The following is an 86,111-nucleotide window of genomic DNA, read 5'->3' as shown; positions in this document are numbered from 1 at the left end:
ACTTCTGCAGCAGCCTGCTAGGCCACTTGTGGCAACGCCGCCTTAGAAAAATCACGTCGAGCACTGATTTTCACTGCACTCTTTTTACTTCGATGGATGGCCGCCCATTGTCATGAAGGCTGTTTAATCCGAGTTTATGCAAAGATTTCTCATTGGGGAGTCCGTGATACCCTAGGCAAACCCTCCCACCAAGAAAGCTTTTCCATCCGACTTTTTTAGATATCTACATTCGCCACGGCCTCGGATGACGCGCGCCCCCCCGCGGGCGGGGAGTGGCCCGGCTGCACCCCGTCGTGCAGCCGGGAAGCGAAGGCGAAGCCGAAGCGACGGTGAGGGGTTGCCGAAGGACGAGCCTCCTCCGGGCCGGCCCCCTCGCTGTCGGCTGCCGCCTCGCTTCGCCGACGACAAGGTCGGCAAAGCCCTCTCCCCGCACGCGGGGCGAGGGGATGCGCGCGCATCGAATCACCAAAAGCAGGGATGCGTGTGAATCCGGTGGCACCGGATCAGAAGCCGATCAGCAGGATCGCCAGCGCCGCGAGGGCGGCGCCGACCGCCGGGCCGGCGACCGGGATCAGGGCGTAGCCCCAATCCGAGCCGCCCTTGCCGGCGATCGGCAGCACCGCGTGGGCGAGGCGCGGCCCGAGATCGCGGGCGGGGTTGATCGCGTAGCCGGTGGTGCCGCCGAGCGACAGGCCGATGCTCCAGACCACCATGCCGACGAGGTAGGGCGCCAGCCCCGTGGGGATGTTGCCCGAAGCCCCCACCGACCGCGACAGCAGGGCGCTGATGATCAGGATCAGCAGGAAGGTGCCAATGATCTCGCTCGTCCAGTTGGCGGCCGTTTGCCGGATCGCCGGATCGGTGCAGAAGCAGGCCCGCTTCAGGCCCGGATCCTCGGTGACGGCCCAGTGCGGCAGGTAGTGCAGCCACACCACCGTCGCGCCGAGGAAAGCTCCGATCATCTGCGCCGGCACGTAGACTAGGAGCTTGCTCGGATTCCCGGAGGTGATCGCGCCGGCGATCGTCACAGCCGGGTTGAGGTGGGCGTCGGGGCTGCCGGTCGCGGTCGCGACGAAGATGCCGGCCAGCACCGCGAAGGCCCAGCCGGCGGTGATCGCGATCCAGCCTGCGCCTTCCGCCTTGGAGCCGCGCAGCAGCGCGCCGGCCACGACCCCGTTGCCAAGGATGATCAGCACCATCGTGCCGAGAAGCTCGCCCAGGAACGGCGATGTCATGGGGTGTCCTCCGAAAATGTCCGAGACGGGAAGCGGCGAGGCGGCCTCGTCCCAAATCCGGTCGATCCCTTCGGGATGGCGGATTTGGCCGTCGCTCATGCGCCGCGCGGGCTTGCGGATACGGCGTCCGCTTTGATCAAGCGGATGCCGTATCAGTCCTCCTGCTCGTCCCAGTCGAAGGCGCGCTTCACGGCGCGGCCCCAGGCGGCGGTGATGCGTCGGCGCTCGCCCGCATCCATGTTCGGCTCCCAGCGCCGGTCGACGCCCCAGTTGCGCACGAGGTCGTCGGTGCTCTTCCAGTAGCCGGTGGCGAGGCCGGCGGCGTAGGCCGCGCCGAGCGCCGTCGTCTCGGTGACCTTCGGGCGCACCACCGGCACGTCGAGGATGTCGGCCTGGAACTGCATCAGGGTGACGTTGGCGACCATGCCGCCGTCCGAGCGCAGCTCGCGCACGGGGATGCCGGAATCCTTCTCCATCGCCTCCAGCACCTCGTGCGTCTGGAAGGCGGTGGCCTCCAGGCAGGCGCGGGCGATGTGGCCGCGGTTGGCGTAGCGGGTCAACCCGATGATCAGCCCGCGCGCACCCTCGTTCCAGTGCGGCGCGTAGAGGCCCGAGAAGGCGGGCACGAAGTAGACGCCGCCGTTGTCCGCGACCGTTGTGGCGAGGCTCTCGACCTCGGCGCTGTCCTTGATCATGTGCAGGTTGTCGCGCAGCCACTGCACCAGCGCGCCGGTGATCGCGATCGAGCCCTCCAGCGCGTAGACCGCCGGCTTGCCGTCGAGCTTGTAGCCCAGCGTCGTCACGAGGCCGCAGGTGGAGGGCACCGGCGTCTCGCCGGTGTTCATCAGCGCGAAGCAGCCGGTGCCGTAGGTGTTCTTGGCCTCGCCCGGCTGGAAGCAGGTCTGGCCGAACAGGGCCGCCTGCTGGTCGCCGAGGATGCCGGCGATCGGCACGCCGGAAAACGGCACCCGCGTCTCGCCGTAGACCTGCGAGGACGAGACGATCTCGGGCAGCATGGCGCGGGGGATGCCGAAGGCGGCGAGCATGCCGTCGTCCCAGGCCAGCGTCTCGAGGGACATCAGCTGCGTGCGGCTGGCGTTGGTCACGTCGGTGAGGTGGAGGCCGCCGTCCGGGCCGCCGGTCAGGTTCCAGACGAGCCAGGTGTCGATGTTGCCGAACAGCACGTCGCCGGCTTCCGCCTTCTCGCGGGCGCCCTCGACGTGGTCGAGGAGCCAGCGCAGCTTCAGCCCCGAGAAGTAGCTCGCCAGCGGCAGCCCGGTCAGCGCGCGGAAGCGGTCGCGCCCGCCGTCGCGGGCGTATTCGGTCACGAGGCGGTCGTTGCGCGTGTCCTGCCAGACCAGGGCGTTGTGGAGCGGTGCACCCGTGCGCTTGTCCCAGATCAGGGTGGTCTCGCGCTGGTTGGTGATGCCGATCGACAGGAGGTCCTTCGGCGTCAGCCCGGCGCCGTCGAGGGCGTCCTGCATCACCCCTTGCGTGTTGCGCCAGATCTCCATCGGGTCATGCTCGACATGGCCCGGCCGCGGGTAGATCTGCGCGTGCTCGCGCTGCTTGCAGACGATGATGCGCCCCTCGCGGTCGAACACGATGAAGCGGCTGCTGGTGGTGCCCTGGTCGATGGCGCCGACATACTGGGACATGGCTGTCTTCCCTCCCTCGAGGAACGTGGGTCGATCTTGGTCTCGCGGACCGGTCTTCGCGCCGGTTCCGCCGTTCGGGTCTTTCAGGCCGCCTCCGCCTTTCGCGTCAGGTAGGCGGACAGGCGCGCGGCCCCCTCCGGACCGGTGCGCAGGCCGAGCTTCGAGCGGCGCCAGAGGATGTCCTCCGCCGTGCGGACCCATTCGGTCCGGACGAGGTAGTCGACCTCCGCCGCGCTCAAGCCTCCGTCGAAGGCCTCGCCGAGGTCGGCGAGGCTGCGCGCGCCGGCCACGATCGCCCGCGCCTCGGTGCCGTAGGCGCGGGCGAGGCGCTTGGCGGTCTCGGCCGGCAGGAACGGCGCCTCGCGGGCGAAGGCTTTGAGGAACGCGTCGAAATCCGCCTCCGGCATGGCCCCGCCGGGCAGGGTCGCCTCCCCCGTCCAGGCCGGCTCGAGGTTCGGGAAGTAGGCTGCGATCTTCTCGATCGCGTGCTCGGCCAGGCGCCGGTAGGTGGTGATCTTGCCGCCGAACACGGACAGCGCGGGCGCCTGCCCGCCGGCGTCGTCCACGTCGAGCACGTAGTCGCGCGTCACCGCCGAGGCGTTCGCGGCGGCGTCGTCGTAGAGCGGCCGCACCCCCGAATAGCTCCAGACCACGTCCTCCGGCCCGATGGCGCGCGCGAACGAGCGGTTGACGCAGTCGCAGAGGTAGCGCGTCTCGTCCTCCGAGATCCGCACCGGGCCGGGCTCGTCCTCGTAGGGGACATCGGTGGTGCCGATCAGCGTGAAGTCGCGCTCGTAGGGAATCGCGAAGATGATGCGCTTGTCCGGCTGCTGCAGGATGTAGGCCTGGTCGCCCTCGTAAAGTCTGCGCACCACGATGTGGCTGCCCTTGATCAGCCGCACCGCCGCGCGGCTGTTCACGCCGAGCGTGCCGCCCAGCGTCTCGCTGACCCAGGGGCCGGCGGCGTTCACCACCGCCTTCGCCCGGACCGTCTCGGTGCGCCCGGTGACGGCGTCGCGCAGGGTCGCGGTCCAGGTCCCGTCGATGCGGCGCGCCGACTCGACGCCGGTCCGGGTGCGGATCTCGGCGCCGCGCGCCCGCGCATCCATGGCGTTGAGCACCACGAGGCGGCTGTCCTCGACCCAGCAGTCGGAATAGACGAACCCCTTCGTCAGGCGGTCCTGCAACGGCGCGCCCACAGGTGATGTTCGCAAACGAACCATCTTCGAGCCGGGGAGGGTGCGGAGCCGCGCGAGGTGGTCGTACAGGAACAGGCCGACCCGCAGCATCCAGGCCGGGCGCAGGCCCTTGTCGTGCGGCAGCACGAAGCGCAGCGGCCAGATGATGTGCGGCGCCTGCCGCAGCAGGCGCTCGCGCTCGGCCAGGGCCTCCCGCACCAGGCGGAACTCGTAGTATTCGAGGTAGCGCAGCCCGCCGTGGATCAGCTTCGTGCTCGACGACGAGGTGAACTCGGCGAGGTCCCCGCGCTCGCACAGCAGCACCGAGAGGCCGCGGCCCGCCGCGTCGCGGGCGATGCCGGTGCCGTTGATGCCGCCGCCGATGACGAGCAGGTCGTAGGGGGCGCCAGGCGCCCGCACGTTCGAGACCGTCGTCATGGTTCACCTCCCGCCCCGGCCGATGCCGCGTTCGGCAGAATATTGCCTTATCTTAGGATTTTCGCAAGCGAAAATTTTTATGTTCGTTACGGTTCGTCCCGGTCGGCCACCGCGAGGGTGACGCCGTGGCGCTCCATCAGCGCGGCGATCTCGGGCGGCGGGGCGCGGTCGGTGAAGAAGGTGTCGACCTGCTCGAGCCGCCCGACCTCGACCATCGGCCGGCGGGTGAACTTGGTGTGGTCGGCCACGAGGAAGGTCTGGCGCGCATGCGCCAGGATGGTCTGCGTCGCCCGCACCTCCTCGTAGTCGTAGTCGAGGAGGGCGCCGTCGCCGTCGATGCCGCTGATGCCGATCACCGCCACGTCGACGCGGAACTGGCTGAGCGTGTCGCAGGTGAGTTGCCCCAGAACCGCGCCGTCGCGGTTGCGGATGGTGCCGCCGGCCACGACGATGCGGAAGTCGGTCGCCTCCGCCAGCCCGACCGCCACGTTGAGGTTGTTGGTGATGATGCTCAGGTCGTCGTGCCGGACGAGCTCTCGCGCCACCGCCTCCGGCGTGGTGCCGATGTTGAGGAAGACCGAGCAGTGCGACGGGATGCGGCTCGCCGCGAGCCGGCCGATCCGCGTCTTCTCGGACAGGAGCGTGGTGCGGCGGTCGGCGTAGGCGATGTTCTCGACGCTGGAGGGCAGGCCGCCGCCGCCGCGGTAGCGCTCCAGCCGCCCCTCCGCGCTGAGCTCGTTCAGGTCGCGCCGGATGGTCTGGACGGTGACGCCGAACTGGCTCGCCAGGGCTTCGATCGTCACGAACCCGCGCTGGCGGACGGCGACGACGATCGCCGAGCGCCGCGCCTCCACCGTCGACGTGTCGGCGCGCTCGCCCGCCTTCCGCTCGAAACCGCCCCGATCGAGGATACGCGTCATGGCAATTCCGGCCCGGGACATGCTGGTCTCGCAATGCCCGCCGATCCTTCCCGTTCGCCGCCGTCTAAGACGAAGAAGGGAAGGGGGAGGCGGGCGTTCCGACACGAAGTGTATGTGACCGGCCGGGTTTCGCAAACGAAACGCCGCATCATCGTTTGGGATGAGCGCCGACCGTTCGCACCGGACGCGGACGCTGCGTTTCCGGCCCTCGCGCTTGTCTCGACGAAGCGGCGCGCCGATGTTGGCGCGCATCGCCTTCGAAGGGCCATGCGGGAAGCGGTCGCTGTCCGCGCGAATGGGGAGGGACGTCGTCGATGCCGGAGGTCGTCCGGGACGCGCCCGCCGCGGTCGGGTTCTCGCAAAACGCCCCTGACCGCCAAGACCGCGCGGCGCATCGGCGGATGATCGGCCCGCCGCCGCCATTCGGAGAGCGGTCCTGAAAGCGGACCTCTCGGCCGCCGAGGCCCGCCGCATCGCCCTGGCGGCCCAGGGTTTTGCAGCGGGGCGGCGTGAGGGCGCCGTCACCGACGCGCGGATGCGCCGGGAGATCGGCCGCCTCGGCCTGCTCCAGATCGACAGCGTGAACGTGCTGGTGCGCGCCCACTACCTGCCGCTGTTCTCGCGGCTGGGCGCCTACGCGCGCGACCGCCTCGACGCGATGGCCGCCGCCCGGCCGATGCGGTTCTTCGAATACTGGGGCCACGAGGCCTCGCTGCTGCCCATCGACCACCACCCCCTGCTGCGCTGGCGCATGGCCCGCGCCCGCGACGGCCGCGACGTGTGGCGGCGGCTCGAACCCTTCGCCGGAGAGCGGCGCAACGAGGCCGAGGCGGTCCTCGCCCGCATCGCGGCGGACGGGCCGCTGGCCGCCTCGGACCTCGCGGAAACCCGGGCCGGGTCCGGCATGTGGGCGTGGAGCGCGGGCAAGCACGCGCTCGAATGGCTGTTCTGGGCCGGCCTCGTCGCCGCGACGCACCGGCGCGGCAGCTTCGAGCGGGTCTACGACCTGCCCGAGCGGGTGCTCCCCCGCGCCGTGCTCGCGCGCCCGACCCCGACCGGTGCCGACGCCCGGCGGGACCTGATATCGCATGCGGCCCGGGCGCTCGGCGTGGCGACGGCGCAGGACCTGCGCGACTATTACCGCCTCTCGCCGGCCGACGCGGACCGACCGATCGCTGAGCTGGTCGAGGACGGGACGCTCGTGCCGGCCGAGGTTCGCGGCTGGCGCCGCCAAGCCTACCTGCACAGGGATGCGCGCCCCGGCCGCCGGCTCGACGGGGCGGCGCTGCTGTCGCCCTTCGATCCGCTGGTCTGGCACCGCCCGCGCACCGAGCGACTGTTCGGGTTCCGCTACCGCCTCGAGATCTACACGCCCGCCCACAAGCGCGAGCACGGCTACTACGTCCTGCCGTTCCTGATGGACGGCGCCCTCGTCGCCCGCGTGGACCTGAAGGCGGACCGCAAGCGCGGCCGGCTCGTCGTCCAGCGCGTGCACCTGGAACCGGAGGCGCCCCCCGCCACCCTGGAACGCCTGCTGGTGGAACTCCGCCTAATGGCATCGTGGCTCGACCTGCCGAGGCTTGCCGCCGCCCCCGCCGCGGCCGGCACCGGCCTGCCCGTCGCGGACGCCGTCGAGGCCGACCCGCCGGCCGCAGAACCGGTGGAGTGAGGGTCTCGGGGTCGCGCGTTCAGTGGCGGGAAGCGGTGGCGGCGCGCCGGGTCGCCTGGGCCGTCGCGAGGTCGATGGCCAGCGCCAGGACCATCGCGGCCGCGCCGAGGGCGAACAGCAGCGCGTAGTCGCCGCCGGTGTGCGCGAAGACGAAGGACAGCCCGTAGGCGGCGCCCGCCTGGAACAGCGCGAAGGCCACGGTCGCGACGCTCCAGGCCGCCTTCTGCCGTTCCGGGTCGTCGGGGAGGAGTTCGCCGATGCGGCCGAGCATGAGCGGGACGGTTCCGGTGACGAAGGCGCCGACCGTGACGCTGGACAGGACCAGCCAGGGCTCGCCGAGGCCGAGCGCCGGGATCGCGACGGCCCCGGCCTCGACCAGGAAGGCGAGGCGAAGCGCGGTGCCGAAGCCGACCCGGTCGGCCAGGTGCCCGACGAGGATCGGGCCGACCGTCGCACCGAGGCCGAACAGCACCCAGTAATGCGAGCCGGCCTGGATGCCGCGTCCGAGGCCGCGGGCGACGAGGTCGACGAGGAAGAGCATGTGCGGCACCCAGGCCGCCGCGTTGAGCGCGTATTCGGCGTAGAGCGCCCGCAGCGTCGCCCGGCCGGGGCTCCGGGACGGCGCGGACCGCGCCCCCACCCGGGCCGGCGCCGGCGCCTCGGACGGCCAGCACCGCCAGCCGAGGAGCGTGACCAGGGCGGAGAGCGCGCCGAGGCCGAACCAGGCCTGCCGCAGCCCGCCCTGCAGCAGGAGCGGGACCAGCGTCCCCGACGCGGCGACGCCCGCGCCGATGCCCATGAAGATCAGCCCGCCGGCCAGGCCCCGCTTGCCCGGGGGCACGTGCGGCAGCACGGCGGGCGCCGCCAGAACCATCAACGCGCCTCCCGCGAAGCCCGACGCGAAGCGCCAGGCGAAGAACCACGCGACGCTCAAGGGGAAGGCGCAGGCGAAGAACGCCACCGTCGCCAGCCCCATCATGCCTCGGAGGACCGTCGGAACGCGGGTCCGGGCGGCGAGCCGACGCCCGAGGAGGGCGCCCGCGAGATACCCGGCGAGGTTGGCCGCCCCGAGATAGGCCGCGGTCGAGGCCGGAAACCAGCCGCCGTCGATGATCGCCGGAAGCAGGGGCGTGTAGGCGAAGCGTGCGAGGCCGATGCCGACCAGGCTGGCGCAGGAGGCCGACGCGACCGCGCGCCAGGCCCGCCGCCCGTCGGCAGAGGTCGGCAGGGGACCAGGCTGCAGTGACGTCGGCACGGCCATGGGACGAGGCTCCCGCCATCGGGTTGAGAGGGTGCATTCCGCAGGCACGGATGCCGGTCGCGCGCGCAAAACCCTTAGCCGCTGCCGGTCGCGGCGCGAACGGGATCGCGCCTCACGCCGTGGCGAATTCGAGACGAACGCCGCCGGGCATCGTGCACAGGAAATGGTGGGTCTCCGAGCCCTCTCGCATCGGGCCGGGTGCGAACTCGATCGTCGTGCCGGGATGGGCGCCGACCCGCTCGTGGGCCGCAACGAGCGCCGCCCGGTCGGCGACCGTGAGGGCGAGGTGGTGCAGGCCGACGTTGGCGCGCCGGTCGAACGGCACCGCCGTCTCGGGGTCCGCGACCCGCCACAGCGTCACCAGGATCGCGCCGTCGGAGACGAAGACCGCCGGGTAGGACGGCACGCTGTCGGCGACGCGCCATCCGAGCGCCTCGACGAAGAAACGCTCGGCGGCTTCGAGGTCCGGCACGGCGAGGCCGACATGGTGCGCGCCGCGAGTCAACGGGTTCGTCATGCGGGGATTTCCTGAGAGAATTTTCAAGCGGAGTGGATGCCGGCTCGCGTGAAGAACATGCAACCGCACGGCAGGCTAGAGACCTTCCCGGGATCCGGGGATCACGGGAAGGTCTCTCAGGCGCGCCACCTCGGCGCGCAGGTCGGCGGCCTCGGTCAGCAGCGGACGAAGCTCGGCCGCGATCTCGGCGCGGGTGAAGCGCGGCTCGATGTATTGCGGGCAGTTCCAGTCGAACCCCACCACGTCGACGACGAACGCGGAGGCGGCCGGCGGCGCGTCGGGGTGGACGACCTGCGCGACGAGGTCGGGGTCGTCGGCGGCCGCGACGACGCGCGCATGCCCGATCAGCTTGAGCCGGCGCCGGGCGGGGTAGTCCATCGCGAACAGGGCGACGCGGCCGCGCTCGATCACGTTGCCCTGCGAGATGAACTGGCGGTTGCCGGGATAGTCGGCAAAGCCGATCCGGTTCCCGCCCAGCGCCCGGACGAAGCCGGCCGGGCCGCCGCGATGCTGGAGGTAGGGCCAGCCATCGGGGCCGACGCTGGCGAGGTAGACGCTGTCGCGCACCTGCAGGAATTCGTGCTCGCGCTCGGTCAGCGCGTCGCGTTCGTCGGGGGACGCCGCGTCGCGTCGGGCGTAGCTGGCACGCGAGCCGGCTTGCGCCTGGAGCGTGCGCGCCGCCTCGCCGAACAGGGTGTGGAAGTAGGTGTTGGGCATGCATGTGAATGTACGACGTCACGGATTGGCGATAATCCGTCCTGTCGGCAGTTCAGTGTTTCACCGGGAGGAATGATCGTGGACCGCTTCGCGGCGCTGACCACCTTCGTCGCGGTGGCCGAGCGGGGCGGCTTCAAGGTCGCCTCCCGCCACCTCGGCGTCTCGCCGCCCGCGGTGACACGGACGATCGCCGCCCTGGAACGGCATCTTGGCGTGCCGCTGTTCCGGCGCTCGACCCGCAGCGTGGCTTTGACGGAGGAGGGCGCAGCGCTCCTGGAGCGCGCCCGAGAGATCCTGATGCGGCTGCAGGACGCCGAGCACGTCGTGATGGGGCGCCAGACGACGCCGCAGGGCGAACTGCAGATCACCGCGCCGGTGGTCTTCGGCCGCCTGCACGTGCTTCCCGTGGTGGCCGACCTCCTCGCCCGCCACCGGCAGATGTCGGTGCGACTGATGCTCCTCGACCGCAACATCCGCCTCGTCGAGGAGGGGATCGACGTGGCGGTCCGCATCGGCGAGCCCCGCGACAGCAGCCTGCACTCGGTCGCCGTCGGCACGGTGCGGCAGGTCCTCGTCGCCAGCCCGGCCTATTGCGCCGCGCGCGGGCACCCCGCCGACCCGAAGGCGCTCGACCTGCATGACCTCATCGCGGGCGACAACGTCCGGACCGGCTCGCAGTGGCGCTTCGGCCCGCACTCGGTCGGCGTCGCGATCACGCCGCGCCTCACCGTGACCTCGATCGACGCCCAGCTCGCAGCCGCAGCCGCCGGCCTCGGGATCGCGAACGTGCTGAGCTACCAGGCGGCCGAAGGCCTGGCCGCAGGCACCCTGCGCCGCGTGCTGGACGCGCACGCCCCGCCGCCCGTGCCGATCCACCTGCTGTTCGACGCCGGCCGCGCGAACCTGCCGAGCGTCCGCCTGTTCCTCGACGGCATGCGCGCCCGCGCGAAGAGCGGGGCCTGGCAGTGAAGCCGGCTCGCCTGTTCAGAGAAAGAGAGAGAGATTGATCCGCTGGACATCGACGCACGGCGATCGGCCGCTCCGCCGAATGGCGCGGCCACGTCTGAAGGGCGGCTGACGACCGATCGAGAACCGGGCGGCGCTGACCGGTATCCTGTTCGTGCTGCGCTCAGGTCTGCCCTGGGAGATGCTGCCCGCCGAGATATACCGGTCTCTGCATCGTGCACGACGTGCCGCACCTGGAGCTGGAAGATTTCGCCACGACGCATACCGCTGTGGCAGCCGATCAGGACGCCCCAGTACCGCTCGTCGCGTAGGACGTTCGGTCCCGTTCTTTTCCAGCTCCGACGACTTCGAACGCCTGTGAACAAGGGTGCACTCAGCACGGCCACGAGTTCGGCCTGATCCCACATCGGCCGTTCGTCTCGCGCTCTGTGGAGCTTTGCTCGCGTGCGCTTCAGGTTGATGTGCAGACCTTCAAAGATCGATGGGAGGCCCTTGGCGACGACTTCGTTGGTCTGGGCCCAAGGCCAGATGCCTGACAACGCGGCCAAGTGCCGATTGAAGGTCTGCGGCTTCAGTCGATCGATCCCGGGCTTGCCGCTGCAATGCTCGGTCAAGCCACGGATGCCGCGCGTGCGCTGGATATCGCGCCACTCAATGTTCTTGTCGTAGTTGGCCGGCAACGCTAGCAGAGCACGCTTGAACGCAGCTCCATCCGCTGGCCCATAAGCGCTCAGCGGCTTGTCCCCGCAGATCTCGACGAACAGGCGTCCCGTAGACCGGGCATGCCGTTCATTCGACGATTTCCAGTTCCCGCTGTCGACGCGGTCCCGCGCATAAAGCGCCCAACTCTCGCTAAAAAGTTGTCGTGCACCGCGCAGCATCGCGGTCGCTGGTGCTCCGGGCTGGGAGAGCGGAGCAGGTGCGGTCGTGCGATGGGTCGTCGCGTGCCGGGGGTGATGGGGCAGGACGATGTCGCGGAGAAAGGTCAGCTTCTCCTCGGTGATCGTGATGTCGGCGTCGAGCAACGCGCGGCAAAGCGCGTTTGCATGAGGGTATGAGTCGAGGTCGATCTCGTTGCGGGTAGCGAGATCCTTTGCGGTGTCGCGAACGGCGGTAAAATTGTTGAGCGAACGATCGCGTTTCAGGCCGTCCAATCGGCCCTCATAAAGGCTTAGCCACTCGGCCGGGTCATTGAGGGTCCCCTTCGGGGCGTCCGGTGCGGGATCGCTGCTGTCATCTATCTGGTTTTCGGAGGTCGGGCTGTCTGAGGGAGGCAGATCCTCGATTTCCGGATAGTGCCCGATGGTGGCGAGCAGGCCATCGTGCTTGAGAGACTCGGATTCGAGGTACTGCTCCGCGAGCCGGGCGATATCAGTCCGCGTGAGCGACCGGTTGAAACGGACGAGGGTGAACAAGGTCTCTGTCCCATCCCACAGGCGTTGCGCCATCCGACGAGCCTCGCCGGGTGTGGCGTGACCGAGCGAGCGCAGGATCTCACGCTGGCCGAACCGCTGGCGCAGGTCATCGGGGATGATACGACGAAAGAAGACCGTTTGTCGGCGACGTCGGAGGTGGGTGCGGGGCAAGGCAGGGATCCCTGCCGTCCGGACGAGTGGACCTCCCGAGTGGACCTGGACGGAGCGGTCGGCCCGGGCGGGTCCGAAAACAGCCGAGAAATCAACGGTCGGCTGAGAATCCTGAGCTTTTGGCTGGGGCGCCAGGATTCGAACCTGGGAATGGCGGTACCAAAAACCGCTGCCTTACCACTTGGCGACGCCCCACCAGAGGACGGCGCTGTCTAGACGCGGATGCGCGGACAGGCAACTGGTTTGCGCGGGTGGCGGCGGTCGGTGGAGCAGGGCGCGATGGGCGGCGGGGTGGCTTTGGTGACGGGGGCGGGGTCGGGGCTCGGGCGCGTCGTGGCCGTGGCGCTCGGGCGGGCGGGCTATGCGGTCGTGCTCGCCGGGCGGCGGCAGGCGAGCCTGGATGCGGTCGCGGCGGAGATCGATGTGGCGCAGGTCGTCGAGGCGGACGTGACTGACCCCGCGTCCGTGGATCGGCTGTTCGCCCGCGTCGCCGAAGTGCATGGGCGGCTCGATCTGCTGTTCAACAATGCGGGCATCTTCACCCCGGCGGCGTCGATCGAGGCGGTGTCGCTGGCGGATTGGCGCGCCAGCGTCGAGACCAACCTCACCGGTGCCTTCCTGTGCACGCAGGGCGCGTTCCGAATGATGAAGGACCAGGATCCCCGCGGCGGGCGGATCATCAACAACGGCTCGGTCTCCGCCCACGTGCCGCGGCCGCACTCGGCGCCCTACGCGGCCACCAAGCACGCGATCACCGGCTTGACGCGCGCGACCTCCCTCGATGGGCGCCCCTACGACATCGCCTGCGGCCAGATCGACATCGGCAACGCCGCCACCGAGATGACCGACGGCTTCGCCGCAGGCGTGCGCCAGGCCGACGGCTCGATCCGCCAGGAGCCTGTGATGGACGCGTGCCATGTCGCCGAAGCCGTCCTGTACATGGCCGGGCTGCCGCTCACGGCCAACGTCCAGTTCATGACACTGACGGCGACGACGATGCCGTTCATCGGGCGCGGTTGAATCGCGCGTCCCGAAGCTTCGGCGCGCGCGACGACGGGTTTTTGCCAAGCGGCGGCCGGGCGCCTAGAGGATGGCGCGAAGGTCCCGCGCGTCCGCGCGCGGGCCGAACCGAATTCCAAGTGACCGACCCGCGACCCGGGTCCGAGAGCCGTTTTCACGATGCTGATGCAGCCGCAGACCAAGATCGAGGCGAAACCGGCCGCCGACCCGGTGGCGCGGCGGCGCACCTTCGCGATCATCTCGCACCCCGATGCCGGCAAGACCACGCTGACCGAGAAGCTGCTGCTGTTCGGCGGCGCGATCCAGCTCGCGGGCGAGGTCAAGGCCAAGCGCAACCGCGTCTCCACCCGATCGGACTGGATGGGCATCGAGAAGGAGCGCGGCATCTCGGTCGTCACCTCGGTGATGACGTTCGAGTATGGCGACTGCGTCTTCAACCTGCTCGACACGCCGGGCCACGAAGACTTCTCCGAGGACACCTATCGCACGCTGACGGCTGTTGATTCGGCCGTGATGGTGATCGACGCGGCCAAGGGTATCGAGGCGCGCACCCGCAAGCTGTTCGAGGTTTGCCGGCTTCGCGACATCCCGATCGTCACCTTCGTGAACAAGCTCGACCGCGAGGCGCGCGAGCCCTTCGAGCTGCTCGACGAGATCGAGAAGACGCTGGCGCTCGACGTGGCGCCGATCACCTGGCCGATCGGCCGCGGCCGCAACTTCGCCGGCACCTACGAGCTCGGCGGTAACCGGGTCCGCCGGTTTGATGCGGCCGACGACGCCGGGACCGAGTCCGTGGCAGGATTCGCCGACCCGCTGTTCGACCGGCTGCTCACAGAGAACGGCGAGGCCGACGCATGGCGCGAGGAGGTCGAGCTGGCCGAGGGCGGGCTGAAGACCTTCGACCTCGACGCGTTCCGCGAGGGCCATCTCTCGCCGGTGTTCTTCGGCTCGGCCCTGCGCAACTTCGGCGTCCGCGACCTGATCGACGGGCTCGCCCGTTTCGCGCCGCCGCCGCGCGGGCAGGATTGCGACAAGCGCACGGTCGCGCCGACCGAGCCGAAGATGACCGGCTTCGTGTTCAAGATCCAGGCGAACATGGATCCGAACCACCGCGACCGGATCGCTTTCATGCGGGTCTGCTCGGGCCAGCTCCGGCGCGGCATGAAGGCGAAGCTCGTGCGCACCGGAAAGCCGATGTCGCTCTCCGCGCCGCAATTCTTCTTCGCCCAGGACCGCGCCATCGCCGACGAAGCCTTCGCGGGCGACGTGGTCGGCATCCCGAACCACGGAACCCTGCGCATCGGCGATACGCTCACCGAGGGCGAGGACATCGTGTTTCGTGGCGTCCCGAGCTTCGCCCCGGAGCTGCTGCGCCGGATCAAGCTCACCGACGCGATGAAGGCGAAGAAGCTCCGCGAGGCGCTGCAGCAGATGGGCGAGGAGGGCGTGGTCCAAGTCTTCGTGCCGCAGGACGGCTCGGGTGCCATCGTCGGCGTCGTCGGCGCGCTACAGCTCGACGTGCTGAAAGAGCGGCTGCAGGGCGAGTACGGGTTGCCGATCGACTACGACGCGACCCGGTTCTCGGTCTGCCGCTGGGTGTCGTCGGATTCGGAGGTCGAACTCGACAAGTTCGTCGACTCGCACGGCTCGGCGATGGCGAAGGACCTCGACGGGGCGCCGGTCTTCATGGCGACCACTGCCTTCTCGCTCCGCTACGAAGAAGAGCGGTACCCGGCGGTGCGCTTCACCGACATCAAGGACTATCAGAAGCGGCAAGCATGAGGGTCTGAGCCGCTCAGCCTCGCCCTAGAACTTCCCCAGCATCGGGAAATCGACGCTGAGCGTCGATTCCGAGGCCATCGGCGCTTCGCGCTTGCGCGGCTTGCGGTTGAGCACCTGCTTCAGCTTGGTCTTCAGCACCGCCATGTCGAACGGCTTGAGGATGAAGGCGTCGGCGCCGGCCTGGTGGGCGACGTTGATGTCCTCGAAGTCGAACGACGCCTCGGTCAGGATGAAGGGCGTGTTCATCAAGTCGTCGTCGCCGCGGATCTCGCGCAGCAGGGTGAGGCCGTCCATCGGCTCCATGTCGAGGTCGGAGATGACGAGGGCGTACTTGCGCTGCCGCAGGCGCTCGAGCGCCTCGACGCCGCCGGTCACCCCCTCCACGTCCGCGAATCCGATGCGGTTCATCAGCATCACGATGAGACGGAGGAGCTTCTCCTGGTCGTCGACGATGAGGATCGGTGGCGTGTCGGTCATGACATCGTCTGCGACATGGATCCGGGAGGGAGTCGGGGATCGGACGGTCAGCTTGAGCCCGAGGTATGAAAAAACTGCTTCGCGGCACCGCGTGCGCCGAATCCGACAGTCTTGATCCCGATCAGATGAAGAGGTGGTCGATGCCCTGCTTCGACATCTCTTCGGTCTGCAGTGCGAGCGACAGCGCGTGGATCGCGCTCGCCCTGGGCGTGCCGCGCTGGAACATCGGCATCAGGTTCGCCTTGGCGAAGTGCACGTCGTTCGTGGGCGAGCGAATGCTGCTCCGGCACGAATTGACGAACTCGCGCTTGGTGATCTCGCGCCACTCGCAGATCTGCACGTCGCGGTGGCGGTCGTCGGCGAGGATGCGGTTGAAGGTCTCGTGCACCGAGGTACGCTCGCCCTCGATCACCTGGGCGGCGAAGGTCTGCTCGACCAGCAGGAAGCTGGTGATCACCGAAAACTCGTTTTTCTTCTGCGCATGCCGCGTGATCTCGCCGACTTGGCCGGCGCGGATCTGGACATCCGACGACAGGGCCAGCCGCGAGAAGTAGATCAGGTGGACGAGGCTGGTTCGCTTGGCACGCATGGGGACTCCCGTCCGGAGGACGCCGTCCCGTTCTAGCCTGTCGCCGATAAGGGCCGGTAAACGCTGCCCACCCGGCAGAAGATGCCGGGGAGGACACGTCGCGGCGGTGCGTTCCTGCCGGGTTCGGCGGTCCGCATCAAATGAAAACAACGACTTGGCCGTGGCACGCCGGTTGCGGATCGACACCCGATCGGGCGAGTGCCGTTTGGGCGCCGCCTTCCCGGGAAAGACGGCGCGTCATGGACATCTTCACCGCGTTGCAGACGGCGGTCTCGGGCCTCAAGGCCCAGTCCTACGCCATCGACAACATCTCCGGGAACATCGCGAACTCGCAGACCACCGGGTACAAGCGCATCGACACCAGCTTCGTCGACCTGCTGGCCGAGCAGACGCCGAAGCACGAGGTCGCCGGCACGGTGCTGGCGCAGTCGCAGATGACCAACAGCATCCAGGGCAACATCGCCTCGTCCAGCGTCACGACCAACATGGCCATCAACGGGGACGGCTTCTTCACGGTGATGGCCAAGACCGGCGACGCCAACGGGCAGACCAGCTTCTCCGGCACACCGGTCTACACCCGCCGCGGCGACTTCGCCCCCGACAAGGACGGCTACCTCGTCAACGGCGCCGGCAGCTACCTCCAGGGCCAGAACTACGATGCGGCGACGGGGCAGGTGTCGAGCACCGGCCCGATCAAGATCGCCAATCAGACGCTGGCGGCCAAGCCGACCACCACGATCACCTACGGCGCCAACCTGCCGGCGGCGCCGGCGACGGCTAACTCATCGACCACCAAAAGCTCGCTCTACGCACCGACCGACACCAGCGTGCTCGTCACCGACACCAACGGTGCCGCGACCGCGGGCAAGAAGGTCCTCGCCGCGAACGCGCAGGACTTTGTGAACAGCAGCATCGCGGGGCCGGCGCTCACCGCCTACACCACCACCGGCGCGCCGGTCGCGGTCAACACGCGCTGGGCGAAGATCCAGGATGCCACCACCGCGAATGCGAGCGCGACGCCGCCGACGGTGGACCAGCCGGCGATCTGGAACCTGTTCTACGCCTCCGACAGCTCCGTCGCCCTGAACAAGAGCGACTGGGTGAACGCCGGCACAGGCTTCACCTTCGACGGCAGCGGCCAGCTGGTGCAGCCGTCCGGCGGCAAGGCGACCATCACCGACCTGACGGTGAACGGGACCAACCTCGGGAGCGTCGGCCTCGCCTTCGACAAGACCACGCTGACCCAATACGCAGCCTCGTCCGGCGCGGTGACGACGAACGCGCTCACGCAGGACGGATACGCCTCCGGGACCCTGAACTCCGTCGCGGTCGGGAGCGACGGCAGCATCATGGGGGCGTTCTCGAACGGGTCTTCGGTGAAGCTCGCCTCGGTCGGGGTCGCCCGCTTCATCAATCCGGACGGGCTGAAGCCGCTGTCGAACGGCACCTACGCGCAGACGCTCGATTCCGGCGTGCCGCTCGCAGGGCTCGACGGCTCGGCAGTGGTCGGCGCCAGCAACGAATCGTCGAACACCGACATTGCGAGTGAATTCTCGAAGATGATCGTTACCCAGCAGGCGTATTCCGCCAACACGAAGGTGATGTCGACCGCGCAGACGATGATGTCCGACCTGCTCAACATCATTCGCTGAGGACCGGCCGTCCCCGCGCGGCAGTTGAGAGAGGATCGTCGGCGACATGCCCCTGAACGCGCTCCAGACGGCCACGGCGGGCCTGAAGGCGACCCAGACCGCCATGGGTCTGGTTTCGCAGAACGTCGCCAACGCGGGCACCGCCGGCTACGTCAAGCGGACGATCGCGACGGTCTCGTCGGGCCCGGGCAATTCGGGCGTCTCCGTCGGCACGATCACCCGGAGCTTCGACGCGGCCGCGCTGAAACAGCTTCGCCTCGAGACCGCCGGCTCCGCCTACACCAGCACCAAGGCCGACATCACCGGCCAGGTCGGCGCGCTGTTCGGCACGCCCGGCAGCACGACCGCACTCGACGGCCTCGTCAACAGCTTCACCGGCTCGCTGCAGAACCTCGCCGCGAACCCGACCTCGGCCGCCGCCCGAAGCACCGTGCTCAGCACCGCCTCGAACCTCGCCAACAACATCAACGGCATCGCAAACAGCGTCCAGGCCCTGCGCACCGGGATCGAGTCCAGCCTCGGCAGCCAGACCGCCAGCGCGAGTTCGCTCCTCGGCGGCATCGCCGCGCTCAACGTCAAGATCCAGTCGACCACCGACGACCTGACGCTCGCCGACCTCAAGGATCAGCGCGACCAAAAGGTCACCGAGCTGTCCGGCTACCTTGACGTCCAGACCGCAGAGCAGCGCGACGGCACCCTCTCGATCACCACCAGCTCCGGCGTAAACCTCGTCACCGGCGGCACGGCGGCGACGCTCGGCTTCGACGGGCGCACCACCCTCGGCGCGAATTCGACCTATTCGACCGATCCCGACCAGCGCAGCGTCGGCACCATTACGGCGACGACGCCGGGCGGCGGCAAGATCGACCTCGGCGCGCCGGGCGTGCTGCGTTCGGGTTCGATCGCAGCCAACCTCGAATTGCGCGATACCACACTGCCCCAGGTGCAGCGCCAGCTCGACGACCTCGCGGGCGGGATGGCGAGCGCACTCACGGACACGAGCACGAGCGGGACGGTGAGCGGTTCCGGCTCGACCACGGACCTGTCCGGCATGCAGTCCGGCAACACGCTGACGCTCGCGGTGACGGCTGCCGACGGGTCGACGCGGAACATCATCCTCGTCGCCTCTCAGGGCGCCACGAAGTCGGTCGACCCGAGCCAGACAGACGACGGCACGGCGCTCGCCCAGACCTTCGACATCTCCGGCGGTCCGACGACCTACAAGGCCAAGATCCAGGAGGCGCTCGACGGCTTGGCCGCACGCGCGAGCGCACAGGGGCTGAAGAACGTACCGTCCCTCACTGCGAACGGCACCGGCGCCAACGTAACGGTGACCGGAGGAGGCACGTCCAAAGTGGTCGCCGCCACGGCGACGAAGACCGTGCCGACGAGCGCTACCGACTTCGCCTCCGCCTACCCGCAGGTTGCGCTGTTCGTCGACGGGTCGAACAAGGGCCTGTTCACCGGATCGTTCGATGCCGGCTCGCAGCTCACAGGCTTCGCGCAGCGCATCACGGTCAATCCGGCGCTGAGCGCCAACACCGCGGTGCTGACCGCGCAGGGCGCCACCAACACCGGGACCGGCGCCACGCGGGCGCAGTTCGCTTTCGACGCGCTGACGACCGCCCAGCAGACATTCTCGTCGTCGAGCGGGATCGGCGGCGTCGCCGCGCCTTATAAAACCAGCGTGACCACGTTCGCGCAGGACGTCATCGCCGCGCAGGGGGCGGCGGCGGCCAACGCCGCGAACCTCGATGCCGGGCAGAGCGTGGCCCTGTCCACCGCGCAAGGGCGGTTCGCCAAGAGCGCCGGCGTCAACGTGGACGAGGAGATGTCGAACCTCATCGCCCTGCAGACGGCGTATTCCGCCAACGCCCGCGTGCTCACCGCCGCCCGCGACATGCTCGACACCCTCCTGCGGATCTGAGGGACACCATGACCACGATCAGCCCCTTCGCCGCCGGCACCTACGTCAACACGCGCTCGACTTCGCAGTTGCTGTCGCTGAAGGGCCAGCTCGACACCCTCTCGACGCAGCTCTCCACCGGCCGCACCGCCGAGACCTACGCCGGCCTCGGCGCCGGGCGCAGCACCAGCCTGACGGCGCGCGGGACCCTGAGCGCGTTGGACGGCTACGATGCCGGCATCGCCAGCGCGCAGACGCGTGTCACCCTCGCCTCCACCAGCCTCCAGCAGATCGCCAAGCTGACGGCCGACCTGCGCGGCGGCATCGCCTCGAACCTGCAGCCGGCGACCGGCACCACCGTCACGCCGCAGCTGGCGCAAGCCAACCTCGACGGTGCGCTCGATGCGCTGAACCAGAACGCGGCCGGGCAATACCTGTTCGGCGGCCGTGCCACCGACGCGGCTCCGGTGAAGTCGACGGACGTTATCCTGAACGGCGACAAGACCACGACTCCACCGCAGGACGGCCTCGTCACGCTGGTCGCCGAGCAGAAGGCGGCCGACCTCGGGACCGGCGGACTCGGGCGCCTCCAGCTCGGGGCCGTCAGCGCCGGAAACGCGTTCCAGCTGTCCGAGGATCAAGGCGACGCGACCGGCGAGACCCGCGCGAACTTCGGGTTCCGAATCGCCGGGAAGCCGGCGACCACCGGGGCCATCACCGCGACGGTCGATCCGGCGCATACGGGCCTGCCGGCGACGGTGACGGGGCTCGACCATGCGCCAATGGCCGGCGAGAGCTTTCGCGTCACGGTCAACCTCGCCGACGGCAGCCAGAAATCCTACGACCTCACGGCGAGCAGCACCGTGCCAGCGGGCTCGACCACCGCGTTCGGCGTCTTCGCCACCCCGGCCGCTGCGGCGGCCGGGCTGAACGCGTTTGCGATTGCACAGGGCGGCACCGTCGCCAGCGTTCAGAGCGGCAACACGCCGGCCCTGAATGCGACCTTCGGCAACGGCACCTATGCCGCCTACGACATCGGCCTCTCGGGCCAGCCGGCGGCCGGCGACAGCATCACGGTCCAGCTCGCGCTCCACGACGGCAGCACGACCAGCGTAACGCTGACCGCGGGCGCGAGCGTCTCCACCGGCTCGACCACCACCTTCGCCATCGGTGCTGACGTCGCCACGACGACAGCCAACCTCAAGGCCGCACTCGGCACCGCGCTGGCTGCCGCCGCCGCCGGCCCGCTCTCGGCGAGTTCGACCACGCGGGCTTCGGAGGACTTCTTCTCCGCCTCGAACGCGTCCGGCCAGGCTCCGAAGCGCATCGACACGACCGGCGCGACGCCGACCTACAAGGATGCGGCCTCGACCAGCACCGTGATCTGGTATCAGGGCGACGCCGCGAACACCGACCCCCGCGCCACCGCCTCGATCCGCGCCGGGGCGAACCTCGACGTCGCGATCGGCGCGCGGGCCAACGAGGTGCCGATCCAGAAGGCGCTCGCGGGCTTTGCCGCGCTCGCCGTCGACGGCCTCGCCGACCCCAAGGCCACCACCACCCCCGGCCGGCTCGCTGCCTTGAGCAGCAAGACCTACGATCTCCTGGGCAAGGCGTCGAACGATCCGAGCCTGGTGGCGATCGCCACCGATTTCGGCCTCGCCGCCAGCACGTTGACCTCGGCGAAGTCGCAGAACGCCGCCACCCGGCTGACGTTGCAGAACGTCGTCGACGGCGTCGAGAGCGCGCCGATCCAGGAGGTGGCCGCCAAGCTGCTCGAGGTCCAGAACCGGCTTCAGGCGAGCTACCAGATCACCTCGTCGCTCTCGAAGCTGTCGCTCGTGAACTACATGAGCTGACGCGGTCGCGAACCGGATCGCTGGAAGGATTGATCGACGCCGAGCCGCCGGCCTATCGTGGTGCGAAGGGCCGCGCCCCGCTGCCCGGCGCGGCCCTTTGTGAGCTGCGAACCGCCGGGGACGACATGTCAGAGCAGCACCGGTCGTCGACGAGAACGGGCACCTTCGCCGGACCGTGGCGCGTCGGACTGCTCCTGTTCGGCATGCTTTCGCTGTCGCCCTGCGAGGCCCGCGATCTGGAGAAGGCGCCGGCGCGGGAGACCGCGCAGCCTTGTCCGGGATACGGCGCCGGCTTCGTGCGGACGCCGGTCGGTTCGACCTGCGTGCGGGTGTCGGGTCGGGTCCGCGCCGGCGCCGACCTCGCCATCGGCCGAGACGTGACCACGGCGCCGACGGCGGCCGGGCGCTTCGCGATCGACGCCCGCACCGAGTCCGATCTCGGCCCGGTGCGGACTTATGTCCGGATCGGCAACGGGCGCCGGTGACGCGTCTACAGGTTGCGTGAGAACGTCAGCGGCCCGCTGGCCGTGCCGCGGCCGTAAGGGGAGGGCGCCCGCGACGGTTGGCCGTAGACGCTCGGCGCGCTGGCCCGGCCGAGGTCGGCCGCGAGCGACTTGATCAACCCCTCGGACACCGTCCGCGCCGTGCCGAGCACCGCTTGGTTGGCCTCCACGGCCTGCGTGAAGCGGCGGTGGGCGCCCTTCAGCAGCTCGACGCCGGCCGGCGCGAAGCGCGCGAGCGCGACCGCGTTGGCCTTGGCCACCTCGAGCCCCTGGAGGTAGGCCCCGGCGAGCGCCGCCTTGGCCTCGGCCTCCGCGAGGCCCTCGCGCAGGCGCCCGACGCGGACATGGCCGGTCTCGGCCGCGAGCACCGCCTCCAGCGCCTGCATGGTCGACATCACCGCGCCGACCAGCGCGTCGGCACCGGCGCGGTCGGCGACCCGGAAGGAGGGATCAAGCTGCACGGCCGGCCCCCGCGACGGCGCCGGCGCCGCCCTGCATCTTCATCATCTCGGAGAACACCTGGTTGGCGATGCCGACGCCGCCGCTCTTCATGATCTGGCCGGCATATTCCTTGGTCAGCATCGAGCGGTAGACGCCGCCGCCGGTGCCGTTCTCGCCGAGCGGGCCGTCGGTCCCCTCCGACTGGGTCAGCCGGTCGAGAGACGATTCGAGGAACATCGACTCGAAGTCGTTGGCGGTCTTGCGGGCCTTCTTGGAAGCCGCCTCCGTCGAGGCCTGCGCCGTCTTCGAGGCGGTTTCGGCGATGGCGCCGGTGATGGCTTTGCCGACGCCGACGGCGGCGGAGACCGCGAAGGTTGCGAGTGGCAGCATGGTCTAGGTTCTCCGGTTCGGGTGGACGTAGGTCATCACATCAGCTCGATGTCGGCCTGCAGCGCGCCCGCGGCCTTGATCGCCTGCAGGATCGAGATCAGGTCGCGGGGACCGACGCCGAGGGCGTTGAGGCCGTCGACGAGGTCGCGCAGCGTCACGCCCTCCTTGACCAGGGCGAGCTTGTTGCCGTCCCCGGTGTCGACCTTGACGCCGGTGCGAGGCACCACTGCCGTGCGGCCGTTCGAGAGTGGGGCAGGCTGGCTCACCTGCGGCTGCTCGGTGATGGTGACGGTGAGGTTGCCCTGGGCGATCGCCACCGTGGAGACGCGCACGTCGCGGCCCATGACGATGATGCCGGATCGCTCGTCGACCACGACCCGCGCGGTCTGGTCCGGCTCGACCTTGAGCTGCTCGATCTCGGTGATGAGCCGGATCATGTTGCCGTTGTACTTGGCCGGGATCTGGATCGTGACCGTGGCCGGATCGGTCGGCTCGGCGGTGTCCGAGCCCATGAAGTCGTTGATCGCGGCCGCGATCCGCTTCGAGGTGGTGAAGTCGGGGTTACGCAGCGACAGGCGCAGGGAGCGCGCGTCGGTAAGCTTGAACGCGATCTCACGCTCGATGTTGGCGCCGTTGGCGATGCGCCCGTTGGTGGGGACGCCGCGGGTGATCTTGGCGGCGTCGCCCTCCGCCGAGAAGCCGGCGATGGCGACCGAGCCCTGCGCTAGGGCATACACCTCGCCGTCGGCGCCGAGCAGCGGCGTGACGAGGAGGGTGCCACCCTGCAGGGACTTCGCGTCGCCGAGCGACGAGACCGTGACGTCGATGCGCGTGCCCTGTGCTGCGAAGGGCGGCAGGCTCGCCGTGACCATCACTGCGGCGAGGTTCTGCGTGCGCATGGTGGCGCCGCGGGTGTTGACGCCGAGGCGCTCCAGCATCGCCTGCAGCGACTGCTTGGTGAAGGGGATGTTGTTGAGGGTGTCGCCGGTGCCGTTGAGGCCGACGACGATGCCGTAGCCGACGAGCTGGTTGGCGCGCACGCCCTCGATCTGCGCGAGATCCTTCACCCGCGACAGCGCCATCGCCGAGCTGCCGCCGAGCACGAGCAGGGCGACCGCCAGGACGAGGCGCAGGATTTCGCGGATCTGGGCGTGGCGCTTGGGCATGCCGGGCTTCGTTGGAGTTGCGGACATCCGGTATCCTGCCAGCGCCGTGCCACCTCCGCGGAAAATCTAAGCCATTGATATGATACGATTTTCTGAGAACGAAGCCTGGCCTGGGGCGCTCGCGTCCCTCGCGTTTCCTGCCGACCCGGCAGGTTCTGCCGAGGCATTTACCCGGCGTTAACCCTGCTGACCGGAAGGTCGAGTCGGGCGCTACCGGCCCACAGGAATCAACGAAGCGATGCGCGTCGAGAACCGTCCGGGGGCCGTGGGGACGACCTCCGTCGGGGGCACGCGCAAGGGCGAATCCGGTCCGAGCTTCCAGGTCGGCGCCGGGCCGGGCGCGCAACGCAGCGCCGGCACGGGCGCCACGGCCACGCTTGCCGGCCTCGACGCGATGTTGATGCTGCAGGGCCAGCCCGACACCCCACACGAGCGCCGCCGCCGTTCGGCCAGGCGGGGCCACGACCTGCTCGACGGGCTCGACCGGCTCAAGGCCTCGCTCCTGTCCGGCCGGGTCGCGACCCACGAACTCCTTACCATTGCCGGCCGCCTCTCCGAACGCGCCGAGTCCTGCGGCGACCCGCGCCTCGACGGGCTGATCGCCGACATCGAACTGCGCGCGGCCGTCGAGCTCGCCAAGGTCGAAGCCGCACGCGGCGCCTGAACGCCGCGCAGGGTTGACCGCACGGTGCACCCATGGCTCATACCGTCGCTGGCACCCCTGACTCCGTAGCTCAGCTGGATAGAGCAGCCGCCTTCTAAGCGGCAGGTCGAAGGTTCGAGCCCTTCCGGGGTCGCCACGCCAACCTGCTCACCAGCGACCGCGTCCCGGCGCTCACACTGACCCGACCTCTTCGAGATCGAGCGTCAGGGTGGCGCGCAAAACGACCTTGCCGTTCTGGTCCCGGACGATCGCGAGGTAGTCCTGGCGGTCGGTGACCGCATCGAGTAGTTGCGCCACCCGCCGCATCACCTGGACCAACCTGGCTTGCGCCGCCGTGATGTCGGGCAGGTCGAAGCCCTGGGTGTCGCGAACGAAATTCGTTCCATCGTGAAGGTCGATGTAGAACAGCGGCATCCGACGCACCTACCGTGGGAACCGCCTGCTACGTACACCGAGGGGGGGGGTTGCGAGGTACGGCTACGTAGTCGCAGGTTGCATCATAGGCTTCGCTCGACGCGTTCCTCGATCTCGAACAGAGAGAGCGCGACTTGCCGCGGTGGACGCTCGCGAATGCCGCCGGTCGGTCGGCTTCTGCACCGGCGTTCGCGACACCATCCCGCAACAAATCTCTTGAACTTTCGAAGGGCGCTTTCGTGAGCTTCCGCGTTCTTCAGGCCGAAGGGCCGCGTTTCGCGTGCTCGGGGGTAGCAGGCCTAATGGGTTTTGGCGCGATGACGGATGCACGCCTCGACGAGGCTCGAGCCCGACTGCTCACCGTTTCCGACATGCCCGGCTTGGTTGTGGCCCTGCGCGAGACGGCGCGTTCTATCGCGGAGTCCGACGGGATCGCCGTGGTGCTGCGGGACGGCGACTTCTGCCACTACGTCGCCGAGGACGCGATCCGCCCGCTCTGGCGCGGGCGTCGGTTCCGCCTGGAGGCGTGCATCTCCGGTTGGGTGATGCTGAATCGGCAGATGGCGGTCATCCACGACATCGAAGCAGATACTCGCCTTCCTGTCGCGGCGTACCAGTCCGCCTCGATGCGCAGCCTCGTAATGATGCCGATCGGCTCGCCGGAGCCCTCGGCCGCGCTCGGCGCCTACTGGAGCGCCTGGGTCGAACTCGACGACGGCACGGTCGGACGCCTGCAGGCCTTGGCCGACATGGCGACCGAGACCATGGTGCGGCTGCAGGCGGCCGACTACGCCGTCGTCCCCCGCGAGCCGGCGCTCAGCGCTTGAGCGCGGCGCCTAAGATCGAATCCGGTCTCGTGCCGGAACGTCGCATCCTACCCTGGGTTGGTCGAAGCGTGCATCACGCCAACCACTAGGGAGAAACGCCATGAAAGCGCTCACGCTCGCCCTCGCCGGAACGCTGCTCCTCGGATCGGTCGCCCTTGCCGCCGAGGGTGGTTCGGGCACCACCAAATCCGGCACCATGAACAGCACAGGCCCGAACGATGCCGGCGCGGGCTCGTCCTCGGGCGCGGCAGGCAGCGGGCCGACCACCGGCGACAAGAGCCGCTCCGGCACGTCCAACAGCACCGGCGCCAACGATGCCGGCGCCGGCTCGACGCCGGGCGCATCCGGCAAGGGCACCAGCGCGCCCACCCGCTGAGAGCGGGTTCGCCCCGTGGGATCGGTCGGCCGGCCGACCGATCCCTAATGCAAAAGGACTTTTGCGAGGCCGAACCTCGGCGCCGCCGGAGGCGGCACACGGAGCATTGGAGTGCCGAACAGGCTCCGTAATCGCGATTCCCATTGATCGACACGGACGCGTCTTCCGGACAACGCCTGGAAAACCGAAACCATCGCGCTCCCCGATCGCCGACGAGGCGATACAATGTCGTGTGTACGGAACCGTCCGACGGGGAACGCTCCCTGACATACGACGTTCTAGCGGGGAAACGCGGCTGTTCGCGCCCGGGTTCTCTCAGCATGCCTACGCCTTCCCCCGGTCCCCGCAGCGCGTCGTCGGAGGACGGGTCGGTCGTCTGGATGCTGATGCTGGGTTCGGCGCTGATCGCCCTCGTGGCGGCGCAGACGCGGAAGGGCATGCCGGAGGCGACTGCCACCGCGGATCCAGCTTTCGAGCCGCGGCCGCAGCAGCGGGTCGCGCCGAACGGGCAGGCCGGCGCCCGGTCGCATTCCGGCCGGTCGGCGCAGCGCGTCGCCGACACCCAGCCCGAGCGCGGTCGGGCCGCCACCGATCCCACCCAGATCACGGCCGCCGGCTGGAAGGACGTCGCGGTTCGCACGTTCCTCGAGTTCAACAAGGACCGCGTGCTGTCGGTCGCCGCAGGCGTCACCTTCTACACCCTGCTGTCGCTGTTTCCGGCGGTGGCGGCGCTCGTCTCCTGCTACGGGCTCTTCGCCGACGTGAACGTCATCAACGATCACCTCGCCAGCTTGCAGGGCGTGCTACCCTCGGGTGCGATCGAGATCATCGGCGACCAGGTCAAGCGGATCGCCGCCAAGGGCGGCGGCACCCTCGGGTTGACGTTCTTCACCAGCCTTGTGCTGTCGTTGTGGAGCGCGAACGCCGCGATGAAGGCGATGTTCGACGCGCTGAACGTCGTCTACGAGGAGCAGGAGAAGCGCAGCTTCGTCATGCTGAACCTGCGCTCGCTCACCTTCACCGTCGGCGCCCTGGTGTTCACGATCTTCGCGCTCGGCTCGATCGTGGTGCTGCCGGTGGTGTTCAACTTCATCGGTCTCAGCGAGGGTGCCTGGTATGTCGCGGCCCTGCGCTGGCCTGCGCTGGTGGTCGTGCTGCTCGGCGGCCTGTCGCTGCTCTATCGCTACGGCCCGAGCCGCGAGCGCGCCCGCTGGCGTTGGGTCGGGGTCGGCAGCGTCGTGGCGGGCCTGCTCTGGCTCGTGGCCTCGCTGCTATTCTCCTGGTACGTCTCCAGCTTCGGCAATTACAACGAGACCTACGGCTCGCTGGGCGCCGTGATCGGCTTCATGACCTGGATCTGGATCTCCTCCACGATCGTGCTGCTCGGCGGCGAGATCAACGCCGAGATCGAGCATCAGACCGGTCAGGACACCACCACGGGACCCGCCCTGCCGCTCGGCGAGCGCGAGGCGCGCATGGCCGACACCGTCGGCGCGGCGGCGTGACCGGCTCGCAGGCGCGGCCGCCCGGCCCCATATCGCGCCGACATCCACAAGCGGAGGATACGATGAGCGGATCGGATACGATGTCGGCGCCGGAGGCCCGGAGCAAGGCCGAGTGGAAGGCGGCGCTCACGCCCGAGCAGTACCGGGTGCTGCGCGAGCACGGCACCGAGCGCGCCGGCACGAGTTGCCTGCTCGCGGAAAAGCGCCCGGGCACCTTCACCTGCGCCGGATGCGGCACGCCTCTCTTCGTCAACGAGACCAAGTTCGAATCCGGAACCGGCTGGCCGAGCTTCTTCGAGCCGCTCCCCGGCGCAGTCGAGACGCAGGTCGATCGCAGCCACTGGATGGTTCGCACCGAGGCGCATTGCGCCCGCTGCAAGGGGCATCTCGGCCACGTCTTCGACGACGGCCCGGCGCCGACGGGCCTCCGTTACTGCATGAACGGAACATCCCTCGCGTTCACGCCGAAGGAGCCGGCCTCGGGAACGGTCTGAGGTAGGATAACAAGCGTCATCCAAGGTCTTGCGGCGTCGCGGTCTTGATTTCGTCGGCTTTTTGCTTAGTCCCTAAGCGGATCGACGGGCGGCGAAGGCCCTTTCCTTGGCGGACGACAGGCACGCGCCGGCGGGATCGACGCGCGGGACGGCCAAGCGTTTTAACGCTTCGCCCGGCCTCCCCTGCGGTCTTCGCCGCACGAAGCAGTACGGGCGGCATCTCCGGCGGTCGCCGGAGCGTCCTTGAGCAGAGGTTGAGTATGAGCGTCGTCCGGCGGTTTCTCGTGGCACCGGCCCTGGTGCGTCTGATCCGCAAGGAGCGCGGCGGCGGCCGGATCACCGAAGGCTACTTTGCACCCCAGGGCGGGCGGACCTCGTTCGTCCGGGTCGACGGGCAGCAATGCCACCTCGTCCTGGTGACCAAGGATGCACAGGGTGCGGCCGCCGAGGAGCGGACCGACGTTCCCCGCGCCCACGGCGACGCGCTGCTCGACGTCTGCTCCGGCAAGGCCGCCTACGACCGCACCGCGGTGTCGCTCGGCGCGAAGGAGGCGATCATCGACCGCTACGTCAGCCCGGGCAGCCTCGATCTGGTCAGCGTGAGCTTCGACGAGCCCGGCGAGGCCGCGGCCTTCAGCGCCCCGGCTTGGTTCGGCCGTGACGTGACGGACGACGCCACGTTCGATCGCCAAGCGCTGGCGCTCCAGGGCATTCCGTCCACGGGCGAGATCGGCCTGAGCAACGCGGCGCTCGACGCCGTCCTCGATCTGATCGAGCCCCGCTTCGGCTTCGGCCGCTACGGCGCGAATGCGCGGACCGGCGACAAGCCGGCCGAGAAGGACGGCGTCGTCGACGCGCTGCGGCGGATCGCGGGTTCCGGCGCGCCGGCTGTAGCAGCGGCAGTTGCCGCCGCGCCCGTCGTCGAGGCGCCGCCCACTCCCGAGCCCGCGGCCCCGGAGCCGGTCGCGTCCGAACCCGAGCCCGCCCCGGCGCCGGCACATGTCGCGTCGGCCGAGCCTGAGCACGCCGCCGAGGCCCAGCCGCAGGACGCGCGGATCGACGACGTGATCGAGAGCCTGTCGCAGGCACTCGGCGCGGCGATCCAGCAGCCGCCGCAGGAGCCCGCGGGCGACGATCCGGCCTCAACCTTCGAGCGCTGGACCGTCCGTCCCCGTCGGAATCAGCAGACCTGAGCGATAGACCGCTTTTACACTGATCGTTCGACGTCCGAGGACCGTCGCCGCAGCTGCGGCGGCGGTCTTCGCCGTTCGGGGCCGCCGCTACGGGTCAGCGACGGATGACGACGCTCGCCCCGCCGTAGCTCCTGGCCAGGCTGAACAGGCGGCTGGCATGGCCGGGCGCCAGGCGGACGCAGCCGTGGCTGGCGCGGCGGCCAAGCTGCCCGACCGAGTAGGTGCCGTGGATCGCGTAGCCGCCGCGGAAGAACATGGCGTGCGGCATCGGCGAGCCGTGATACTTGTGCGAGCGCCACATCGGCGCCATCAGCCCGACCCGGAAGTTGCCGTTCGGCGTCACGTAGCCGCTACGCGCCGTCGAGACCGGCCAATCGTGCGAGAGCGCGCCGTTGACGTAGACGCGCATGCGCTGGCGGGACTGGTCGACCTGAGCCACGATCCCGGCGCTTGCCGGCAGGGTGAGGGCAAGGCAGAGGAGGCCGCCGGCGGCGGCGAGGACGGCACGGATCTGGGGCACGATGAAGCTCCGGCAATCAAGCAATCCGGCCGATGGACGACACCGTCCGGCGTCGATGTCGACGCGACCGCTACGACTTCAGTGCCCCCTGTACTCTGCCGCGAAAAGGCCGTTTTTCCTGGAGGAACAGGTTTTTGTCACGGGTTCGGCGTGTGGAAATACTCAGCCGCCGTTGAGGCTTGGAGCCAACTTCGCTAGCCTCCGGCAAAATGGGAGGGTGCACGGCAAGCGTGCACGGGCGAAATCATGGCGCAGGCGATGCACGGTTCGACGAGCGTGGCGGGGACCGCGAAGGCGGTCGCCCCGGAGCCCTGGTACAAGGTGCTCTACATCCAGGTGCTGATCGCGATCGCGCTCGGCATCCTGCTCGGCTACGTCGACCCCGGCTGGGGCAAAGCGATGAAGTGGCTTGGCGACGGCTTCATCGCCCTGATCAAGATGATGATCGCGCCGATCATCTTCTGCACCATCGTGCACGGCATCGCCTCGATCGGCGACCTGAAGAAGGTCGGTCGCGTCGGCCTCAAGGCGTTGATCTATTTCGAGGTCGTCTCGAGCTTCGCGCTGCTGATCGGCATCGTCGTCGGCGAGGTCGTCCGGCCGGGCGCGGGATTCGGCGCCGACCTGTCCAAGCTCGACGCCAAGGCGGTCGAGAGCTACGCCAGCAAGGCTGCCGCCGACTCCACCATCGCGCACATCCTGGGCCTCATCCCCAAGAGCTTCTTCGACGCGATGGCCACCGGCGACCTGCTCCAGGTGCTGCTGATCTCGATCCTCACCGGCTGCGTGCTCACCGGAATGGGCGCGAAGGGCGAGGCGATCACCAACGGAATCGACGCCGCCGGCCAGGTGTTCTTCCGCATCATCGGGCTGATCGTGAAGCTCGCCCCGATCGGGGCCTTCGGCGCGATGGCCTTCACGGTCGGCCAGTACGGCATCGGCAAGGTCGTCGACCTCGCCTGGCTCGTGGGCACCTTCTACACCACCTCGCTGCTGTTCATCTTCGTTGTGCTCGGCGGCATCGCGGCGTTCTGCGGGTTCTCGATCTTCAAGTTCCTCGCCTACATCAAGGACGAGCTCCTGATCGTGCTCGGCACCTCCTCGTCTGAGACGGTGCTGCCGCATATGATGACCAAGATGAAGCGCCTCGGCGCCTCGGACTCCGTCGTCGGCCTGGTGATCCCGACGGGTTACTCGTTCAACCTCGACGGCACCAACATCTACATGACGCTCACCACCCTGTTCCTGGCGCAGGCGGTGGGCGCGGACCTGACCTTCGGCCAGTACGCGACGATCTTCCTCGTGGCGATGCTGACCTCGAAGGGCGCCTCCGGGGTCACCGGCGCCGGCTTCATCACCCTGGCCGCGACGCTCGCCGCGATCCCGGGCACCCCCGTCCCGGTGGCGGCGATGACGCTGGTGCTGGGCGTCGACAAGTTCATGTCCGAGTGCCGCGCCCTGACCAACCTCATCGGCAACGGCGTCGCGACGATCGTCGTCTCGCGCTGGGAAGGCGAGCTGGACAAGGCCAAGCTCAACCAGGTGATGGCGCACCCGATCTCCATCGGCACGCACATCTCCGACGAGACGCCCGAGCCGATGACGGTCCAGAGCGGCCCGGCCGCGCCGAAGATCGCCGCCGCGGAGTGAGCGGGTCGCGCACCGGGGCGGTCTTCCGCCTCGGCATCGATCTCGGAGGCACGAAGATCGCCGGCATCGTCCTCGATGCCGGCGGTTTCGTTCTGGCGGAGGCTCGGGTGCCGACGCCGCGGAACGACTATGCCGGCACGGTGCGGACGGTCGCGGAGCTCGTCGCCCGGCTCGAGGTGGAGGCCGGCTCGCCCTGCACCGTCGGCGTCGGGATGCCGGGGGCGATCTCGCCGGCGACCGGCCTGGTGAAGAACGCGAACTCGCACTGGCTCAACGGGCGGCCGTTCGGCGTCGACCTCGAAGCCGCGTTCGGGCGTCCCATCCGCATCGAGAACGACGCCAACTGTCTCGCGGTGTCCGAGGCGGTGGATGGCGCGGGCGCCGGGTCGAGCCTCGTCTGGGCTGTGATCCTCGGCACCGGCGTCGGCTCCGGCATCGCCTGGGACCGCAGGCCGCTCGCCGGCCGCGGCCGCATCGCCGGCGAGTGGGGTCACAACCCGCTGCCGAGCCCGGACGACGACGAGCGGCCCGGGCCGGCCTGCTATTGCGGGCGCCACGGCTGCATCGAGACCTGGGTGTCGGGGCCGGCGCTCGCCGCCGACCATGCCCGCCGCACCGGTATCACCTGCTCCGGCGAGGCCGTCGTCGCGGCGATGCGCGCAGGCGAGGCCGGCGCGCGGGCGAGCTTCGCCGCCTATCTCGACCGGCTTGGCCGCGGTGTCGCCCACGTGGTCAACATCCTCGATCCCGACGTGGTCGTGATCGGCGGCGGCCTCTCGCGGGTCCCGGAACTGATCGGCGGACTGCCGGTGGCGACCGCGCCGCACGTGTTCTCGGACCGCTTCGACACGCCGATCCGCGAAAGCCTGCACGGCGACGCCTCGGGCGTGCGCGGCGCTGCGTGGCTGTGGGATGCCGAATAGGCGTCGCGCTTAAGAAAAGGCGCTTGCCACAAGATGCGATCGAACATAAAGATATCTTTATGTCTCATGATCGCGCCCAGACGACGGCACCGGTCTCCTTCCCCGACGCCCTCGGTGTGCTCCGGGCGGCGGCTGAGGAAACGCGCCTGCGCATCCTGGCGCTGCTGTCGGAGGGCGAGCTCTCGGTCTCCGACCTCACCGACATCCTCGGCCAGTCGCAGCCGCGGATTTCGCGCCACCTCAAGCTTCTCGTCGAGGCCGGGCTGATCGAGCGCCACCGCGAAGGGGCTTGGGCGTTCTTCCGCTTGTCCGAGACCCGGGCCGGCCTCGTCGATCCACTGATCGCGGGGCTCGCACGCGACGGCGCACCGCTCTCCGAGGATCGCGCCCGGCTCGATGCAGTCCGCAACCAGCGGGCGGAAACCGCCAAGACCTTCTTCGCGCGGCTCGCGCCGAAATGGGACGAGCTGCGCTCGCTCCACGTGCCCGAGGCCACCGTCGAGGCGGCTGTTTTGGCGGCGCTCGGTCCGCGCCCGGTCCGCAGCCTGATCGATCTCGGCACCGGCACCGGGCGGATGCTCGGACTGCTGGCGCCGCTCGCCGCCCGCGCGACCGGCCTCGACTCGAGCCACGCCATGTTGTCGGTCGCCCGCGCCAACCTTGAGCGGATGGGCCTTTCGCGGGTCGACCTGCGCCAGGGCGACATCCACGCGCCGCCCTTCGCCCGTGGAAGCTTCGACCTCGTGGTGGTGCATCAGGTGCTGCATTACCTCGACGAGCCTGGGCGCGCCTTGCGCGAGGCGGCCCGCCTCGTGGCGCCGGGCGGTCGGATGCTGGTGGTCGACTTCGCGCCGCACGACTTGGAGTTCCTACGCGAGTCGCAGGCTCACCGCCGCCTGGGCTTTGCCGCCGACCAGGTCTCGGGCTGGCTGTCCGAGGCCGGGCTCGACACCGAGGTGATCCGCGACCTCGCTCCGACGGACCGAGCCCAGCTCACCGTCACCCTCTGGCTCGCGGCGGACCGCCGCGCGATGCCCGAGGCCATCCGACCCGAGCGCGCCGTCGCCTGAGGCGGCCAGATATCCGTGACGATCGTCTGAACCGAACGACATCGAGGACGAAGCCCATGCCGAACGCCATCCGCCACCGTGCCAGCCGCGACGGCTACCACCCGATCCGCGTCTCGATCGAGTTCTTCCCGCCGAAGACCGAGGAGATGGAGAAGATCCTTTGGTCCTCGATCGAGCGCCTGGCGCCGCTCGGGCCGAAGTTCGTCTCGGTGACCTACGGCGCAGGCGGCTCCACCCGCGAGCGTACCCACAATACCGTCGCCCGCATGGTGACCGAGACCGGCCTCAAGCCGGCCGCCCACCTCACCTGCGTGGACGCGACCCGCGACGAGATCGATGCGGTGGTGCAGTCCTACTGGGATGCCGGCGTGCGCCACATCGTGGCGCTGCGCGGCGACCCGGCCGAGGGCGTCGGGCACGCCTACCGTCCGCATCCCGGCGGCTACGCGCAGACCTCGGACCTCGTGGCCGGCATCAAGCGGATCGGCGACTTCAAGGTCTCGGTCTCGGCCTATCCCGAGAAGCACCCCGAGGCCGCCTCGCTCGACGCCGACATCGACGCGCTGAAGGCCAAGGTCGACGCCGGCGCCGACCAGGCGATCACGCAGTTCTTCTTCGAGAACGAGGTCTACCTGCGCTACGTCGACAAGGTGCGCGCCGCCGGCATCGACATCCCGATCATCCCCGGCATCCTGCCGGTGCAGAACTTCAAGCAGGCTGCCAACTTCGCCCGCCGCACCGGCGCCTCGGTGCCGTACTGGCTGGCGGCGCGGTTCGAGGGGCTTGAGGGCGACGTCGAGACCCGCCGGCTGGTGGCGGCGGCCGTGGCGGCCGAGCAGGTGCTCGATCTGGTGGACGAGGGGGTCAACGACTTCCACTTCTACTCGATGAACCGCTCCGACCTCGTCTACGCGATCTGCCATCTCCTCGGCCTGCGTGCCCAGGCGCCGAAGGTGATGGCGGCGAAAGCCGCCTGACGGCTCGACCGCTCCGTCATCCCGGGGCGCCGCAGGCGAGCCCGGGATCCAGACGCTCCGACCTTGCCGAAACGACTTCGACGACAGCCGAAACCGACCTCCCGGACCCGTCGCGGTTCTGGATTCCGGGCTCCGCTGCGCGGCCCCGGAATGACGAGTGAGACATCCATGACCGACCTCCGCCCCGTCGACGGCACCGAAATCGAAGCCGCCCTGCGCCAGCGCGCCAAGGAGAAGATCCTCGTCCTCGACGGGGCGATGGGCACCGTGATCCAGCGCCTCGGCTATGGCGAGGCCGACTTCCGGGGCGAGCGCTTCGCGGACCACTCCCACGACCAGAAGGGCAACAACGACCTCCTGATCCTGACGCAGCCCGACGCGATCCGGCAAATCCACCTCGACTACTTCCTGGCCGGCGCCGACGTCTGCGAGACCAACACCTTCTCCGGCACCACGATCGCGCAAGGCGATTACGGCATGGAATCGGTGATCCACGAGCTGAACGCGCAAGGCGCGCGGCTCGCCCGCGAGGCCGCCAAGCTCGCCGAGGAGAAGGACGGCCGCCGCCGGTTCGTCGCCGGCGCCGTCGGCCCGACCAACCGCACGCTGTCGATCTCGCCGGACGTGAACAACCCCGGCTACCGCGCCGTGACCTTCGATCAGGTCAAGCAGGCCTATGCCGAGCAGGTCCGCGGCCTGATGGACGGCGGCGCCGAGCTGATCCTGATCGAGACCATTTTCGACACCCTCAATGCCAAGGCGGCGATCGCGGCCACCTGGCAGGTGTTCGACGAGCGCGGCGTCAAGCTGCCGATCCAGATCTCCGGCACGATCACCGACCTGTCCGGGCGCACCCTGTCGGGCCAGACCCCCGAGGCGTTCTGGAATGCGCTGCGCCATTGCCGGCCGCTGACCTTCGGCCTCAACTGCGCCCTCGGCGCCCGCGAGATGCGCGGCCACATCTCCGAGCTCTCCCGCGTCTGCGACACGCTGGTCTGCGCCTACCCGAATGCCGGCCTGCCCAACGAGTTCGGCCTCTACGACGAGAGCCCGGAGGCGATGGCCAAGCTCGTCGCCGAGTTCGCCGAGGGCGGCATCGTCAACATGGTCGGCGGCTGCTGCGGCACCACGCCGGACCACATCCGCGCCATCGCCGAGGCCGTCGCCGGCAAGACGCCGCGAGCGATCCCGACGATCGCGCCGCTGATGCGGTTGTCCGGCCTGGAGCCGTTCACGCTGACGAAGGAGATTCCCTTCGTGAACGTCGGCGAGCGCACGAACGTCACCGGCTCGGCCAAGTTCCGCAAGCTCGTCACGGCAGGCGACTATGCGGCGGCCCTCGACGTGGCGCGCGACCAAGTCGCGGCCGGCGCCAGCATCATCGACGTCAACATGGACGAGGGCCTGCTCGATTCCGAGAAGGCGATGGTCGAGTTCCTCAACCTCGTCGCCGCCGAGCCCGACATCGCCCGCGTGCCGGTGATGGTCGATTCGTCGAAGTTCCACGTCATCGAAGCCGGCCTCAAGTGCATCCAGGGCAAGGCGATCGTGAACTCGATCTCCATGAAGGAGGGCATCGAGAAGTTCATCGCCGACGCCAAGGTGTGCCGTTCCTACGGCGCGGCCGTGGTGGTGATGGCCTTCGACGAAGAGGGGCAGGCCGACACGCTGGAGCGCAAGGTCGAAATCTGCACCAAGGCCTACAAGGTGCTGACCGAGGAGGTCGGCTTTCCGCCCGAGGACATCATCTTCGATCCGAACGTGTTCGCGGTGGCGACCGGCATCGAAGAGCACAACGGCTACGGCGTCGCCTTCATCGAGGCCACCCGCATCATCCGCGAGACGCTGCCCCACGCCCACATCTCGGGCGGCATCTCGAACCTGAGCTTCGCCTTCCGCGGCAACGAGCCCGTGCGCGAGGCGATGCACGCAGTGTTCCTGTACCACGCGATCAAGGTCGGCATGGACATGGGCATCGTGAACGCGGGCCAGCTCGCGGTCTACGACCAGCTTCCGGCGGAGCTGCGCGAGCTGTGCGAGGACGTGGTCCTCAACCGGCGCGACGATTCCACCGACCGCCTGCTGGAGTCGGCCGAACGCTTCAAGACCGGCGCTTCGGCCCAGGCCAAGACCGCCGACCTGACCTGGCGCGAGAACACGGTCGAGAAGCGCATCGAGCATGCGCTGGTCAACGGCATCACCGAGTACATCCTCGCCGACACCGAGGAGGCGCGCCAGGGCGTCGAGCGCCCGCTCCACGTCATCGAGGGGCCACTGATGGCCGGCATGAACGTGGTCGGTGACCTGTTCGGCTCCGGTAAGATGTTCCTGCCGCAGGTGGTGAAGTCCGCCCGCGTGATGAAGCAGGCGGTAGCCTACCTCGAGCCGTACATGGAGGCGGAGAAGCTCGCCAACGGCGGCGACGGCAAGCGCCGCGCCGCCGGCAAGGTGCTGATGGCCACCGTGAAGGGCGACGTCCACGACATCGGCAAGAACATCGTCGGCGTCGTGCTGGCCTGCAACAACTACGAGATCATCGATCTCGGCGTGATGGTGCCAGCGGCCAAGATCCTCGACGTCGCCCGCAAGGAGAACGTCGACATCGTCGGGCTGTCCGGGCTGATCACGCCCTCGCTCGACGAGATGGTGCACGTCGCCGCCGAGATGGAGCGCGAGGGCTTCGACGTGCCGCTGCTGATCGGCGGCGCCACCACCAGCCGCGTCCACACCGCGGTGAAGATCCACCCGTCCTACCAGCGGGGCCAAGCGATCTACGTCACCGACGCCAGCCGCGCGGTCGGCGTAGTGTCGAGCCTGATCTCCAAGGAGACCCGCGGCGGCGTGATCGAGAAGGTGCAGGCCGAGTACGCCAAGGTCGCCGACGCCCACGCCCGCTCGGAGCTCGACAAGCAGCGCCTGACGCTCGCCAAGGCCCGCGCCAACGCCTTCAAGATCGACTGGACGGAGTACGCACCGAAGAAGCCGAGCTTCACCGGCACCCGCGTCTTCGGCGCCTACGAGGTCGCGGACCTCGTGCCCTACATCGACTGGACGCCGTTCCTGCAGACCTACGAGTTCAAGGGCCGCTACCCGGCGATCTTCGAGGATCCGAACCAGGGGCCGGCGGCGAAAGCCCTGTTCGACGACGCGCAGGCGATGCTGAAGCAGATCGTCGCCGAGCGCTGGTTCAACCCGAAGGCGATCCTGGGATTCTGGCCGGCCAACGCGATCGGCGACGACATCGCCCTCTACACCGGCGAGAGCCGGTCCGAGCAACTCGCCACCTTCCACGGCCTGCGCCAGCAGCTGTCGAAGCGCGACGGCCGGCCGAACACCTGCCTGTCCGACTTCGTCGCGCCGGCCGAGACCGGGATCGCCGACTACGTCGGCGGCTTCGTCGTCACGGCGGGCCTGGAAGAGGTGCGGATCGCCGAGAAGTTCGAGCGAGCCAACGACGACTACCGCTCGATCCTGGTCAAGGCGCTCGCCGACCGCATCGCCGAGGCCTTCGCCGAGCGCATGCACGAGCGCGTGCGGCGCGAGTTCTGGGGCTATGCGCCGGACGAGACCTTCGCGCCGGAAGACCTCGTGCGCGAGGAATACGACGGCATCCGCCCGGCCCCGGGCTACCCGTCGCAGCCCGACCACACCGAGAAGGTCACCCTGTTCGACCTGCTCCAGGCCGAGCGCCGCATCGGTGTGAAGCTCACCGAATCCTACGCCATGTGGCCGGGTTCGTCGGTCTCCGGCCTCTACCTTGCGCACCCGAAGGCGCACTATTTCGGCGTCGCGAAGGTGGAGCGAGACCAGGTCGAGGATTACGCCGAGCGCAAGGGCATGGACCTCCATGCCGTGGAGCGCTGGCTCGGGCCGATCCTGAACTACGACCCGGCGCGGTATCTGGCGGTGGCGGCGGAGTAGCGGGCGCCGCCTCGCTCGTTTCCTGCCTGGACGCCATCTGCATATATCCCTTGGAAGATATGGCAGGTGGCAGTCATGGCCGACATCGCGAAGGTGTTCTGGTCCGGGCAATCGCAGGCCGTCCGCTTGCTGAACGAACTCCGCTTCGACGCGGAGGCGGTGCGGATCAGGCGCGATGGCTACGCCGTCATCCTCGAACCGTTGGACGACGAGTAGGCGTCGTTTCCTCACCTGACCGACGAGGTCGCCACGGGCCTTCTCGCGGCCGTCGAGCAGGATTTGCCGCAGCAGGACCGACCCGGTCTCGATGCGCTCTTCGACCGAGGTTCCTGCTCGACACGAACGTGCTGATCGCGGTGATGAACCGGAGACCTGTCGTCACCGAAAAGGTCTTCAGCCATCCCAGACGCGCTTACGGCCTCACCGTCATCGTCGCGCACGAGCTTCTGTTCGGAACCTTTCGCGCTCTGCGCGTCGACGTCGCCCTCGAAGCGTTCGAAGGATTGCGCATGTCGATCGTGGATTTCGCGTTGGACGACGACCGCAAGGCGGGCGAGATTCGTGCCGCGTTCGCCGAGGCCGGAACGCCGATCGGCCCCTACGACGTGCTGATCGCCGGCCAGGCGCTCGCCCGAAACCTGATCCTCGTCACCCGCGACGTCTGCGAATTCGCGCGGGTGCCGGGCTTGCGCGTCGAGGATTGGGAGGGTGGGGGCGCATAAGCCGGCACCTGTGTCCCAGTGGAGCTTGACCGGGCGGCCGTCGCGGCTTCAATGCCCGGGCGGGATGGTCCGCGGGCGGGTTGCGTGGAGACGGGTATGCAGCGGCTGGCGTTCCTCCTCGCCGTCGCGACGGGCCTCGCGGTCACCGGCTGCACCGGCTTCTCCCACATCTCCAAGACCTACGTCAGCCTGACGCCGCAGGTGGTCACGATCTCCTGCAACGATCCCTACGAGGTCTACGACCAGCGCCAGCAGCGGCGGATGCTCGTCGTCTCGAACGCCCTGCGCGAGGTCACCGGCTGCGGCATCGGCGACCGCTACGCCGAGCGCGACCCCGGCGAGACGCGGGCGGCGCGCTTCCGCCTCGCGGCGCGGACCTACCTGGACGAGACCGTGCGCGAGGATTGCAAGATCATCGGCGAGGCGGTGTTCACCGACCTGCAGACCGAGTTCGTCTACGCCTGCGGCGGCCCGATCGAGTCGCGCACCGCGAAGGTGCCGCGCCTGCCCGGCCGCACAACCCCCGGCATCGGGCTGCGCTAGAGCATTTTCAAGCGAGGTGGAGACCGGCTCGCGTGAAAAAAAGGTGACCACACAACAGGCTAGAGCATCTTCTGTGATCTAGCGATCACAGAAGATGCTCTAGCGCTTCGGCGCCTGCGGGAAGCTGCGCTCGGCGGCGTCGCCGGCGGCCGCGAGCAGCGTCCGCGCAAAGGCGCGCGCCTCGGACCGGCTGAGGGCGAGGATGGCGGTGATGGGCTTGCCTCCGACGTCGGGCAGCCCGAGTTCCAGGCGCACCCCATCGCCGGCCGGCGCCGCCGACAGGCTCCAGCCGCGCTCGCTGGCCGGCCCCCGGCCCGGTCCCTGGTCCGGATCGCTCATCGTCGTTCATTCCCGTTCGGTCGCCCCCTGCATGACCGATCGCGCCTGCGGAGGCCAGGGCCGCCGTCCGCCTTTGTCGTCCGGACCAACGGTTGACGAAGGCGGCCGGGGATGATGTCTGCGCGGCCGACCGCGCCGTTTCCTGGGCGCCGCTTCCGAGGCCGAGAGACATGTCCGAGATCTGGTTCCGCACGGGCGAGGCAACCGTGCTCGCCGCCGAGGGGCAATACACCGACGCGATGCCCGAGGTTCTGATCGGCTCGACGCGCGGCCCCGTCGGCCAAGCCTTCGCCGGCATGATGGGCCAGGTGCAGGGCCACACCCGGATGTTCGTGGTGCGCGACCTCAATCAGCTCGTGCGCCCGGCCACGATGATGACCACCAAGGTCACGATCCACACGGCCGAGTATGCCGAGCTTCTCGGCGGCGTGGTTCAGGCGGCCACCGGGGACGCCATCGTGGATTGCATCATCGAAGGCATCCTGCCCAAGGACGGCCTCGACGAGCTGTGCATGATCATCATGATCTGGCTCGACGTCCGGTGCTCGGAGGACGAGAACCTCGACCGCAAGGACCTCTACCGCACCAACTACGAGGCGACGAAGCTTGCCATCGGCCGCGCGCTGCGCGGCGAGCCGACGGTCGAGGAGCTGATCGCCAACCGCAAGACGGTGAAGCACTACGCGCTGGAAGACATCATCGAGTACTGAGCAAAACGGGCGGTTCCGGCTCGCCGGGGGCGCCTCACCCCGGCGGGATGCGGCCGATCGAGCAGAGGGTGCGGATCGAGCCGGTGCTGTCGGTGTAGCAGCTCGCCGACCATCCGTTCTGCTGGATGAACGACTTGCGCCGCTCGGAGAGTGCGGTGGCGTGCGCCTTGGCGATGACGGCCTCGACCGTGCCGGCCGGCTCGCCGACGAGCAGTTCCGAGGCGATGGCGAGGTCGCGGAAGAAGGTCGCGGACGGCGTCGTCTCGCCGGAACTCGCCTGGACGATCGGCTCGGCCCGGCAGGTAAGGTCGAGCTTGATCGAGCCTGGCACCCTGATGTCGATGCTGGGGCCGGCGCGGCGCCCGACCTTGCCGCCGGTGGTGGCGGCGATCCTCTGAGCGAGGCCGTCGCATTCGTCCGCGCGGGCGGCGGCGGGAATCAGCAGGAGGCAGGCGAGGGCGAAGCGGAGCATGGCCGCACCATACAAGTGGCCGATCCGCTGTCGAGGCTCGTGGCTGTCCAAGCTCCTGACTTTACAGGTTCGGCGTCCTGCTCAATGGAAGTCCCGGCTGCGATAGGTCCGGCGATCGACGGGGGCGCCGAAGTCGTTGGTCTCGGGCGGCAAGCGGACGCCGCCTTCGCGCAGCGCGCGCAGCTCCTCCGTCAGGTCGCGGAACCGCTCGGCGACGAGGTGGACGACGCCCTCGGCCCGCTGCACCCGGCCCTGCACCGCCAGGAAGCGTGCGTTCATCGCGGCGCGACGGTTGGCCTCGAACACCGTCTTCCAGACGATGACGTTGGCGATGCCGGTCTCGTCCTCGAGCGTCAGGAACACGACGCCCTTGGCGGTTCCGGGACGCTGGCGGGTCAGCACCAGCCCGGCCACGGTGACGCGGCCGTTCTGGGGAAAGCTCGGATCGTGGTGCTCGCGCGCCGGGATCGCGCCGATCCGGGCGAGTCGAGCCCGGAAGAACGCGACCGGATGGCCTTTGAGCGAGAGCCCGGTGGCGGAATAATCCTCCGCTACCTGCTCGGAGGCCGGCATGGCCGGCAGCGCCACGGCCGGCTCGTTGCGGAAGAGCCCGTCGTCGGCGTGGAAGGCGAAGAGCGGCAGCGGCGCCTCGAGCAGGTGCGCGCGCCGGCCCAGGCCCGCGTCCGGCGCGGCCTTGGCGAGGCGTCCGCCCTCCAGCGTCCGCACCATCCACAGGGCCGCCCGCCGGTCGAGGTCGAGGGAGCGGAAGGCGTCGGCCTCAGCCAGCCGTTCCAGGGCGTTTCGGGGTAGCGCCAGGGCCGCCTGCAAGCCCTCGATGCTGGCGTAGCCGTTGGCCCGCAACGCCACGAGCCGGCGCATCGCACCTTGCGGTAGCCCGGTGATCTGCCGCAGGCCGATCCGCACCGCGAGCCGCTTCGGCACCCCGGGAGGGGGCGCTTCCGAGGCCGGCTCCAGGGTGCAGTCCCAGTCGCTGGCGTTGACATCGGGTCCGCGCACCTCGACGCCGTGGGCGCGGGCGTCGCGCACGAGCTGCGCCGGCTGGTAGAAGCCCATCGGCTGCGCGTTGAGGATCGCGGCCAGGAACACGTCCGGGTGCCGGCATTTCAGCCAGGCCGAGGCGTAGACCAGGAGCGCGAAGCTCGCCGCGTGGCTCTCGGGGAAGCCGTAGGTCGAGAACCCGCGGATCTGCTTGAAGCAGCGCTCGGCGAAGTCCTGCGGATACCCCCGCCGCGTCATCCCGCCGATGAACTTCTCCTCGAACCCGCCGATCGTGCCGACATGCCGGAAGGTCGCCATGGCGCGCCGCAGGCCGTCGGCCTCGGCCGGGGTGAAGCCGGCCGCGGTGATCGCGATCTGCATGGCGTGCTCCTGGAACAGGGGCACGCCGAAGGTTCGCTTCAGCACGCCTTCGAGCTCGTCCCGGGGGCCGTGCGCCGGGTCGGGGGAGGGGTACTCCACCGGCTCGTTCCCGGAACGCCGCCGCAGGTAGGGGTGCACCATGTCCCCCTGGATCGGGCCGGGGCGGACGATCGCGACCTGCACTACGAGGTCGTAGAACGCCTTCGGCTTCAGCCGCGGCAGCATCGACATCTGCGCCCGGCTCTCGACTTGGAACACGCCGACGGAATCGGCCTTCGAGAGCATCGCGTAGACCTCCGGTTCCTCTTGCGGCAGGTCGGCGAGGGTCGGGTAGTCGTGGCCGTAGTCGCGGGCGAGGAATTCGAGGCCCCGGCGGATGCAGGTGAGCATGCCGAGCGCCAGCACGTCGACCTTCATCAGGCCGACCACATCGATGTCGTCCTTGTCCCATTCGATGAAGGTGCGGTCGGGCATCGCGGCGTTGCCGACCGGCACGGTCTCGTCGAGGCGCCCGCGGGTGAGCACGAAGCCGCCGACATGCTGCGACAGGTGCCGCGGGAAGCCGACCAGCGAGACCGCGAGGTCCACCGCCTGGCGGATCGCCGGGTTCTCCGGGTCGAGCCCCGCTTGAGCCACATGCTTGTCGGGTAGGTCCTTGCCCCAGGACCCCCACACGGTCTCGCCGAGCGCGGCGGTGAGGTCCTCGGTCAGCCCCAGCACCTTGCCGACCTCGCGGATCGCCGAGCGCGGGCGGTAGTGGATCACCGTCGAGCAGATCGCGGCGCGCTCGCGGCCGTACTTGCCGTAGAGGTATTGGATCACCTCCTCGCGGCGCTCGTGCTCGAAGTCGACGTCGATGTCGGGCGGCTCGTCGCGGTTCTCGGAGATGAAGCGGGCGAACAGCAGGCGGATCTGGGTCGGGTCGACCGCGGTGATGCCGAGGCAGTAGCAGACCACGGAGTTGGCGGCCGAGCCGCGCCCCTGGCACAGGATGCCGCGGTCGCGGGCGAATTCTACGATGTCGAACAGGGTGAGGAAGTAGCGCGCGTAATCCATCTTCCGGATGAGGTTCAGCTCGTCGTCGAGCGTCTTCTCGACCGCATCGGGAATGCCGTCGGGGAAACGCCAGCGGGCCCGGTCCCAGGCTTTCTCGGTCAGGTGCGCCTGCGCCGTCTTCCCCGGCGGAACCGGCTCGTCCGGGTATTCGTAGACCAGTTCGCCCAGCGAGAACGTGCAGGCCTCCACGATCTCGCGCGTCGCGGCCAGCGCCTCCGGGTGGTCGGCGAACAGCCGCGCCATCTCGGAGGGCGGCTTGAGGTGGCGTTCGGCGTTGGCTTCCAGGCGGTAGCCGGCCTCCACGAGGGTGCAGCCCTCGCGGATGCAGGCGATCACGTCCTGCAGCGGGCGCCGGTCGGGATGGTGGTAGAGCGCGTCGGACACCGCGACCATCGGCGCGCCGAGGCGGTCGCCGAGCTCGGCCAGGAGCCCGAGCCGGCGGCGTTCGTCGCCGCGGTGATGGTGGCTCGCGCCGAGCCAGACCCGGCCGGGGGCGGCCGTTGCCAGCGTCTCGACCCGGGCGGAGAAGCTTGCCGGCGGCACTGGCCGCCGGCCGGGGGGCATCGCGATGAAGACCTGGCCCTCGGCCGCATCCAGCATCTCGGCGAAGGAGAACCGGCACTCGCCCTTGCGCACCCGACGGTTGCCCGTGGACAGGAGCCGGCACAGGCGGCCGTAGCCGGCCCGGTCCATCGGGTAGGTCACCGCCTCGAACCCCTCCTCGGTGACGAGCCGCACGCCTGGCAGGAACGGGATATTCCAAATGTCCTCGGCGCCCGGGCGCGCCGGCTTCACCCGCGCCGCCGCGTAGGCGCGTACCACGCCGGCGAAGGTGTTGCGGTCGGCGATGCCGATGGCGTCGAGGCCGTAGGCGATCGCCTGCTCGACGTATTCCTGCGGATGCGAGGCGCCGCGCAGGAACGAGAAGTTCGTGGAGACGGCCAGTTCCGCGTAAGTCCCCCCCGTCACGCGAACAGCCCGTGCACGAACCATGCGGCCGGCCGCTCGGGAAGGTTCGGGCCGTCGCGGTAGAGCCAGAGCCGGCGGCCGGATTCGCACTCGACGACGTAATAGTCGCGGGGGATGCCGGTCTCGCGCCACCATTCGGGGGCGATCCGCTCCGGACCCTCGGCGTGGGCGATCCTGTGGAGGCGGGAGCGCCAGCGGAAGCGGCGGGGCGGCCCCTCCGCCACAAGGGCGATCACGTCCTCGGCAGCCTCGCCTCGGTCGAACAGCACCAGCGGGCGTGGGCCGATCCCGGCATCGGGATCGGGCCAGTGCAGGACGACGCGCTCGACACGCCAAGGTTCGGTGTGCCGAGATTCCGTGCGCCATGGTGCGATGCGGTCGGCGCGCTCGGGCACGTGGCTCGCGCGGGGAGACAGGCGGATCACCGGGCGGCCGAAGCGCTGGCGCAGGGCGTCGGCGAGGCCGGCGATGCGCGCGCCGGGGGGCACGGGTCCGGTGTCGAGGGCGGCCTGGCGGCCGGGCATCGGACCGGTGGCGGCCACGTCGAGGCGGACGGTCTCGAAGCCGAAGCCGGCATCGAGGCCCGAGCCGAGTCGTTCGAGCCGGAGCTGCAGCAGGCGCGCCACGTGGTCCGGGCAGCGGCTCGGCTCGGACAGGCCGAGGTCGAGGGCGCGCACCACGTCGTCGACCCGGTGCAGCGACAGGCGCACGCCGCGGGCGCCGAGCCCGTCCGCCTCCAGGCGCGGCGCGATCTCGGCCATCAGCCGCCGCGCCGTCGCGACGACGATCTCCTGGCTCCCGACCGGATCGAGGAAGCCGCGGGCGGCGCCGTAACGCACGGGTTCGGAGATCGGGCTAAGGGGCTCGGGGCGGCGGCCCGTCGCCTGGTCCAGGCGCAGGAGCAGGGCTTCGCCGAAACGGCGCGCCAGGGGCGGGCGGGGCGCGTCGAGGAGGGCGCCGATGCGGCGAAGCCCGAGCCGCTTCAGGGCGACGGCAACGGCGGGCTCGCAGCGCAGGGCTTCGACCGGAAGCGGCCTCAGGATCTGCTCGGTCTCGTCCGAGGGGACGCATGCCATCTCCTCGCGCCCGTGGCGAGCCAGGGCGAAGGCCGCGCCGGGGGTGTCCGCCACGGCGATCCGTGCCGGTATGCCGGCGCGGGCCAAGCGGGCGGCGAGGTCTGCGACCAGCTTGTCCGCGCCGCCCATGAGGTGGTCCGCCCCCGTGACGTCGAGGTAGAGGCCGTCGCAGGCCTCGGCCGGGCCGAAGGGCACGACGCTCGGCGTGTAGCGCTGCGCCCAGAGGCAGAGCCTGGCGAACGCCGCCGCGTCGGCCGCCGGGTCGGCCGGGTGGACGTGAGGCGGGGTGGAGAGGCGTGCGCGCACGCGGCCCAGCGGCTCGCCGCGCCGCAGGCCGAGCGCGGCGGCGGCCGGGTTCACGGCGGTGAGCCGCAGGCCGCCGGCTCCGGCGGCGGCGATCACCAGGGGCAGGCCGTCATCCGGCGTAGCCCCCGCACGCATCAGGCGCGCGACGGGCCAGTCCGTCAGGCAGATCGAAACGATGCGCGGCATGATCCCACTCCAGGAGCCAGTCGCCCGGCCGGCCGTTGCGGCAGCGGTCGAGCCGTGCGCGCCAACGGGGACGCAGGGTGCAGCCGAACCGGTCGCGCGCCGCGCCGCCGGCCGCGATCCGCCAGCGCGTCGCCGCGCCGTTCGGCAGGGCGGCCCGGAAAGGCCGCAGGATCAGCAGAAGGGGCGGCGCGGTGCCGAAGGACCCGGCGGCCAGCTGCAGGCGGCGGCCCGGCTTCAGCGGAAGCCCATCCGCGACGAGCCCCGCCACCGCCGCGAGCTGCCCGGCCCGCAGTGTGTCCTCGAGAGCGCCGAACACGGCGGCGTCCGCCTCGGCCTCGAGCAGCAGCAGGCGCCCTGGATCGAGCCCGAGGCCGACGAGGCCGTGGCCGTAGGGAATCGGATGGCCAGGGGCGACGACGAGGAGGGCATCCCCGGCCGCGCGCGCGAGATGGCGGGCGACCAGCGCCAAGACGAAGCCCAGGGCCGAGGCCTCGTCGCCCGCGCCTTCGGGGGCGATCTCGTGGAGGAGGCCGAGGCCGAGGCCGCCTCCGGGAAGCCGCACATCGAGGTCGGCGACGCCGAAGGGGAGCACGCCGCCCACATCGGGCCGGCGCTCCGCGTCCAGGCGCACCCGCAACGCGGCGATCCGCTCCGCCGGGGAGGGCGGCCGTTCCTCCGGTTCGTCACGCGAGGGCTTCATCCCGATCCAGCTCCGACATGACGTCAGATAGGAACAAAACAAGAACATTTTCAAACGGTTTCGGAGCCCCACGAAATAGTCTCGCTTGCGCAGCGGCTTGGCCTGTGGACGGCTGTGTACGAGGCGACGACCGCCGTCCCGAAACCCAGGGTTGACCCCGGCGGCGGCCAAGCGGCAATGTCCCGCCGCCGCGCGATCCGGCGGTAGGAATCGTCCGACCATGACCCTTCGTCTCGTGCGCGCCGCCACGTTGCTCGTCGGCGGTCTCGTCCTCGCCGGGGCCGCCGAGGCCCAGCAGCCGGCGGCGGTTCCGGGCGCCGAGACGAAGCCCGCGCCGGCCCCCCGCCCGCGGGCGCGGCGGCCTCAGGCGCCGTCACAGCCGATCATGGTCTACGACGCCCGCATCGAGGCCGGCGACCTGCGGATCTCGGGCTCGGTCCGCAAGGGCGGCGCCGTCGTGGTGATGGACGAGGACGTGTCGGTGATGGCCGATTCTCGCGGCCGCTTCCTCTTCCGTCTGCCCTACCGCCCGGGCAGCTGCGTCGTGTCCCTCAAGAGCGACGAGGACGAGCGCGAGGCGGTGATCGCCAACTGCGCCCCCGAGGGCCAGGCCGGCGCCAAGGGAGAGACCGGTGTGCGCGGCGAGCCTGGCCCGCAGGGCGTGGCGGGACTTCCCGGGCCGGCCGGCCCGGCAGGCGAGGCCGGGTCCAAGGGGGAGCCGGGTCTCAAGGGTGAAGCGGGTCCCAAAGGCGAGGCTGGCGCCAAAGGCGAAGCCGGTCCGAAGGGGGAACCTGGTTCGAAAGGGGAGGCCGGTCCGGCGGGGCCTGCCGCAGCCGCGCTGCCCGCCGCGGCTCCCGCGACACCGTTCCGGGCGGTGCGCAGCGAGACCTGCCCGGCCTCCGGCTGCGCGATCGCCTGCGCGAGCGGCGAGGTCTTCGTCTCGGCCTACTGCCTCAAGGCCGGCGCCCCGGTCTTCTCGCAAGGCGCCGACGGCACGGCGACCGCCTCTTGCCCGTCCGAGTCTACCGGCATGGTCGGATTCTGCGCCCGGATGTGACGATCGCCTGAGAAGGCGGCGGATCGTAGCTGTCGAATCCAAATGGTCGATCGCGTCTCCCCCATCCTCGTCATTCCGGGGTGCCGAAGGCGAGCCCGGAATCCAGAGCCGCAGGTCGCGCTCGATCCCGGCACCGTCGGCGGCTCTGGATCCCGGGGTCTGCTGCGCAGCCCCGGGATGACGGAGAGGGGCCAGAAACGGGAGTCGCTAGTCAGCCGCGGCCGGAGCGCACCCCGAGCCAGATCACATGGCGGGCGCCGCCCTTTCGACCGTTGGCGCGGGTGGAGACCTCTTCGACGCTCAGGCCGGCATCGTGCAGGCGGCGGCTGAAGCTGCGGTCGGGCCCTGCCGACCAGACCGCGAGGATGCCGCCCGGGCGCAGGGCGGCGCGGGCGGCGCCGAGGCCTGCCGCGTCGTAGAGCCTGTCGTTGGAGGCCCGTGTCAGGCCGTCCGGCCCGTTGTCGACGTCGAGCAGGATGGCGTCCCATGCAGCGGGCCGCTCGGCGATCGCGCGCGCCACGTCGATCTCTCGCAGGGACACGCGGGGATCGTCGAGGATGCCGGAAAACACGCCTGCGAGCGGCCCCCGCGCCCAGGCGGCCACCGCCGGCACGAGCTCGGCGACGGTCACCGCCGCCCCCGGAGGCAGCGTGCCCAGCGCCGCGCGCAGGGTGAAGCCCATGCCGAGCCCGCCGATCAGCACCTGCGGCGCCTTTCGCGATGCGATCCTGCCGCAGGCCAGCGTCGCCAGCGCCTCCTCGGAGCCGCTGAGGCGGCTGTTCATCAGCTCGTTCTGGCCAAGCATGATCGAGAACTCGGTGCCCCGCCGCCGCAGCCGCAGGGTGCCGCCGTCGCCGGGGATCGAGGCGGTATCGAGGTTCTCCCAGGGGATCATGCGGCGCTCGTGCCCCGATCTTCGGCGAGCCAGGCCGCCATCCCGGCCGCCGCCGCCCGGCCGCTGCTGATCGCGCCCTGGAGCAGGTAGCCGCCGGTGGGCGCCTCCCAGTCGAGCATTTCGCCCGCCACGAACAGGCCGGGCCGCTTGCGGACCATGAAGCCCGCGTCGAGCCCACTGAGGCCGACCCCGCCGGCGGTGGAGATCGCGCGCTCCATTGAGGCCATGGCGTGCAGGCGCAACGGCGCGGCCTTGATCAGCCCGGCGAGCGCATCCGGATCGGCCGGCAATGCGACGCCCGCCGACTCGCGCAAGACCCCCGCCGCGACTGGCGACAGGCCGGCCCCCTTGCGCAGGCGGGTGGCCATCGATTCGCCGGGCCGCGGGTCGGACAGCCGGTCGGCCAGCGCCCTCAACGTCAGGTCGGGGCGCAGGTCGAGCACGAGGCGGGCCGCGCCTTTACGCTCGATCATCGCGCGCAAGGCCCGCGACACCGCGTAGATCGCGCCGCCCTCGATCCCGTCTGCGGTGACCACCGCCTCGCCGCGCACGATCACGCCGTCGGCGGCAAGCCCGATCCGCTTCAGCGGCTGCCCGGCGAACCGCTCGCGGAAGTGCTCGGACCACGCCACCGCGAAGCCCGCGTTGGCCGGCCGCAGGGGCGCGACGGCCACACCGAGATTCTCCAGCATCGGCACCCAGGCCCCGTCCGAGCCGAGCCGGGGCCAGCTCGCGCCGCCCAGCGCCAGCAGCACCGCCTTCGGCCGCGTCCAGCTCTTCCCCTCCGGCGTCTCGAACACCAGGGTGCCGTCCTCGAACGCCGCGAGCCGGTGCCTTGTGTGGATGCGGACGCCAGAAGCCTCGAGACGGCGCAGCCACGCCCGCAGCAGCGGCGAGGCCTTGAACGCCTTCGGGAAGACCCGCCCGCTCGATCCGACGAAGGTCGGCTCGCCCAGATCCTCGCACCAGGCGCGCAGGGCATCGGGTGGGAACGCCTCGATCGCGCGGCCCAAGCTGCCCGATGGATGGTATCGGCGCAGGAAGTCCGGCGCGGGCTCGCTGTGGGTGAGGTTCAGCCCGCCGCGGCCGGCGAGCAGGAACTTGCGGCCGACCGACGGCATCCGCTCGTAGACCGCCACCGCGTGCCCGGCGGCCGACAGCACCTCGGCTGCCGCCAGCCCGGCAGGGCCGCCGCCAACGATCGCCACCGTGTCCCGAAGGGCGTCTTCTCGCGCCACGTCGTCCTCTCGAATGTCCATGGCAGCGGAAGGCGTCGGTTCGCCCGCGCTGTCAAGGCATGGCAGCGGCGCCCGAACCCGGTTTGGGCCGCCCTTGATTCGCCGCGTTCGCGTCTCTAACTGCGGCTCATCGGCTGCGGGCCCCTCTGGCGGGATGCTCTCTCAAGATGCTTCCGTGATGTCGGAGCCGATGCTTTCCTTGCAAAAGAAGCATCACGGTCCCGCGAATGGTCGATTTCCTATACGTCGAGTGGCTCGGCAAGCCGATCTGGATGTGGCTCGGGTTCCACGCCCTGGTCGCGGCCCTCCTCGCCTTCGACCTCGGCCTGCTCCACCGCGACAAGGAGCACGAGATCGGCGTGAAGGAGAGCCTGCTCCTCACCGCCTTCTACTTCAGCCTCGGCCTCGCCTTCGGCGGCTGGATCTGGTGGTATCTCGGCGCCCAGCCCGCCCAGGAATACGTCACCGGCCTCGTGGTCGAGAAGTCGCTGTCGATGGACAACGTCTTCGTCATCGCGGTCATCCTTTCGGCCCTCGGCATCCCGCTCGCCGCTCAGCACCGGGTGCTGGTCTGGGGCATCCTCGCCGCGGTGCTGCTGCGCGGGTTGATGATCGGGCTTGGCGCCGCGCTGGTGCACCAGGCTGCCTGGGTCCTGTCGCTGTTTGCCGCCTTCCTGATCTATGCCGGCCTGAAGATGTTGTTCTCCAAGGAGGAGGATGCCGGCGACCTTCAGGATCATGCCGCCGTGCGCTGGCTGCGGGCGAAGCTGCGCATCACGCCCGAGCTTCACGGCCAGCACTTCATGGTTCGCAAGGCTGATCCGCGGACAGGCAAGACCGCGCTTTGGCTCACCCCGCTGGCGCTCGCCCTAGTTCTGGTCAACGGCGCCGACGTGATCTTCGCGGTCGACAGCGTGCCGGCGATCTTCGCGATCACCACGGACACCTTCGTGGTCTACACGTCCAACATCTTCGCGATCCTGGGCCTGCGGGCGCTCTACTTCGCGCTCGCCGCGATGGTCGATCGCTTCGCCTACCTCAAGACCGCGCTCGCCTTTATCCTGATCTTCATCGGCACGAAGATCGTGGTCGCCGACACCTTCGGCCTGGTCCACGTGCCGCCGTGGGTGTCGCTCGCGGTCACGGTGGTGCTGCTCACCGTCGGCATCCTCTACAGCCTGTGGCGTACCCGCGGCGAGGTGCATGCCGACACGGCCACGGACGGGCGCGAGGCGGAGCTGCACGGCCGGGCTTGAGCCCCGCCAGCTAGCCGCCCCGGCGGTAGACCCCACTGAACGTGACGTTCATGCCGCCGTAGGCCCCGTTGCTCTCCGCGACGAGGTCCGGCGGCATCAGCCGCATCCGGACGCTGCAACGGCTCACCTCGTCCGGGCGGAAGCCGGGGATCACGGCCTTGTCGCCGTCGGTCCAGGCGATGTCCTGGCCGTCGGGAGCGAGTTCGGCCTCGAACGAACCCATGTTGATCGCCCCGCGCTTCACCCGTTCCGGGTCCTGGGTCCCGTAGGATGCCGTCCCCGATAGCACGAGGCGTTCGCCCTTGCGCCGTATCGTAACGGTCTGCTCCGGCCCGCTCATCCACGTGCCGATCCAGTCGTCGAGGCCGACCGTCGCGGGCGCGTCGTCGGCCAGCGCCCGCTCCGGCAACCAGCCGGATCGGATCTGGCCCGTCGCGCCGACATAGGACGCGCAGGCGAAGGCGCCGCTCGACGCGCCGCGGATCACGCCGTTGCCGGCGACGAGGAAGGCTTTCTCGCGACAGGCGGGCGCGAGGCTCGGGCAAGCCGGGTCCGCGTCGGCCGACCGGACGAACGCGACGCCCCCCTCCGCCACGACCCGTGCCCGCCGCAGCGTCCCGCCGAGATCGGGCAGGTCCGGGCAGATCGCGCTGGGCTTGGCCGCACCCGTCCGGGCATCCTGGGCGAACGCCGGAGTGGCGAGGGCGGCCAGCAGCACGAGGCCGGCCGGCACGGCGCTTGGGCGGTGATGGCGGGGCATGAGCCTCCTTCAGGTCGGACGCGACGCGATCAGGTCCCGGAGCGTCGTGATGGTGGAGGCGTCGGCGATGCCGTCCACGCGCGCCTGCCGGAAATGGCGCTGGAAGGCGGTGACGACCGCCCGCATGTGCGGATCGAACGTGCCCGTCACCGGCTGGTCATAGCCGTAGAGCGCGAGCATCGCCTGCAGCGCCTCGATCGGCTGCCCCGCATCGCCTTCGGCGAAGAAGCGACCGTCGCGCAGAGGCACCTCCGGCACGTGATGGCCGACGCCCTCGGCCGCGAGCCGGCGCCAGGGAAAGTTCTCGCCCGGATCCTCCTTGCGGTCGGGAGCGATGTCGGAATGGGCGAGCACCCGGTCCGCCGGGATCGCCCAGCGCACGACGATGTCGCAGGCGAGCGCGGTCACCGCCGCGACCTGCGCCTCAGGGTAGGGCGGCAGGCCGCCGACATGACCGGGATGGACGATCTCGATGCCGAGCGAGCGCGAGTTCACGTCGCGCTCGCCCTGCCAGGACGCCCGGCCGGCATGCCAGGCGCGGCGGCCCTCCGGCACCATCTGCAGGATCGTGCCGTCTTCCAGCACGACGTAATGGGCCGAGACCTCGGCGATCGGGTCGGCGAGCCGCTGCAGCGCGGCGGCCTCGCCGTCCATGCCGGTGTAGTGCAGGATCAGCATGTCCGGCCGCTTGCCGAGGCGCTCGCCGTGGTTCGGCGAGGGCTGGATGCGGGTGGCGAGCGGGCTGTCCGGCGTCATGCCGCACCGCCTTCCAGACGGACGCCGCTTTCTGCGAGGATCCGGTCGTGGGCGGCGTTGATCGCGGCGAGGCGCTTGGTGGCGATCACCACCGCCTCGGGCGGCAGGCCGCGGGCGATCGCGCGATCGGGATGGTTCTCGGCCACGAGCTGCCGGTGGCGGACCTTCACCGCGGCCGGGTCGGCGCCGTGCTCCAGCCCGAGGACGAGGTAGGGGTCGTCGGCCAGCCGCACGTGCCGGGCGGCAATGCGGCGGAACGCGATGTCGTCGAACCCGAAGATCTCGGCGACGGCGCGGAGATAGGCTTCCTCGGCCTGATGGATCGCCCCGTCGGCGGTGGCGATGTGGAACAGGCCGTCGAGGACGTCCTCCAGCAGGGACGGCTCGTCGTGGAAGGCGTTCGCGAGCTGGCGGGCATAGGCCTCGTAGCCGTTGGTCGTGCGCTTCGCGAGGTCAAACAGGCGGGTGACGCGGGCGCGCTCCGCCTCGCCGACCTGCACCACCTTGCCGAAGGCCTCGACCTCGGAGGGCGTGACCACGCCGTCGGACTTCGCCATCTTGGCGGCGAGCGCCACGAGGCCGGTGGTGAAGACCACGTCCCGCGGCATCGGGCCGAACAGCGCGCCCTCGCGATCGACGAGGTAGTGCCCGGCGAGCCCGCCCGCGAGCGCCCCGAGGGGGCCGCCGATCGCGAGGCCGATCCCGGCGCCGCCGAGCTTGCCCCAGATCCCCGAATTCATCGGGACCGGGCGGGGTTGTCTTGGAGATGCGGCACGGTCACCGGCTGGCCTTTTAACGATGCCGGCGGACCTCGAAGCGTTCCGCCGACGACAGGCCGCCGGGGATACAGGCTCCGTCCGAAACGCGGAAGGGCCGGAGCGTTCGGCTCCGGCCCTCCTCCATCCTGCTTCCGTGCCGGGGCGGCGAAGCCTCAGCGGCAGTACACGTCGCCATAGGCGTCGCGGTAGGTGCCGTAGGGGCAGCGCGGCGCCGTCGAGGCGCCGACGATGGCGCCACCCGCACCACCGATCGCGGCACCGGCCAGCGCACCGCCGGCGCGCCCGGTGGCGGCTCCGCCGATTGCGGCGCCTGCCAGGGCGCCCAGGCCGGCACCGCCGAGGGCGCGATCCTGCGGCGTGTTGCAGGCGCCGACCGAGAGGGCGAGGGTGCCGGCGAGGGCGGCGGCGATGAGCTTCTTCATGAGTTCCGAGACTCCCTTGTGCATCCGGTCCGGCGTTTCGCCGTGGTGATGGTGCGGTCCGAGCTTAGCCTTATCCACCATGAAATGCACATGACACGGCCAAGGTTCCGCCGGGATGGGGCAGTAGCCGAAAAGCCGGGCTTGTCTCCAGGGTGCGGCGCCCCGGTTCAAGGCTCCGATCTGCTCCGGCTCGGGCCGTCGACGCCGCGAAATGCCCTCGGCACGGCGCACGGCGCGGGTTAAGAGCCTGCGGAAGCGGGTTTCCGAAATCGGCGACCCCGTCCGTCGCGACCATCGCCTGAGAGAGGGTGCCATGCCGAGAGCCACCACGATCGTCCGCCGGGCCGCGGTCCGCCCCGATGCGGTCGTCGACACGATCAGCCTCGACCATGCCGGGCGTCAGGCGCAGCGCGGGCACCTACACAGCGCCGGCGGCCTGCATATCGACCTGGCGCTGGCGAAGGCCGCCGCCCTCGAGGACGGAGACGCCCTGCGCCTCGACGACGGTCGCCTCGTCGCGGTGAAGGCCGCCCCGGAGGCGCTGCTCGAGGTTCGCGCCGAGAATCCAGCCCGCCTGATGCGCCTCGCCTGGCAGCTCGGCGGCAACCACGTCGCGGCCGAGATCGGCGCCGAAATCCTCCACGTCCCGGCGACGCCCGCCACGGCAGAGCTCGTCCGCGGCCAGGGCTGCACGGCGACCCCGGTCGATCGCGCCTTCCGCCCCGAGCGTATGGCCCACGATCACAGCACCTGCGGCCACGACCATTCGCACGACCACCACGATCTTGCGGCACACGCGCATGACGATCATGGACCCGCAGCTCACGGGCACGACCACGGGCATGCCGACCACGGCCACGATCAGCATGCCCACGATCATGCCGCGCACGATCACGCTCCTCACGTGCACGGCCCGGATTGCGGCCACGATCACTGAAGCGGCTGCGAGACGGAATTGGCGGACGGCCTCAGGCGGCGACGAACCGGCCTGACGGCTGCGCGGGTTCCGCCTCGCCCTCGGCGAGCACCAGGATCGCGCGGCCTCGGAGCGGGACGACGGCGCTTGATGCGTAGCCGGGGGCGTCCGGCGGGACGGCGCCTGTCGCGGCGGTGCTGTCGAAGACCGGGTGCCACGGGCCGCCGACCACCGCTGCGAGGCGGAAGTCGCAAGGGCCTTGGTCGGCGTTGATCAGGATCAGGATACGGCCGCGGTCGAGGTCGTTGCCGATCTGCATCCCGAAGGCGCGCCGGCTCTCGTCGGCCCAGGCCTCGGAGTCCATCTCCGCACCGCAGGGCGAGAGCCAGTGCACGTCGCGCAGGCTCCCCCCGGGCGCGACCGGCGCGCCGTCGAAGAACGCGCGTCGGCGCAGGGCCGGCCGCTCTCTGCGTAGGCGCGTCAGGTTGGAAACGAACGTGCCGAGGTCCGGGTCGGGATCGGTCGACCAGTCCATCCAGCTCGTCGCATTGTCCTGGCAGTAGGCGTTGTTGTTGCCGGCTTGCGTCCGCGAGCGCTCGTCGCCCATCAGCAGCATCGGCACGCCCTGGGCCAGCATCACGGTGGCGAGCAGGTTGCGCACCTGCCGGGCGCGGACGGCACGGATCGCGGGATCGTCGGTCGGCCCTTCGACGCCGTAGTTGCGCGACACGTTGTGGCCGTGCCCGTCGCGGTTGTCCTCGCCGTTCGCCGCGTTGTGCTTCTCCTCGTAGGCGACCACGTCGGCCAGCGTGTAGCCGTCATGGGTCGCAGCGAAGTTGATGCTGGCGAGCGGCGAGCGGCGAGAGGGCGCGAACACCTCGCGCGATCCGGTCAGCCCCTGCGTCAGCTTGGCGAGCTGGCCGGCGTCGCCCCGCCAGAAGCCGCGGGCGGCGTCGCGGAACTGGTCGTTCCACTCGCTCCAGCCGCGCGGATAGCCGCCGAGCCGGTATCCGTCCTCGCCGAGGTCCCAGGGCTCGGCGATCATCTTGACCTGGGCGAGCACCGGGTCCTGCGCCACCGCCTGGAAGAACGCGGCCTGCGCCGAGAACGCGGAGGGCGAGCGGCCGAGGCTGGTGGCGAGGTCGAAGCGGAAGCCGGCGATGCCGTAGGCCGTGGCCCAGTGCCGGAGCGAATCCAGCACCATCTGCATCACCCGCGGGTGGGCGATGTCGAGGGTGTTGCCGCAACCGGTGCAGTCGACGTCGCGGCGGGGGTTCGCCGGATCGAGCTTGTAGTAGCTCGCGTTGTCGATGCCGCGGAACGACAGGGTCGGGCCGGTATGGCCGGCCTCCGCGGTGTGGTTGTAGACCACGTCGAGGATCGTCTCGATGCCGGCTGCGTTCAGCTCGCGGATCGCCGCCTTGAGGCCGCCGAGCCCGCCGTCGCCGAGGTAGCGCGGATCGGGCGCGAAGTAGCCGAGCGGCGAGTAGCCCCAGAAGTTCAACAGCCCCTTCTCGACGAGGAAGCGGTCGTCGGCGAAGGCCTGGATCGGCAGCAGCTCGAGGGCGGTGACGCCGAGCTTCCACAGGTGCTCGACGATGGCCGGATGCGCCAGCGCCGCGTAGGTGCCGCGCTCGGCTTCCGGCACCGCCGGATGGGTCATCGTCAGCGCCTTGACGTGCGCCTCGTAGATCACCGTCTCGGACAGCGGCCTGCGGATCGGCTGCAGCGCGAGGTTGGGAACCTCGGGCGCGGTGACGACCGATTTCGGCATGTAGACCGCGCTGTCGCGCCGGTCGATCTGGTCCTCGCGCTGCAAGCCGCGGCGGTGGCCGTAGAGGGCATCGTGCCAGCGGATGCGCCCGCGGATCTCGCGGGCATAAGGGTCGAGGACAAGCTTCGACGGGTTGAAGCGGTGCCCGCGCGCGGGCTCCCATGGCCCATGAACGCGGTAGCCGTAGAGCTGGCCCGGTAGGACGCCGCGCAGGTAGCCATGCCAGACGTCGTCGCTGCGGCAGGGAAGCCGGATCGTCCGGCTCTCGTGGCGCTCGCCCGGCTCGAACAGGCAGAGGTCGACCGCGGTCGCGTGCTCGGAAAACAGGGCGAAGTTGACGCCGCGTCCGTCGAAGTGGGCGCCCAACGGCGTCGGCACGCCGTCGTCGATGGCGATCATACAAAAATCCGACACGCGATGGTCCCCCCGGCCCGGAGCCGGTGTGGACGCATCCGTGTTCCCGGATCAAGTCGCCGGGGCGAATGGGCTGTGCGGCGCGCCCGATCGTGACCCAAAGCTACTCGCCTCAAGCCTACTCCGCCGCCGCGGCCGTCGTCGGCGGCTCGCGCTCGACGGTGCGGAAGTTCTCGAGTTCCGAGAGGAAGTTTCGCGCCCACCAGTCGACGTCCTCGCGGGTCATGCGCTCGACCATCGGCTTCCAGCGCTCCAGCCGCTCGCTACGCGGCATGTAGAGAGCCGTCCGGATCGCTTCGGCGACCTCGAAGCGGTCGTAGGGGTTCACCATCAGCGCCTCGGGTAATTGTCGCGCCGCGCCAGCGAACTTGGACAGGACCAGCACGCCCGGATCGTCCTCGCTTTGGGCGACGACATATTCCTTGGCGACGAGGTTCATGCCGTCGCGCATCGGCGTGACGAGGCCGACGCGGGCGGCGCGGTAGAGGCCCGCGAGCACCGGCCGAGGATAGGCCTTGGTCACGTACTGGATCGGCGTCCAGGCCGGGTCTCCGAGCGCGCCGTTGATCTCGCCGACCGTCTCGTTGACGGCGCGCGAGAGCTGCTCGTACTCGGGCACCTCGCTGCGCGATTTCGGCGTGATCTGGATGTAGGTGACGTTGCCGCGCTGGTCGGGGTTGGAGGCGAAGAAGCGCTCCACCGCCTCCATCCGCTCGGGCACGCCCTTGGAATAGTCGAGCCGATCGACGCCGATCAGCAGCTTGCGCGTGCGCAGGCCGGCCATCGTCTCGCGGACCACCTTGTTCGAGCCGGCCTTCTCCGCCGCGTCCTTGAAGCCGGCGACGTCGATGCCGATCGGGAAGCTGCGGATCCGGGTGCGCCGGCCGTCGACCATCAGCGAGCCGCCGCCGAGGGGGATCGCGCGGAGCGTGTCGATCAGGTTGCGCGACAGGTTCTGCACGTCCGGGTCGGTCTGCAGGCCGATCAGGTCGTAGTCGGCGATGGCGCGGAGCAGGTCGTTGCTGGCCGGCAGCGTGTTGAACACGTCGGCGGCCGGCCACGGGATGTGGTGGAAGTAGCCGATCGGGTTCGAGAGCCCGAGGCCGCGCAACTCGGCCGCCATCGGCAGCAGGTGGTAGTCGTGCACCCAGATGATGTCGTCGGGCTGGACGAGCTTGGCCAGCGCCCGCGCGAAGATGCGGTTGACGCGGCAATACCCGGCATAATCCGAGCGCGAGAAGATACCGAGCCCGAGCCGGTAGTGCATGATCGGCCACAAGGCCCGGTTGGCGAAGCCGGCGTAGTATTCTTCGTGGTCCTGCGGCGAGAGGTCGACCACCGCGTACTGGACGCGGTCGCGGTCGATCAGCGTCGGCTCCTCTGAGGGCTCCTCGCTGATGTTGCCGCTCCACCCGAACCATAATCCCTCGTAGGCGGTGAAGGCCTCCTTCACGGCGACGGCGAGGCCGCCGGCGGCGACCGCCTTGCCGCATTCTTCCGGAACCGCAACGCGGTTCGATACGATCACAAGGCGTGCCACTCAGGTGGGCTCCGGATCCTCAAGCGCGCCGGCGTGGAACGCGCAACGTCAACGTTTCTTGCCATCCGTGAACGCGCGAGAGTTCCCGGCGATCCGTAGGGTTAGCCAAGCGCGAATGACCGCTGCGGGTCAAGCGATCGTTTGCAGCCCTCAAGACGAAATCCGAGGCCTGTCCCGGCGCCCGTCCCAGCCGCGCGGGGCGTCGGCAACAGTCGCGAACCTTGGCCGAACACGCCTGAACGGCGCCTGACCCGCCGTTCGCGCGGCCGTCCCCGGAACCCGCGGACGCGGGCGATGTTACTCAGGCGAACATCGCCCTCCAAGACCCGTGTACGAAGGAGTCCCGCTCATGGCTGCGTCCGAGATCCCCCACCCCGATCCGGCCCATGCCGCCGCGAGCGAGCAGGCCGAATGGCGCGGCCTGAAGGGCGATGTCGAGGGGATCGCCGACGTCGCGGCCGAACGCGGCCGCGGCCTGATGGATGCCGCTCGGCTCCAGGCCCAGACCTTCGTCGAGGGTCGCAAGAACGACGCGGCCCAATCGGTCCACGACCTCGCCAAGACCCTTCGAGATTCGAGCAAGGACTTCGAGGATCGCCCGAACATCAAGGCGTTCTTCGACAGCGCGGCCGACGGCTTGAGCCAGCTCGGCGGCTCGATCGAGTCGCGCAGCTTCGCCGACTTCTACGGAGAGGCCGAAGCCTTCGCCCGCCGCGCGCCGGTGGCGGTTGCGGTCGGGACCTTCGTGGCCGGCTTCATCGCCGCCCGCTTCATCAAGTCGTCGAGCCTGCCGCCGGAAGGCGACGCGCGCGACAGCTTCCGCGCTTGATCGGCACGGCCATGTCGAACGGATCGCACACCCCCCCTCCGGGCTCCTCCTCCGGCTCATCCGCCGGCAGCATCCAGAGCCTCATCGGCGATGCCCTGCGCGAGACCAACGATCTCGCCCGCAAGGAAATCGCCCTGTTCCGCGCCGAGATGGCGAAGAACGTCCGCTCGCTCATCGTCGGCATCGTCTGCCTCATGGCCTCTGCGGTGTTCTCCGTCGTCGCCCTGCTGGTGCTGATCGGCGCCTTCGTGAAGTGGCTCGCCACCATCGTCGGCTCCGAGTGGCTGTCGGCCCTGATCGTCGGCGGCGTCCTCCTGGTGCTCGCGATCGGGATGGCGCTCTGGGGACGCAGCGCCTTGTCGTTCTCCACGCTCACCCCCACCCGCACAGGCCGGCAGGTCCGCCAGGACGCCCGCGCCCTTTCCGAGAGAGTGTCCGGATGAGTTCGATGAATGAGATGGAGCGGGACATCGAGGCGAGCCGCGCGCGCCTCGATGAGACCATCGAACGCATTCAGGGCCGCCTCTCGGTTTCGAGCCTGGTCGACGAGATGCTCGGCAACGCCCGCCGCGCCCCCGCCGTCAGCGGTGCCTACGACGGAGCGCTCGAGGCTGTCCGCCGGAACCCCGTGCCGGTCCTGCTGATCGCGGCCGGCGTCGGCTGGTTGATGCATCGGATGTCCCAGGACGCCAACCGCCGACGGACGCACGCCTCCGCCGAGCGCGTGCCGGTCCTGAACGACGGCGCCGCCCGCGCCTACGATCCCGACCTGCCCACCCGCCAGCCGAAGCCGCCGCTGTTGGACGAGACCCGCGCCTGACGGGACGCCGCTTCGCACAGCGCGGGCCGACGCCCCGACCGACCCCTCGGATTGGCCCCTAGCGGGTTTTGCCAGCCGCGTAAGAGTTCTGAAGGATCACGCCATGAGCAACACGAGCCTGGGCGACACGAGCAAGTCGGCCGCCACCGACAACCATCTTCCCGACGACATCGCGCGGCGCGCCGCCGCGAAAGTCGAGGCCGGTTTGCATGCCGCCGGCCTGGATCCGGTCCCCCTCGATCCGCATGCGAAGGCGGCCGACCATACCCTGCGGCCCGACCCCGCGGGGCTGCGCGACCCGATCGGCCGTCACTACGCCTCTCCGCACGATCACCAAGCCGGCCCTGGCCCGGATGTCGCCGGCAAGGTCGGCGACGTGGCCGACAAGGCCCGCGCTGCGGCAAGCGTTGCCGCCGACCGCGCGGCGGACTTCGCCGACCGGACGCGGGATCGCGCTTCGGATCTCGCGGACGACGTGCGCGATCGCCTCGGCGGTGCTGCGGACGAAGCCCGCAATTGGGTCTCGGGCGTCCACCGCGACCACATGCGCCGGATCGACGACGTGGTGGTGCAGGGCAGCGACAAGCTCGATCGCAGCCGCACGGCGGTGGAGCAGTTCGTCACCGAGAACCCGCTGCTGGTTGGCGTTGTCGGCGTCGCCGCTGGCCTGCTGCTCGGCGCGCTGCTGCCTCGGACCCGCCAGGAAGACCGCAACATCGGACCCTACGCCGACGAGGTCCGCGACCAGGGCCTGCGCTACGCACGCGAGTTCACCAACCGCGGCCGGGAGTTCGTTGAGACCGCCCTCGACCCCGACAACATCCAGACGGCGGCTCAGAAGGCCGGCCTCAAGGCCGAGCCCGAGCACCAGGGCGACGACCGGACGGCCCACCGGCTTTGAAGCAAACCTATATCTGAACCGATCCTAAAGGCGGCGCCGCAAGCGCCGCCTTTCTTCGTTCTCGACCCTTTCGCCGAGAGCGGGTAGGGACGCGGCCATGAAGACCGCCGACTGCGACATCCTGATCGTTCCGGGCCTGGGCGGCTCGGAGGAAGGCCATTGGCAGGCGCGCTGGGCCAGCCGAATGTCCACCGCCCGCGTCGTCGAGCAGGATTCCTGGCATGCGCCGGAGCCCGACGCATGGTGCGGCCGCGTCGTCGAAGCGGTCGAGGCGGCGACGCGCCCCGTCATCCTGATCGCGCACAGCCTCGGCGTCGTCGCCTGCGTCGAGGCGGTTCCGAAGCTGCCGCAGGGCCGCGTCGTCGGGGCGCTGTTCGTGGCGCTGCCGGACGTCGAGGAGACGCCGAACCTGCCCGATAGCGTGCGCGCTTTCGCACCGCTGCCGCGCGACCCGCTGCCGTTCCCGTCTCTGCTGGTGGCAAGCCGCACCGATCCCTATTGCCGCTACGAGCGTGCCGAGGACTTCTCCTACGCCTGGGGCTCGGCCTTGGTGGATGCCGGCGAATCCGGCCACGTCAACGTCGCCAGCGGCCACGGGCCGTGGCCGGAGGGCCTGATGCGCCTTGCCGGATTCATGAAGGACCTGTGAGCGCTTCGCTCAGGCCGCAGGCGCCCGGTTAACCTCCCGTTTACCGAAGCCCGCGCTGATGGACCTCGGATCACGGGCGATCCGGCCCGCGGGAGATCGACGTGACGCGAAAAGAGCTTCTGACGCGACTGGAGGCCGTGCAGACGGCGCTGGGCGAGCGCGCCCACACCTCCTTCAACAGCTCGATCTTCGGCGACGCCGCGCTGCTCAAGCGCATCGAGGCGTTCGAGGCCCAACTCGTGGCCGTCGAGAAGCCGAAGGTCGCCGACTACACAGGCAACATGTTCACCCGCATCGCCAACCGCCGCAACGCCGAAGCGGTGCAGAAGCGGGCGCAGTCCTAACGTTTCCCGCTACTTTGGCTCTGGGTCGGCCGGGCGGAGAAGTTCGCCGGCGACGTCCGAGAGCCGGGGCGGCGCCTCGCGCACGAACGGCAGGGGCCGGCAGACCGCAAGTGCCGCTAGGCCGAAGCGGGCGGTCATCAGGCCGTTCAGCACGCCCTCGCCGAGCTTCGCCGACACCCGCGCCGCGATCCCCAAGCCGAGCACCTGCTGGATCATGCTCTCGCCGACCGCCATCCCGCCGGTGACGGTCAGGTGCGTGAGGGCCGCGCGTGCTAGACGTAAGAACCCGAGGAAGCCCGGGCGCCCGCCGTAGATCGCCGCGATCCGGCGCAGAAGCCGCACGGCGGAGAAGACCACGAACGCAACGTCCACGATCGCCCGCGGGCTCAGCGCGGTGACGCCCGAGACCTGCTTGGCGGCGGTGGCGATGGCGTTGCGCGCCTGCCGGTCGAGGGGGCTCAACAGCTCGTGCTCGGCGAGGCCGATGCGGTCGTCCACGTCGAGGATCGCGTCCGCCGAGGCTTCCAGCCGCTGGCGGCCTGCCGCGAGCCCCACGCGTTCCGCATAGAACGCCGAGAGGTCGCGGACCACGCCTTGGGCCGCGCTGTGGTCGCGCGTGGCGATCGCCGTGACCGCGGCCTGGCGCAGGTGCTCGATCTTGCGCTCGCGCCAGAGCCCGCGCAGCTCACGCACCACGATCGCCAGGAGCGCGAGCCCGGCCAGCGCCAGGAGCGCCAGGGCGACGCCGCCGAGCCAGGGCGCGGCCTGGAACAGGTCGGCGATCAGCCGCTCGACCGAGAGCCCGACGCCGAGCGACACGAGCCCGCCCGCGGCCGAAAGCAGGAGGCCGCCCCAGGGGACGCCACGGGACTTCGCCATCGGCACCGGCACGCCGTCGGCCGCGTCCACGATCTCGACCGGGTCCTCGACGATGCGGACGCCGCCCGGCACCGCCGGCATCGGCGCGAGGGCCTCGCTCGAGGCCGGCGCGTCGGCGGCGGGGATGCGGAAGGCGCGCGGGCGCTGGGTCGAACTCACGGCATCATCCTCAAGGTTGTCGCCCCGGCCATCACGTCAGCTTGTCGCCGATCAGGAACTGCATCGCCCGGTCGAGACGGATCTGCGGCAGGTGGCCGGGCCGCTCCAGCGCGTCGGGCTTGATCACCGGAGGGCGGAACCGGGGAAACCGCAGCGAGCCCGGCTCGACGACGCCTTCCAGCACGGCCTCTGGCCGGACGGGGAGATGGCCGGGAAACACCGCGGCCTCGGCCGTACCGTCGAACACCTCGTCGCCGACGGTCTCGCCGGCCTCGGGCGTGCCGGCGACGGCGCGCAGCACCGCGTCGCCGTCGTGGATCGTGGTCTCGCGGGTGGCGCGGACCGAAGCCAACGCCACGGTGCCGACGCGGGCGCCGGCGGCCTCGGTCCGGCGCATGGCGCGCGAGACGAGCAGGCGCAGCAGCGCCTCCAGCCGGTCGTGGCTGGTCTGATGCAGGTGGTCCGCCTTGGTCGCCGCGAACATGATCCGGTCGGCCCGCGGCGCGAACAGCCGCGAGAGCAGCGTGTTGCGGCCGATGTTCAGGCTGAGCAGGACCGAATCCAGCGCCTCCTCCAATTCGGCGAGCGCCGCCGGCCCGGCGTCGACGGCCGCGAGCACGTCGACCAGCACGATCTGGCGATCGACGCGCTGGAAGTGGTCGCGGAAGAACGGCACGACGACCTTGGCCTTGTAGGCCTCGAAGCGCCGTTCCATCAGCCCGGCCAGCGTCCTAGGTTCGATCGTCTCGGGCAGACTATCGAGCGGCGCGAAGGTCAGGGCCGGTGAGCCGGCGAGGTCGCCCGGCATCAGGAAGCGGCCGGGGGGCGTCGTCGCCACCATCTCCGGCCCGGCGCGCAACGCCGCGAGGTAGGCGGTGAAGGCGGCGCTCGCCCGCTCGGCCACGACCTCGTCGAGGGGGCCTGCTGGGTCGAGGCCCTTGAGCATCGCGAGCCAGGGCGCCGCCATCTCCCCGCGGCCGGCGCGCCGGGTTCCGGCGATCGTCGCACGCGACCAGGCGGTGTAGCTCTGCTCCAGCAGCGCGAGGTCGAGCAGCCATTCGCCGGGATAGTCGACCACGTCGAGCATCAGGGTACCTGGGCCGGAGCGCCAGCCGCCGGCGCGCTCGTACTCGATCGCAAGACGGAACTGGCTGATCCGGTCGGTGGAGCGCGGCCACAGGCGGGCTTCGGTGAGGGCGGAATAGTGCTCCTCGTAGGGGAAGCGCGGAACGTCGTCGTCCGGCTGCGGCACGAGGCGGGCGCGGCGCAACCGGCCCTCCTGCGCCGGGGCGAAGGCGGGGAGCGCGTCGCTCTCGACGAGATGGTGGATCAGCGCGGTGGTGAACACGGTCTTGCCCGAGCGGGCGAGCCCGGTGACGCCGAGCCGCAGGGTCGGCTGGATCAGGAAGTCGCTCGACGCCTCGGCGAAGGCCATGACCGCGGAGCCGGCGCGCGCGGCGAAACTCTGGATGGGCAAGGGCGGACTCAGGTGGTTGGGAGACGCGGAAGGGCCAGCCGGTCGGCCGTCGCCGTTCAGGTGGCGCGGGGAGGGGAGCGCCGCAAGGTTTCGGCGCGGCGAGTCTCCGTTCGCGAACCGCTACTTCGCCGCGTCGGCCGTCGCCGCAGTGACCGGACCGAGCCGGGCGATGGCGGCCTCGATGAGGGGCGGCCCGGCATGTAGGGCGCCGAGCTCCACCGCCGACATCGCACGCATCACCGCCGCGAGGTTCGGCAGCGGGCTCCCATCGGGCGAGAACAGCGCGAGGTCGTCCGTGGAGCGTAGGCGGACGCTCTTGGCGATGGCGGCGGCGTAGTTGCCGATGCGGACCTCGTCGCCGCCGCAGAGCGGCGCCGGCGCGCGCAGATCGCCCAGGGACAGGCCGGAGACGATCATCGGCAGCAGCGCGGATTCGGCCACTAGCCGATCCGGGGACGGCACCTTCCGATCGAGGAGCGCGGCTGGGTCGTCCGCCCCGCGCACGACGGGAGCGGATGCGGCCGCCGGCTTGTCGGAGAGCCCGGCGGCGATGTCCGTGACCGGCCGCGATGCGACGCGAGTCGCGATGGCAGGGCGCCGGGCGGGATGGCCGCTCATTCGTGCCAGGGGCGACCAGGGCTGCACCCGCAGGGCCGTCCTCCCGCCGCGGCGGGCACCTCCGGGCAGGTGGCGGGCAAGGTAGCGGGCGCGAAGCGTGCCGCCGATCCCGCGGGGTGCGAGGGGCGACGGCTTCGCGTTTCTCGCGATCGGCCCGAGCAATGGAAGGCCGCAACTCGCGGGCGCCCAGCGACGCACGATGGCCAGCGCGGTGCGGCGCCCGTAGTCGCGGTAGTAGCGCCGGAGCAGGCCGGCCGCGGCGTCGGCTCCGTCGGCCGCGGTGGCGAAGCCGGTATGCCCCTCGGCGTCGGCGCCGACTTCGCCCGTCCAGCGCGCACTTTTGATGCACCAGTAATTGTTGAGCTTTGCGCAGCGCGCGACGAAGGCCGGCTCGGTCGGCGCGACCCGGGCGACCAGGGCGAGCGAGACCGGCCGAAGCTCCGCCCCGGCCTGCGCCCGCCAGTTCGAGACCGCTCGCGCCACGTGCTGATAGTACGGTGCGCCTTCGGCCCCAGATGCGCGCAGCGCGACGACCTGCGCGCGAAGTGCAACGGCTGAGTCCTCAGCCAGGGGTGGCAGGGTCGTCAGGAGGAGTATCGCGGCGAGGAGCACGGGCGGCCGTGGTGAGGGTTGCGAACCACGAGGAACGGCGCGGCCGCACGATCGGTTCAGTTCGCGCGCACGTGCCGACGATCGCCCGGCGGCGCGCGAGACTTACGGATTCAGGTGCTCCAGCGCCGCCGCGTGCAGGCGCGGGTCGCCGGCCGCGACGATGCGGCCGCCCGCGGTCGCCGGGCCGCCGTCCCAAGCGGTGATGATGCCGCCGGCGCCCTCGACGATCGGGATCAGTGCCACGATGTCGTAGGGCTTCAGCCCGGCCTCGACGACGAGGTCGACCTGGCCCGAGGCCAACATGCAGTAGGCGTAGCAATCGGTGCCGTAGCGCGACATGCGCACGCGGCCCTCGATCGCGCGGAACCGCTCGGCCTCGTCGCCCTCGGTGAACAGGCGTGGGTCGGTGGTGGCGAGCATCGCCGCCGACAGGTCGACGCAGCGGCGAGTGTGGAGCGTCCGCTCGCCGCGCGGCCCGCGCAGGCGCGCGCTGCGTCCGTCGCCGGTGAACCGCTCGCCGAGATAGGGCTGGTGCATGAGCCCGCGCACGGCGCCGCCGTTCCGGGTCAAACCGATCAGCGTGCCCCAGGTCGGGATGCCGGTGATGAAGGCGCGCGTCCCGTCGATGGGATCGAGCACCCAGACGTATTCCGCGTCGAGACGCTCCGAGCCGAATTCTTCTCCTAGGATGCCGTGCGCGGGAAAGCGGGCGCGGATCATGTTGCGCAAGACGAGCTCGGCCGCGCGGTCCGCTTCGGTCACCGGGTCGAACGGCGCCGTCCCGGCGGCCTTGTCCGTCAAGGCGACCTGCGCCCGGAAGAATGGCACGGTCGCCTGGCCCGAGGCTTCGGCCAGGTCGTCCATGAACCGGCCGAGTTCGACGACGCTCATCGGCTTTTCCCCGAACGGTCCCGCAATCGCGGCAGGAAGGCGGGTTTCGCCGTGCGCCGTCAAGCCTGCGCCGTCAGGCCTCGGCCGCGACGCGCAGGATCGGCCGCTCCGGCTTGGTGCCGACATGCGCGAGCACCGTGTCGACCGCGCTCCCCAGGGACGAAACGTGTTCGGCCGCCGGGATGCTGCCGCGGCCGGCGGAGTCGTCGTCCGCCTGCCATAATCCGACGACGACCGGAACGTCCGGCATTCGACGCTGGAGGCGGTCGACGAGGCGCCGCAGATGCGCCGGCTCGCCACTGATCGCCAACGAGACGATGCAGACGATCCGCGCCGCACCGGGATCGAAGTCCGCGATTTTCGCGCGCGACACCTCGCCGAACGAAACGATGCGCGTCCCGAGCCCGCGCTTGGCCAACAGCTGCGCCAGGATCGTGGCCGCCGGCGTGTCGATGAAGCCGCGCCCGGCGACGCAGAGCACCGCCCCGTCCTGCGACCAGGCCGGCGGGATCGCGTCGGGGTCCGGCGTCGCCGCCGCCGGGGCATCGCCCGTCGGCTTGAACTCGGAAGCGGCGGGCGTCGGCACCCGGTCGTCCCGCTCGGCGAGCGCGTCGACGAGCTCGCTGACGGAGGCGCGGATGTCGGACTTCTGGTCGAGGGTGAGCACGCCGCGGGCGGCGTCGCGGGCGGCGAGTTCGAGGCCCTTCAGCACCACGTCGTCGTAGTAGGCCGACAGCGAGCAGGTCTGCAGGATCTGCTCGGCGTGCTCCTGCGCCTCCTCCGGATCGTCGGCGAGGATGCGCTGGTAGAAGTTCTCCACCGGCGTCAGCGCCGCCCGGTTGCCGAACAACACGTCGAGGAACTCGAGCTTGTCGATGTGCCGGCCGAGCACGACGAGGCAGACGGTCAACGGCGTCGAGAGCAGAAGCCCGACCGGTCCCCACAGCCAGGTCCAGAACAGGGCCGAGATCAGCACCGCGAAGGGCGAGAGCCCGGTGGAATGGCCGTAGAGCATCGGCTCGACGATCTGGCCGGTGAGCGGCTCCAGCACGATGAACAGGATCGCGGTGGCGATCACCATGTTCCAGCCGGGGTCGACCGCGGCGGCGAGCGCCAGGGGGAGCAGGGCGGACAGGAAGGCGCCGATATACGGCACGAACCGCATGACCGCCGAGACGATGCCCCAGAGCACGGGGTTCGGCACGCCGATGAGGTAGAGCCCGATGCCGACGACGAGCCCGAAGGCGGTGTTGAGGGCCAGTTGCACCACGAAGTAGCGGCTGAGGCGCCGCGCGGCGTCATCCATCGCGACGGTGGTGCGGTGCAGGTCGCTGGAACCGGCAAGCCGAATCATCCGGTCGCGTAGATCCTCGCGCTGCATCAGGACGAACAGCAGCACGACGAACACGATGCCGGTGGTGGCCAGGGGCTGCATCACCGGGGAGAGCAGGGTGCTCGCGGTCTCGAGCGGACCCGGCTGCGCCTGCCGCATCTCGACCAGGACCGGATCCGCCTGCGGCCGCGCGGGCTTCGCCTCCGGGTTCGGCTCGGGCTTAGCCTCCGGCCTTTTTTTTTCGGACTTGGTCTCGGCGTCCGGCTTCTGCGCCTTGTCGCCGTTGCCGGCGTCGTGCAGCGCGCGGCCGATGTTGGCGACGTAGGCGGCGAGATGCGCAGCCGGGCTTTCGCGCAGGCCCTCGACCTTGCGTTCGATGGTCGAGCGGTAGCGCGGTACGTCGCCGGCGAGGCCCGCCACCTGCACGCCGATCAGGGTGGCCAGGGCGGCGACGACGCCGAGGGTGAACACCACCGCGGCGCCCACCGCGACGACCCGTGGCAGGTGCCAGCGCCGAAGCAGCGCCACCAGCGGGCCGAGCACGAACGAGAGCAGCACGGCGATGGCGATCGGGATGAAGATCTCGCGCCCGAAATACAGGCCGGCGATGATGGTCGCACTGACGAGGACCGGCGAGACCAGAGCCGTCTTCGGGGTCTCGGCCGCGGCGATCCGGGTCGGGGACGGCGCTTCGAGGGGAGGGTCTTCAGTCTTCGTCGCCATGCCGCCACCGGAACCGTACGCTTACGCTCGCACCGGTTGTGCTGTCGCCGATGCGAACGAGGAACGACACGGACCAGCGAAACGATCCCTCGCGGGCCGTGCCGTTTTCACGGAACCGTGATCGGTCAGGCCTGCGCGACGCCGGCGCGGGTGACGTCGGCCGCGTCGCCGAGCGTTTCGAGCGACCAGCACAGGGCCATCACCCGCCGGGCCTGCGCCTCGGGCAGCACGCCGTCTGCGAGGTCGGTGAACTTGCGCTCCAGCGCCGCGTCGGTCATTGGCCGCTCGACGCTGCCGATCGCGTGCTCGATGCGGCGGTGCAGGGTGCGGCCGTCCTTCAGCGTCACGGTCATGTCGACCTGCGCCGCCGCGATTCCAGGCGTCACCACCGGCACGACCTTCTCGCGGAGCGCGACGACCACGGGGTCGCGCACCGCACGGTCGCTAAACTGCTTCTCGCCGGCTGCCCCCTCGACCAGGGCCACGGCGACGGCGTGGAAGATGCTGAACTTGCCCTCCAACCCGAATTGCGGTGCCGTCTTGCCGGTGAGCTCGAGCACCAGCGGATGCACCTTGAGGTCGACGCGGGCGATCTGATCGGGCTTCAGGTGCTGCTCGTCGCGCAGTTGGATCGCGGCGTCGATCGCCGGGTGCATGACGATGCCGCAGGCGAACGGCTTATAGGTGTTGAGCAGGCTCTCGTAGCGGGTGCCGAGCCCCTCCGTGATCTCGCGATAATCCTGCTTGGTCGAGACGGTGTTGGCCCAGCCGCGCTTGGCCTCGATCATCCCGTCCGACGACGTGAAGCCCTTCGCCGCCAGGATCGCCGCGAACAGGCCGTTGGCGGCGGCGCGGCCGGGATTGAAGCTCTTGTTCATCGAGCCGAACGATTCGCGCAGGCCCACCGGCTGCGAGGCGGCCAGCCCCAGCGCGAACACCATCTGCTGCTCGGTGAGCCCCATCAGTTTGCCGGCGGCGGCCGCCGCCCCGAAGACGCCGGCGGTGCCGGTGATGTGCCAGCCGATGTCGTAGTGGTTCGGATAGACTGCGTTGCCGATCCGGCACTCGGTCTCGATCCCAAGCACCAGCGCATTGAGGAAGTCCCGCCCCGAAACCGGATGCATCTCGGCATAGGCGAGGATCGCCGAGGCGACCGGGCCGGCCGGGTGGATCACGGTCTTCAGGTGCGTGTCGTCGTAGTCAAAGATGTGGCTGGACACGCCGTTCAGGAACGCGGCGTTCATGATGTCGAAGCGCTCGGTGCGGCCGAACAGGCCGGCCTGCGGCGGCCCGGAGAACGGCGCCAGCGCCGACACCGCGACGTCCAGCGTCTCGTGGTGCGAGCCGCCGATGGCGACGCCGACCCAGTTGAGGAAGGTCCGCGTCGCCTCGCGGCGAACGGTCTCGGGCAGATCCTCGAACCGGGCGTTCACGACGTAGCGCGCCAGGGTATGGGTCACGCCTTTCGCTTCCGGCTTGGGCGCTGCCGCATCCTGCGGCTTGCCCGACTCCTGCGCGTGACCCAATTCCGGCGCGGCGAGCGCGAGGCCCGCGACGGCGATCAGCGCGCGTCGATCGATCTTTGACATGGTGCCTCCGTCCCTGCTGAGCCGGCCACATCGGTTGCGTTTGTTCGGACGCGGCGACCGGGCTGTGGGCGATCAGCTAACGCAGGCGCGGATCGAGCCGAGGGCAAAAAGGTTTCAACCGCTCGTTGCTGACAGACGCCGGGGGGACGATGCGTCCGATCCCTGATCACGGCATCCGACCCGCCGCCTCATCCTGAATTGCCCGCGTCAGCGGGCCTTGAAGGAGCCTTCCAGGGTTCATGCGGATCCTGGAGGTATCCTTCGAGGCGCCCGCTTCACGGCCGCACCTTAAAATGAGGTGTGTTGGGGGGAGGTCTGGCGGCGTCGCTTTCCGGTCAGACCACGACCGCCATCGCGTCCTGCTCGCCGACGCCGAAGACCCGCTTGTAGCGGGCGATGGCGTCGGCCGGCCCCTGTGCCTTGGTCGGGTTGTCGGAGATCTTCACCGTCGGGCGCCCGTCCGCATGCGTGACCTTGCAGACGATCGAAACCGGATCGAGCCGCCCGTCCGGCACCAGTCCGCGAAAGTCGTTGGTGAGCAGGGTGCCCCAGCCGTAACCGATCCGGAGCCGCCCGTGGAAATGGGCATGGATCCGCTCGATCGTGTCGATGTCGAGCCCGTCTGAGAAGATCGCGAGCTTTTCGCGCGGGTCGGCGCCGCGCGAGCGCCAGAACGCGATCGCCTCCTCGCCGCCCGCGATCGGGTCCTTCGAGTCGATGCGGATGCCGGTCCAGTCGGTCAGCCAGTTGGGCGCGCCGGCGAGGAAGCCGGTGGTGCCGTAGGTGTCGGGCAGCACGACGAGGAGGTTGCCCTCGTAATCCTCCTGCCAGTCGCGCAGCACGTCGTAGGGTGCCCGCGCCAACGCCGCGTCGTCCTCGGCGAGGGCCGCGTAGACCATCGGCAGCTCGTGCGCGTTGGTGCCCACGGCCTCGACCTCGCGGCGTAGCGCGATCAGGCAGTTCGAGGTGCCGAGGAAGCGCTTCGACCCCAGGCCCTCGTCCATCGCCTGCACGCACCAATCCTGCCACAGGAAGCCGTGCCGGCGGCGGGTGCCGAAATCGGCGATCGACAGGTCCGGAAGCTTGCGCAAACGCTCGATCTTCTCCCAGACCCGCGTCATCGCCCGCGCATACAGCACCTGCAAGTCGAGCTTGCCGAGGTTGCGCAGCACCGCGCGCGAGCGCAGCTCGTTGAGGATGGCGAGCGCCGGAACCTCCCACATCGTGGTCTCGACCCAGGGGCCGTGAAAGGTCAGCTCGTACTGCCCGTCGCGCGCCTCGAGATGGTATTCGGGCAGTTGGAAGCCCTCGAACCACGCGATGAAGTCGGCCGACAGGATGCGGCGGCGTCCGTAGAAGGCGTTTCCGCGCAGCCAGGTCGCCTCGCCGCGGGAGAGACGCAGGGACCGGGCGTGGTCGAGCTGCTCGCGGAGCGCGCCGGCATCGACCTCGTCGGCGATACGGATGCGGGTGGTGCGGTTGTTGATGCCGAAGGTCACCGCCACGTCGCGGTGCCGCCGCAGGATCGTCTGCGCCATCAGCAGCTTGTAGAAATCGGTGTCGAGCAGTGACCGCACGATCGGGTCGATACCGAAATTGTGGTTGTGCACCCGCCGCGCGAGATCGAGCATGTGGGGGAAGCCTTAGGGTCGGACGACGCGAAGCCTGGAGGGCGCACGACCGACGCACCGGTGTCAACGGAGGTCGCCGCTCCGCGCAACGAAAAGGCGGCGCACCCGGTGGGAGCACGCCGCCTGCGATGGCTCAGATGCGATCTGGACGGATCGCTCAGGCCAGGTCGACCTTCTTGGTCTCGGTCTTCGGGCTCTCGCCGGTGAGCGTGGCCTTCACGTAGCCAAACAGGTGCAGCATCTTGCTGTTGGGGCTGTCCCAGTACTCGCCCTGCTCGGGGTGGATGCGGAGCAGTGCGACCTCGGGGTCGTCCTTGCCGTTCGGGAACCAGGTCTTCAGGCTCTCGGTCCACTTGGCGTCGACGATCGCCTGGTCGCTGACGATCTCGGCCTTACCGGCGATCGAGACGTAGGTCTGGCTCGACGGGTCGGAGTACGACAGGTTGATCTGGTTGTCCCGGCTGATCTCGGCGGTCTTGGGCGAGTGCAGCTTGGTAAAGAACCACAGGTCGCCGTTCTCGTCGATGTCGTTGTTCCACATCGGACGGCTGTTGAGCGTGCCGTCGGAGTCGGCGGTGGTCATCATCGCCACCTTCACGTCCTTCACCAGCTCGAACAGCTTCTTCGCGCCCTCGTGGTCGCGGTGGTTGCCCTGATGCATCGCAGTGGTCTCTCCAGATGGTGACGGCGCGTCGGCTCTCCCTGCCGCCCGCGCCGGCGGTCGTGTCACAACGGATGACGCATCGGTTGGTTCGATCGCCTGCGCACAGGGGCCGCACGGCGTCGTGCCTGCTGCGGCTGGCGTTTCCGGCCCGGCTGTTTACATGGGCCGGAACCATCCCTTTCGAGATCTCGAGCCGCCGGACCCGGCGAAGGAGCCAGACCGTGGCGATCACCCGAGACGACGTACTGCTTGCCCTGCAGGCCGTGACCATCGATGCCGCCGGAACCACGCTGCCGGCTTCCGGCCGGCTCTCGCAGGTGGTGGTCGACCCGACCAACCGCGTGATGTTCTCGATCCTCATCGACGCGAGCGAGGCCGCCCGCTTCGAGCCGATCCGCCGATCGGCCGAGGGCAAGGTCCTGTCGATGCCCGGCGTGTCCGGCGTGTTCGCCAGCCTCACGTCCGAGCGCGGGCCCGGCATGCCGGAGCAGAGCAAGGCGGCGCCGGTCCCGGTCACCGCCGCTCCGCCGCGGCCAGGCGCGCCTCCCGGCCAGGGTCCGGCCCTGCCGGGGGTTCGCCACATCGTGGCCGTGGCCTCGGGCAAGGGCGGCGTCGGCAAGTCCACCACCGCCTGCAACATCGCACTTGCCCTGAAGGCGCAGGGCCTGAAGGTCGGCCTGCTCGACGCCGACATCTACGGGCCTTCGGTGCCGAAGCTGTTCGGCCTTTCCGGCAAGCCGAAGGTGGTCGACAACCGCAGCATGGAGCCGATGGAAGGCTACGGCCTTAAGGTGATGTCGATCGGCTTCCTGATCGAGCCGGAGACGGCGATGATCTGGCGCGGCCCGATGGTGCAGTCGGCGCTGACGCAGATGCTGCGCGACGTGCTCTGGGGCGAGCTCGACGTGCTGATCGTCGACATGCCGCCGGGCACCGGCGACGCGCAGCTCACCATGGCGCAGGCGACGCCGCTGTCGGGCGCCGTCATCGTCTCGACGCCGCAGGACCTCGCGCTGATCGATGCGCGCCGCGGCGTGACCATGTTCAAGAAGGTCGCGGTGCCGATCCTCGGCGTGATCGAGAACATGGCGACCTTCGTGTGCCCGAACTGCAACCATGAATCGCACATCTTCGGACATGGCGGCGCGCGGATCGAGGCGCAGCGCCTCGGCGTGCCGTTCCTCGGCGAGGTGCCGCTGAACATGACGATCCGCGAATCGTCGGATGCCGGCCAGCCGGTCGTCGCGGTCGCGCCCGACGGACCGCAGGCCAGGGTCTACCGCGAGATCGCCGCCAAGCTCTGGGACAACCTCAACGCCGCGCCGGCCGGCCGGGCCGCGCCGAAGATCGTGTTCGAGTAGCCCCGTGATGCCGCCGGTCCTGGGCCTGATCCTGGCCGGCGGCCTCGCCCGGCGCATGGGCGGCGGCGACAAGGTTTTGCTCCCGCTCGCCGGGCGGACCCTGCTGGAACGCGTGACCGAACGGCTCGCGCCGCAATGCGCGTCTGGAGTGGCCCTCAGTGCCAACGGCGATCCGACGCGGTTCACGGGCTTTCCGGGACCAATCCTGCCGGACGGCGTCCCCGGCCATCCCGGGCCGCTCGCCGGCATCCTGGCCGGGCTCGACCACGCCGCCGCGTTCCATCCCAACGTCGAATACGTCGCCAGCGTCTCGGGCGACGCGCCGTTCCTGCCGCACGACCTGATCGCCCGCCTCGCCGCCGCCCGGGACAAGGCCGCGATCGTGCTCGCCGCCTCTGGCGAGCGGCAACACTACACCGTCGCCCTTTGGCCCTTGCGTCTGCGGGAAGACCTCCGCGCCGCCCACGTCGAACGCGGAGAGCGCCGCGTCGGCGGCTTCATCGAGCGCCACGGTGCGACGGTGGTGCGATGGCCGGTCTCGCGGTTCGACCCGTTCCACAACGTCAACACACCGGACGACCTGAGCGCGGCGGCGTCGCTGTGCGAAGAGATTGAGGAGGCAGCCGGCTGAGGCGGCGGCGAAACGCGCAGAGCCGCCCATAGAAGGTCAGGGGCGGATGACTCGTTTCAGCGGAAGAGAAGAGATGGTGCCCAGGGACGGAGTCGAACCGCCGACACTGCGATTTTCAGTCGCATGCTCTACCAACTGAGCTACCTGGGCCTTCGCCGGACCGCTTGGCGGCTTCGACTGGAGCGGGGGTATAGTCAGTGCCCCCCGACCTGTCCAGCCTGATCCCGCAAGCTGGGCCGATGATTTTTCGGCTATTCGGATTCGGGTTTCCGGGCGGGCGGCAGGTCGCCGTCGTCCTCGTCCTCCGAGGCCGGGATGACGTAGCGGTCGCTCAGCCAGCGCCCGAGGTCGATGTCCGAGCAGCGCTCCGAGCAGAACGGCTTCAGCTTCGGGTCGGCGGGCTTTCCGCAGATCGGGCAGGAGGGAAGCTTCGCGGGCGCACTCATGCCATCGCGCTCCAGCCGGCGCGCACCGGGAAGCCCTCGCCGTCCAGGAGCGCCATCGTCTCGTAGAGCGGCAGGCCGACGACGGCCGAATGCGAGCCGACGAGCTTGACCACGAAGGCGCCGGCCAAGCCCTGGATTGCGTAGCCGCCGGCCTTACCGCGCCATTCGCCGGAGGCGAGATAGCCGCTCATCTCGCGCTGCGACAGCCGCTTGAACCGCACCCGGCTCTCGACGATCCGCTCGCGTCGCGCCCCCTTCGGCGAGAGCAGGCACACGGCCGTGAACACCCGGTGCTGCCGGCCGGAGAGCAGGCGCAGGCAGTCGGCGGCCTCGTCGGGCACCTCGGCCTTCGGCAGCACGCGCCGGCCCACCGCCACCACCGTGTCGGCGGAGAGGACCCAGCTCCTGGCGCCGTGTGCGTGCAGGTGCAAAGCGCCCTGCGCGGCGGCGAGCTTCGCCCGCGCGAGGCGCCGGGCGAGCTCGCGCGGCGATTCGGATTTCAGCGGGGTCTCGTCCACGTCGGCGGGGAGCAGCGCGTCCGGCTCGATGCCGATCTGCTGCAACAGGGCGAGCCGGCGCGGCGAGGCGGAGGCGAGGATCAGCCGCGCGGGGTTGTCCGCGGGCGCGGCCTGGGGGGAAGGGGCGTCCATGGATCTCGGATCAATCCTCGGCCGGCGCCACCCAATCAGGCGGACGCCGCAGGCATCGCGGGTACGTGTCCAGGGGTGATAGTGGAACGCCGACGCCATGGGAACGGAGGGGACGGAGGGAGACCGTCTGCGGAGGGCAAAGGCACAGCGCAAGACTGCGCCGACGGCTCTGGGCACCACCGCCGGATCCAGCCTCGTCGCAACGTCGAACCCGTGGACAACGCCGGCGGCTCTGCTATGGTCCAGCCGCGCTGCCGAAACGCGGTCCGGCGCGGGCGTAGTTCAGTGGTAGAACGTCAGCTTCCCAAGCTGAATATGCGGGTTCGATTCCCGCCGCCCGCTCCATTTACCTTCAAGCACTTAGCTGGTTAACGCTACGCCCCGACGGGCGGTGATACCAGTTTGATACCAGCCGCAGCCCTGTTGGGCCGCCCTTGAGGCTGGTCCCCCCCCCCCTCATCCCGCCTCGGCGATGAACGCCCGCCACGCGGCCGGCACCGACGGGCCGTCGTCCATCGCGTCGCCGATCTCCATCTGCATGTCGATGGCCTGCGCGGCCTCCGTGACCGCCTCGGCCGACAGCGAGATCCCCGGCCTGCCCGGGACGATGGCCCGGCCGCGGATCATGCGCGCGTTCACGGTTTCCTGGGCGTCACCCGTCAGCCAGACGGCGAACACGGCATCGACGCCGGCATGATCCCGCTCGGGATCGCCCCCGAGGCGGCTGCTTTCCAGGATCTTGGCGAGCCAAGTCGAGTCCGGGATTTCGGTGTCGTTCACTGTGATGGCCTCCGGGGACGGATTCCATTTCGAGTAACCGTAGGATCTTACCTCCACGTAATCATTGCCCCCTATCCAGGGTGCCATGTCACTTTACCCCTGCGTGCCGATCTCCATGCGACCTCCTTTCTGGGAGGAGAACTTTTATTCGTATTGGACATCATCCGAGAGCAGGCAGCCCTGGCAAGTCGAGCGGGATGCACAGATCATGGAGTGCCGGGGGGCGGTCTCGACACCGTCGGACCTCCTGCGGCGCGGGATCGAGATGCGGCGATTGAAGGACGCGCTCGACCGCATGCCCCATCCGTCGTGGGGCAGCGCGCCCTGGATGTCCCGCTCCGGTATCAGGGAGCGTACCTCGCTCCGTTACGTCGGGGACTACGTCGTCGAGCAGTTGACCGCCGACGACCGCGCCCACCTCAGGCGCGAGATGATCTTGGCCGACGGAGAGAGGACCAATCTATCCGCCTGGCACGACAGCCTGGGAAATTGCGGCATGAGCTCCGGCTGCGGCGGCGGGCGGAAACCGACCCAGGAGGACATGAAGGTCCTGGTCGAGGACCTGGCCGAGTTCCGCACGGATGAACGGTGCACGTCCGGTGAGTGGGGTTCGCTGATCGACGGTCTGTGCCGAACGAGGGAAGACGACGCCCGTATCCGCGGCCTGTTCGAGGAGGCCTCGGGCATCACGGACGAAATGCTCTGGGGCCTGAAGGAATCCGTGCAGGCGCACGAGAAGGCACGGGCGGCCATCGAGGCGCTAAACCAGCGGCGGGATGACCTCTACAAGGCGGGCACGGACGCGCCCCGGGCTCACATCAACTGGCGGCGGTTCCACCCGCACGGCGCGCCCGAGGCCTAGAGCACGATGACCCCGCCGGGGAACGCCTTTCGGAAATCGATTGGCTCCCCGGCCGGCGGCTCCGTGCCGAAGACCGCGAGGTGCGCCCCGCGATTGACGGCACGCTGCTGATCGGGCGTCAGGGTAGCGGCCTGCACCGCGTTCCATTCGACGGTCAGGGCCGCGATCCCCGGCGTCAGAGCACCCTTCCACGGTTCAGGGTCGACCTCGTCGAAGATGACCGTTCGCGCCATGCCGCGGTCCGTTCGGATCTGCTCGGCTCGCCGATGGTCGTCGACGGTCCACCCGTTGGTGGTGATCTCGCGATTCGTAATGCTCAGGGCTCCCCTCGGTTCAGGATCTCGGTGACGCGTTGCTCAGCGTTATGTGAAGAACGACCATCCCTGGCTCGGGTCGTATGCCTCATCCTCTTCCGCGTCCGGCTGGAACCAGCCCAAATCATCCATCCGCGCCACCTCATCCGTCGTGAGTGGCGTGTCGGTGGCGCAGACGTTGAACTGGTACTGATCGGACCCGGACTTGTAGTCCGCGAGCTCAGTGAAGTGCTTTGCCAGGATGCCGAGTCCCTCGATGATGTTGGCGAGCATCATGCCTGATTCTCCTTGCCCTGGAGGATCTCGGCGACGCGCTGCAGGTCGAAGTATCCGTCGATCAGCGTGAACATCGCCCGGCTGATCGGCTCCAGGTTTTCGTCCAGGCTCTCATCCTCGCAGGCCTGCAATCGCCCGACGTAGCCGGTGCCATGCAGGGAGGATGCGGCGACCGCCTGGTGGATCGCCTCCATGGTCAGGGCGCGCCCGGGCGGGTGAACCTGCTCGACGAGGGTGAGGCCCGCCATCTCATCCGACCCCAGGGACGCGCACGTGGCCATGAAGCGCGCTTGTCGCGGGTCGTCTCCTTCGAAGTCGACCTCGGCAAGCTGCATCCCGCCGGGCGAGCCGTCCTCGTGCCGGACTCGGACCCACCAGTTTTCGGTGCGTTCGGTCATGGCTCCACACGCTCCCCTTCGTTCAGCAGGGACACCGCAGCGTCGAGTGCGATCCGAAGGCTCTCGATCTCGGCGGCCGCTTCCTGCAGGAGCTCGGCTGTCCGCCTTCCAAACTGTGGGAATCCCTGCCAGTCCGGCTCGGCGGCCAGGCGCAGCCTTTCTTGGATGGTGCGGTCGGTCATACGGGCAATCCGCCCTGCAGGAGTTCGATGGCCTCGTCGATGACGTAGCCAGTCCTCGGGCAGCCCGTATTGAAAGAGGCCGCTTGCAGCTTCTCGACCGCAGCCGCGGCGTGCCCGGCCGGGAGCACCCGCTCGATCAGCACGCAATCCTCGGCCCGGTAGATCTCGTCGGCGCCGACGGCGAAGACCTGAGACGCGACGTCATCCCTGAAGATGATCTCGGCCGGAGTCTGGTTCGGGTGGCCCCACCGTTCCGAGGTGATCCACCAGAACTCCCGCCGCTCGACGACAGGCGGCTTGGCGCGCTCGGCCTCCAGGGCCCTCACCGCGCAGGAACGGCAGCACCGGACGCGCTTCGCTCCAAAGGCCCTCCCGCCGCATACCTTGCAGGTGCCGACGTACCCCCCGGGGGACCATCCGTGCGGTTGGAGATCGTCGGCCGTGTAGCCGTCGTCCGCATGATCCCCGTCCGTCATGCTCCATGCGTAGGTCATGCTGCAGGTGGCCTCCCATGCCGGGCTGTGCCGTCGGGCCAATCCCAGCGGTGGTCGCAATCCGGCTCGAACTCGATGCCGACGATGGTGGCCTTCAGGCGGCGGACTTTCTCCCGAAACTGGTTGACCGCGTTCCTCTCCATACCGACGACGCCGTAAGGTCGCTGAGGATCTCGTAGACCTGCCTGGAGGCCTCCTTCATCCGCTCCGGCTCGGTCATGGTCGTGGGATCAAGCTCGGGCGGAAGCACCTCCTCCAGCTTCGCCCGGCGGACTATCAGGGCGGTCAGCGAGGCGCCCACAGAGCCCTCCTTCCCGATGACCTTCCAGTGTTCCGCGGCCTCAAGATGCGATGCCTCACCGACACCTTGGGTGTAGATCAGGACGACGTCTCCGATCTTGTGCCGATCCCAAGTCGCCTTGACGAGAACGCCGCGACCGCGACCGGCCAGGGTATGCCAGTCGGTGGTCTTGACCCGGTAGGAATGCGTGGTGCGCTCAGCCATGGGCGGACCACACTGCTGGTAGGGCGGTATCTCGGGTGCGCTCAGATCCATCTGTCCAAGCCACGCCCCGAACCTCGGACAGGAACACAGCGTGTCCGGCTGGCTTCGGCGTCAGATTCGTCCAGAGCTCGTAGCGGTGGTGTCCGGTCGTGGGCTCATCCACGCGGACGATGTTCGCCCCGGGCCGAACGTGTTGGATGACCGCCCGCAGCGCCTTGGCATCCGCGGCGTGTCGGGCCCGCTCTATGTCGAGCTCGCAGAGGAGCTCCATCACCTGGTGGGCGAGCTCGTCCTTCGTGCGGTTCATGAGAGAGCGTCGGGTAACGCGGGAGGTGACCTCGAAGACGGGCATGGTCAGGCGGCCTCATCGAGAGCGTTGTTGATCGCGTAGGACGGAACGTATCCGTCCAGCAGGTTCCCGTTCGGCCGGATCGTCCGAAGCATGGCCAGCCGTAGCTTCTCCCGGGCCTCGTCGGTGGTGGCCTTGCGGAAGGGAAAGAGGAACGGGCGGATCGGGTCGGGCACCTCGGACAGGCGCAGACCCAGCTCCTTGTCCGAGAGGCCGGCAGCCAACTCCGCGGCAAGGCTCACGCCCGAGATCAGCTTGAGGTACCGGGCCTGCAGGACGACGGCGATCTGATCGAAGTCCGCCCAGAATTCCTCGGGCAGGTCCCGGCGCATCTCTTCGAGATCCCCGCCGGCGGCCATGACGTCCCACACCGCCAGGGGCGTGCAGCGGCTGATCACGCCGTGGAGGCGCTTGTACTCGTCGCCCTTGACCTTGACCCTGGTGCCGTCGGCGAAGCGGATGACGAAGCCTTCCTTATCCCGGGGCAACGCCACGGCCGTGGTGATCATCTCCGCGAGGGATATGAACGCATGGCGCTGGACGACCTTGAAGGCGAAGTGGCTCGCCTCCCCGAGATCCATGAGCTCGGCGAAGGGCATCTCGCGCCCGGACGCGTCGTAGGCTGCCAGCAGCGACAGGCCCGCCTCCGGGTACCGGACGACGATGACGTTCTCCGGGTAGATGGCCTCGAACAGGTAGGTCGTCCCGGGCACCAGGGCCGAGGTGTCCATCGCGTCGAGGCGCGCCTGGGCCCACACGGCCTGCGAGCTGTCGAACGCCCCCTTGGTCGCGGCCCGCCACTTGCCGTCGTCGTGGAAGGCGATGATCAGGCTGCCGTCGAGCTTCTCGAACGCCTCGAACGGGAGGTCCGGGACGGTCGCATGGCGCTCCCCGACGTTGAAGAACTTTGGGAAGGGGGTCGCGATGACGGCGCAACGGTATGGGCATACGATCAGGCCGCGGGCGAGCAGCGTGAAGGCATCCCATCCGTGGTCGTACACGCAGCGCTGCGTGTAACAGTAGAGGACCAAGCCGGTCTCAGGACAGGTCTTCCGGCTGACGAGGCCGGCGGCCCGGGCCTTCTCCAGGCCGGCGATCAGATCGCCGAAGGGCATGGTGCGAGCGGGATGGATGGCCGTCTGCATGATCAGGCGGCCTCACCGTTCTGCTCACGCACCAGGCTCCACGAGCGAACGAAGGCGACCTCGATCCACTCGTCGGGGTTCGGGGTATCCATGCAGCCGCCGAGGTCGATCATGACCTGCTGCTCGATGCTCCAGCCGTCCCGGTCGTAGTCGTAGGACAGGCGGATGCCGTCGCTGGCGCGCACGCTCTCCTGGTTCACATGGATGTGCCGGCAGCCATCGACCGTGATGTTCGGATAGGTCAGCTCCACGTTCAGCGTGGAGCCATAGGCGTTGACGTGGAAGTTGCCCGGCCCGTCGCCGTATTTGGATGCATGGATCTCAGCCACGGCTTTCCCCTCCAGGAATCCGAAGGGGGCCCCCGCACCTGGCCGGGACCCCCTTCATCTCGGCCCGCACCGGCAGACCCGAACGCCGCGTGGCGTATCCCCAGAAAATACACCCATCCGTCGATTCGGGGAGCGAACCTCGTTGACTTCGAACGAAACAAGCTCTTTGCTCACCTTCATCCCCGGCAACGGGGGCAAACCTCGCAAGCGCAGTTCACCGCGCCCATGGTTTTACGTCCCCCCCGCCGGCAGGGGGGCAACCCTTTGTTTAAGTCGTGGGCTAGTCCCCCGGGTTCACAGTTTCCTTCCCCCAATCGCGGGGGGCACACCTTCGACAGGCCCTGGCATCGCCGGGGCCTTCGTCGTTTCAGGTCTTGCGTCCGCACCGTGCCTGTTTATAACAGGCACACTAGCGCGTTGGATGAACCGGCGCGGTGGATACGAGGGACCCACAATGAACACTTACATCCGGATCGACACGCCGGCCTACGGCAGCATCTACGCCGTCGCCACCGAGGAGGAGGCCCTCGACCTCTTCGCCAAGGCCGCCGGCTACAGGGATTACGCCGAGCTCGCCGCCACCCTCGGCAAATCCGTCGAGGAGGCTCGGGACGAGCTCGTCATCTCTCGCGTCACCGCCGACGACATCGTTCGGGACATCGTCGAGGAGGGCATCGAGAACGAGGTCATGGATTCCTGGAAGGTCGATGAGATCGCCGAGTTGAACGGGCTCGACCGGGGACCGCTCGTCGCGGCGGCCGACGCCATGCAGACGCGGCGCATGCTCGAAAACTACAACGCCCAGTGCACGATCATCGCCCAGGATCGCGTCCGGCGCGCTTCCAGCCTCGATGAGGTCTACGCCGAACTTCTGTTGGTCCGCCGGTACTTCGGCGCCGACGGCCTGAACAAGTGGCTGTATGATACCGGCAGCGGCGAGGTGCCGACCTTCGGCCCTGCACCTGTCGACGTGGGCAGTCTCATCTCCTGGGATGCCGAGCGGGTCATCGTCAGGGACGAGAATGCGCCCGACTTCTCGATCTGCATCGAGTCCCGGCTGGACGTCGCCGCCTGATCGATTGGACGGTGAGGCATACCGGGGCGGGCCATGCGGCTCGCCCCTTTTCCGTTCGGAGGCCCCCATGAAGATCGTCCTGCAAACCATGCCCGAAATGCCGGAGGGGATATGCGTCGGCACGCTCGATGGATTCCCCCTCATCTATGTTGGGCGGACGGCGCACGTGGACGGGCGGGCCCTGCCGCACGGCGAGATCGCCGAGGCCCTAATCGATGCCGTCGATTACGCGGCGGCGCGGGTTTTGGGGGGCGAGTGGAGCAAGCCCTTGGCGCTCGTCACCGGCCTGAACGCCCGGACGTGCAACAGGGACAGGATTCGACAGTGGGGCCTTCCGCCCTGGGTCCTTGTCCTGCTCGGACGCGCGGCCGCGCATCAGCACGCCCGGGCGCTGGGCCACATCCTGCAGGGAGTCGCCATGATCTACGGCGATGTCGGCCCCTTCTCAGATGAGGAGAAACGGCACCGCCACGGCGAGATCACAGATCCGCTCGCCTATGCGGCGCACCTTTCTGAGACCGCCAATAGCATGGTCGCCTTCGCCCGCCGCGAGCGCGAAAAGGCTGCCGCCGCCCGGGGATCGGTAACCTCGGCTTAACGCCTCTCCTCTACTCTCGCCCCCCTGCCGTCGGTTTTCACCGGCGGCCCGGACAAGGAATCCCGATATGCGAACGACCCCCCGTAATGGGGTGGGCGCGCCGTCCGTGCGCGGCCTGCTCCTGGGCATGCCCTTCCACCGACACTCCCACCCTCGCCAACTCCAGGCCGAGCTCCTCTCGACCGTCCCGGGGATCTACGACGGCAGTCGCGACGAGCTCGTCATGCAGTGCGCAGGTTCGAACCTGCTGTACGAGCTCGTGATGTCGCTCTGGGCGGCGATCAACACGTGCCTCGACGCCAAGCGCGATCCCGACGGCGCACAGAAGGTGTTCGCCGAGAGCCTCTACGAGGCCTGGAAGATCCTCAAGCGCACTGTCGGATGCCACACCGCGGTCACCGCCGACCATGATCTCGCCTTCGCGTTCGACGACCGGGCGGAGCAGGACCTCCTCGATCTGCTGACGATCCTGCTCTCGGATATGGGCTACGCCGACGTCCGCATGGCGTACGTCGAGTTGGCATGGCGGCATGCCCGCGACCGCCAGAAGGGCGAGGACGACCTCCTCTTCGGAGCAATCGGCGCATCGCTCTACGCCCGGCACGATCTGCGTTTCCGTCAATGGACCGCCGGCGTCGGGCCTACGGGTTTCGTCGAATCCTGCATCGCGTTCGGCCGGGACGAGATGTCCGGCAAGTTCGCCATGGCGCCTGCCGAGCCGTCCTGGGCGACCGAGGCGAAGAAGAAGTCGGCGCTCCAGAAGATCGAGGCCGCCCGCGCCGAGGCTGGGCCGTCACTCCTGGTGCTGTCGTCCGTCGACCACCTGCCAGGGTCCGCCACGAGCGGCGAGGGTCGCCCCGGCGGCAGCGTCGGGACGACGGCACGGGCCGAATGGGCCCCGATGGCGGGCAAGCGCCTCCCCCTGGTCGTGGTCCCCGATCTCGCCCGAGTGAAGAGGAGGCTCGTGCGGGAGTTCCCGGACTGCGAGCGGATCATCGACGCGGTGCTGGCGCCCCTCGCGGGACGGCAGTTTGCCTACCTGTCGCCCTTCCTGCTCGTCGGGGCGCCGGGTTCGGGCAAGAGCCGCCTCGCCCGCCGGATCGGGGAAGAGCTCGGGCTCGCCGTCACGGTCTACGCGTGCTCGGGGGTCAGCGACTCCTCGATCATCGGAACCAGTCGAATGTGGAGTACGGGTCGCGCATCCGTCCCGCTCCAGGCGATCCGTCGCGCGGGCGCCGCCTCGGTGCTGATCGTCCTCGACGAGATCGCACGCGCCGGCACCCGCACCGACAACGGCAAGCTCACCGACGGCGTCCTCGGGCTGACGGAGCGGGAGACCGCCCGGGCGTACCAGGACCCCTACTTGGAATGCCCCGTGGATCTGTCGGCGGTCTCGTACGTCGCTACGGCGAACACGGTGGACGGTCTCGATCCGGCGCTCCTGTCCAGATTCCGGGTCTTCGAGATGCCGATGCCGACGGCGCGGTCCCTGCCGGTCCTGGCCCGGGCCATCGTTGCCGAACTCCGGGTCGAGCGCGGCCTCGATGCGGTGTGGCTCCCCGACCTGACGCCCGACGAGTTCGAAATGATCGGCTCGCACTGGTCCGGAGGCAGCGTCCGCGTCCTGCAGCAACTCGTGGAAGTTGCCGTGGACGGTCGCGACCTCGGCCAGGCCAACTAGGGGGCGATCATGCGGCATCGCTCCCACGCCCCCGTCCTCGACTACTTCTTGGAGATCCTCAGGGCGCACCGCGCCTCGGGACGTCTCCACGCTCAAGTCGCCCACGGGATGGAGGCCTACGTCCTGCACGTCACGCGGCTCGCAGACGAGCATGTCCTCACCGGCGTCGAGGCCCTCGTGGCGGCCAATCGCGCCGTGACGCTGGCGCTCGCACTCCCGCAGCTTCCGGAGGATCGCCATGAACCGCGGTGACCTCGCGACGGCGGCAGCGCGGATTCGCGCGGCCTGGGTGCCCGGTCGGGAATGCCGGCTCCGTCCCCGCCGGGCCCGGCTCTACGTCCTGAAGGTCGCCCGGCTCGATGCGGACGGCCTGATCCGTCCGGAGCGGGCCGAGGCGGTCGCGGCCCGGGCGCAGGTCCTGGCCGAGGAGATGGAGGGCGCCCGATGCCCGACGTCTACCGAAATTTGACCCGGGCCTGCTGGTCCGTCCGCGTCAAAAATCGGGTCGTCGGCCACGTCCCCGCGCTGGTTCTCCGGGACGTCGCGTTCATCGTCTCCCTCCCGGGCGTGCGTCGGATTCGGCTGCGGCAGGCCCGCGAAGTCATCGCCTACGCCCGGGGCGTCCCATCCGAATCCGGCCTCCCCAACGGCGCGCTGCAGGTGCGCTTCTGCCCCTACCGGTCGACAGATTTCACGCTTCCCGATGGCAGCCCGATCCGCGCGGCCGCCGTCGCCTCCTTCCTCCCAGACGGCTCGTGCTGGGCCGTCATTTGATCCGGGGATACCGTCATGCTCCACGTCGTCATCTCATCCCTCCTGTTCCTGCTCGCCGGCGCGGCCGCGGTCGCCGACGAGGGTCCATGGTCCCAGCCGCGGTGGTATGTCGAGACGACGGAGGCACACGGGCCCTTCACGCACACCACGGGGATGTCGGTCTCCCAGAACGCCAAGGCCGGCCGCGATGACGTCGAGGTGATGTGCCAGGTCACCGACGTGCGGGCTCCCCGGGATGCCATCGTCGTCCGCCGAAGGGGTAAGGCCTTGTTCCGCCAGGACGCGTGTGTAAAGGGCGGACCAATTCCAGGCCGCTGTGGCGGAGTAAAACCAGGCCAGTGGCGGCCGGCAGCTTGAACGATGAAGGGGCCCGATCGGGCGCCTTCATCGTTCAAGCTGCCGGCCGCCACTG

The 86,111-nt window shown here is 69.7% G+C and carries 88 protein-coding genes, 4 tRNA genes and 2 pseudogenes; 45 read left to right on the top strand and 49 right to left on the bottom strand.

The features are described from left to right. Positions 1-503: 503 nt before the first annotated feature. The 4 genes from MFF13_RS05630 to MFF13_RS05615 form a co-directional block, all read right to left on the bottom strand. Positions 504-1,235 carry an MIP/aquaporin family protein gene (locus MFF13_RS05630; protein WP_147753086.1) on the bottom strand — a complete coding sequence of 244 codons (732 nt, stop codon included), beginning with the start codon at positions 1,233-1,235 and terminating at the stop codon, positions 504-506. A gap of 152 nt (positions 1,236-1,387) precedes the next feature. Then, positions 1,388-2,893 carry a glycerol kinase GlpK gene (glpK, locus tag MFF13_RS05625; protein WP_147814943.1) on the bottom strand — a complete coding sequence of 502 codons (1,506 nt, stop codon included), beginning with the start codon at positions 2,891-2,893 and terminating at the stop codon, positions 1,388-1,390. 83 nt (positions 2,894-2,976) lie between these two features. After that, positions 2,977-4,509: a glycerol-3-phosphate dehydrogenase gene (gene glpD, locus MFF13_RS05620; protein ID WP_238271307.1), complete on the bottom strand. Its 1,533-nt coding sequence runs from the start codon at positions 4,507-4,509 to the stop codon at positions 2,977-2,979. Between the two features lie 86 nt (positions 4,510-4,595). Then, positions 4,596-5,429, bottom strand: coding sequence for a DeoR/GlpR family DNA-binding transcription regulator (locus MFF13_RS05615; RefSeq protein WP_238271305.1), 834 nt, complete (start codon positions 5,427-5,429; stop codon positions 4,596-4,598). Between the two features lie 436 nt (positions 5,430-5,865). Here MFF13_RS05615 and MFF13_RS05610 point away from each other — a divergent pair, with 436 nt between their 5' ends. Then, complete coding sequence (locus MFF13_RS05610; RefSeq protein WP_283205810.1) at positions 5,866-7,098, top strand: winged helix-turn-helix domain-containing protein; 1,233 nt, start codon at positions 5,866-5,868, stop codon at positions 7,096-7,098. Positions 7,099-7,117: 19 nt separating this feature from the next. Here MFF13_RS05610 and MFF13_RS05605 read toward each other — a convergent pair whose 3' ends face one another. The 3 genes from MFF13_RS05605 to MFF13_RS05595 form a co-directional block, all read right to left on the bottom strand. After that, positions 7,118-8,359: a YbfB/YjiJ family MFS transporter gene (locus MFF13_RS05605; protein WP_238271300.1), complete on the bottom strand. Its 1,242-nt coding sequence runs from the start codon at positions 8,357-8,359 to the stop codon at positions 7,118-7,120. A gap of 112 nt (positions 8,360-8,471) precedes the next feature. Next, positions 8,472-8,876: a VOC family protein gene (locus MFF13_RS05600; protein ID WP_238271298.1), complete on the bottom strand. Its 405-nt coding sequence runs from the start codon at positions 8,874-8,876 to the stop codon at positions 8,472-8,474. Between the two features lie 75 nt (positions 8,877-8,951). Then, the gene (locus MFF13_RS05595) at positions 8,952-9,593 is read right to left on the bottom strand and encodes a pyridoxamine 5'-phosphate oxidase family protein (protein WP_238271287.1); all 642 of its coding nucleotides are present in this window, start codon (positions 9,591-9,593) and stop codon (positions 8,952-8,954) included. Positions 9,594-9,671: 78 nt separating this feature from the next. On the opposite strand from MFF13_RS05595, the gene MFF13_RS05590 reads away from it, so the two are divergent. Both MFF13_RS05590 and MFF13_RS05585 read left to right on the top strand, forming a co-directional pair. Further along, the gene (locus MFF13_RS05590; RefSeq protein ID WP_238271285.1) at positions 9,672-10,562 is read left to right on the top strand and encodes a LysR family transcriptional regulator; all 891 of its coding nucleotides are present in this window, start codon (positions 9,672-9,674) and stop codon (positions 10,560-10,562) included. 79 nt (positions 10,563-10,641) lie between these two features. After that, a pseudogene (locus MFF13_RS05585) lies at positions 10,642-10,758 on the top strand (transposase); the annotation flags it as partial. Between the two features lie 1,210 nt (positions 10,759-11,968). On the opposite strand, the pseudogene MFF13_RS26485 reads toward MFF13_RS05585, so the two are convergent. After that, positions 11,969-12,145 (bottom strand): annotated as a pseudogene (locus MFF13_RS26485) (DUF6538 domain-containing protein); the annotation flags it as partial. Positions 12,146-12,265: 120 nt separating this feature from the next. After that, a tRNA-Gln gene (locus tag MFF13_RS05580) sits at positions 12,266-12,340 on the bottom strand. 84 nt (positions 12,341-12,424) lie between these two features. Between MFF13_RS05580 and MFF13_RS05575 the strand changes: the two genes are divergently transcribed. After that, positions 12,425-13,165, top strand: coding sequence for an SDR family oxidoreductase (locus MFF13_RS05575; protein ID WP_238271315.1), 741 nt, complete (start codon positions 12,425-12,427; stop codon positions 13,163-13,165). A gap of 165 nt (positions 13,166-13,330) precedes the next feature. Continuing rightward, positions 13,331-14,947, top strand: coding sequence for a peptide chain release factor 3 (locus tag MFF13_RS05570; protein WP_373322486.1), 1,617 nt, complete (start codon positions 13,331-13,333; stop codon positions 14,945-14,947). 24 nt (positions 14,948-14,971) lie between these two features. Here the strand turns inward: MFF13_RS05570 and MFF13_RS05565 are convergent, their stop codons facing one another. Together MFF13_RS05565 and MFF13_RS05560 are read right to left on the bottom strand one after the other, a co-directional pair. Further along, positions 14,972-15,424 (bottom strand): response regulator, encoded by a 453-nt coding sequence (locus MFF13_RS05565; protein ID WP_147752383.1) that lies wholly within the window; start codon positions 15,422-15,424, stop codon positions 14,972-14,974. 121 nt (positions 15,425-15,545) lie between these two features. Further along, the gene (locus MFF13_RS05560) at positions 15,546-16,013 is read right to left on the bottom strand and encodes a BLUF domain-containing protein (protein ID WP_147752384.1); all 468 of its coding nucleotides are present in this window, start codon (positions 16,011-16,013) and stop codon (positions 15,546-15,548) included. A 239-nt stretch (positions 16,014-16,252) separates the two neighbouring features. Here MFF13_RS05560 and MFF13_RS05555 point away from each other — a divergent pair, with 239 nt between their 5' ends. The 4 genes from MFF13_RS05555 (at position 16,253) to MFF13_RS05540 (ending at position 21,915) form a co-directional block, all read left to right on the top strand. Then, complete coding sequence (locus MFF13_RS05555) at positions 16,253-17,665, top strand: flagellar hook protein FlgE (RefSeq protein ID WP_238271283.1); 1,413 nt, start codon at positions 16,253-16,255, stop codon at positions 17,663-17,665. Between the two features lie 46 nt (positions 17,666-17,711). Continuing rightward, positions 17,712-19,592: a flagellar hook-associated protein FlgK gene (gene flgK, locus MFF13_RS05550; RefSeq protein WP_238271281.1), complete on the top strand. Its 1,881-nt coding sequence runs from the start codon at positions 17,712-17,714 to the stop codon at positions 19,590-19,592. Between the two features lie 8 nt (positions 19,593-19,600). Then, positions 19,601-21,430: a hypothetical protein gene (locus MFF13_RS05545; RefSeq protein WP_238271279.1), complete on the top strand. Its 1,830-nt coding sequence runs from the start codon at positions 19,601-19,603 to the stop codon at positions 21,428-21,430. Between the two features lie 125 nt (positions 21,431-21,555). Beyond that, complete coding sequence (locus MFF13_RS05540) at positions 21,556-21,915, top strand: porin (RefSeq protein WP_238271277.1); 360 nt, start codon at positions 21,556-21,558, stop codon at positions 21,913-21,915. A 5-nt stretch (positions 21,916-21,920) separates the two neighbouring features. Here the strand turns inward: MFF13_RS05540 and MFF13_RS05535 are convergent, their stop codons facing one another. From MFF13_RS05535 to MFF13_RS05525, 3 genes are read right to left on the bottom strand one after another with little or no spacing between them, the layout of a single operon-like run. Continuing rightward, on the bottom strand, positions 21,921-22,394 hold the full coding sequence (locus tag MFF13_RS05535; RefSeq protein ID WP_238271276.1) for a hypothetical protein: 474 nt from the start codon (positions 22,392-22,394) through the stop codon (positions 21,921-21,923). Beyond that, positions 22,384-22,764, bottom strand: a complete 381-nt coding sequence (locus tag MFF13_RS05530; RefSeq protein ID WP_147764938.1) for a rod-binding protein — start codon at positions 22,762-22,764, stop codon at positions 22,384-22,386. The genes MFF13_RS05535 and MFF13_RS05530 overlap by 11 nt, the downstream gene beginning before the upstream one ends. A gap of 35 nt (positions 22,765-22,799) precedes the next feature. Next, positions 22,800-23,930 carry a flagellar basal body P-ring protein FlgI gene (locus MFF13_RS05525; protein WP_238271313.1) on the bottom strand — a complete coding sequence of 377 codons (1,131 nt, stop codon included), beginning with the start codon at positions 23,928-23,930 and terminating at the stop codon, positions 22,800-22,802. Positions 23,931-24,168: 238 nt separating this feature from the next. On the opposite strand from MFF13_RS05525, the gene MFF13_RS05520 reads away from it, so the two are divergent. Together MFF13_RS05520 and MFF13_RS05515 are read left to right on the top strand one after the other, a co-directional pair. After that, complete coding sequence (locus MFF13_RS05520) at positions 24,169-24,594, top strand: flagellar assembly protein FliX (RefSeq protein WP_238271274.1); 426 nt, start codon at positions 24,169-24,171, stop codon at positions 24,592-24,594. Positions 24,595-24,653: 59 nt separating this feature from the next. Continuing rightward, positions 24,654-24,730: transfer RNA gene (locus MFF13_RS05515), tRNA-Arg, on the top strand. Between the two features lie 35 nt (positions 24,731-24,765). Here the strand turns inward: MFF13_RS05515 and MFF13_RS05510 are convergent. Then, on the bottom strand, positions 24,766-25,008 hold the full coding sequence (locus MFF13_RS05510) for a DUF6894 family protein (protein ID WP_147752392.1): 243 nt from the start codon (positions 25,006-25,008) through the stop codon (positions 24,766-24,768). Between the two features lie 317 nt (positions 25,009-25,325). Between MFF13_RS05510 and MFF13_RS05505 the strand changes: the two genes are divergently transcribed. The 5 genes from MFF13_RS05505 (at position 25,326) to MFF13_RS05485 (ending at position 29,403) form a co-directional block, all read left to right on the top strand. Beyond that, positions 25,326-25,835 (top strand): GAF domain-containing protein, encoded by a 510-nt coding sequence (locus MFF13_RS05505; protein ID WP_373322485.1) that lies wholly within the window; start codon positions 25,326-25,328, stop codon positions 25,833-25,835. 100 nt (positions 25,836-25,935) lie between these two features. After that, complete coding sequence (locus tag MFF13_RS05500) at positions 25,936-26,211, top strand: hypothetical protein (protein ID WP_238271272.1); 276 nt, start codon at positions 25,936-25,938, stop codon at positions 26,209-26,211. A 320-nt stretch (positions 26,212-26,531) separates the two neighbouring features. Next, positions 26,532-27,716, top strand: a complete 1,185-nt coding sequence (locus tag MFF13_RS05495; RefSeq protein ID WP_187273743.1) for a YihY/virulence factor BrkB family protein — start codon at positions 26,532-26,534, stop codon at positions 27,714-27,716. Between the two features lie 62 nt (positions 27,717-27,778). Beyond that, complete coding sequence (gene msrB, locus MFF13_RS05490; RefSeq protein WP_238271270.1) at positions 27,779-28,210, top strand: peptide-methionine (R)-S-oxide reductase MsrB; 432 nt, start codon at positions 27,779-27,781, stop codon at positions 28,208-28,210. Positions 28,211-28,470: 260 nt separating this feature from the next. After that, a complete protein-coding gene (locus MFF13_RS05485; RefSeq protein WP_147831273.1) occupies positions 28,471-29,403 on the top strand; it encodes a hypothetical protein in 933 nt (310 codons plus the stop codon). A 94-nt stretch (positions 29,404-29,497) separates the two neighbouring features. Here the strand turns inward: MFF13_RS05485 and MFF13_RS05480 are convergent, their stop codons facing one another. Then, on the bottom strand, positions 29,498-29,923 hold the full coding sequence (locus MFF13_RS05480; RefSeq protein WP_238271261.1) for a L,D-transpeptidase: 426 nt from the start codon (positions 29,921-29,923) through the stop codon (positions 29,498-29,500). 258 nt (positions 29,924-30,181) lie between these two features. On the opposite strand from MFF13_RS05480, the gene MFF13_RS05475 reads away from it, so the two are divergent. From MFF13_RS05475 to MFF13_RS05440, 8 genes are all read left to right on the top strand, one after another. Then, positions 30,182-31,573, top strand: coding sequence for a dicarboxylate/amino acid:cation symporter (locus MFF13_RS05475; protein WP_147752408.1), 1,392 nt, complete (start codon positions 30,182-30,184; stop codon positions 31,571-31,573). Continuing rightward, positions 31,570-32,496, top strand: a complete 927-nt coding sequence (locus MFF13_RS05470; protein ID WP_238271259.1) for an ROK family protein — start codon at positions 31,570-31,572, stop codon at positions 32,494-32,496. The genes MFF13_RS05475 and MFF13_RS05470 overlap by 4 nt, the downstream gene beginning before the upstream one ends. Before the next feature lie 59 nt (positions 32,497-32,555). Beyond that, complete coding sequence (locus MFF13_RS05465) at positions 32,556-33,566, top strand: ArsR/SmtB family transcription factor (protein ID WP_238271257.1); 1,011 nt, start codon at positions 32,556-32,558, stop codon at positions 33,564-33,566. A gap of 56 nt (positions 33,567-33,622) precedes the next feature. Beyond that, positions 33,623-34,543, top strand: a complete 921-nt coding sequence (gene metF / locus MFF13_RS05460) for a methylenetetrahydrofolate reductase [NAD(P)H] (RefSeq protein ID WP_147752399.1) — start codon at positions 33,623-33,625, stop codon at positions 34,541-34,543. Positions 34,544-34,711: 168 nt separating this feature from the next. Beyond that, positions 34,712-38,464 (top strand): methionine synthase, encoded by a 3,753-nt coding sequence (gene metH, locus MFF13_RS05455; protein WP_238271255.1) that lies wholly within the window; start codon positions 34,712-34,714, stop codon positions 38,462-38,464. A 75-nt stretch (positions 38,465-38,539) separates the two neighbouring features. Continuing rightward, entirely contained in the window at positions 38,540-38,680 is a 141-nt protein-coding gene (locus tag MFF13_RS05450; protein ID WP_238271246.1) for an antitoxin, read from the top strand. A gap of 113 nt (positions 38,681-38,793) precedes the next feature. Beyond that, positions 38,794-39,186, top strand: coding sequence for a PIN domain-containing protein (locus tag MFF13_RS05445; RefSeq protein ID WP_283205809.1), 393 nt, complete (start codon positions 38,794-38,796; stop codon positions 39,184-39,186). Positions 39,187-39,282: 96 nt separating this feature from the next. Next, on the top strand, positions 39,283-39,729 hold the full coding sequence (locus MFF13_RS05440) for a hypothetical protein (protein WP_238271236.1): 447 nt from the start codon (positions 39,283-39,285) through the stop codon (positions 39,727-39,729). 99 nt (positions 39,730-39,828) lie between these two features. Here the strand turns inward: MFF13_RS05440 and MFF13_RS05435 are convergent, their stop codons facing one another. Further along, a complete protein-coding gene (locus MFF13_RS05435) occupies positions 39,829-40,068 on the bottom strand; it encodes a hypothetical protein (protein WP_147829267.1) in 240 nt (79 codons plus the stop codon). Between the two features lie 170 nt (positions 40,069-40,238). On the opposite strand from MFF13_RS05435, the gene MFF13_RS05430 reads away from it, so the two are divergent. Then, on the top strand, positions 40,239-40,778 hold the full coding sequence (locus tag MFF13_RS05430) for a formaldehyde-activating enzyme (protein WP_147754419.1): 540 nt from the start codon (positions 40,239-40,241) through the stop codon (positions 40,776-40,778). Positions 40,779-40,812: 34 nt separating this feature from the next. Here MFF13_RS05430 and MFF13_RS05425 read toward each other — a convergent pair whose 3' ends face one another. From MFF13_RS05425 to MFF13_RS05410, 4 genes are all read right to left on the bottom strand, one after another. Continuing rightward, a complete protein-coding gene (locus MFF13_RS05425) occupies positions 40,813-41,250 on the bottom strand; it encodes a hypothetical protein (protein ID WP_238271234.1) in 438 nt (145 codons plus the stop codon). 81 nt (positions 41,251-41,331) lie between these two features. After that, positions 41,332-44,679 carry an error-prone DNA polymerase gene (locus MFF13_RS05420; protein ID WP_238271232.1) on the bottom strand — a complete coding sequence of 1,116 codons (3,348 nt, stop codon included), beginning with the start codon at positions 44,677-44,679 and terminating at the stop codon, positions 41,332-41,334. Then, complete coding sequence (locus MFF13_RS05415) at positions 44,652-46,223, bottom strand: Y-family DNA polymerase (RefSeq protein ID WP_238271230.1); 1,572 nt, start codon at positions 46,221-46,223, stop codon at positions 44,652-44,654. The genes MFF13_RS05420 and MFF13_RS05415 overlap by 28 nt, the downstream gene beginning before the upstream one ends. Next, positions 46,147-46,923, bottom strand: a complete 777-nt coding sequence (locus MFF13_RS05410) for an ImuA family protein (protein WP_238271228.1) — start codon at positions 46,921-46,923, stop codon at positions 46,147-46,149. The genes MFF13_RS05415 and MFF13_RS05410 overlap by 77 nt, the downstream gene beginning before the upstream one ends. Before the next feature lie 220 nt (positions 46,924-47,143). On the opposite strand from MFF13_RS05410, the gene MFF13_RS05405 reads away from it, so the two are divergent. After that, entirely contained in the window at positions 47,144-47,980 is an 837-nt protein-coding gene (locus MFF13_RS05405) for a collagen-like protein (RefSeq protein WP_238271226.1), read from the top strand. A 211-nt stretch (positions 47,981-48,191) separates the two neighbouring features. On the opposite strand, the gene MFF13_RS05400 is transcribed toward MFF13_RS05405, so the two are convergent. Together MFF13_RS05400 and MFF13_RS05395 are read right to left on the bottom strand one after the other, a co-directional pair. Then, on the bottom strand, positions 48,192-48,875 hold the full coding sequence (locus MFF13_RS05400) for a polyamine aminopropyltransferase (protein WP_147754360.1): 684 nt from the start codon (positions 48,873-48,875) through the stop codon (positions 48,192-48,194). Then, positions 48,872-50,113, bottom strand: a complete 1,242-nt coding sequence (locus MFF13_RS05395; protein WP_238271224.1) for a TIGR03862 family flavoprotein — start codon at positions 50,111-50,113, stop codon at positions 48,872-48,874. The genes MFF13_RS05400 and MFF13_RS05395 overlap by 4 nt, the downstream gene beginning before the upstream one ends. A gap of 227 nt (positions 50,114-50,340) precedes the next feature. Here MFF13_RS05395 and MFF13_RS05390 point away from each other — a divergent pair, with 227 nt between their 5' ends. Next, positions 50,341-51,369 (top strand): TerC family protein, encoded by a 1,029-nt coding sequence (locus tag MFF13_RS05390; RefSeq protein WP_147814724.1) that lies wholly within the window; start codon positions 50,341-50,343, stop codon positions 51,367-51,369. A 10-nt stretch (positions 51,370-51,379) separates the two neighbouring features. On the opposite strand, the gene MFF13_RS05385 is transcribed toward MFF13_RS05390, so the two are convergent. From MFF13_RS05385 to MFF13_RS05370, 4 genes are all read right to left on the bottom strand, one after another. Then, on the bottom strand, positions 51,380-52,129 hold the full coding sequence (locus tag MFF13_RS05385) for a hypothetical protein (RefSeq protein ID WP_238271221.1): 750 nt from the start codon (positions 52,127-52,129) through the stop codon (positions 51,380-51,382). Between the two features lie 9 nt (positions 52,130-52,138). Continuing rightward, entirely contained in the window at positions 52,139-52,885 is a 747-nt protein-coding gene (locus MFF13_RS05380) for an N-acetylmuramoyl-L-alanine amidase (protein WP_238271219.1), read from the bottom strand. Continuing rightward, positions 52,882-53,625 (bottom strand): molecular chaperone DjiA, encoded by a 744-nt coding sequence (locus MFF13_RS05375; protein ID WP_147754365.1) that lies wholly within the window; start codon positions 53,623-53,625, stop codon positions 52,882-52,884. Before MFF13_RS05375 ends, MFF13_RS05380 begins: the two co-directional genes overlap by 4 nt. Before the next feature lie 191 nt (positions 53,626-53,816). Further along, on the bottom strand, positions 53,817-54,086 hold the full coding sequence (locus MFF13_RS05370; RefSeq protein WP_147763584.1) for a YMGG-like glycine zipper-containing protein: 270 nt from the start codon (positions 54,084-54,086) through the stop codon (positions 53,817-53,819). A 313-nt stretch (positions 54,087-54,399) separates the two neighbouring features. Here MFF13_RS05370 and MFF13_RS05365 point away from each other — a divergent pair, with 313 nt between their 5' ends. Beyond that, the gene (locus tag MFF13_RS05365; RefSeq protein WP_238271217.1) at positions 54,400-55,023 is read left to right on the top strand and encodes an urease accessory protein UreE; all 624 of its coding nucleotides are present in this window, start codon (positions 54,400-54,402) and stop codon (positions 55,021-55,023) included. Positions 55,024-55,054: 31 nt separating this feature from the next. Here MFF13_RS05365 and glgX read toward each other — a convergent pair whose 3' ends face one another. Both glgX and MFF13_RS05355 read right to left on the bottom strand, forming a co-directional pair. Then, positions 55,055-57,175, bottom strand: a complete 2,121-nt coding sequence (glgX, locus tag MFF13_RS05360; RefSeq protein ID WP_238271216.1) for a glycogen debranching protein GlgX — start codon at positions 57,173-57,175, stop codon at positions 55,055-55,057. Positions 57,176-57,308: 133 nt separating this feature from the next. Next, on the bottom strand, positions 57,309-58,730 hold the full coding sequence (locus MFF13_RS05355; RefSeq protein ID WP_238271214.1) for an alpha,alpha-trehalose-phosphate synthase (UDP-forming): 1,422 nt from the start codon (positions 58,728-58,730) through the stop codon (positions 57,309-57,311). 349 nt (positions 58,731-59,079) lie between these two features. Between MFF13_RS05355 and MFF13_RS05350 the strand changes: the two genes are divergently transcribed. The 6 genes from MFF13_RS05350 (at position 59,080) to MFF13_RS05325 (ending at position 62,273) form a co-directional block, all read left to right on the top strand. Continuing rightward, positions 59,080-59,559: a hypothetical protein gene (locus tag MFF13_RS05350; protein ID WP_147752191.1), complete on the top strand. Its 480-nt coding sequence runs from the start codon at positions 59,080-59,082 to the stop codon at positions 59,557-59,559. A gap of 11 nt (positions 59,560-59,570) precedes the next feature. Beyond that, positions 59,571-60,002, top strand: a complete 432-nt coding sequence (locus MFF13_RS05345) for a phage holin family protein (protein WP_147829251.1) — start codon at positions 59,571-59,573, stop codon at positions 60,000-60,002. Positions 60,003-60,007: 5 nt separating this feature from the next. Then, positions 60,008-60,379 (top strand): DUF3618 domain-containing protein, encoded by a 372-nt coding sequence (locus MFF13_RS05340; RefSeq protein WP_147763596.1) that lies wholly within the window; start codon positions 60,008-60,010, stop codon positions 60,377-60,379. A gap of 103 nt (positions 60,380-60,482) precedes the next feature. Continuing rightward, complete coding sequence (locus MFF13_RS05335; RefSeq protein WP_238271212.1) at positions 60,483-61,280, top strand: hypothetical protein; 798 nt, start codon at positions 60,483-60,485, stop codon at positions 61,278-61,280. Positions 61,281-61,377: 97 nt separating this feature from the next. Further along, a complete protein-coding gene (locus tag MFF13_RS05330) occupies positions 61,378-61,929 on the top strand; it encodes an RBBP9/YdeN family alpha/beta hydrolase (protein ID WP_238271210.1) in 552 nt (183 codons plus the stop codon). A 101-nt stretch (positions 61,930-62,030) separates the two neighbouring features. Beyond that, entirely contained in the window at positions 62,031-62,273 is a 243-nt protein-coding gene (locus MFF13_RS05325) for a hypothetical protein (RefSeq protein WP_147752187.1), read from the top strand. 9 nt (positions 62,274-62,282) lie between these two features. Here the strand turns inward: MFF13_RS05325 and MFF13_RS05320 are convergent, their stop codons facing one another. From MFF13_RS05320 to MFF13_RS05285, 8 genes are all read right to left on the bottom strand, one after another. Continuing rightward, on the bottom strand, positions 62,283-63,311 hold the full coding sequence (locus tag MFF13_RS05320) for a YcjF family protein (protein WP_238271208.1): 1,029 nt from the start codon (positions 63,309-63,311) through the stop codon (positions 62,283-62,285). 31 nt (positions 63,312-63,342) lie between these two features. Beyond that, positions 63,343-64,746, bottom strand: a complete 1,404-nt coding sequence (locus MFF13_RS05315) for a YcjX family GTP-binding protein (protein ID WP_238271309.1) — start codon at positions 64,744-64,746, stop codon at positions 63,343-63,345. Between the two features lie 162 nt (positions 64,747-64,908). After that, the gene (locus MFF13_RS05310) at positions 64,909-66,018 is read right to left on the bottom strand and encodes a hypothetical protein (protein ID WP_238271206.1); all 1,110 of its coding nucleotides are present in this window, start codon (positions 66,016-66,018) and stop codon (positions 64,909-64,911) included. Between the two features lie 102 nt (positions 66,019-66,120). Further along, positions 66,121-66,909 carry a histidinol-phosphatase gene (gene hisN / locus MFF13_RS05305; RefSeq protein ID WP_238271205.1) on the bottom strand — a complete coding sequence of 263 codons (789 nt, stop codon included), beginning with the start codon at positions 66,907-66,909 and terminating at the stop codon, positions 66,121-66,123. Positions 66,910-66,982: 73 nt separating this feature from the next. Beyond that, the gene (locus MFF13_RS05300) at positions 66,983-68,965 is read right to left on the bottom strand and encodes an AI-2E family transporter (RefSeq protein ID WP_238271197.1); all 1,983 of its coding nucleotides are present in this window, start codon (positions 68,963-68,965) and stop codon (positions 66,983-66,985) included. 125 nt (positions 68,966-69,090) lie between these two features. Further along, positions 69,091-70,554: an MmgE/PrpD family protein gene (locus MFF13_RS05295; RefSeq protein ID WP_238271195.1), complete on the bottom strand. Its 1,464-nt coding sequence runs from the start codon at positions 70,552-70,554 to the stop codon at positions 69,091-69,093. A 335-nt stretch (positions 70,555-70,889) separates the two neighbouring features. Beyond that, a complete protein-coding gene (locus MFF13_RS05290) occupies positions 70,890-72,185 on the bottom strand; it encodes a nicotinate phosphoribosyltransferase (RefSeq protein ID WP_238271193.1) in 1,296 nt (431 codons plus the stop codon). A 157-nt stretch (positions 72,186-72,342) separates the two neighbouring features. Beyond that, positions 72,343-72,846 carry a pyridoxamine 5'-phosphate oxidase family protein gene (locus MFF13_RS05285; RefSeq protein WP_147752179.1) on the bottom strand — a complete coding sequence of 168 codons (504 nt, stop codon included), beginning with the start codon at positions 72,844-72,846 and terminating at the stop codon, positions 72,343-72,345. A 224-nt stretch (positions 72,847-73,070) separates the two neighbouring features. Here MFF13_RS05285 and MFF13_RS05280 point away from each other — a divergent pair, with 224 nt between their 5' ends. Together MFF13_RS05280 and mobA are read left to right on the top strand one after the other, a co-directional pair. Beyond that, positions 73,071-74,210 carry an Mrp/NBP35 family ATP-binding protein gene (locus MFF13_RS05280; protein WP_147763571.1) on the top strand — a complete coding sequence of 380 codons (1,140 nt, stop codon included), beginning with the start codon at positions 73,071-73,073 and terminating at the stop codon, positions 74,208-74,210. A 7-nt stretch (positions 74,211-74,217) separates the two neighbouring features. After that, positions 74,218-74,841 carry a molybdenum cofactor guanylyltransferase MobA gene (mobA, locus tag MFF13_RS05275; RefSeq protein WP_147752177.1) on the top strand — a complete coding sequence of 208 codons (624 nt, stop codon included), beginning with the start codon at positions 74,218-74,220 and terminating at the stop codon, positions 74,839-74,841. A gap of 74 nt (positions 74,842-74,915) precedes the next feature. Here mobA and MFF13_RS05270 read toward each other — a convergent pair. The 3 genes from MFF13_RS05270 to MFF13_RS05260 form a co-directional block, all read right to left on the bottom strand. Continuing rightward, positions 74,916-74,991: transfer RNA gene (locus MFF13_RS05270), tRNA-Phe, on the bottom strand. A gap of 101 nt (positions 74,992-75,092) precedes the next feature. Beyond that, complete coding sequence (locus MFF13_RS05265; RefSeq protein ID WP_147752176.1) at positions 75,093-75,287, bottom strand: DNA gyrase inhibitor YacG; 195 nt, start codon at positions 75,285-75,287, stop codon at positions 75,093-75,095. Next, the gene (locus MFF13_RS05260; protein ID WP_147752175.1) at positions 75,284-75,937 is read right to left on the bottom strand and encodes a Maf-like protein; all 654 of its coding nucleotides are present in this window, start codon (positions 75,935-75,937) and stop codon (positions 75,284-75,286) included. The genes MFF13_RS05265 and MFF13_RS05260 overlap by 4 nt, the downstream gene beginning before the upstream one ends. Positions 75,938-76,208: 271 nt before the next feature. On the opposite strand from MFF13_RS05260, the gene MFF13_RS05255 reads away from it, so the two are divergent. After that, a tRNA-Gly gene (locus MFF13_RS05255) sits at positions 76,209-76,282 on the top strand. Between the two features lie 111 nt (positions 76,283-76,393). Here MFF13_RS05255 and MFF13_RS05250 read toward each other — a convergent pair. Then, positions 76,394-76,717, bottom strand: a complete 324-nt coding sequence (locus MFF13_RS05250) for a hypothetical protein (protein ID WP_238271191.1) — start codon at positions 76,715-76,717, stop codon at positions 76,394-76,396. Between the two features lie 265 nt (positions 76,718-76,982). On the opposite strand from MFF13_RS05250, the gene MFF13_RS05245 reads away from it, so the two are divergent. Then, entirely contained in the window at positions 76,983-77,579 is a 597-nt protein-coding gene (locus MFF13_RS05245) for a hypothetical protein (RefSeq protein WP_238271189.1), read from the top strand. Here MFF13_RS05245 and MFF13_RS05240 read toward each other — a convergent pair. The 8 genes from MFF13_RS05240 to MFF13_RS05205 all read right to left on the bottom strand — a co-directional run bounded on the left by MFF13_RS05240 (position 77,576) and on the right by MFF13_RS05205 (position 81,571). Next, entirely contained in the window at positions 77,576-77,812 is a 237-nt protein-coding gene (locus tag MFF13_RS05240; RefSeq protein ID WP_238271187.1) for a hypothetical protein, read from the bottom strand. The two genes, MFF13_RS05245 and MFF13_RS05240, sit on opposite strands and share 4 nt — an antisense overlap. A gap of 129 nt (positions 77,813-77,941) precedes the next feature. Beyond that, on the bottom strand, positions 77,942-78,169 hold the full coding sequence (locus tag MFF13_RS05235; protein WP_147853464.1) for a hypothetical protein: 228 nt from the start codon (positions 78,167-78,169) through the stop codon (positions 77,942-77,944). After that, positions 78,166-78,567 (bottom strand): hypothetical protein, encoded by a 402-nt coding sequence (locus MFF13_RS05230; protein ID WP_238271185.1) that lies wholly within the window; start codon positions 78,565-78,567, stop codon positions 78,166-78,168. Before MFF13_RS05230 ends, MFF13_RS05235 begins: the two co-directional genes overlap by 4 nt. Further along, positions 78,564-78,749 carry a hypothetical protein gene (locus tag MFF13_RS05225; protein WP_238271183.1) on the bottom strand — a complete coding sequence of 62 codons (186 nt, stop codon included), beginning with the start codon at positions 78,747-78,749 and terminating at the stop codon, positions 78,564-78,566. The genes MFF13_RS05230 and MFF13_RS05225 overlap by 4 nt, the downstream gene beginning before the upstream one ends. Continuing rightward, entirely contained in the window at positions 78,746-79,243 is a 498-nt protein-coding gene (locus tag MFF13_RS05220) for a hypothetical protein (RefSeq protein ID WP_238271181.1), read from the bottom strand. Before MFF13_RS05220 ends, MFF13_RS05225 begins: the two co-directional genes overlap by 4 nt. A 94-nt stretch (positions 79,244-79,337) precedes the next feature. After that, the gene (locus tag MFF13_RS05215; protein ID WP_238271180.1) at positions 79,338-79,748 is read right to left on the bottom strand and encodes a hypothetical protein; all 411 of its coding nucleotides are present in this window, start codon (positions 79,746-79,748) and stop codon (positions 79,338-79,340) included. A 354-nt stretch (positions 79,749-80,102) separates the two neighbouring features. Next, the gene (locus MFF13_RS05210) at positions 80,103-81,242 is read right to left on the bottom strand and encodes an RNA ligase (RefSeq protein WP_238271178.1); all 1,140 of its coding nucleotides are present in this window, start codon (positions 81,240-81,242) and stop codon (positions 80,103-80,105) included. A 2-nt stretch (positions 81,243-81,244) separates the two neighbouring features. Continuing rightward, positions 81,245-81,571, bottom strand: a complete 327-nt coding sequence (locus MFF13_RS05205; protein ID WP_238271175.1) for a hypothetical protein — start codon at positions 81,569-81,571, stop codon at positions 81,245-81,247. A gap of 454 nt (positions 81,572-82,025) precedes the next feature. Between MFF13_RS05205 and MFF13_RS05200 the strand changes: the two genes are divergently transcribed. The 7 genes from MFF13_RS05200 (at position 82,026) to MFF13_RS05170 (ending at position 86,056) form a co-directional block, all read left to right on the top strand. Continuing rightward, positions 82,026-82,646, top strand: coding sequence for a hypothetical protein (locus tag MFF13_RS05200; RefSeq protein WP_238271173.1), 621 nt, complete (start codon positions 82,026-82,028; stop codon positions 82,644-82,646). 67 nt (positions 82,647-82,713) lie between these two features. Then, complete coding sequence (locus MFF13_RS05195; RefSeq protein WP_238271170.1) at positions 82,714-83,244, top strand: hypothetical protein; 531 nt, start codon at positions 82,714-82,716, stop codon at positions 83,242-83,244. A 67-nt stretch (positions 83,245-83,311) separates the two neighbouring features. Continuing rightward, positions 83,312-84,925: an AAA family ATPase gene (locus tag MFF13_RS05190; protein ID WP_238271168.1), complete on the top strand. Its 1,614-nt coding sequence runs from the start codon at positions 83,312-83,314 to the stop codon at positions 84,923-84,925. 9 nt (positions 84,926-84,934) lie between these two features. Then, positions 84,935-85,177, top strand: coding sequence for a hypothetical protein (locus MFF13_RS05185; RefSeq protein WP_147853473.1), 243 nt, complete (start codon positions 84,935-84,937; stop codon positions 85,175-85,177). Continuing rightward, positions 85,164-85,394, top strand: coding sequence for a hypothetical protein (locus MFF13_RS05180; protein WP_147853474.1), 231 nt, complete (start codon positions 85,164-85,166; stop codon positions 85,392-85,394). Before MFF13_RS05185 ends, MFF13_RS05180 begins: the two co-directional genes overlap by 14 nt. Further along, positions 85,370-85,699: a L5-gp82 domain-containing phage-derived protein gene (locus tag MFF13_RS05175; protein WP_238271166.1), complete on the top strand. Its 330-nt coding sequence runs from the start codon at positions 85,370-85,372 to the stop codon at positions 85,697-85,699. The genes MFF13_RS05180 and MFF13_RS05175 overlap by 25 nt, the downstream gene beginning before the upstream one ends. 15 nt (positions 85,700-85,714) lie before the next feature. After that, positions 85,715-86,056: a hypothetical protein gene (locus tag MFF13_RS05170; RefSeq protein WP_238271164.1), complete on the top strand. Its 342-nt coding sequence runs from the start codon at positions 85,715-85,717 to the stop codon at positions 86,054-86,056. The last annotated feature ends 55 nt before the right edge of the window (positions 86,057-86,111 follow it).

Source organism: Methylobacterium cerastii (assembly GCF_022179125.1).
Taxonomy (GTDB): domain Bacteria; phylum Pseudomonadota; class Alphaproteobacteria; order Rhizobiales; family Beijerinckiaceae; genus Methylobacterium; species Methylobacterium cerastii.
The sequence above is the reverse complement of the archived record's forward strand: the minus strand, read 5'-3'. Positions and strand labels throughout refer to the sequence as shown.

Coding starts and splice junctions, on each gene's coding strand:
- MFF13_RS05630 (WP_147753086.1), bottom strand. CDS start 1,235: ATGACATCGCCGTTCCTGGGCGAGCTTCTCGGCACGATGGTGCTGATC.
- glpK (WP_147814943.1), bottom strand. CDS start 2,893: ATGTCCCAGTATGTCGGCGCCATCGACCAGGGCACCACCAGCAGCCGC.
- glpD (WP_238271307.1), bottom strand. CDS start 4,509: ATGACGACGGTCTCGAACGTGCGGGCGCCTGGCGCCCCCTACGACCTG.
- MFF13_RS05615 (WP_238271305.1), bottom strand. CDS start 5,429: ATGACGCGTATCCTCGATCGGGGCGGTTTCGAGCGGAAGGCGGGCGAG.
- MFF13_RS05605 (WP_238271300.1), bottom strand. CDS start 8,359: ATGGCCGTGCCGACGTCACTGCAGCCTGGTCCCCTGCCGACCTCTGCC.
- MFF13_RS05600 (WP_238271298.1), bottom strand. CDS start 8,876: ATGACGAACCCGTTGACTCGCGGCGCGCACCATGTCGGCCTCGCCGTG.
- MFF13_RS05595 (WP_238271287.1), bottom strand. CDS start 9,593: ATGCCCAACACCTACTTCCACACCCTGTTCGGCGAGGCGGCGCGCACG.
- MFF13_RS05575 (WP_238271315.1), top strand. CDS start 12,425: ATGGGCGGCGGGGTGGCTTTGGTGACGGGGGCGGGGTCGGGGCTCGGG.
- MFF13_RS05570 (WP_373322486.1), top strand. CDS start 13,331: ATGCAGCCGCAGACCAAGATCGAGGCGAAACCGGCCGCCGACCCGGTG.
- MFF13_RS05565 (WP_147752383.1), bottom strand. CDS start 15,424: ATGACCGACACGCCACCGATCCTCATCGTCGACGACCAGGAGAAGCTC.
- MFF13_RS05560 (WP_147752384.1), bottom strand. CDS start 16,013: ATGCGTGCCAAGCGAACCAGCCTCGTCCACCTGATCTACTTCTCGCGG.
- MFF13_RS05555 (WP_238271283.1), top strand. CDS start 16,253: ATGGACATCTTCACCGCGTTGCAGACGGCGGTCTCGGGCCTCAAGGCC.
- flgK (WP_238271281.1), top strand. CDS start 17,712: ATGCCCCTGAACGCGCTCCAGACGGCCACGGCGGGCCTGAAGGCGACC.
- MFF13_RS05545 (WP_238271279.1), top strand. CDS start 19,601: ATGACCACGATCAGCCCCTTCGCCGCCGGCACCTACGTCAACACGCGC.
- MFF13_RS05540 (WP_238271277.1), top strand. CDS start 21,556: ATGTCAGAGCAGCACCGGTCGTCGACGAGAACGGGCACCTTCGCCGGA.
- MFF13_RS05530 (WP_147764938.1), bottom strand. CDS start 22,764: ATGCTGCCACTCGCAACCTTCGCGGTCTCCGCCGCCGTCGGCGTCGGC.
- MFF13_RS05525 (WP_238271313.1), bottom strand. CDS start 23,930: ATGCCCAAGCGCCACGCCCAGATCCGCGAAATCCTGCGCCTCGTCCTG.
- MFF13_RS05520 (WP_238271274.1), top strand. CDS start 24,169: ATGCGCGTCGAGAACCGTCCGGGGGCCGTGGGGACGACCTCCGTCGGG.
- MFF13_RS05510 (WP_147752392.1), bottom strand. CDS start 25,008: ATGCCGCTGTTCTACATCGACCTTCACGATGGAACGAATTTCGTTCGC.
- MFF13_RS05505 (WP_373322485.1), top strand. CDS start 25,326: ATGACGGATGCACGCCTCGACGAGGCTCGAGCCCGACTGCTCACCGTT.
- MFF13_RS05500 (WP_238271272.1), top strand. CDS start 25,936: ATGAAAGCGCTCACGCTCGCCCTCGCCGGAACGCTGCTCCTCGGATCG.
- MFF13_RS05495 (WP_187273743.1), top strand. CDS start 26,532: ATGCCTACGCCTTCCCCCGGTCCCCGCAGCGCGTCGTCGGAGGACGGG.
- msrB (WP_238271270.1), top strand. CDS start 27,779: ATGAGCGGATCGGATACGATGTCGGCGCCGGAGGCCCGGAGCAAGGCC.
- MFF13_RS05485 (WP_147831273.1), top strand. CDS start 28,471: ATGAGCGTCGTCCGGCGGTTTCTCGTGGCACCGGCCCTGGTGCGTCTG.
- MFF13_RS05475 (WP_147752408.1), top strand. CDS start 30,182: ATGCACGGTTCGACGAGCGTGGCGGGGACCGCGAAGGCGGTCGCCCCG.
- MFF13_RS05465 (WP_238271257.1), top strand. CDS start 32,556: ATGTCTCATGATCGCGCCCAGACGACGGCACCGGTCTCCTTCCCCGAC.
- metF (WP_147752399.1), top strand. CDS start 33,623: ATGCCGAACGCCATCCGCCACCGTGCCAGCCGCGACGGCTACCACCCG.
- metH (WP_238271255.1), top strand. CDS start 34,712: ATGACCGACCTCCGCCCCGTCGACGGCACCGAAATCGAAGCCGCCCTG.
- MFF13_RS05450 (WP_238271246.1), top strand. CDS start 38,540: ATGGCCGACATCGCGAAGGTGTTCTGGTCCGGGCAATCGCAGGCCGTC.
- MFF13_RS05440 (WP_238271236.1), top strand. CDS start 39,283: ATGCAGCGGCTGGCGTTCCTCCTCGCCGTCGCGACGGGCCTCGCGGTC.
- MFF13_RS05435 (WP_147829267.1), bottom strand. CDS start 40,068: ATGAGCGATCCGGACCAGGGACCGGGCCGGGGGCCGGCCAGCGAGCGC.
- MFF13_RS05430 (WP_147754419.1), top strand. CDS start 40,239: ATGTCCGAGATCTGGTTCCGCACGGGCGAGGCAACCGTGCTCGCCGCC.
- MFF13_RS05425 (WP_238271234.1), bottom strand. CDS start 41,250: ATGCTCCGCTTCGCCCTCGCCTGCCTCCTGCTGATTCCCGCCGCCGCC.
- MFF13_RS05420 (WP_238271232.1), bottom strand. CDS start 44,679: ATGGTTCGTGCACGGGCTGTTCGCGTGACGGGGGGGACTTACGCGGAA.
- MFF13_RS05415 (WP_238271230.1), bottom strand. CDS start 46,223: ATGCCGCGCATCGTTTCGATCTGCCTGACGGACTGGCCCGTCGCGCGC.
- MFF13_RS05410 (WP_238271228.1), bottom strand. CDS start 46,923: ATGAAGCCCTCGCGTGACGAACCGGAGGAACGGCCGCCCTCCCCGGCG.
- MFF13_RS05405 (WP_238271226.1), top strand. CDS start 47,144: ATGACCCTTCGTCTCGTGCGCGCCGCCACGTTGCTCGTCGGCGGTCTC.
- MFF13_RS05400 (WP_147754360.1), bottom strand. CDS start 48,875: ATGATCCCCTGGGAGAACCTCGATACCGCCTCGATCCCCGGCGACGGC.
- MFF13_RS05390 (WP_147814724.1), top strand. CDS start 50,341: ATGGTCGATTTCCTATACGTCGAGTGGCTCGGCAAGCCGATCTGGATG.
- MFF13_RS05385 (WP_238271221.1), bottom strand. CDS start 52,129: ATGCCCCGCCATCACCGCCCAAGCGCCGTGCCGGCCGGCCTCGTGCTG.
- MFF13_RS05380 (WP_238271219.1), bottom strand. CDS start 52,885: ATGACGCCGGACAGCCCGCTCGCCACCCGCATCCAGCCCTCGCCGAAC.
- MFF13_RS05375 (WP_147754365.1), bottom strand. CDS start 53,625: ATGAATTCGGGGATCTGGGGCAAGCTCGGCGGCGCCGGGATCGGCCTC.
- MFF13_RS05370 (WP_147763584.1), bottom strand. CDS start 54,086: ATGAAGAAGCTCATCGCCGCCGCCCTCGCCGGCACCCTCGCCCTCTCG.
- MFF13_RS05365 (WP_238271217.1), top strand. CDS start 54,400: ATGCCGAGAGCCACCACGATCGTCCGCCGGGCCGCGGTCCGCCCCGAT.
- glgX (WP_238271216.1), bottom strand. CDS start 57,175: ATGATCGCCATCGACGACGGCGTGCCGACGCCGTTGGGCGCCCACTTC.
- MFF13_RS05350 (WP_147752191.1), top strand. CDS start 59,080: ATGGCTGCGTCCGAGATCCCCCACCCCGATCCGGCCCATGCCGCCGCG.
- MFF13_RS05345 (WP_147829251.1), top strand. CDS start 59,571: ATGTCGAACGGATCGCACACCCCCCCTCCGGGCTCCTCCTCCGGCTCA.
- MFF13_RS05340 (WP_147763596.1), top strand. CDS start 60,008: ATGAATGAGATGGAGCGGGACATCGAGGCGAGCCGCGCGCGCCTCGAT.
- MFF13_RS05335 (WP_238271212.1), top strand. CDS start 60,483: ATGAGCAACACGAGCCTGGGCGACACGAGCAAGTCGGCCGCCACCGAC.
- MFF13_RS05330 (WP_238271210.1), top strand. CDS start 61,378: ATGAAGACCGCCGACTGCGACATCCTGATCGTTCCGGGCCTGGGCGGC.
- MFF13_RS05315 (WP_238271309.1), bottom strand. CDS start 64,746: ATGGCCTTCGCCGAGGCGTCGAGCGACTTCCTGATCCAGCCGACCCTG.
- hisN (WP_238271205.1), bottom strand. CDS start 66,909: ATGAGCGTCGTCGAACTCGGCCGGTTCATGGACGACCTGGCCGAAGCC.
- MFF13_RS05300 (WP_238271197.1), bottom strand. CDS start 68,965: ATGGCGACGAAGACTGAAGACCCTCCCCTCGAAGCGCCGTCCCCGACC.
- MFF13_RS05295 (WP_238271195.1), bottom strand. CDS start 70,554: ATGTCAAAGATCGATCGACGCGCGCTGATCGCCGTCGCGGGCCTCGCG.
- MFF13_RS05290 (WP_238271193.1), bottom strand. CDS start 72,185: ATGCTCGATCTCGCGCGGCGGGTGCACAACCACAATTTCGGTATCGAC.
- MFF13_RS05285 (WP_147752179.1), bottom strand. CDS start 72,846: ATGCATCAGGGCAACCACCGCGACCACGAGGGCGCGAAGAAGCTGTTC.
- mobA (WP_147752177.1), top strand. CDS start 74,218: ATGCCGCCGGTCCTGGGCCTGATCCTGGCCGGCGGCCTCGCCCGGCGC.
- MFF13_RS05265 (WP_147752176.1), bottom strand. CDS start 75,287: ATGAGTGCGCCCGCGAAGCTTCCCTCCTGCCCGATCTGCGGAAAGCCC.
- MFF13_RS05260 (WP_147752175.1), bottom strand. CDS start 75,937: ATGGACGCCCCTTCCCCCCAGGCCGCGCCCGCGGACAACCCCGCGCGG.
- MFF13_RS05245 (WP_238271189.1), top strand. CDS start 76,983: ATGCGGCGATTGAAGGACGCGCTCGACCGCATGCCCCATCCGTCGTGG.
- MFF13_RS05240 (WP_238271187.1), bottom strand. CDS start 77,812: ATGGCGCGAACGGTCATCTTCGACGAGGTCGACCCTGAACCGTGGAAG.
- MFF13_RS05235 (WP_147853464.1), bottom strand. CDS start 78,169: ATGATGCTCGCCAACATCATCGAGGGACTCGGCATCCTGGCAAAGCAC.
- MFF13_RS05230 (WP_238271185.1), bottom strand. CDS start 78,567: ATGACCGAACGCACCGAAAACTGGTGGGTCCGAGTCCGGCACGAGGAC.
- MFF13_RS05225 (WP_238271183.1), bottom strand. CDS start 78,749: ATGACCGACCGCACCATCCAAGAAAGGCTGCGCCTGGCCGCCGAGCCG.
- MFF13_RS05220 (WP_238271181.1), bottom strand. CDS start 79,243: ATGACCTACGCATGGAGCATGACGGACGGGGATCATGCGGACGACGGC.
- MFF13_RS05215 (WP_238271180.1), bottom strand. CDS start 79,748: ATGGCTGAGCGCACCACGCATTCCTACCGGGTCAAGACCACCGACTGG.
- MFF13_RS05210 (WP_238271178.1), bottom strand. CDS start 81,242: ATGCAGACGGCCATCCATCCCGCTCGCACCATGCCCTTCGGCGATCTG.
- MFF13_RS05200 (WP_238271173.1), top strand. CDS start 82,026: ATGAACACTTACATCCGGATCGACACGCCGGCCTACGGCAGCATCTAC.
- MFF13_RS05195 (WP_238271170.1), top strand. CDS start 82,714: ATGAAGATCGTCCTGCAAACCATGCCCGAAATGCCGGAGGGGATATGC.
- MFF13_RS05190 (WP_238271168.1), top strand. CDS start 83,312: ATGCGAACGACCCCCCGTAATGGGGTGGGCGCGCCGTCCGTGCGCGGC.
- MFF13_RS05185 (WP_147853473.1), top strand. CDS start 84,935: ATGCGGCATCGCTCCCACGCCCCCGTCCTCGACTACTTCTTGGAGATC.
- MFF13_RS05180 (WP_147853474.1), top strand. CDS start 85,164: ATGAACCGCGGTGACCTCGCGACGGCGGCAGCGCGGATTCGCGCGGCC.
- MFF13_RS05175 (WP_238271166.1), top strand. CDS start 85,370: ATGCCCGACGTCTACCGAAATTTGACCCGGGCCTGCTGGTCCGTCCGC.
- MFF13_RS05170 (WP_238271164.1), top strand. CDS start 85,715: ATGCTCCACGTCGTCATCTCATCCCTCCTGTTCCTGCTCGCCGGCGCG.